Consider the following 115,343-nt stretch of genomic DNA (forward strand, 5'->3'; position numbering starts at 1 on the left):
GCGTACCTGAAAACTTCTGCATCGAACCTTGGACAAGCTTGTAAATTGCTGCTCTTTAAGCCCTAAATAGAACGGTAAAACTGGAGGCTTCTCCCTGTTTTTTGTTTAACTGGATTTACAATATGGACAGCTTGTGTTAAATAAAAATAAAAAAATTCAACCGATTGCATAAATTGAAATTCTGGCTCTTTTTTACATATTTACTACCTCTTAATAAGTCAATTTCACAGGTCTTATTTGCAAAAATTTGGCGAAGTATAACTGTTCTTTTAATATCGGTTTTTTCATTCAAATGGCTCTTAATTGGTATTTAGAAGCCGTTTCTTAGTTTGATTTTAAATTTTTAGTCTCACTGCTTGTTATTTTTTACCGCACGGTTGGTCACTTAGTTGCCTTGTTTTTTAGGCTGATTTTCCTGTTCCCAAAGAGCAACCTAAACATTCTGGTTTGAACATTTATACTACTAATATGCACAATTAAATCAGGAGGCGTTTATCAATGTAAATACCTTTATCACAACAATAATGAATTGGATTTGAAATTTACAGTCAGTTTTTTATAGCTTGTGATTTAACTATTCGCTGGCTGATTTTTCAATTGACACTGTAAGTTTTTTTCTATTCATTTTTAACCATTTATAAACCATTTTATATGAGAAGTGAAATTTTACAAACTTATGTAACATCGCGCTTGAAATTTTTCAGGTGCTTACCCAAAGTTATGCTGCTAACGGCGCTGGTATTTTCAGCGTTTATTGCACAGGCACAAACTGTGGTAAAAGGAAATGTTGTTGATGAACAAGGTAAGGCAATGCCTGGAGTGGGTGTCCTTTTAAAAGGAACCAATACCAGTACCTCATCCCAGGAAAATGGAAGTTTTTCTATTACAACCACGGGCGCAAACCCGGTTTTAATATTCTCTTACGTTGGTTATACCAACAAAGAAATCCCCGTGAAAGGTCAGAGCACGGTAAATGTCACCCTTCAGCCAAGCGCCGCAGAACTTGAGCAGGTGGTGGTTGTAGGTTACGGTACCCAGCGCAAAGAGGCTGTAACGGGTTCTGTGGCATCAATTGCGGGAGAGAAAATTCGTGAAGTACCGGCACCTAACATCGCCCAAGCCCTACAGGGCAGGTTAGCGGGTGTTGACATTTCCCAGACCTCAACCAAACCGGGTGCAACCATGCAAATCCTCATTCGCGGTCAGCGTTCGCTTTCAGCAAGTAATGAGCCACTTGTAGTATTGGATGGAATTCCATTTCCCGGCTCCATTGGCGATATCAACCCTAACGATATTAAAAGCGTCGATATCTTAAAGGATGCCTCAGCAACTGCTATTTATGGCTCGAGGGGCGCCAACGGCGTAATTTTATTGACCACCAACAGGGGCCAGGTTGGAGCGCCCGCTAAAATATCCTACAATACCTATACAGGTTTACAAACCTTATTTGCAAAATACCCGATGATGGACGGACCAGAATTCGTTGCACTGAGAAACGCATCAGGAAAATTCACCACCCTTGGTGCTGATGAATCCAATGATGTAAATACTGATTGGCAGGATTTGTTTTATAACAAAAGTGCTATTGTGACCAGTCATGATTTGGGTGTAACCGGAGGTTCAGCAACCAGTAACTATAGTTTTGGTGGTGGTTATTATAAAAACCAGAGTTTAATTCCTACTCAGCAGTATACGAGGTATTCGATGAAAGCATCGCTCGATCAGCAAATCGGAAAGCTTTTCCGCCTTGGATTTACTACAAATAACAATTACAATATTAGTGAAGGCAACCAGGTTGGAGTGGGGGCTGTCCTGAGTAATAGCCCTATTTCAAATCCTTATAATGCAGATGGAAGTTTAAAACGTACCATCAGAATGCCGCAGGATGAATCTTTTGTTTACACCAATGGTATTGTAAAGGATTTACATGACCAGTGGCTAAATGAAACCCGTGGTTTTGCCACTTACAATTCATTTTATGGCGAAGTTAAAATTCCAGGAGTTGAAGGCTTAAAATACCGAGCAAACCTTGGTCTGGATTTTATCCAAAGCAATAACGGTAACTTCACCGGTGTTGGGATAGGCAATACTACAGCCACTACCCCTTCAACAGCAGGAGTAAGTAATTCCCAAACCTACCATTGGACGCTTGAGAATTTAATTACCTATGACCGCAGTTTTGGAAAACATAGTTTTAATGCGGTTGCTTTGTATTCGGCAGAACAAAATAAATTCAATTCTTCCAATATGACTGCCAAAGATATCCCTTCTGATGCCTTCCAGTTTTATAATCTTGGACAGGCAAATGGTGAGATAGCAATTGGTAGCGGTACGCCTCAAAATCCGCTCTATACCCTAACCGGGTTGGTTTCCTACATGGGAAGGATCATGTATGCTTACGACAACAGGTTTCTTTTAAGCGCAACACTCCGGTCAGATGGATCCTCGCGTTTGGCGCCAGGACACAAATGGCATACTTATCCGGCCGTTTCTGCGGGATGGAACCTGATGAATGAATCTTTCATGAAAGGCATCACGGCTATCGATAAATTAAAAATCCGTGTAGGTTATGGTCAGACTTCCAATCAGGCGGTTGCTCCATATCAAACACTGGGTCTACTTAATTCCCGTCCATATAATTTCGGTAACACCACATACGCAACCGGTTATTATGTATCCCAGCTTCCAAGCCCGGGATTGGGTTGGGAATACTCAGAGACCTGGAATTATGGTTTAGATTTCTCAATTTTGAAAAACCGCATCTCTGGTACTTTTGAATACTATGATACCAAAACCAAAGACATCTTACTTAATGTTGCATTACCTTCAACAGCAGGAGTAGGTAGCTATACTGCAAATATCGGTCAAACCCAGAATAAAGGATGGGAATTGAGTGTTAACGGCGTAATCCTCGAAAATCAGGGTGGCTGGACATGGGATTTAGGTTTCAATATTTCTGCAAACCGAAATAAACTTACCGCATTGGCTTCAGGACAGGACCGTGATGAAGGAAATGCATGGTTTGTAGGACATAATATCAATGCGATATATGACTACGAGAAAATTGGATTATGGCAGGCAGGAGATCCATATTTAAATGTGCTGGAACCTGGTGGCAATGTGGGTATGATCAAAGTTAAATATACCGGAGACTACGATGCAAACGGCGTTCCGACAAGGCCTATAGGCGCTGCAGACAGGCAAATTATTGATATTGATCCTAAATTTACAGGTGGATTCAATACCAGGGTTGCTTACAAGGGATTTGATTTAAATGTTGTTGGTGTTTTCAAAAGCGGCGGTACATTAGTAAGCACATTATATAGTTCGGCGGGTTACCTTAATTTATTAACAGGCCGAAGAAACAACGTTAAGGTAGATTACTGGACGCCTGAAAATACCGATGCAAAATATCCTAAGCCAGGTGGTATTGCCAGCGGTGATAATCCTAAATACGGAAGTACACTGGGCTTTTTTGATGCTTCATTCCTGAAAATAAGAACCATATCTCTTGGTTATGATTTTAACAGGGATTTGATTAAAAATTCCAATGTAAGGCTGCGCATGTATCTAACGGTGCAAAATCCGTTTGTCATGTTCTCTCCTTACCACAGAGAGTCTGGCATGGATCCGGAAACCAATTCATATGGAGATGAAAACCAGGCGGTGAACTCTTACCAGAGACGAATCTTAACTATTGGAACGAACACACCTTCAACGCGAAACTATGTTGCAGGTCTAAATTTAACATTTTAGAATACTAATATGAAAAATATACAATTAAAAACCGTCGCAGCTATCTGGTTACTGATGGTCATCTTTTCAGGTTGTTCCAAAATTCTGGAAGAAGAACCGCGCAGCATCTTTACGCCTGATTATTTTAAAACCGTAGCTGGCGTAAACGGTGGGCTAACTTCTATGTATGCACACTTGCGAAACATGTATGGTCAGTCGTATTTCTATAACTCTTTAATCACCGGTACCGATGAGGCCACCTGGGGTAAGGATGCAGATGGAAACTTTAAAGATATGGACTGCTCTGGAGTAGGGTCTATTTTATCAACCAGTTATCCGAGCAGTGTATTGTGGAGTGAGGCATTCCCAAATATTAACAATGCCAGTGGTATTATCGAAAACGCCAGTGGTGCAGGTATATCGAATGCGCTTGTGGCCGAGGCCAGGTTCTTCCGTGCTTTTGATTATTTTCTTTTGGTGCAAACTTTCGGTGGGGTTCCGCTCGACCTGGGTGCAGGGGAGTTGAAATTTAATACCAATCCGGTTAGAACCTCTGTACGAAATACGGTGCCTGTGGTTTACACCAAAGGAGTATTTCCTGATCTTATTAAAGCGGTAGCAGACCTTCCTGCAACAGGAAGAGTTACCGGCGGAGTAACCAAGGTAGCTGCACAGCTATTTTTATCAAAAGCCTATTTAACCTATGCCTGGTGGTTACAAAACCCTAATAATATTCCAACTTATCCGGCGTCTGCAAGAACTGACCCGGATGGACACGATGCGAACTGGTATTTCCAGCAGGCTTATGATATTGCAACTGCTGCAATTGAAAACCCTAGCACATTTGGGCTGATGGATACCTATTATGATGTTAACTGGGCAGTAAATGACCGCAATAAGGAAATGCTTTTATATGCTGATCATACGCAGACAAGCGAGAAATACAATGGCTCGAGCTTAACATTTGGAAGCGGCGGTGCACCTGATAATTTCGCTGGCTGGATGATGACCTGGAACTATACGAATATTCGTAGCGGAGGCATCAGCTCTGTTCAACGCGAAGCAGAGCAGCATTTAGGTCGTCCATGGAATCGTATGGCGCCAACCATTGAAGTATTGAAAAATACTTTCGCTGATAAAACGCTTGATTCTAGATATGATGGTACTTTCACTACGGTTTACAGAGGCAACTGGCCTAAGGGATATAACCCACCTTCAAGTGCGCCAGCATCATTAGTGAATGCCAATAACCTGTCCATTGTGCCAGGAGATGCAGCGTTAACCTTCCTGGATTCTGATAATCCGGCAGTTGTTTATCCTACGGGAGCTGGAATAAGTAATGTTGGAGCTGGCGTTCTTCCTGGAAGAGCTGACTATGTAATCTCACCGGGAGGAGTCAGCAGAATCGTTTATCCGGGTCTTTGGAAACTGGGTCCTTATCGTACCGATAACGGCACTGGACTGGGACAACCAAATGCGGGTAGTACACGCCCTTTTCCGGTAGCTAAATTTTCTGAGCTTTACTTCGTTGCAGCAGAAGCGGCGGTAAAAGGAGCAACAACTAAAGCGGGTAAAAGTGCCCGCGAACTCATCAATGTGATTCGTGCAAGAGCTGGTAAATGGCGCTTTGATAACAATGGAAATGTGGCTAAAGTTGCAGATAATAGTGCGGCAATGGTTGCGGCTACTCCGGCTACAATAGATATTAATTATATTTTGGCAGAACGCTCAAGAGAATATTATGCTGAAGGCTACCGTAGGTATGACCTGATCCGTACCCAAAAATGGGCTGAGCTTTCTTCTACCTATACTATTGCGGGAATTAACTATGGCGATCACACGCCACAGACAGTAACCCGTACCATCACACCAGCATTATATCTACGTCCTATACCTCAGGCACAAATAGATGGCATGCAGATGAGTGCAGATGAAAAAAAGGCTTACCAGAATCCTGGTTATTAAAAAATATTTTGGTTTAGTTAGATGGGCGGCGTCAATTGATTCCGCTCATTCTTTTTTATAAAAGCCTGGCTTTTCTGGCAGCCGGAAGATTTTTGGGTAAATGAAATCATCGTAATTTGATTCCTGTTCTTAACTCATCTTTTCATTCAGGCATTCTAACCCACTGGGTTGCGCTATCCAGAAATAAAAATTCCAATAACGGGCACTGCTTCCATATCTATAATACCTCTACGAAACAAATAGCTATACATCAAAACCTAATTTATTTCCTAATGCAATTTAATTCTTTAAAAAAAAGCCAGATTTTCTTTGCGCTTCTTATCCTTTTTACTTTTTGGATTGATTACACTAAAGCGCAGACAAGTTTGGGTTTGGAAAAACAATTTATTCGTGATAACAGAAGTAATAAAGAAGATGTTGCACTGATAGAAAAAGGAAGAACGGCGAATATTTTTTATGATACGAATGATTATAAAGGCGTTATAAGGGCAATTGGCGATTTAGGTAATGACTTTTTCAGCGTGTCGGGCATAAAGCCTGAATTGAAAAGCATTAAGCCTTCGGAGAAAAATGTTATTCTGATCGGAACCCTGGGTAAAAACAAATTGATCGATCAGCTCATCAGTTCCGGAAAGCTGAGTAAATCCACCATTTCAGGCAAGTGGGAGAGTTTTATCATATCAACCGTTAAAAACCCGTTTCCTGGCGTTGATCAGGCATTGGTTATTGCGGGGAGCGATAAACGGGGAACAATATACGGTATCTATGAATTATCTGAACAGTTAGGGGTATCTCCATGGTACTGGTGGGCCGATGTTCCGCCAAAAACCCGGAAAAGCGCTTATGCTGTTTCCGGAAGTTACAGTTCAGGAGAACCGGCAGTGAAATACCGCGGAATATTTATTAATGATGAGGCTCCTGCAATGACAGGATGGGCCAAAGAAAAGTTTGGCGGGATGAACAGCAAGATGTACACCCATATGTTTGAGTTGCTGCTCCGGCTGAGGGCAAATTACCTTTGGCCGGCCATGTGGGGTAATGCATTTAATGAGGATGATCCCGAAAACCCACGCCTAGCAGATGAATATGGCATAGTGATGGGCACTTCCCATCATGAACCAATGATCCGCGCGCAACAGGAATGGAAAAAACACGGGGTTGGCGCCTGGAATTATGCCACAAACCCAAAGGGTTTAAATGCTTTCTGGCAGGAAGGCATCAAAAGAAATAAAAACTACGAAAGTCTGGTAACCATGGGGATGCGGGGAGATGGAGACGAACCAATGGTTGAAGGTGGCGATATGGCATCCAATGTTAAACTGCTGGAAAATATAATAACCGACCAGCGCAAAATTCTTTCTGAAAATATGGAAAAGCCCGTAGAAAAGATTCCACAGCTCTGGGCTTTATATAAAGAGGTAAAAGACTATTACGATTTCGGAATGAAAGTTCCTGATGACATTACCCTGTTATGGGCTGATGATAACTGGGGTAACTTAAGGCATTTACCAACACCCCAGGAACGCAAGCGTAGCGGGGGATCAGGAATATATTATCATTTTGATTATGTTGGTGCGCCAAGAAATTATAAATGGTTGAATACTACCTCCCTGCCAAAAGTTTGGGAGCAGATGAACCTGGCCTATAATTACGGTGCTGACCGCATTTGGGTAGTAAATGTTGGTGACCTGAAACCAATGGAGATTCCGATAGAGTTCTTTTTACGGATGGCATGGAACCCCAAAGCGATGAGCCGGGAAAAACTGGCGGGTTTTCTGTTGCAGTGGGCAACACGCGAATTTGGATCTGACCAGGCGAAAGAAATTGCAGATTTGATGCGCTTGTACTCCAAATATACAACCAGGCGCAAACCTGAGCTCCTGGCCCCGGAAACTTTTAGTCTGGTAAACTTCAGTGAAGCGCAGCGCGTGGCTATGGAATGGAGCGCATTAAGCGACAGGGCAGAGCAGGTGAATAACAAGTTACCACAGCAATATAAAGATGCGTTCTATCAACTGGTTCGTTATCCGATACAGGCGATGAAAACGGTGACGGATTTATATATTGCTGTAGGAAAAAACAGGCTGTATTTTAAGCAGGGAAGAGCCGTTACCAACCTTCAACGCAACCTTGCTCTCGATCTTTTTAAACAAGATCAGCAGCTTAGTGATGAATATAATCTTAAAATGGCAGGGGGTAAGTGGAATCATATGATGGATCAGGTCAGGATTGGTTATACGAGCTGGAATGATCCAAAGAAAAATATCATGCCGAAAACAGACGAAATCCAGTTGCCTTCAAAATCAGGCTTTGGGGTAGCAGTAGATGGTTCGTCGGCTAGCTGGCCATCAAACGTTCCAGCACCCACGCTTCCGCGATTCGAATCTTTAAATAAATTTCAGTCCTACTTTGAAGTTTTTGCAAAAGGATCCGCTCCAATTAATTTCGAGCTGAAATCCGATAACTGGATTCGTTTGAAAAAGGAAAGTGTTCCCGGAACAAATGACTACAAGGTACTGGTGGATGTTGACTGGACCAAACTCAGTGGTGGAAAGCATCAGGGTAAAATCCAAATATCAGATCGCTCAACCCAGGTAGTGATAAAGGTTGAGGCCAACAAGGCAACCCCCAAGCAATTGGCTGAAGCAAAAGGAACTTTTGCAAGTTTAGGTGCGCCAATTGCATTTGAGGCTTTTCAGGCAAGTAAAAAGGTAAGCAGGAATGGCGTAAGCTGGGAAGCTATACCCGGTTATGGAAGGGGAGATGCAGGAATGGCGATTTTTCCGGTCACCTCAGCCTCGCTGGATAAGCCTGGTAATCCAACATTAGCCTATCCTGTTTTCTTTTCTGAAAGCGGGGAGGTTAAAATTGATCTTGTGGTGGGGCCAACTGTAAATTTCTCCCCGGAAGGGTTAAGGGTTGGCATTTCTGTAGATGCTGCGGCCCCTCAAATCATGACCATTATAGCCAAACCAAGTGCCTCAGGATCGGATGCAAGTTGGGCAAATGCGGTCAGGGATAATGCAAGAACACTGACTTCTTCACATTTCTTTAAAGTTCCAGGCAGGCATACCGTAAAAATATGGATGGTTGATCCGGCAGTAGTGTTGGAAAAAATAATAATCTATCGGGATAAACTACCCGCAAGTTACCTTGGGCCGGTAGAAAATAAGATGTTAAAATAGAGCCTGTTTAAAAGTTTAATAAAAGCAATCGATTTCGTTACCATTGATGGATACCAATAGAATGGTCGTCATCTCGACTGTAGTGCAGCGAAATGGAGAGATCTTTGAACTATGTTAAAAGATTTCTCCACTACGGTCGAAATGACTCCCTTTGTATATCTGTGATCAACCCTCCGATGTATTGGGAAAATTCTAACTTCTATCATTTACAGGTCTATAAAAGAGGTCGTCATTGCGAGGCACGAAGCAATCTTAAAGCGCACGCTGTTAGCGATCGTTGTAAGATTGCTTCGTCGGCTGAAAAAGCCTTCTCGCAATGACGATTCTTCACGGCCTATTAATTCGTTAAATCAATATTGATATTTATAAAATAAATTATGCCTCAGTGTGACAGCAAAATGCTATGTAATATTGCTATAAAAATTTAAACAGGCTCATAGTTATTCGGGATAATTTAAGAAAATTAATACCCAGCCCTAGTATTTAAAACAGGCTGGGTATCAATTGCTATCCTTCTGCAAAAAGCAGCATTTGTATGTTCATTATTTAATAACCTACCTAAATAACAAGGGCGCAAAATTTTGCAGGCTGCGTCTCCAGGTAAGCCATTCATGGGCTGTTTTTGGAGATTCGTAATAAGTGTACCTGATTCCCTGCTGGTCTAACATCGCCCTGAATGCGCCTACGGATTTAGGAAAGGGGGCAGGTTCTTTGGTGCCCAGTCCCAGCCACAATAACTTAAGCTTCTTGTTCACCTCAGTTCCACTTTTAAACTTTCCCTCCATAAATGCATCCGGATCGATTACATCTGTGTTAGGGTAATTTGAGGTGCCGCTGAAACCGCCATAGTAAGCGAACTTATCCAGGTTCTTCATCGCGATGCGCATCGTTTGATTTGCACCCATTGAAAGCCCCGCAATAGCCCTGTGTTCCCGGTTAGCCAGGGTGCGGAAGCGTTTATCGATCATTGGAATGACTTCTTTAATCAGTACATCTTCAAAAATTGAAATGCCCTGTCCTTTTCCCGGTGTCTCAGTTGCTTCTGGCTTAAGTGCGTAACCATTATCCGTAACGATGATCATCGGTTTTGCCTTATTTTGTGCAATTAAATTATCCAGGATTAAATTTGCTTTTCCCTGATTAACCCATCCCGTTTCATCCTCAAAGCTTCCGTGCTGAAGGTAAAGCACAGGGAAACGGGAGTTTTTGTCCTCGTAGTAACTTGCCGGTGTATAGATGAAACACCTTCTCCAGGTTTGAGTTAAATCAGAATAGTAAATATTTTCACTAACCAGGCCATGGGGCACCTTTTGCAGGGCAAAAAATGCTTCATCATCAGCCGGAACTTCAATGCCGCTGCCCAGCCTTCCAGCGCCGTAGAAATAACGACTGTTAGGATCCGGAATGGAGGCGCCATCTACGTTGAGCTGGTAATAATGGAAACCTTCGTCCTGCGGTGCGGATTCACCTGTCCAGAGGCCTTCCTCGTTTTTTGTCATCTCATATTTTTTTCCACCCAGATCCAACCGGACTTTAGACGCCTGAGGCGCATATAGGCTTACCCTCACTTTGCCTTCATCGTTTACCTGGGGGAATAATTTGCCAGGCTGATTGCTTTCAGCCGGTCTGAATGTTTTTAAATCAGACTTCAGTTCAGTCTGGGCTAAACAAACCTGGCCAAATAAACAGCAGGCAAAGAGGAAAATAATATTTTTAGCTTTCATGTTTGATAATTAGCGCCTGTTTAAATTAAATAAATTTGTTCCGTATGTCAGTCTGAGCGTAGTCGAAGACTATTGAAATGCATTAATAAAGCAATCGATCACGCTATCAATGACAGATTTAAAAAATCGCCGTCATTTCGACTGAAGCGCAGCGAAATGGAGAAATCTTTTAACATAGTTCAAAGATTTCTCCACTGCGGTCGAAATGACACCCCTTGTATATCTGGCCATAAGCCGTCATTGCGAGGAGGAACGACGAAGCAATCTATCATGCAAGTAATTCTTGCTATAAAAATTGCTTCCCCGAAAATCGGGGAAGGCTATCGTCTGAAAAAGCCTTCTCGCAACCGAGTAATCTATTTAAACAACAGTGGAGCAAGTTCACGCAGGCTCCGGCGCCAGGTCTGAAATTCGTGGCCGGTATTTTCCGAAACATAAGAAACTGCATTATAGCCCGCCTCTTTTAATGCCGAAACAGCATTTTTTACGCCTTCAGGACGTTCTTTGCTGCCACAGCTAATAAAAATTAATCTCGGTTTTGCTTTGTCTTTTAGCTCAGAAGGGTTGTATGTTCCGCCACTAAGCAGCGCGTAATAGCCAAAAAGTTCCGGTTTGTTTAGTGTAATGGTATGCGTCTCCATGCCTCCCATCGACAGTCCTGCCATGGCACGACCGTTTGAGGTGTTTATAGTTGAAAAATTGGCGTCTACATAAGGAATAAGTTCTTCGGTTAATACGGTTTGAAAACCATCAATCTTAAAGTCTTTCATGCGTCCCCATTTGGTTTCATTGGTCATGCCGTAGGTCATCACGATGATAAATGGCTTAGTTTTCCCTTCTGCAATCAGGTTGTCCATAATCAGGTTCGCACGGCCCTGATTACTCCAGGCAGTTTCATCTTCACCCCATCCATGCTGTAAATACAGCACAGGAAAACGTCGCTTATCTTTGCCATAACCTGGAGGTGTGTAAACGTATGCCCTGCGCGATGAATTTGTACTTTTTGAAGGAAAAAGGATTTGCTGCACATGTCCATGGGCTACATTTTTATTTGCATAGAAATCTTCATCCTTAGCAGGAATTTCAATTCCACTTTCCCATCGCGACGAGCCAAAATAGTTCATAGCGCCGGGGTCGTTAAATGTTCCGCCATCTATGGTCAGGTGATAATAGTGGAAACCCTCATCCATTGCACCTGCAGTGGTACCCGTAAAAAATCCGTCATCAGCTTTGTTGAGCTTAGTTCCTCCCTGCCCCCCAAGACCAAGACTTACCCTGATACTGTCTGATTGAGGTGCTTTGATGCGGAACCGCGCGTAGCCTTGTGAATTGACCTGCGGGAATTGCTGGCCGGGTTGGTTCGTTACAGCAGGTTTAAAATCTTCTTTAATTGGCTCCGGATTGTTTTGAGCCTGGCACATTCCATAGCTCAGGCTTGCTCCTAAAGCGATTATAATAAATTTGAATTTCATAATATTTGGTTATTTAAGTTGTTTCAGACCCGCTGCCTTCGATATTCAGAATTAAAACAGTTTCCTAAAGATAATTGATGTAATCCTAAAGGGTTGCTTAAATTGTTTAGTTTCCTAGCAGAAATGTTTAACAGCATCAACTACCAGGATCTTTATTTTGATTAGGTCATCTTTTAGTTCTGAAAATTAATGAGTTAGGTGGTTTTTGATGCGTAAGTCAGTAGGTAACCTTGATGATACGTTGAATCAAATGTTTGGCTTTCGAAACGAACAAAAAAGGCGGCCTGTAAACAGACCGCCTGAACCAAAATATAATTCTTTTTTATTTGCTAAGGGAGGCTAATGCATTTTCAGTGTTTAAGCTGGTTTTTGTATTGGCTGCAACAAATTTGTCCATAATCAGCTTTTGTCCTTTGCCCATTACCAGCATGTGGTCGCCGGTTGAACCGCTTAAGGTTAAATCGGCATGGTCTTCAATCACCGTATATAATCCTTCAGTTTGTGAGTTTAAATCCAGTGATGCATTTCCGCTTAGAAAAACCTGCAGGTATTGTGCATTAATTTTACCTTGTGTTTTTACTTTGGCATTATCCATGGCATGGATGCGGTAAATCTCATTTACATAAATGGTAAGTTTCGCGGTGCTGTTATCCAAAGAGGTAATCTCTAAGCCATCTCCGTTTTGCATAACCTTAACTTTGCCGGTATTTTCATCTGCATAGCTAATGCCGGTACGTTTTCCCTGTATAATGGTCAGCTCTACATTTCCTTTTACTTTGATGCGTTTGAAGCTCAATGCTTTTGAAGCGTGAACAGGTTTGATGGTTTCAGTTGCGTTAGCAGCTAATACTGCTGAAGTAGATAATACCAATGCTAAAGATGATGCGAATAATGTTTTGAATAAAGTTTTCATATGCTTTGAGTTTTATTTTTATACTGTTTTTATTGTTGTTTTGATATTAAGACGTGCAAGCACCGGAAACGTTTCAGCGCAAATCGCAGCATTATACCAGCCTGGAAAGCTAATCGACCAACGCCCGGAATTTAAAGACAAAAAGAGGGTGGTCGTTATGGATTTCAAGATTGCCCTATGTGTATGTCGGCTGAATGTCTGCTTTTTTCCACTGATTAAAACAGTTTTAATGCGTCTGTCCTCAATAAGGAGCAGGGAAATTGCTTTTAAAACATGTGCAAATTAATTAGCCACGGAAGCACAGAAATCACGGAGGAGATTAAAGTTTTTCCGTGTTTTTCGTGCTTCCGTGGCAAACATAATGCTTAGGCATGCGCAGAAAGAGGCAGAATTATCAGAGAAAAGTTAAAAGCGATTTCCCTGCAATAAGGAGTAATTCACATATATATTCAGTCAGAATAGCTTACCTTCGCAGCCTAAATTAAAACAGCCTTATTATGCAGTATCTCGTTAACAGTATCATTCCTGATATTAATGTCAATGAAACAAGAACCATTTTTGAAGGTTCTGAATTCTCGTTAAAACAATATGGAGGTGATGATTTCGTCACTTTTATGGATATTTTTTTTAATAATTACTCGAGAATACATAAACCTATTGGCACTTTAACGCATGATCTTAAATTTGAAGAAGAGCAGGACGAAAATTATTTATTGCAACCTAATGCAGTTTGCCTTGTTATTGAACGAAATGGAGAACCGGTATTTACCCAAATGGTAGCAAAGAGAGATTCCCGGCCTATTCATACCGACAAACTTTTCGGTCTTGATTACGAACGTTTCTACAATAATGAGATATCAACTGGCAATACTCTTTATTTTTTTGGTAAAGGTTCTATTAATTTAAGCTTATTTTCAGATGAAGAAAGAAAGACAATAATTTCGGAACTACAAACCGTACTTTATTATCTCATTTTCTTTATAGCCAGAAAAGACAATTGCAAAAATGTATATAGTTATATTAATCGTCTGATGGCCCGGTCAATGCAAAAGCAAAATATCAGTTACCAGAAAATAACTCCTTACACTATTCTTCGTGGAATTGATTATGTTGGTGTTAGTTATACCGGCCCAGACCTTGATTCGCTCATGGATAACTGCGATTTTGAAATGCTTGTTCAGAAATATTTCTAACGAACATTTAGTTTAGTGGCGTATTGTTTCCGGGAACTTAAAAAAGATCAGTGTATAAAAATTGGGTGAATCGTCCTCTTTTACTCAGTTTTTTGTATATTTGTGGTCTGGTATTTTTTTACCAGGAACTTTCTCTGGGGCCGTTCTTGGATTTGACGGGGTGGCGAAAGTTATGTTAGCATGCAGTGCGTTGTTCGGAGAGCACTTAAAGTGAACGATCACATTTTAGTTGGCGAAAATACTTACGCCTTAGCTGCTTAGTTTAGAACTAACTAGCTTTTGTCCCTCTAACTGCTGCATTGTTGGGTTAGAATCCGGGGCATCGAAACAACAAAGCTGGCTTTAAGGAGATACGACTTAAAGTGAGATAAAGTATCTAAGGATTTAAATAAGGTCGGTTTTCAGCCCGTTTATTTCCCGAAAATCAATTGAAAAATAAGCATGTAGAAGGTATAATTTATCTCACAACTGGACAAGGGTTCGACTCCCTTCGGCTCCACAAACGACCTTCATTATATAGTGAAGGTCGTTTTTATTTTTAGTTTGTTTTTACCCTCCAATTTGAGCGAATAGAGGCCTATTTTGGTTCGAGCCTTGGTGTGGTGCCCGTACTAGGGATTATTCCAAAAGCCCAATCAAATCAATGTAAATCCATTACATTCCGGCACTCTTTTGGTGTAATTTTATTACACTCTAAAGTATCCACCTAATTTCACTTAAAAGTGGTTATTAGAATGATTTTAAAGGGCTTTAAGCGTTGAAATTATTGTTCTGGATAATGCGGAACCACTAAGTTTTACATGCTTTGCAACTTCTTAAACTTGCGTAAAATCGAAAGATTGTTGCCTGTTCTGATATAGTTGTATTCTCGTTTAGAATTTTGCTAAACGGACGAGATGTAGCCTTTTGCGTAGCAAAAGAGGTTTGGAACGAGTTGCTACTTGAAATTCCCTGAATCTCAGATTATGAATATCGTATGGTCAATGGGATGGGTTTGCAAAAGCTAAACAATGGTTTTGGTGGCCAGTTTGGAACGAAAGGTGGTGGTTACTTTTGACGAAATCTACAACGACAAATTTGGAGTTTTTATAATTTTTTTTAATAAATGAATTTCTAAGGTTGTATTTAAAAAAGTCCAACAAAATAGGAAATATTTAAAAAGCTTTATAAAGTGTGTTTTTGCAGTAAGTTAATTGTTTTCAAATACTTACATTTGTGGGCGTATGAATAAGCGCTTTTTGTTTTTGGTTGCTCTGCTTTTCGCGGGGATAAATGTTTTTGGGCAGACACAACCAGTAATTAGCTCTTTTAGTCCACGGAATGGCCAGACAGGTTCTTCGGTCACCATTTCAGGGCTTCGTTTCAGCTCGGTGCTGGCAAACAACACCGTTTTTTTTGGAGATGTGAAAGCAACCGTAACGGCTGCTACAGCAACAGCTATTACGGCAACTGTGCCTGCGGGAGCATCCAATAAACCCATTACCGTTACCGTCAATCGTTTAATGGCATCTTCTACCAAGCCTTTTCGCGTTACCTACCCGGTTACGTACGGCACTTTTACCAATAATGCATTTTTGCTAAGCTCTAATGTCGCCCCCAGCACAGATTATTATCTTCAGGGATCATCAATGGCTACTGGAGATTTTGATGGTGATGGCAGGATAGACCTGGTTTCCTCAAACGAGTTTGGTGGCAGCGCTCTAGTATTCAAAAATACTGGCGATCCTAAACAGCCATTTTTGCCAACACATACCATAAAGCAAACACCGAACATCACTATTAATGATATTGTTACTGGAGATGTAAATGGAGACGGGAAGCTTGATATCGTCATGATTGCGGGTTCTGCTGTAAGGATTTACCTTAACACGGGGAACGCCGGTTCGTTTAATTTTGCGACCACTGCTGTTTCCGTTAGCTTCAATAACGAATGGGGAATGCTCAATTTGGCTGATATAGATGGTGATGGCAAGCTAGATATCTGTATCAACGGAGGTTCGGGCTTATCCATGATAAGGAACACGAGCACGGCCACTGCCATGTCTTTTGCAGCTCCTCAGAGCATAAGCCTTCCAAACTATGCAAATAACGTCATCATACAAGATATGGATGGCGACCTAAAACCAGATATTGTTTTTGGTTACGCGAAGAAATTTGGAATACTCTGGAACATCAGTACCATAGGTACCATAGCATTTAGTGCTAGGGTGGAGTTTGACAAGACTGAATATACACGCTTTACCGTTGCTGATGTAGATGGAGATGATAAGGCTGATGTGATCGTTTCGGAAACCAATGGGATTTCGGTCCATAAAAATCTGGGCACTGTTGGAAACATGACCTTTGCCGCCCCACAGGCGATAGCTGCAGACGTTACTGGTACGCTTAGCACAGGCGACCTCAATGGAGATGGCAAGCCGGAAATCATCATCTCGAACGAATTTAAGAAATTTCAGGTGTTGTGCAATACTTCCACTGGGGGTACCATATCCTTTGCCGCCGGCGATATTTGTTATTCAAATTCCTATCTCGGTAAATTGGTAATAGCAGACTGGAATAATGATGGGAGACTAGATATTGGAATTAACCATTCTAGTACTACGGCATCTATCCTGGTCAATCAGATCGAAGCGCCAGCCATAAATACCTATCAGATTCATCCCACCACAGGTCTCGTTACCATTAAGGGAAGTAATTTTACGGGCATAAGCGCTGTGAAATTTGGTGCTGCCGCTGCATTAAGCTTTGCGGTCATCTCAGAAAATGAGATTACAGCTACTTCACCAGAAGATATTCAAGGTGTTATTACGGTAACGGGCTCAAACGGGGTAGCCAGTCTAAGTGGCTTTTCCAATTATCGTGCGCCATCTATTACCTCGTTTGCTCCATTAACAGGCGTTGTGGGCAGTACAATTAGCATTACAGGCAAAAACTTTAGCCCAACCATAGCAGAAAACAAAGTATATTTTGGCACTGTTGCAGGAGTGGTTACCGCTGCAACACCAAATTTATTAACAGTAATTGTTCCAACTGGCGCAAGCTATTCGCGATTAACGGTAACAACCAATTCGTTAAAGGCAGTGTCGAGCCATTATTTTAATGTCAGTTTCGGTAACGGTACTGCAGTTTTTCCGTCCACAGATTCATTTGCGAATTCGAATACCACGTTGTTGACCGCCACTACCGCAATTACACTTTCATCTGTTGCGCTATCAGATTTGGATGGTGATGGGAAAACAGATCTGATGGTTGGAAAATGGGACTATCTAGACTTCTATAGCAATACCGGAGATCCCACTGCGCCTTATACAGTTAGGCCTAATTACAGTTTAACACTTGAACCCAATTCCAACTACCATCTCGCAGATCTAGATGGCGACGGAAAATCGGACATCGTTAGCAGTAGTAAAAATGCTGAGGAATATAAATCTAATATCAGCTTCTATAAAAATGTTAGTACTTCTAGTGCAGTGCTCTTCGAAAAAAAGGTGGTTGTTGGTCCAGAGATTGCCAGAGGCAATAATTTGGTTACCGGCGATTTTGATGGGGATGGCAAAGAAGAACTCGTTACCTACGATTACCAGTCGCCCATTAGAATTTTTAGAAACATAGGGACACCTGGGGAAACATCTTTTGACAAAGTTCCTATGATAATTGATCACGCCGACCCTAATATCGTAGGATTTGATGGTGTGCAGGTTATAGACCTTGATGGGGATGGCAAACAGGATATTGTAGCTTCTTATAGATCGAGCGTAACTGGCTATGGTTTATTGTTCTTTAAAAATATCAGTGAAAATGGCACTTTTGCTTTTATCAAGCAGAATGCAATTACGGGAATTTCGCTGTTCAATTTTAATTTGGCAGATCTTAATAATGATGGCCTTCCAGATATAGTACTTAGCGTTAATGCCGCCTCGCAAAATGTCAAGATTTTTGAAAATAAAAGTGAAAATGGAACGATCTCGTTTGCATCAGGCACAAGCTATACCGTAGGGACGAGTAGTAGTATTTTATTGTTTGGTGATCTGGATGGGGATGGCAAGCCTGATATGATCTTGACAACTACGGGCAACAAAATAGCCATACTTAAAAATATAGGAACTGGAAGCACGATTGTATTTAGTGCTCATGTGGAGCTTTCCATTGGTGATAGAGTGGCCAAAATAGCGATGGCAGATATCAATAATGATGGAAAATTGGATCTGGCTATTATTGATGGCAGCAGCACCGTTGGTGAGCTTAAAAAAACCAATATATTTTTCAATGTAGTTAAACAACCTACCCTAACAAAGGCAGAGATTACTGTTCCGGGAGCAAATATTACGGTAAAACTGAGCGGGACGAACTTAGAGGGCGCAACAAAGCTGACTGTGGCTGGTGTGGTGGTATCTACTTTTTCCGTAATTTCGGGTACCGAGATAGTTGCGCAATTTTCTGCCCAGCTTTCGGGTACGGTTTCGGTTACCACTGCCTACGGAACTGCCAATCTATATGGTTTTTCTTCAAAACCCGTTCCTTTGATCCAATCTTTTTCGCCAGCTAAGGGACCCATTGGTACAGAGGTTACCCTTACTGGATTAAATTTTGATCCGATCAGTACAAATAACACCGTATTCTTTGGAGCTGTAAGGGCAGAGGTAACGAGTGCTAGCGCTACAACAATTAGTGTGAAAGTTCCAACTGGGGCGAACCATCTGCCCATATCGGTAGCTACTGGTGGGCTAATTGCTTATTCCAAATCACCTTTTATCGTTACTTATGAAAATGGTGCTTCAGTATTTTTAAAAAGAAATGCTTTTGCGCCAAAGTACGATATACCTACATCAGAACCTCTGTATATTGGGATGTATGTAAATTCGGCAGATCTGGATGGTGATGGTAGACCGGATCTGATAACCACAGACAAGATATTCCGTAACACAAGCGACCCTAAGCGTCCGTTTGTGGCAACAGATTTCTTTAAACTGCCTTTTAGCGGCCGTGTCATATTTGCAGATTTAGATGGTGATGGGAAGTTGGATATGGCCAGTCTTGGAGAAACAACGGTTAGGGTTCATCGTAATACTAGTAACGTTGGTAATTTCTCTTTTGAGTCTAGTAAGCTGTTCTCTGTAGGGCAAATTGCTTCTAATATAGTGGCTGGTGATATTGATGGTGATGGAAAAATTGATCTCATCACTTCCAATAGGCAATCCAATACAGTTTCGGTGCTAAGAAACATTAGTATAAACAATGTACTTGATTTTGCTCCTCAACAAGATTATGCTACAGGCTCAGACCCGACTGATCTTTGCGTGGCCGATTTTGATAACGATGGTAAGTTGGATATTGCTACCTCGAACTTTGTGACCTATAATATCTCGGTACTGAAGAACAATAGCGTAAATGGTATGATCAGTTTTGGTACAAGACAGGATTACAGTACCAATGATGCGACCACAAGTATTGTTGCCGGCGACCTTGACGGAGATGGGAAAGTGGACTTGGTGACGAGCAGTTTCCAATATTTTTCTGGTGCACGTGAGGGGGCAACCTTTAAAAATTTGAGTACCAATGGTACGATTTTGTTCTCTCCTAAAATTAACTACTTCCAGAAAAGTAGCGAACAGCATATCAATGCTAAGCTTGCTGACATGGATGGAGACGGTAAGCCTGATCTGATTACCGCAGATCGTTCCGCTGAAATTGTTCATTTATATCCGAATATCAGTACTTCGACTACCTTGGCTTTTGGTGGTCAGTCTACCAAGACGCTCATCGCCAATCAGTATGCTTATGATGTGGTTGTTGGGGATTGGAATTTAGATGGTAAACCAGATTTAGCTGTTAAAAACGGCTCTTGGATATCAATTTTGCTAAACCAAGCAGGCTTAACTACGCCAGAGATTACCAAACTTACACCAGCCCTTGGAGGAGAGAACTCAACAATTACCTTAACGGGAAATTTCTTCGATCAGGCAACTTCTGTTACTTTTGGTGGTATAGAGGCGAAAAGCTTTACGGTTATTTCTGCCAACACTATCCAAGCGGTTGTAGCTCTAAACCAAGGGCCTGTTAACCCTCAAGAGGTGACCGTTACCACACCTAAAGGTATTGCGTTGATTGAAGGTTTTACTTATGTACGTAAGCCAACAATTACTTCTTATACGGTAAGTGGGGTAGCGCCTAACTTTACGGTGGTCGTAAATGGATTTGATTTAACAGGCGCCACTGCGGTAAGCTTTGGAGGCATTGCAGTTGGGTCTTTCGTGGTCAATAACACCAATAAAATTACTGTAACATCGCAGGTGCCCATAGTTGGCGATTTATCGGTTACTACACCCGGAGGCAACACCATTTATAAAAAAGAAGATGTTGTACCAACCATATCTTCGCTAGATACCTATACTGCGGCTACAGGAGAGCATGTAGAGATTACAGGAACAAACTTTGAAAATGTTAGCAAAGTCACTTTTGGAGGTGTGCTGGCACAATCATTCAATAGGGTAAGCGGTACAAAGATAATAGCTGTTGTTGGAAATGGAGCAAGTGGCGATGTAGAAGTTACCACCTCAACAGGTACTGCTAAACTAGCGGGATTTGTTTACCTTTCACCGCCAGCCATAACTTCTTTTTCTCCTACAACTGCGAGGTTAAACGAAACGGTAATTATTACAGGTGTTAATTTTGCCAATGTTACAGCCGTAAAGTTCGGAAATGTTGCCGCTGCTTCCTTTACTGTCGTTTCTCCAACAAGTATTCAAGCTATTGTTGGAAACGGAGCAAGTGGTGACGTAGAAGTTATTTCTTCAAGAGGAACTGCTAAGTTAACTGGTTTTAGTTACCTTCCGCCGCCAGAAATAACTTCTTTTTCTCCCACGACTGCCATTGCAAACCAACTGGTTACTATCAAAGGAACCAATTTTGTTAATGTTATTGGCGTAACCTTTGGCGATATTGCCGCCGCTTCTTTTAATGTTGTATCACCCACAACCATTGAAGCTATTGTAGCTAATGGTTCCTCTGGAGATATTAAGATTACTACCTTGGCTGGTGCGGTTTCAAAAACTGGATTTATTTTTTCTACAAAACCAACTGTTACTGCGGTAAGCACATTAGTTGGTGGTACAGGAACTCAAATTACTATTAGCGGGATCAATCTATCGGCAATTACCTCTGTTACTTTTGGAGGAAAAGCAGCAGGGTCTTTTACCATATTGTCAGCAACAGAAATTAGTGCGGTAATTGCAGACGGAGCTTCTGGTGAAATTTTGGTCACCAACAACAAGGGGGAGATGGCTTCCTATCAAGGATTTGTCTTTGTCCCAAAACCAGTCATTAGCGTTATTGGCAGTTCTACTTTGATCAATCACGCTACTGCAGTACTTAAAGCAAATACTGGCAAAACTTTTAGCTATATCTGGAAAAAAGATGGCGTGACCATTGCAGGGAAAACTACCGATGAAATAGAAATTAGCCAAAAAGGAAGTTATACGGTTAGCATCGTAAAGGGTACATACACAACTGTTTCCGAGGTTGTGATTATTGAAGCCTATTTTATGCTACCTGCTGATAATTTTAAAATACAGAGCTTCGGTACTAGCTGTATAGGTACTAAAAACGGATCTTTTACAATTACCGCATTAAGCCCTCAAAGCTATCAGGCTTCAATAGAAGGAAATGGAATTACCAAGAAGCAAGCTTTTGGAACCCATCTTGAAGTGAAAGAACTTCTCCCTGGATCATATAATGTATGTGTAACCGTAGATGGGCAGGCAGATTTTAAGCAATGCTTTACCATAGTGATTTCAGAACCTCAAAACCTGGCCGTGTATGCTTCGTTAAAAGCAACTGGAGACAAGTTGAGGCTACAGCTTACTGGTGGAACTAGTTATACGATCGACCTTAACGGCGTGCTAATACAAACAAATCAAGGTGATATTGAATTGCCATTGAAAAATGGTGCAAACACACTCAAAGTAACCACAGATAAGCTGTGTCAGGGGACTTTCGATAAAACTATTTTTTATACTTCTTCGGTATCGATCTATCCAAATCCTTTTAAGGAAAAATTGAATATACAGTTTCCGCTATCTTCTTATGGAAAAGTAAGTGTCTCTATATTCGATACACAGGGTAAGACAGCTTTTAGAAATGATTTTTATTCGATAGGGAGTTCAATTGATTTAAACCTTAATGGGCTCAATGCTGGAGTTTACATGTTAAAAATTACTACGGAGAACACGGAAACCATTCATAAAATTATTAAGCAATGAGAAAAATAACCATCTTTCTGTTAATATTGGCTATGTTAGGTTGTAATAAAAGTAAGGAAGAACCAAAGATACTGCCGCCAACGAAAGCTAAACTCATTTTTCCAGCTAAAGACGAAGCATGTATCTCTGGTAAATTTGTTTCTGATAGCCAAAATAACATCAATTTTATGTGGGAGAAAGCTGATAATGCCGACTCCTATGAATTGAATATCAAAAATTTAATTACCAATAAAATAGTAACAATCAATGTGACTGATAATACTAAAGATGTTGTATTAGATAAAAGTACACCTTATTCATGGTACGTTATTGCCAAGAATCTAAAGAGTGACGAGAAGCCTGTAAGCGAAACTTGGAAATTTTATAATTCTGGGCCAGGTGCTAGCAATTATATTCCCTATCCTGCTGAAGCAGTTGCACCAAAAATGGGGGAAACGGTGGTCGCTACAGCTAATCGCGCTACACTGCAATGGACCGCTTTAGATCTTGATAATGATATCAAAAGTTATACGCTGTATTTGGATACCAACCCGAACCCAGCGTTATTTAAAGAGAATTACACAATAAATAGCGCCAAAGATATTTATCTTTATAGCAATACTATTTACTATTGGAAAATCGTAACTATTGATTTGATGGGGAATTCATCAGAATCTATCGTGTATAAATTTACTGTCCGTTAAAAGCTAAATATCTACTATTGTTATATTAACAGTTGTTCAAATGATGTTTGGTTTTTTACTAACATTGGATGGATTAAAATTTGTTAAAATACTTTCAATATTTGATTATTGGAAAAACCTCATTTCGATTTGAGCTATTATATATTATCTTGATTAGAGAATAAGGAGACTTGGCCAAGATTTTCTAGGAAATTATGAATAAGTTACTAGACCAAGTTTACGAAATCTTGATCGGCTTTGTACTTTAGTTTTGATAAAGTGAAAATTTACCTAACGCTATGGAGCTGTTTTCTTACGGTTATTTTGGCAATTATATTGTTATCTTCAATCTTACTAGAAAATTCTATGGGAATTGAAGCTTTTGGTATTTTTTAAACAATCAAATGGTTCAAACTTTACCCTGTGTCGTCACTTTGAATCGCCCTTAAATCAACCAAAAGCTTTAAATCGCCAATAAAACGGTTCAAGTTTTCCCTTGTGTCGCCCACTAAAAAAAACCGAACCCTAAAAGTTCGGTTTTTTTATCTATATATAATTATGTTAATTAAGTGATTAATTTTTAATATATTAATTTATTCTTAAGAGAGCCAGGGTTCGAATCCATCGAATTCCAAATTAAGCGTCCAAAGAGCAAAACGAGCTATTAATAACCTATAATATGGTGACTTATTGGACAAACCAATTAATTTGACCCCATTCAACCACTTTTATGGTTTTTGTAATTTGACTGGAAATTAAGGTGTTGTACTGAAATTATTTTTGGCGAGATGGGGTCAGCGTACTCTGGTTTATCCAGAAAGTACCTACAAACGTAGTGAAAGATGGTACATTAAAACGGATCAAGCTCCCAGGTATTGATCGTTTTTACATGAGCCAGCGAAAAGGCCGTATCTGATTACCCCTTCTTTACCTGTTGTTTACCCTTTCTTGCTACCAGGTTAACCCCAGGGTTACCCCATGGTTACCCCGGCTTTACCCTTTGGTTACCTAAAAGGTAAAGCCAGGGTCTATTTTGGCCGATCAGCTACACTCGTTATGGTTATGCTGCCCTTAAGCAGGACGCCACAAGCCCCCTGTTCGTATACAGGAGCTAACTGTTGACGGCCCATTTTAGCTCATTATCCTCGCAAATTGGCTCAATTTAGCCCATTTAAGTCCAAAATGAGGTGATAATGCCGCCAGGCCGCCAGATTTGGATCATGTATTTAAACATACCGGTATAACAGAAATCCTTAGAACAAATATTTTTTTACTTAAAAAATAAAAATTATGGCAACGTATTCAACATGCGCATTCTCTGGCAAAGTAGTCGGTGGAATTGGCAGATCGGGCATCAGCAAGCGCAAACCGGGCGTCAGCTTCAGCAACAAAAGCACAGCCTGGAAAACACAAAGAATAAAAACGAAGGGGCAGCACATTGATAAAAGTAAAAAGCCGCGCTGGGTCGTGGTTCGCATAGGATTGGTAGTAACACTTGGCCTGGCTTACTGGCTAGTGAGAAAACGGCTCTTTGCCTGAATATTAAAATGCTCCCTTTAAACAAAGTTTGGGGGAGCATTTATATAGCGCGTTCAATAAGACAGCGCCAAAACTGGATGTTTTACGAAACTGAATGAGATTTATTCATCGTCGTGAAATAGCCAGATAACAGCATCATCATCATTAGGCCATCCACTTTTCTGATCTAAATCAGGCCCGGTTTGATGAGAATTATTTTTCAATTCTTAAGTTATCTTAATCCGACAATCCAATGTTATCGGTATAAATACCTGTTTTTTAAAACAGGTATTTATGCTCATATTTTATTTTTTTATTTAAAATAATTTAGCAGTAACAAATGCATTTGGACAGTGAAGCAGTAATCACTTAAAAAACGGACTGACCTCGTTCAGTTTAAAACAGCGAGGGGCGCAACCCGAAAAGCCTTATGAGTAGGAATAAACCCTTTTTATGATAACATTGACGCTCCAGTCGGTGCAGACTTGTATTATGGCAGCTTTCGCGCAATACAGGACGGGCACTCCAGGCACCATTAGCGTACCTACCGCACAAGGAAACGTAAACGTAACCTGCGTGATAAACGACACCATGTTCAATACTGGATTCCCGGGTTATAAAATGAGCACAGCAGATGTATCCAGACTACGCACCTGGTGCACCAGCCATCCCGGCAATATTAGTGGCACCAATTGGTCATTTGGATTCAGAGGCACAAGCCCGTCCCATCCCGATTCCGTAAACGTTACCCTTATCAGCCTCACTCCAAACATGTTCAACTTCCATGTTTACCTTACTTAATCATTTATCATTTATTAACAAACATCCTTAAACTAAAAACTATGAGCAACACGATTATCAGTGGGCAAATTACCATCACTATCGGTAGTGCCCCTATTACCCTTACCACGGCCGACATCAATGCCAGCCCTAAAGTATTTGCATTGCCTGCAGGTGAAACCGTAGATGTTAATCTTGGTGACCTGAACACATACCTGAACACTAACTTTAGCATACCTGCGGTTAGCTTTCCGGGCATCACGGAAACCAATCTCGTTATTTCAAAATTCAATATATCCTCGGCCGGTATTTTCGACATAGCCGTAAACTTTGTATTCGGCAACGGACAAGGTTGGGAAATATTCTCAGGCTTTACGCTGAATGAAGTAGGTTTTGAAGTAAACTATGCGAAGGTACCTGTGCTGTACGGCGCTTCACCTAACACAGGCCAGGTAGCCGAAGTAGTAGCCATAACAGGTAATGACCTGGCTGCACCAACGAAAATCATGTTTGGTGCTACCGAAGCTCCTGTTGCATCTATTACATCGCTATCAGCTACAGGCTTCTCGGTTCCGGTTCCGGCAGGTACGGCTGCGGGCAGCGCATCTATAACGGTGACAACCGCCGACGGTACTTCAAATGCATTGCCGTTTACCGTTACAGTCTGATCTTCAGTCGACTAAGGTATTCTGTCAACCTTCCCTATCAACATATGAACACCATTCTTTCAGCCACCGGACTGCTTAAAATTGCAAACATCCCACTTAACTGCCAGGGAAGTTACAGCGCAGGTCAGTGGCTGATCGATGCTACATGGCAGGTCGGAGCAGGACAATCGATTAGTGTTACCAGCCTTGTTAATCAAATTACCCCGGGCTTCAGTTTTGACCCCGGGAATTTGTTGCCCGCCGTAAATTTCACGGCATTACAGGTCAGCTTCAATCCAAATGTCAAATCTACTTTTTCCTGTACGGCCAATATAAACTGGAACCAGCCTTTTGGCATACCGATAGGACTGGGTATCCAGTGCCTTAATTTTTCGTTGCAAAAGCAACCAAATATACCACTGCAGATACAAGCCAGCGGCAATGTGAAGGTGGACAATGTAGGCGCTAATGTAGCCGTTTATTTTACAGGAGGCAGCCCCGATTTCATCCTGGTAGATGCCATAAAAACCATTAGCCTCAGCGGCATCGTAAAACAATTTTTTGGCAGCGGCGCAAGTATCCCCGGCAATTTCATAGACCTTAGCTTTGCCGGTAATCAGATCTATTATCTGGCACAAAACGGCACAGTGCCTTCCGGCCTTTCGATAGCATCGCCGCAGCAGGGTTTAAATATGGCTTCGCAATGCACGCTTACGCTTGCAGGCTATCAATTTCCTGCTGTAGAGATAAACGTGAATGTAGCCAGCGGCAATGGCGTTTCCGTTAGTGGCACATTTGAAAACAGCATATCCATAGCGGGCTTTTTAACCCTTACAGGCGCCAATGCAGGCTATACCAACGGGCCTTCGCTCAACATCACCACTAAAAATAACAGCAAAACCTTCGGGCTGGATTGCGGTTTGCAGTTCCTCGGCAAAAACTTCGGGACGGCGGGCATGACAATTACCAATCAAAATGGCCAGACCGTATTAAATGCCACGCTTTCATACAACGGCACATTGGGGCCATTCACCAACCCTAGCCTGAGTTTGCAATATAAAGATGCGCACTTCTCCATTACCAACTGGCCGGGAGTGAGTGCGGCAAACCTTGCCATAGATTTTGCAAAAACGCTGAAAGATATAAACAGCGCACAGGGTTGCGGCAAAATACTGGACCTGGTACTGAACAAGACTGTAGAAACCAATTTTACCATCAGCCCCGACTTTACTACCAAAAAGCCTGAGATACCCGGCGTGGCAGACGGACAGTTCTATATAGTGCTTACGGGATTTTACACTATTTCTGCAGCAGGTACCGTAGTATGTTCGCTCGACCTGCCAACGCTTGCCTTGTCGTTCAAAACACCCTCGGACTTTAGCTTCGACAGCATTATGAGCCTGCTAGGGCAGACCATTGTAGACAATGCGGTGGCAGTGGTACAGCAGCTGGTAAATAACCAGAAAGCACTTGCGCAATTTATACTGGTATTTGCAGGTAAGGCAGCGGCGTCAAAAATAGCAGACCAGATATGCGATAAGCTGCTGTCTGCCGCGCTTGATGCATTTTTAGCCGGAGTGGGCTCTGTTGCAGGCGATGTACTGGGGGCCCTCGGCGCTGCGGCTGGAGCCCTTGTAGGTATGGGCTGCGGCTCTAGTTCGGGTGGCGGCGGTGGCGGTGGTGGTGGCGGCAGCAACCCCGGCATATCACCTTTGCCCACACCGCAGATACAGACTTCTGTACTGAATGGCAATAACTGGAGCATCACATGGGACGCTGTAGGTGGCACTAACTACTATCAGGTCATTATTACCGACAGCAGCAGCAAATGTATTGATGTACAGTACGTAGCGGTTACCACAGCTACGATACAGCTTCCGGCAGCGTTTGTAAATGCGCCTTACACCTGTCAGGTAGTGGCATGGGCAAACCCGGGCATGAATTACAACAGCGCGGCAGCAAACATGGCACTCAGCCAGCTAGGGCAGCCCGCCTCTGCCACTATGAGCGTGGACTATAAGACGGGTGTATTGACCTGCGTTTTTGCACCGATAATAAATGCCACGGGATATGCAACAGCTTGGTATGATAGCGGCGGCGCGCGAATGGCTCAAACCACAATTTTTACGATAGACAACGGAAATGTAAATGCCGTTTTCATTATAAAAAACCTGTCACCGGTACCCAAGCAATATACTATTGGTATTACTGCTACGGGTGGGGCCCAATACATTCCCGGCAACCAATGGATTTCGCCTGTGCAGCAACTAAACTGGGGTATTGGCTATACCGATATTGACGGTACGTTTAATGTTTCTTAAAAAATACGATCATCATGAGCGAGCAATCAAGAACTACCTTAAAAAGTTATTTTCTAACCGGCAGTGTTCCCACGCAGGCAAATTTCGGTGACCTTATTGATTCTTTCATCAATGAAATCGATGACCAGGTCTCCGTTGACAACAACCATAACATGGGGCTGGGCTTTATCTATCCCCCTGCAAGACTGGCCGTTGCCAATGCGGCTCCGCAGGTATTACACTCATTTATGCTTAGCCTGCATACAGGCAATGCCACTGCTACTGCGGTTAATCTACTGCCAGGAGTACTGCTGTCGACGGTTGTTTACCCAGGCGACATGATACTCGTATCAGGCATTTTACAGCCCTTTACCGTAACAGCGGTAGCAGCGCAAACGTTGCAGCTAATGCCTGTGCCTGCCACCGATGCCATTGCAGCGCAGGTTACTTTGCTGAAAAACCAATTCTTTATAGGCAATACCTCTAATGTAGGCGATGCGGGTACGCAGATGGTAGTGACCAATGCGGGGCGCATGGGTCTGGGCATATTGCAGCCACAGCAGGCACTGGATGTAAATGGCAATGTGCAGGCGACAGGTTTTATAGGCAATGGCAGCCAGCTTACGCAAATTGCCGGAACTAATATAACCGGGCAGATACCCTCGGGTTCATTGCCTTCTATATCTTTTCAGAATATACAAGGTCAGCTTAGCATTGCGCAACTGCCGGCATTGTCGTTCCCGGAGATACAGGGACAACTGTCGGTTTCTCAATTGCCGCAAGGCTACCAACCTTCCTTTAATGGCATTACCGGTTTCAATTGCGCTACGCCTGTTGTGCAAAGCGGTACTGCCGCTACACTTACATGGACGGTAAACGGCGCCACATCGCTGCAACTGACCTACCTTAACAACTATGCCGTTAATACCTTGACATCAGCCAGCAACCCTACATGGCTGCCATCTGGCTCCTGGACTTTTACGCCCGACATTACGCAAACGCTTACGCTTACGGCGTTTAAAGAAAGCACAGTGCTTAACACAACACAACTTACCATTACCGTAGTACCCAATGTGGCAGGTTATATGCAGAACTGCAATACAGCCAAGGTAGCGGCCACGGCTGCTGTAGCAGGTGCAGGACAGGCTTTCTGCCTGGGTGTATTATGCACTTCTAATGTAACGCTGCTGGCTACTGCTATGAAGGGTGTCTATCCAGATCTTGACATATACAAGGCCATACCGGCTTACTACATAAGTCTGAACTATCAGTGGAGTCCTGTTAAAAATGGCCCCTGGATAGATCATGTTCTTTATCCGAGTATTTAATTTTTTTTCTTAACAAATAAAACAACCTAAACATGACGACAAACGCAAATTCCTTGACTTCTGGACAATATCCGCCATTGTTGGTGGCATTGCAACAATGCAATCAAGATGGCATGAGCCCTAATGCCAATTACCAGGCCTGGGCAACCTGCCTGCAGGAAGTGTACCAGCAACTGGGCTACACAAATACTGCCGCAGATTTTGTAACGGCTATTAACCAGGTATGGGGCTCGCAGGTAAGTGGCCCTACCATGCTGAATGTGGTAACAGCTCTCACTAACTCAGAGGGTCAACAGTCATTTACGGCGGCCATAGTACAGCCATTGATAGACGGCTTATTGACTACATTCCTCATCAGGGATACTTTTAGCGATACCGGAGAGGCGCATGATGGTGTGCACTGGGTATCACCCGATATCATTAATTATGGCACCACCATATTGACAGTGGCTCAGGCTGTCAACTCAATGGGGTCGTATATCAACGGTACATTTACCGACGGGCAAAGTAATAACATGTATGTAAGGGCGCAAAACATAGGCCCAAATGCGGCCAGCGGATATGTAACATTGTACTCCGTACCGAGCAGCCTTTTACTGACGCCGCAGAGCTGGCTGCCATACGAAATGTCACAGCCATCATCGCTCGAGAATTTTTATGACCAGGCCAATTCAACACAGATACAGCCCGGCGAGGTTTGCCTAAATACCACCGCTTTTAACTATTCAGGCTTGCCCGGTGGCGGGCATTTTTGCCTGATAGCGGTGGCAAGCGGCGCCAATGGCATGCCTTTTCCGGTGCCTGATAGCTTTCCTACTAATGCAGGCCTCGCGGGCTGGGTGCTCGACAACCCTAATGTAGCCCAACGCAATATGGACTACGGAGCTGTGAGCGGCACTACTGGTACGATGAATGCTACCGTTGGCAATAACAACAATATTGCTACCACTTTTATAGTTGCGCTTACTCCAGGCCCTGGCAATACTTTCCCTGCGGGTACAACGGTATCGGCATCTATTACAGATACGCGCGCGACTTACTCGCCTCCTGTACAGCAATGGGCAGCAGGTGGTATATCTTTCTACAACCTTGTTATCCCGCCAAATATCAATGGTGCGCCGGGTTCTCCGCTTATAAATATGACGCTTACCATACAATTGCCAGCAGGCGCATCGTTCAGCGGCACATCACCGATACTGGTCACCTATTATCAGGTACCTACCAACCAGAACGATGACCTTGAACTGGCATTAGTGCGTAACATTAAATTACCGGATCCTGAGCAAGTACCCCACAAAATGAAAACTGTTGCCAGAGGTGCCGCAACCGGCAAACAAGCGCCTCAGGCAATGAAGGCTTATGTAACCGATATGTTTACTAATGAAGACGACGACGGCACGCCTCTTGTACTGCTCGGCGCGTGTCAGTTTATCTTTTCATAAAATTAACTCTTGCCTTCTCTATCAACGGGAAAATTAGGAAGCGAAAGTAAACTAAATTTGTTCCACCAATACAAAAACCACACTCTTTTTGAGTGCGGTTTTTGTATGAGCAGAAGACGCGATTCGAACGCGCGACCCCAACCTTGGCAAGGTTGTTTTCTACAAGACCTCGCAAAGGAAATCCAGAGAAATGGAAAGCAGGTTTGTAGTAGCAAAAAGAAGCTGACCAAATACAACAGGTGTGTCGTCTTCTATCCAAATAGTGAATCTATTACCAGTATTAACTTTAAAAGCTTATATTCCTTGTCTTAAAGCCAGTTATTCTTTAATATTTATAACCCTTTTGATATTGCCAAAATGAATTCAGAGTAAGCAGCAATTTTAATATCTATTGTATTTTGCTGAATGAAGCTGTTGAAGCTTAATATTTAAAACATAGCGATATAGCTATTCATGATGTTATTGATAAATTGAATCAACTAAAATAATAATTTTACTTCAGTTTAATTTTCGGGTAATTGTTTTTTTATCTTATCAATCACTGAATCCAATTCATCATCAGCTGCCTGGTTAATAAAGTTAGCCGGATAGCCGATAGTTGTAGCAATATAGCTTTTGTAGCATCTTGATCGAAATGGTATCACCAGCAATCGTTGCAAATGTATGTAATGTGCATTCTAAGATTAACTGTAATCCCAGTGGCAGGAGCCACATTCATACGCAGAAACTAAGGCTTTGTCATTACCATCAATAGCCCTAAAGACCAAGGAACCGCGACCAGATTTATCTTAATCATCGTGTTAAGGAAGTTCAATTTCACCAGTTGATGGTCGCTTAGAGACATATAGTTTAACAAAACGCGATCTTTAAATTATTGGTAGCTTTAACCTTTGCCTCAACTGCCGAAATCGTACCTTAAATAAGCCCTGTTTTGTATGACTGAAAAAGCTCTTTTTCAAAAAGAATCAGGCAGCACATATTATGGCTGGTATGAATTATCATTTAAATATTATAATTTGCTTGCGGCATTTCGTTGCTTTACAGCTGCACAATATTATTCCTTATCGCAAAGGTTACTAACCCGGTTACATTGCGTGATCCTGTTTTCAACAATAAATTATTGCGATGCCCATTAACCGTTTTTACGCTGATAAATAGCTTTTTGGCGATTTCATCAGCGGTAAATTGCTGGCAGGTTAATTTTAATACTTCTTCCTCGCGTGGAGAAATATACGTGAGTAGCTTTTTACCGGGTTTTGCTTTTTTTGCCATACTGTCTTGAATTGCTTTAAGTACCCGGCTATTGATATAACTCCCTTTTTCGGCAATAGCAACAATTGCCTGGTATACTTCTAATGGGTTACAATCTTTAACCAGGTAGCCGTGGGCTCCATTCTTGATTAATTCGGCCATAAAGTTTTCATCGTTATGTACGGAAAGAATCAGCACCTTAATTTCCGGAAACTTTTCGGCAAGGGCTATAGTCAAATGCAGGCCGCTATATTCTTTTTTATCCAGCGGTGGCAAAGAGAGATCAACCATTAGTATATCCGGCAAATCGGTTAATTTCTCTAACTTATCAATTACAGAAAAACCATCCGCGCTTTCAAAAACAATTTCAAAAATATCCCAGGTGGTCAATATGGCCTTAATACCTTCTCTAAAAAGTAATTGATCTTCCACTATACCCACTTTAATTTTACTTTTCATAACACTGTGTTTAGGTTGTTAAATTACCGGGATTGTAAGGGTAGCTTTTATGCCTTTTGCGGCCCCGTTGCAGTACTCAAATTGGCCATTCATTGCTTTTGCCCGTGCCTCCATGCTTATAATGCCCAAGCCTCGCTGGGTGCCTTCCGTATCTGAAAAACCTTGCCCATCGTCTTCAAAGTTAATGGTCAGGGTATCGCTTAAGCAATCGAATTCTAAATTAACATGTTTGGCACCTGCATGTTTAATGGTGTTGTTGATCAACTCCATAATGACGCGGTAAATACCCAATGCTACAGGCCATTCAATTAAAGGCCATTCGCACTTCACAGTAAAGTAAATCTCTATTTCGCCAGATTGGTTAATGTTATCAACAACAGATTCAATTGTTTTTACCAAGCCAAATGCTTCTAGCTGTGGCGGCATCAGTTGATGGCTGATATTTCTCACACTTGAGATGGCTGTATCCGATAGGTTGATCAGGTTTTGAAGGCCTTTAGCAGATGATGTTTCCTGCATGGTACTTTCTTGTTTCTGACTCATTAATATCAGGTTCATTTTAATAATGGATATTACGGCACCAATTTCGTCGTGTAAATCACTGGCTATCCGTTTCCTTTCTTCTTCCTGAACCATAATGCTGTTGCGTAATAATTCATCTTGCTGCGCCGATTTTAATTCGGCCTTCTCGAGGTCAAGTTCAATCAGGTTTCTTTGAAAGTTTTGATAAAGCAATACTACGCCAACCGCTATAATAAAAAGCGCAACAGTAAAGGGTACGATGATATCAACTATATTCACTTGTATTTAACGTGTTTCCAAACAGCTATAATAAAACAGGAATACATAATTACCGATGCCAGATCATTATATACCCAAATATAATTTACCATATTTTTATTGACATTTATAATTAAAAAATTAGAAAAATAATATATCAGTAACGTTGAAGAAAGATTGATAAAAAGCCCGGAATTAATAAGTGTAACCGTTTTACCTATCGGGGTTTTATTCATCCCGGACCGGGGGTCTAACAGTGCGATAAACGCAAAAATAGATAGGATAATTAAAACAATAGCCTTGGCAATAAGTGCGTATGTATTAAATGAGTTTACATGCTGTAAAAAGACGCTATTAGCGATAGAAAGTGTAACGAAAACGGTGACGAGAACCAAAAAGATTCTTTTATCAAGATACGGCTTCAGAAACGAATAATAAAAATGTGTCAGCAGGACGAACTCTACCGGAACATCTATATGTAACAGGAATAAGTTGTGGTGTTTAAAAAGAGACAGTATTAATTGAGAAATTTGAATAATACTGTTAAATATCAATAGCAGTTTAAATGAGAATAACCTTTGATCAAACTTTTTAAAATAAACGAATGCCAATATACCTGCCAGTAATGGCGGAATATTTGATGCTAATAGTATAAAACGAACCGTGGACATATTGTTACTTACTTCAATCACCTTTACTATTGTTGTATTGTGCAAGGCGGACAAGGATTATTTAAATCTAAATAATATATATCGTCAGTACTACCTGTTGCAGCGTGTTTTTGACTATCAGGTGTTACTTTAGATGTCGGAAAAATATTACAGGATATACATTCTTTACAGGGGTTTACCCATAATTCTCCATTAAGGTAACATAGATTCCCATCTTTTCTAAAATATAAATTTCGCCATGGCTTAGAAGATATATCAATCGGCCTCACATAAACTTTGATAGAGTCGTTTATAAATCCAAGTTTTGTTTCGAGCGTTATCTTTGAACATTGCACATAATTATATAGGTCGGCATTATTTAAACCGAGGGCAAGTAAGACATCCGTGCTGTTAATAATGTCTCCGTTAAATGGCACTTTAATCTTATTGGTATCTAAATTTTTAAATATTATTTTAGAAATGCTGTCAAAATTTGCCATGTTCTGTTTAGCGGTTTTGTAAGTAACTAATCTGCTGCTTATCGAATCTGGCGAAATGAGATTAGCTACTGGCCTGTTCCAACCGCAATTAATTTTAGATACGATTACAACTATGCATACTGCAATAATTGCCAGAAGGAAAGGAATGATGATTTTTCTGGATAGTTTCATTGGTTTGAGGTTTAATTATTTTGCACAATGATACTCATATTATTATTACATAGCTATGATATACATGTACAAACAGGTATTTATACCTATACTTTGTATGGAGAACAAATATTTATACCTGTTTAGCATATCCCTTATTTATCCTCTTACCCACTGTTTTAACAATTTTCATCTTTACACTGTCAAAATCAATTGATAGTGGAGCATAACCCACCTGAAAAAACGAACTGCCTGTACAGTTAAAAACAGGGGCGGCGATCCGAAAAGCCTGTAGAGTAGGAAAATTAAAAAAGTAAAATTATGTCTAATGCTTATCTTTTAGCAACGCAGTGTACATCATTTGTAAGCAGTGGTTCATTATCGCCGGTTACCGATAAAGGTAGCGGGGCAGACCATAATGTTATGTTTTGGTTACCCGATGGGCTTTCGAGTCAGCAATATTATCTCGGAATGATAGCTCGTTCGGTTCCCAACTACAATAGCACTACTCCGCCCGTGGGTACCTCCACCTATATTTTTAGCCTTCAAAATGACGACCCGACTAATTCCCTGTTAGCCAGGCCGACAGGCTTTACACCATTATGGACTTGTGTGCATAATCATCAGCCAAGTAATTTAGGTATTTACAGTATTGATGGACCGCCTGGATATTTTGGGGTAGGCTGTATTGCAGTAGCTGATTTTAATTCTCCGCCTCAGGTAAGCGACTATCCCCAATTAATGTGCGTTCTGGGCGATCACGTAAATTTCAATTACACAGTAAGTAACGCCATTTGGACAGACCAGGGTTCGGGTGCGCCTTAAAGAGAAATTCTCCTGTTGCTATCAACGGAGATTTCTTGTCCCCTGAAGTGTTACTTAAAAATTAAAATTTATTTAAACTATATAAAAATGGAAACTAAAACACTAACCCCACCTTCAATTCCCGTGGTGTTTGAAAACAAAACGGGCATGCCAGACAGTAAAATCTGGGTTCAGTTTCTGAATGGCATTTTCGGCGCCGGACAGTACGGTGCGAATGGCACTATTAAACTTTCAGGAGATACTGCTTATAGCTTTGAACAGTTAAAAAGTAAAATGCCGGCTTTTCCGGCACTTAAAACAATACCGAATGTTTCCCTTAACGATTTCACCAACGGCCGTATTTACTTTAATTATGGAGATAAAGGCCTGCAGGGCTTAGGAGATGGTTACCAGCCATCTCCCAATAATGTCAACGACCCTAATTATAAAAAGCAATATGCTTTTGTTGAGCCTAATTTCTTTGGTAACCAAAACAACAATATGGATTTAAGTGCCATCGATTTCTTTAGTATTCCTATCGAGGCGAGTACTTGGAAGCATGGTAAAATGGTGAAAAAACTTAATTGTAAGAATGGCGCTGCAATTGGCGATACTATCGAATGTTTAATAACGCTTTCACATTCTAAAGCAGCTGTTTACGCTCACAATTCTTTTGTGCGTGTTATTGGCCCAGGGCTTGCGGAAGGGTATCATAATTGGAATGCTTATTTAAAATATTTATCATCGCTCGCTAAGCCTACCAAAATTAAAGGGCTATTTTCGGGTTTACCCGGAGGAACTGGCCCAACAGCTCAGCAAACATATAACCTCAGCGCAACATTTAATACTATTACCAAACAGGTAATATTAACAGGTACGTGTGCTGTTGAAGGGGCCGTAACCATTGTCATAAAATTTGATGCGCTAAATGCATTAACCGGCATTTACGGTGCAAACCCATCTTATACCGTTACAGCGGGGAGTAAAAAACCTTACACAACGGCCGGAATTGTTAATGACGTTTTCGGATGGATTATTGGTGACTTATTGGCAGGGTTAAACATGGGCTTTCCGGGCAGCACTACCATAAATCCAATTAATAACATTCCACTTGGCCAATGCACATCTAGCGAATGGTTTCAAGCTGCCATTCAATATCCATCATTGATGTTTGCAGGTGCCCAGCCTAAAAACAGGGATTATTATAATGACTGGGCTGCCACCTTGTTTCCTGTAACCAATGCTTATGGTTTCCCATTTTCAGATCGTGTGGGCGGTTTATTACTCTATTTTCCACCTGAAGGTTCGGCTGGCGCGGTTGACTATCTCAAGATTACCCTTCTGGATGTTGGATTTCCGGCATAAAATTACTGGTATAGATGAAAAAGAATTTATCAACAATAGCGGGTAAGGGAGCTTCCTTTCCCGCTGTAAATCAGGCTCAAGCTGGAATGTGCCCAAGTTTTCATTACCCGGAATATTTGGCTTGCTGGTGCCATTTGCACAAGAATAGTACCCTGATAAAACATTCAATGCATTGTACCCACTATGTGCGATCAGTCGTTTTCGGCAACAATGTATTCCTGGTTCGAATAGCTTGAATCCCCAAAAGTTAAATAATAATTGGGCTTTTTTATTTTAAGCAACGATTAACATAAAGTTAAATTTTATTGATCTAAGCCCTGGCATTCCTCCTAAATTGCTGATATACCATAGTAATAGATGTTAACTATTCCGTTATAGAATTAAATGATTGTGATTAGTTATTTCAATTCTCTAAATTTATCATTATCCTGATCAACCTGTTACGGCGGATGAGTATTTCACTAACAAAATAATATAGACATGGAAAAAGAATCGAACGATATCAGCAAGTGCCCGTTTCATAATGGCAGCATGAAAAGTAATGTAGGTGGTGGCGGTACCAGAAATGGCGACTGGTGGCCGAAGCAGTTAAAAATGAGTATTTTACGTCAGCATTCTAATTTATCCAATCCAATGGATGGCGAATTTAATTATGCTGAGGCTTTTAAAAGTTTAGACCTGGCCGCATTAAAAGCAGACCTTTATGCACTGATGACCGATTCGCAGGATTGGTGGCCGGCAGATTTTGGTCATTATGGAGGTTTATTTATCCGCATGGCCTGGCACAGCGCCGGAACCTACCGGGTAGGCGATGGCCGTGGTGGTGCTGGTGCCGGATTACAACGTTTTGCGCCACTGAACAGCTGGCCAGATAATGTAAGCCTCGATAAAGCACGCAGGTTACTTTGGCCGATTAAACAAAAATACGGGCGCAAAATTTCCTGGGCAGATTTAATGATCTTAACCGGTAATATTGCCTTAGAATCGATGGGTTTTAAAACCTTTGGATTTGCCGGCGGGCGCGAGGATGTTTGGGAAGCTGACGAATCGGTATACTGGGGTTCGGAAACCACCTGGCTGGGTGGCGATCTTCGTTACGGACACGGCTCTGATGGTGCAGATAAAGCACATGGCGTGGTGGTTACAGACGATGATGCCGATGGTGACGTACACTCCCGTAATTTAGAAAAACCACTTGCAGCCGTGCAGATGGGATTAATATATGTAAACCCTGAAGGACCGGATGGAAACCCGGACCCGATTCTTGCTGCTAAAGATATCCGCGATACTTTTGGCCGCATGGCCATGGATGATGAAGAAACGGTGGCCTTAATTGCAGGTGGACATACTTTTGGCAAAACCCATGGTGCTGCTTCAGCAGATCATGTAGGCAAAGAGCCTGAAGCCGCTGGTATAGAAAGCCAGGGTTTGGGATGGAGCAACAGTTATGCCTCTGGCAAAGGTGCTGATGCAATTACGAGCGGATTAGAGGTAATCTGGACCACTACGCCAACGCAATGGAGTAATAATTTCTTTGAAAACCTTTTTGGATTTGAATGGGAGTTGACTAAAAGCCCTGCCGGTGCACACCAATGGAAAGCGGTAAATGCTGAAGCGATTATTCCTGATGCATTTGACGGATCGAAAAAACACCTGCCAACAATGCTGACTACCGATCTTTCTTTAAGATTCGACCCGGCTTATGAAAAAATATCAAGACGGTTCTTAGAAAACCCTGATCAGTTTGCTGATGCCTTTGCAAGGGCATGGTTTAAGTTGACGCACCGCGATATGGGACCTGTTGCGCGTTACTTGGGACCAGATGTACCACAGGAAGAATTGCTTTGGCAAGATCCGATACCTGCTGTTGATCATGTATTAATTAACGAAAGTGATGTTGCCACATTAAAGGCAAAAGTTTTGGCTTCAGGATTGAGTGTGTCCGAACTGGTTGCTACTGCCTGGGCTTCGGCTTCTACCTTCCGAGGTTCTGATAAACGTGGCGGCGCTAATGGTGCGAGGATCCGTTTGGCACCACAAAAAGATTGGGCAGTTAACAATCCTCCACAATTGCAAAAAGTATTGGGCGTATTGGAGGGTATTCAAAACGAATTTAATGCAGCGCAAATGGAGGGTAAAAAAGTTTCTTTAGCGGATTTAATTGTACTGGCAGGTACTGCTGCTGTTGAAAAAGCCGCCGCCGATGCCGGACATGCTGTTCCTGTTTCGTTTACGCCAGGCCGGATGGATGCATCGCAGGTACAAACCGACGTGGAATCTTTTGGTTATTTAGAGCCAGCGGCAGATGGTTTCCGTAACTACCGTAAATCTAAATCGCCGGTTGCTACAGAAGAATTCCTGATTGATAAAGCCCAGTTGCTTACTTTAACAGCACCAGAATTAACCGTATTGATAGGTGGTTTGCGTGTACTGGATACCAATTTCGACGGTTCTAAAAATGGTGTCCTAACTACAAAACCAGGTCAGCTTAGCAACGATTTCTTTGTGAATTTATTGGATATGGAAACCGCCTGGAAAGCTGTTGCAGAAGATAAAGAACTTTACATCGGCAGCAGCCGTTCTACCGGTCAGCCAAAATGGACCGCAACCCGCGCCGATCTGGTATTCGGTTCTAATGCAGAGTTAAGGGCAATAGCAGAGGTGTATGCAAGTTCAGATGCACAAGGTAAATTTGTAAAAGATTTTGTGGCCACCTGGAATAAAGTAATGAATTTAGATCGTTTTGATTTAAATTAAATCTTAAATGCATCATAGGTTTATAAAGAGGCTGTATCATAGTGTATTCAATCAATTTGTCACGTTGAGCTCAGCCTGTACTGAGCTTGACGAAGTATCGAAACGCCTTGTAAGACATTTAAAACAAGCCCTTCGACAAGGTAACATTGACAGGCTCCAATAGAAAGATCGTCATTCCCGCGCAGGCGGGAATCTTAAAGCGTTTGCATTACGATTCCCAATCGAGTTGGGAATGACGATCTAGCGCAGCATACTATTTTGCCAAAAAGATCTGTCTTTTATATTGATTTTATATAATAAATTAATCTTCAGGATTACTATTTTATTTATAATACAGCCTCTTTATTTGGATTATTGCTTTTTATCATGGTCTAATACCGATCTCACTTTGCAGGATCGGTATAACCCAAATAAAAAATATTGAAAGATTTTTTATTTCTTAAAACAATTCTCAAACTTATTTGTCTTTTAATTTCATTAGTTTGTTTGGTTTAGTTTTATTGGTGGATGCGAATAGAACAAAATAATTAGCCTCATAGAAATATGGGGCTTTCTCATTTATATACGGCAATACTCCATACACCACATTGGTAAAAAGTAATACTGATGAATGTTGCCGATAAGAAATCTGATTTCCTTCCTTTATAAAAAGAATAAATTTTTTCATCAGTTATTAAAAATAACGCTTAACTAGGTGAGATATAATGAATTTAGATTGCGACATTTTCGATTTTCCTTAAATTTTTAATCAAAAATTTTATTGCCTGTAAAAGTAATCATACTGTATTCGGATTGATACGGAAATGTAATGCTAGCGATCAAAATAATATTCTTGATTTTGTGATAAAATAATTAATATTGAATTGATAAATCGATTTATCAATAACCAAATATGACGATGAGCTTAAGAATATTTACGCGCTGTGGTGCAGTACATGTCTGTGTAATTTATTTGTGTGTAGTTTTAACCCGTTTAAAATATAATTTTCCATCACACGCAATTGCTTTTAACTCAAAGCCTTCTGATTAAAAATGATGATTGCCATCAATTGTTTTTTTGATAATGGATAAAACGTTTTATCTGCTGGCAGTTTAAGCGATATATTATTAACTAACCATTTACTAAACCTAAACCAATGAAAATTAATCTACTAAAGATTTCAGGGCTTTCTATGCTTTTTTTGCTCAATAGCCCTGCTTTTTCGATGAATCCGGTTGCTGAAAAATCCGGGGGATTTTCTGAGCTGAATGTACCTTTAGTACATATTCAGAACCGAAAAGTAATTACCGGAACCGTATCAGACGAAAAAAACCTGCCTATTCCCGGAGTAGGCATCAAAAACATTTCTTCAGGTAAAACTGCGGTAACTGACGAAGCTGGTAAATTCAGCATTGAGGCCAACCCGAAAGATGTGATCCGTTTTTCTTATGTGGGTTATCAAAATAAAGAAGTTACAGTAGGGAACGAAGCGAATATCAGTGTTAAAATGCTGCCTGCCGAAGCCAATAAGTTAGATGAAGTGGTGGTGATTGGTTATGGATCAGTGAAAAAAACAGATCTTACGGGTTCTGTTGGTGTGGTAAAAGCAAGCGAACTGCAGGAACGTCCTTCTTCATCGCTAAACCAGGCACTCGCTGGCCGGATCTCGGGCGTACAGGTAAACACCAACTCGGGTAGACCCGGCGGTCAGACGAATATCAAAATTCGTGGCTTTAGTTCAATCAATACGAGCAACAATCCGCTTTATGTGGTAGATGGTGTGGCTTTGCCGGTGGGCTCGCAAACCCAAAACAGTAACGCTATTGATTACATTAACCCAAGTGATATTGCTTCTGTAGAGGTGTTAAAAGATGCATCCTCAACAGCCATTTATGGTGCAAGGGGTGCAAACGGGGTAATTTTAATTACGACCAAAAAAGGAACAGCCAATACCCAGCGCATTACCTACGATGCAGATTTTGGCATAAATACATTGGCCGCACACCATGTAAAGATGCTTGATGCTTTTGAGTATGTTAAAGTGCAGGACCTGGCTTATGAGAATATTAAAGTTTACGATCCGGTAGGTTGGGCAGCAGGAAGTTACGCATCCACACCGGTGCCAAAAGCAGCCAGAATTGCCTTGCCTCAGTTTTTCGATAGCAATGGAAATCCATTATACAATACCGATTGGTTAAAAGAATCTACACAGAACAAACTTTCGCAAAATCACCAGCTGGGTTTTACAGGTGGAAACGAAAATAGCACTTACGGGGTTTTTGCAGGCTATCGCGATGATGAGGGGCTTTTGCTGAATTCTTATTTAAAACGTTATTCGGGCCGGTTTAATTTCGACAGTAAAATTAAATCCTGGTTAAAGGTAGGTGGTAATTTGAGCTACAATAACCAGAATGAAAACATTGTTGATCAGGGAACAGGTGGATTAAATTCTGTCCGTATGATTACAGAAGCATTCCCTTTTCTGCCCATTAAGCTGGCAGATGGCAAGTGGGGCGATAATAAACTGATTCCGTGGGCAGAAGGAGGCTCCAATCCGGTGCACATCTTAACCGATCAGAAATATGGAATGGTTACCCAAACTGCTTTGGGAAGTATTTATTCTACCATTAGCTTTAGCAAGGATTTAGAATTCCGTACCCAGTTAGGTGCCAATATTGTGAGTCGTAACATTAACGAGTACAATGCCAAACAATTATACGGGATCTCTGATGGACAGAATGGAACGGCGAATGTAACCAATGATCGGGAAACCTTCTGGTCGCTGGAAAACTATTTAACCTATAACAAACGTTTTGCCGAATCGCATGCCATTAATGCCTTATTGGGGATCTCCTGGCAGGCCACCAATTTCTTTAGCAATACCAGCCATGCCGAGAATTTTGTAACCGATTTTTACGGAAACAATAACATGGGTTCTGGAAGTAAATCGATTACGGTGGGCTCCAGCCGGAACCGGTCGGCTTTTAACTCTTATTTTGGCAGGTTAAACTATGCCTTTAAAGATAAATACCTGGTTACTTTTACAGGGAGGGTAGATGGCTCATCCAAATTCGGAGAGAACCATAAATTCGCCTTTTTCCCTTCTGCAGCACTGGCCTGGAAAGCCTCAGACGAAGATTTTCTTAAAGGAAACAAAACCATCTCTAACTTAAAACTAAGAACCAGTTATGGTTTAAGTGGTAACTCAGAGCTCCCGGCTTATCAGTCGCTCGCTACATTGGTTAATAATTCGGCTATTATTAATGATAGCAGGGTAACAGGTATTGGTGTAGGCAGGCTGGCCAATCCTGACCTGGTTTGGGAAAAAACAGCACAGGTTGATGCGGGTTTAGAGCTTGGCTTATTGAACAACCGCATCAATTTAGAGGCCGATCTTTATTACAGAAAAACAACCGATATGCTATTGGATGCCCCGGTTCCACGTACCACAGGATACTCGGTGATCAGAAAAAATATCGGTTCTATGCAGAACAAAGGTTTAGATTTAGGGATTAATACGGTAAACGTACAAACCGACAATTTTACCTGGAAAACCAGTTTCAATATCTCTCTTAACCGCAATAAGGTACTTTCTCTGGCCACTCCCGATGATATTTTTGGTGTGGGTAACCCAAATTTCACCAATCAAACCGGTATTATCAGGGTAGGTGAACCTGTGGGTTCATTCTGGGGGTTGGTACGTTTAGGCACCTGGAGCGAAGCGGAAAGGGCAGAAGCAGCAAAATATGTAAGTTACCGGGGTGGTAAAACTTTACTTCCCGGCGATATTAAATATTTGGATGTAAACGGCGATCGTGCCATTACAGATGCCGACCGCCAGATTATTGGTAATGGAACGCCAAAAGGCTGGGGATCCTTTGGTAACTCCTTCCGCTATAAAAACTTAGAGCTGATTGTAGAACTTCAATACTCTTATGGCAATGATGTGCTGAATATGACCCATCACTCGGGTGAAGACAGACAGGTGCAGGCCAATAGTTTCGCCAGCGTATTAAATGCCTGGACTCCACAAAATCAAAATACACCGATTGCCGCAATCAGGGATCAATCTGCCGGATATGTAACCAACGTAGATACCCACTGGTTAGAAGACGGTTCTTTCATCCGTGGAAAAAACCTTTTACTGGGTTATACTTTTGATAAGACACTTGTTGAAAAATTACGTTTAAGCAAACTCCGTGTTTATGCATCTGTTCAGAATTTCTTCCTGGCAACCAAGTATACCGGTAACGACCCTGAGGTAACTACTTATGGAAATGCATTTGCACAAGGTCAGACATTTTTCGATTATCCAAAGCCAACTACTTTCATGGTAGGCTTAAACATTGGATTATAAACATTAACTAAAGAAAGGATATCAACATGAAAATAAACATAAAAAATATCGCTGCTTTGTTGTTGCTAAGCTGCGCTATAATCGGGAACCAGGGATGTAAGAAGTTTTTAGATGAAACAGATCCCACTAATCTTTCGCCAGATAATTTTTATACTTTACCAGAACATGCAGAAGCAGGTATTGCTGCTGTTTATGCAGAGATCAGATTTGTTGGAAACGGGGCTGGTATTTATTCCAACAACTGGCAGATGTTTGATGCGCCAACCGGGATACAATCTACCGAAACCGCACAAAACTCCGATCTGAACAATTTATATTCACTCATTTATGATGGCACAAACCTGCATGTTAACCAAAACTGGAACGGATTTTATAAAGTAATTGCACAAGCCAACCTGGTTTTGGATAAAGTTCCGGGCATTAACCCGATGGACAATGCACAGAAGAAAAGGATCTTAGGAGAGGCGTCTTTCATCAGGGCCTGGGCCTATTTTTACCTGGTACGTTTATGGGGCGATGTGCCTTTAATCACTAAACCGATTACCAGCCCTAACGATCCTAATTTTTCTCCTTCACGTACACCACAGGAACAGGTTTACAAACTCATTGTTGATGACCTGGTGGCTGCAGAAGCGGCCGGTTTGCCTTTTATGGATGCCAGCGGACGGGTTTCTACAGCAGCAATTAAATCTGAACTGGCAAAGGTATATTTAACCATGGCCGGACAGCCCCTTAACAAAGGAGCGGCTTATTATAAATTAGCAGCAGATAAAGCCAAAGAGGTAATCGATTATTCAACCGGTAATCCGGCATCACTTGGTTTGTTTTCTGATTATGGAGCCCTCCACGATGCAAAGAATGACAATAAAGTGGAGCATTTATTCGGGATCCAGTACAATGACGCTGCCGGAGCCGGTAACCCCTTGCAATCATCTTATTTACCTTTGCACCAGCCATTGGTTTCTAAAATTGACGGGATTGGAACGGCTATTCCAACGGCCAGTTTTTATGGCTCGTATGAGGCAGGAGATTTAAGGGCTAAAAACAGAGAAGGTTATTTCTTTACCGACTATTATACCGATGGATTTAAAATGCCGCTGGTTAACCGCGGTAAACCTTATATTTTTAAACACTTTGATCTGATTGCAAATGGAACACTAGGCGTAGAGGGAACCAGCAGGAGCGATCTGAATATTCCACAGATCCGTTATGCCGAGACCTTGTTAATTTATGCTGAAGCACAAAACAGGGCAGATGGTAGTCCGAATGTTGCTGCCTATGCTGCGGTAAATACCGTACGAAAAAGAGCGCAATTGGCTGATCTTGCAGGTTTGAGCCAGACACAGTTTGAAGAAGCCGTTTGGAGAGAGCGCTGGCATGAGCTGTGTTACGAGGGCATCACCTGGTTTGATATGGTCCGCTTGCGTAAAGTGTACAACGAAACCACTAACAGCTTTGATAATTTTGTTGGCCACATTAATAAAAGTGTAAACCAGCCTTTGCAAACCAAACATTTATTGTTTCCAATTCCTACTCCGGAAATCAAAAACAATCCTAACCTGACTCCAAACCCAGGTTATTAAACAACAGTATTTCATTATTTCTAATGGTTGGTGTCACACCGAGCATGAGTAATGTTTAACAAAAAAAGCGGGTGTCTGGTATTTCGGATACCCGCTTTTTCATTGTCGACACCTTAATCTGTAGCGCAGTGAAAGCCACGAACTAAACCGGATCTTAAGCGAGAGAGGCCATCATTGCGAGGAGGAACGACGAAGCAATCTTACAACTATGGGTTATAGCGACCGTATTAAGATTGCTTCATCCAATTAAGAATTGGATTCGCATTCAATAGCTATCGGATGGAACGTAGTGGAATGGAGAAATCTTTGAACTGTTTTAAAAGATCTCTCCACTGCGGTCGAGATGACGATATTTCGGGGCCGTTTATCGCCTTAAAATCTCCTTTCATTCATACTGTTTTATAATATAATTTGATCCTGCCATTGACTGGCCCATAAGAAAGCTCTCTCTCAATTGCGGTCGAAACGAGGATGCCTCATGGCCTGTAACCATCACTCCAATATTTTCAGTTTATAATAATCAATATTTTTAATGCCTTTAATGAATGTTTATATGGATTTTGAGGCGATTCATGAATTGAGTTTAAAAAATTAAAGGCACGAAAGAGATTTTTTAATTTATTAGGCTTATTTTTGCGGCAATTATAGAACCGCACAGGAGATGAACAAATCCCTGTGACCTCAATAATCATTAGAAAAACTAATATTTTATCAATGACAAACGACAAAAAAGAAATATTCGAAAGCGTAGCGCAACGTTTAAAAATTGAAGGTTTTAATGTAGTCAACCGCGATGAAACCCGTCCCTGGGGTGGTTTCTTTGTAATAGATGAAGCGCAGGCGCAACAATTTGCCGATACTTATTTTGATGGATTAAATGTTGAAGACCTTAAAATTGGTGGTAAATTAAGCCCGAAAATTTTAATCGTTGCACCAAATACACGTCTTTCGTGGCAATATCACCACCGCAGAGCTGAAATTTGGCAAGTGGTTACTGGTACCGTTGGCATCAAAACCAGCCAAACTGACGAGGAAGGTGAAGTGAAAAAATACGCACCAAAAGACCAGATTAAATTACAACAAGGCGAACGCCACCGTTTAATCGGTTTAGAAGACTGGGGTGTTGTTGCAGAAATATGGCAACATACCGATGCTTCAAACCCATCAGATGAAAGCGATATCGTACGTGTTCAAGACGATTTCGGTAGATAATAAATAATAAAATAATAGAATCCTGTTCTATATAGTCGAGCAGGATTCTTTTTGTCTAAACGGATCAGCTAGCGTAGTTTTTGTAGACTTCGAAAACTAAATGCTTTCAAAATACGTTTATATAGCATACACACCCTATACATGATCATCCTTATTTTTTTTCTTTGCCATTGGTTTTTATCCCTGTTTAGCCAAACATTTTTCCTTCACCGTTACTCTTCTCACAAGATGTTTAAAATGGAACTTTTTTGGGAGCGGTTTTTCTACTTAGTATTGCTGATTTCACAAGGTTCATCATTTTTAAATCCCAGAGCTTATGCTATCCTGCACCGGATGCACCATGCCTATAGTGATACGGAGAAAGATCCACACTCACCACATTTTTTTAAGGATGTTTTCGGGATGATGATTGCAACGAAGAACATGTATATGAATTATCTGCAATATAAAATACAGCCGGAACCAGCTTTTCAAGGGAATTATCCGGAATGGCCGATTGTGGATAAGATTGGAAATTCATGGGGATGGAGAATCGCATGCGGTTTATTTTATATTGGCTTTTATATTGCTTTTGCCAACCACTGGTGGCTGTATATCTTATTGCCGATCCACTTTTTAATGGGACCGCTACATGGGGCAATTGTAAACTGGTGTGGTCATAAATATGGCTATTCTAACCATGATAATGATGATCATAGCAAAAACTCTTTACCCTGGGATTTCTTGCTGATGGGTGAACTTTTTCAGAACAACCACCACAAAAAACCAAACAGTCCTAACTTTGCTACCAAATGGTGGGAATTTGATCCAACCTATCCGGTAATGAAAGTATTGCACTGGATGAAAATCATCAAAATTAGAAAGGTTTAAGGAGTTAAAAGGAAAAAGACTAAAGACCAAAGCAGAAAGAATTTGAGTTCTCGCGTCGATTTCTACCGCCATGGTCTGTGTCTCCACAGACCATCAGTTAATGCTTTTCATTTAGTCTAAATAAACAGGTTTTTTGCCACTGAAGCACGGAAAACACGGAATATATCCACATTCCTTCTGCACTGTTTTGTGTTAGCTAAACCTGACAGCAGCGAAAATCCTTTTTGTTCGTAGTAACCTTACCTATACTGTCATGCTGAGGCACGAAGCATCTGCAGCCTATGAAACGGATACCTGCATCACAGCATAACAGTACCTCAAAAAGATTGAAGCGAATGGCAGGGCTGTCGCAACCGATAAAACCAGGATCCTTGCTTTTCAGATAAAAACGCATTTTTTTTGCCACGGAAACACGGAGTATATCCCGCGCTTTGTCACTCCTGAGGTATAATTTATGGCTTAAAAATTAAAATCAATGACGACCATTCTATTGGAATCTGGTAATGGTAGCGGAATTGAAGGGCAATATAGAAAGTTCGGGGTTTTACCATAAAATCCTTTTTGCCTATCTTACCGTATATATTCCAACTGTTTTAAAAATTAAACCACCCAATGATCAACTTCCTTAAAATCATTTTCTCTGCACTGTTCGTTTTTATGTGTTATAAAGTAATTAGCACTTCGTTGGAAAGTAACCTGTTCGAGCAGTGGGATTTCCTGGGCGGCATACCCTGGATGCGCGCAACCCTTTGGGATTTTTATGCTAACATCTTCATTATCACGCTATGGATGTTTTATAAAGAAAAAAGCATTATTCTTAAAATCTCTATAGCCATTTTGTTCGTATGTTTAGGCAGTATAGCAACTTTAGCTTATGTTTTAGTGCATTTATTCAAACTAAAAGATGGCGAAGGTGTTAGAGAATTACTTTTAAGGCGAGAGGTGTAGGGTTTAAGGTGTAGGGGTTCTTACAAGGAGTTTATTTATAACAATGCTGATTTTGGCTTTTGGGCCTTAAACCTTTTACCTTAAACCTTATGCCGCTCCAAACAGGACATCTATTATTCATCGCACTCATTTCGCTTATTGCATGTTGTTTTATTATGGCCATGGTTTGGCTTTGGGCAAAGAAAATTAAAAATGCAGGTGTGGTTGATGTTTTCTGGGCGCTAAACTTCCCTGTAATTACGATCATTACGTTTTTTTTATCTGATGGTTACGATCCCCGTAAAATTTTAATCTGTGGTATGTTTTTACTGGCCGAGCTGCGCCTGGGTATTCACCTGTGGCAACGTGTTATCGGTCATTTAGAGGAAGAAGAGGGCAGATACGAGCAGCTGCGTAAAGAATGGGGCGACAAAGCCGACCGCAATTTCTTTGTGTTTTTTCAGTTTCAGGCCATATCCAATGTAATCCTGGCGATTCCATTTTTTATCATTACTGCGAATCAATCGCAGGCTATCTCTATTTTAGAGTTTGCAGGTGCGCTGGTTTGGGTAATTGCTTTTTTCGGAGAAATGATTGCCGACAGGCAACTTGCCGCGTTTAAAAAAGACCCCAGCAATAAGGGGAAAGTATGCGATACCGGACTATGGTACTACAGTCGCCACCCCAACTATTTTTTTGAGTGGCTAACCTGGATGGGCTATTTCATTTTTGCGCTGGCTTCGCCGTGGGGTATTTTGGCCATCATTAGTCCGGCGGTTATTTTGTATTTATTAACCAGGGTTACCGGTGTGCCAAATAACGAAGAGCAAAACCTGAGAAGCAAACCTATAGCCTATAAAAAATACCAGGAAACAACGAGTGCCTTTTTTCCTTGGGGGAAAAAGGATGGAAAAGGGAAAATGTAATACGGATGAGGGCCGCACTATTGCAAAACCATCAGCCACTTTACATCGTATATTAAGCATTTTCCATAATAAATAATCCATCTTACATTATTCCATTTTACATTTACATGTGGTACGATAAACTTTTAGAAAACAACAAACTTCCTGATACGGCCTTGCGCATCGGCATCAGAAAATTATGCAAGCAGCGCCTGGATGATGAAACGCTTGGCGATGAGGAACTACAGCAGGAAAAATTTATGGACCTGGTTGCTGAACTGAAGCAATCGCCGATTGCGGTAAATACAGCCGATGCCAATGAGCAGCACTATGAACTGCCTACTGAATTTTTTCAGTACTGTTTGGGCAAAAATTTAAAATACAGCAGTGGTTACTGGAAACCGGGCGTTAAAGATATTGATACTTCAGAAGATGATATGCTGGCTTTAACCTGTAAAAGGGCCGATTTACAAAATGGACAGAATGTTTTAGAACTGGGTTGTGGCTGGGGATCGCTCTCATTGTATATGTCGGCTAAATTTCCGGAGAGCACTTTTACAGTGGTTTCGAATTCTGCAACCCAAAAAATCTTTATCGATGAAACTGCAAAACAGCGTGGAATACAAAACTTAACGGTTTTAACTGCCGATATGAATACGTTTACCATTGCCGATACATTTGACAGGGTGGTATCAGTAGAAATGTTTGAGCACATGCGCAACTATAAATTTTTACTCAACAAGGTTGCTTCATTTATGAAACCAGATGGGAAGTTATTTGTGCACATATTTACGCACAAAACCCTGGCATACAAGTTTGAGGTGATTGACGAAACCGACTGGATGAGTAAATACTTTTTTACAGGTGGAATTATGCCATCTAACCACTTGTTTTTTTACTTTAACGACGACCTCAAGATCGATAAACACTGGGTGGTAAACGGAACCAATTACGGTAAAACCTCAGAAGCCTGGCTAAGCAATATGGACAAGCATAAAAAGGAAATCATGCCTATTTTAGAAACTACTTATGGTAAAGATCAGGCGGTGAAATGGTGGGTATACTGGAGGTTATTTTACATGTCGTGTGCCGAACTGTTCAATTACAATAAAGGAAACGAATGGATGGTATGCCATTATTTGTTTCAAAAGAATAAATAATGTAAGAAGTAAGGATGTAAGATGGATAATGGAGTAGCGATATGCCCATCATCTATCTTACATCTTCCGTCATCCATATTACATTATCCATCTTCCATATTACATTATGAATAAACTCGCCATTATCGGCTCCGGAATAGCAGGCATGGGTTGTGCCCATAAACTGCAACATAAATACGATATAACCCTTTTCGAAGAGCTCGATTATATCGGTGGTCATACCAATACTATTACACTCGAAGAAGATGGACAACCCATTTACCTGGATAGCGGCTTTATGGTTTTTAATTATCAAACCTATCCAAACCTGACAGAAATGTTTGCCGAGATTGGTGCCCCGGTAATTAAAACCGACATGTCTTTCAGTGTGCAGTTTCTGCCTAAAAATTTAGAATACAGTGGCTCGAGCTTGAACCATCTTTTTGCACAGCGGAAAAACCTGTTTAACATTTCTTATTTAAAAATGTTGATGCAGATTAACCGCTTCAACAAACAAAGTGTCGAAATTTTGGATAAGCCGGAATATCAGGATTATTCGATCGGGCAGTTTTTTAAAGCATTTGGTTATAGTGAGGATATGCTTTGGCAATATTTGATTCCGATGAGCGCTGCGGTTTGGAGTGCCCCAATGGAACAGATTTTGGATTTCCCGGCGGTTACGTTGATCCGTTTCTTTAAAAATCACGGCTTTTTAGGTTTAGATACGCAACATCAATGGTATACGCTACAAAATGGCAGTCAGGCTTACCGCGAAAAACTGATAGCACCATTCCGCGACAGAATCAAAATCAATACTAAAATTGTTGCGGTAAAGCGATTAGAAAACGGTAAAGTTGAAGTGGAAAACCAGAAAGGCGAGAAATTTGAGTTCGATAAAGTGATTATGGCCAGTCACGCAGACCAGACTTTCGAAATTGTAAAAGATAAAACAACGCTGGAAACCGAACTCCTTTCTAAATTCAAATACCAGCTAAACAAAGCCGTTGTACATACCGATGAAAAGCAGATGCCGAAAGCCAAACTGGCCTGGAGCAGCTGGAACTACCGTGTAGAAAAACAGGGCGATAAATTATTGCCCAGTACCATTTACTGGATGAATAATTTGCAGGGCGTTTCTAAAAAGCAGAATTACTTTGTCTCCATTAACCCGGCAGGAACATTAAATCCTGAAAAAATTGTTAAAGAAATCGATTATCATCACCCTTTGTTCGATGTTCCGGCCATGCAGGCTCAGGAGCAATTGCACAGGCTAAACGAAACGGGCCCGATATACTATTGCGGAAGTTATTTTAAATATGGTTTTCATGAAGATGCTTATAAAAGCGCGGTGGACCTGTGTAGGGGGCTGTTAGTTTAGTTAGTTCATTACCAATAAGATAAATATTGGTTTGATTAGGGGTTTAATTCAGTTTGTCATCCTGAATGCAATGAAGGATCTTTTCTAATGAAGATATCTTTAATTAAAAGATTCTTCGCTGCGCTCAGAATGACAGGATGCTCAGAATGAAAATCAATCATAAATTTCGTAAATTGTAATATTAATGCAAATCAACTCATCCATCTATACCGCAAAAGTCATGCACCACCGCCTGGTACCCAAAAAACATTCTTTTTGGTACAGCGTGTATATATTTTATATCGATCTGGACGAGCTGGAAATGCTTGCGCAAAAGCTCCGTTGGTTTAGCCTTAATAAATTTAATCTTTTTTCTTTTCGCGATGCCGAACATCTTCAGTTGCCAAAAGAAAATCCTGATCAAACCAAAAATACACGTCAGCATGTAGAAGATTATTTAAAAGAGCATGGCGTTGATGGCAGCAGGCTTAAAATAAAACTCCTTACCAACCTCAATGTGCTGGGTTACAATTTTAATCCTGTTTCTTTTTATTACTGCTTCGATGAGGGAGGAAATCCGGTATGTTGTGTGGCCGAAATCAGCAATACTTACCGCGAAATGAAACTTTTTTTCTTCGGAAAAGACGAATTGAATGGCGATACCTTTAAAAAAATCACCACTAAATATTTTTATGTTTCACCGTTTATCGATCACGATGATTCTTTCGATTTTAGCTTAAAAGTACCAGCTGATGCGCTCGATATTAAAATTAACGACTTGGATAAGAATGGTAAGTTGTTTTTTATCAGCACCTTAATGGGTAAGAAAAAGCCATTAACCAATGCCGCTTTGCTGCGATATTTTTTTTCTATGCCCTTAATACCTTTACAGGTAATGGGCATGATCCACTGGCAGGCCTTTAAACTTTGGATAAAAAAAATACCTTTTCATCCAAAAGCTGAAAACCCTGAGTTGCAACGCAACGTATATAAACCCTATAAACCACAAATAAAATAGATCAAATATTATGAATACGCTTACCGCTGCCAGAACATCAAGAGGTTTTTTCGAAAGAGTAGTGCTTAATGCACTTTCTAAAATGACATTAGGCAAATTGGAACTTTCGTTGCCAGGTGGCGAAACACTGGTTTTTGGAAACGGTGAACATAAAATCGAAGCACATATACAGGTTAACCATCCCGATTTCTTTAAATCGATTGCGCTTTATGGCGATATCGGTTTCGGCGAAGGCTATACCTCGGGCCTTTGGGATACCACAAATATTACCAACGTAATTAAATGGGTAATTCTGAATATTGAAAATGCCCCCTCGGTTACAGGTAGTAAAGTAAAATCTATTGCTTTGGGTATTTTTAAATGGGTTAACAAGGTTTATCACGTGCGCAGGGCAAATACTTTGGCCGGATCGCAGAAAAATATTTCAGAACATTACGATCTGAACAATGATTTCTTTGCGACTTTTCTGGATAAAACCATGACTTATTCAGGCGGTTATTTTAACCCTGAAGATTTAAGTTTAGAGGAATCGCAATATGCCAAATACGACCGCCTGGCCAGGCAGTTAAAGATTAAGGCGACCGACCATGTATTGGAAATCGGAAGTGGTTGGGGTGGTAATGCGATTTTTTTAGCCAAAAATTATGGCTGTAAAGTTACTTCGGTTACCATTTCTAAAGAACAGCAAAAATTGGCGATGGAACGCGTTCATGCAGAAGGACTGGCCGATCAGGTTTCGGTCATTATTCAGGATTACCGCAAAATTGAGGGTACTTTTGATAAAATCGTATCCATTGAAATGCTCGAGGCCGTGGGTCACCAATATTTAGAAATCTATTTCGAAAAATGCCAGAAGTTATTAAAACCGGATGGGATTTTTGCCTTTCAGGTCATTACTGCTCCCGATTGCAGATATGATAAATTAAGAAATGGTGTAGATTGGATTCAGAAGCACATTTTTCCGGGCTCGCTTTTACCATCGGTAGCCGCCATAAACAAAGCAATAAATGAAACCGGCGATTTAACCATGGTGGATTTAAAAGATATGGGTTTGGATTATGCCCGTACACTTCATTTATGGTTTATCGCATTTAATAAAAACCTGAATAAAGTAAAAGCCCTTGGCTTTGATGAAACCTTTATCCGCAAGTGGAATTATTACCTAAACTATTGCGAAGCAGCTTTTGCCATGCGGAATATTAATGTAATGCAAATGGTTTATTCAAGACCAAATAATATTTCGAGGTAAAACGTGTAATGTTAAAGATGAGGTGGATGATGGGTAAAATTTCCATTACCCATTTCCAATAGTTAACCGATTTAAACAATTAACAAGTGAACTATTTATATTCTCTGTCATCTATAATTTCTTTCACCGGTAAAAGTATAGTGTTTGCCGAATAATTAATAGAGTTGGTGTAAAAAGTATAGCGTATTATTGTAACAAAATGCAATTTGCGTAGACTAATTAATAAAGACCTACTCTTAAAATGAAAAAACTTTTACTATTAACCTTTATCCTAGGAATATTTTTTAACGCACATGCCCAGTTTCCCACTGGAGGATTTGGAGGAGGGGCAAAAAAATCTGCCGTTACCGGACGTATTACTGCAACTATACTAGATTCATTAACTAAAAAACCGATTGATTACGCAACGGTTTCTTTAATTAATGTAAAAGACAACAAATCTGTAAATGGTGGCGTAACCGACGAAAAAGGAAAACTAAGTTTACAGAACGTTTCTCCTGATTCATACAAATTGATGATTGGTTTTATGGGCTACAAAACAAAATCTGTTTTAGTTACCACCACGCCATCAAAACCCGATAATAATATGGGTACAATTTATATTTCATCAAGCGAAAATACACTGGCCGATGTCCAGGTTCAGGGAACCAAAGCCATTATTGAAAATAAAATTGATAGGATGGTGTATAACGCTGAGGCTGATGGAACAAATGCCGGCGGCGACGCTACTGATGTAATGCGTAAAGTACCAATGCTTTCAGTTGACCCTACAGGAAATATTCAACTTCGTGGCGGTGCTGTTCGTGTTTTAATTAATGGTAAACCTTCAGGAACAATGGCCAGTAGTGTTGCTGATGCATTAAAAATGATTCCGGCAGAGCAAATTAAAACGGTTGAAGTAATTACCAGCCCTTCTGCAAAATATGATGCTGAAGGCTCAGGAGGTATTATTAACATCATTACCAAAAAATCGAATGCTCAGGGAGTGAGTGGCTCAGTTAATGCAGCAGCAGGAACTCGCCAGAATAATGGTTCTTTTAATTTAACGGCAAAAACAGGCCGCCTAAGTGTGAATACAAGTTTGGGTACAAATTTAGCTTATCCTCAAAAATCACAAACTGAATTTATCACCAATACAACTTACCTGGATGGTACAACAAATAATATTTCGCAAAGTGGATTTTCTAAATGGAGCCGTAACGGATATAATGGTAGTGTAGGTTTGGATTACGATTTTAATGCTTATAACAATATTAGTACGACCGCAAAATTTAATAGTTTTTCTAACGGAGGTCCAAGTGAAACAAATTATTTAATCAATAATGTGGCAGCATCTAATATTGGAAATATGGACATGACTTTCAGAAACTTAGACTGGAATGTTGATTACCGTAAAACCAGTAAAAAAGAAGGAGAGGAATTCTCTGTATCGGCACAATTATCAAATGGCAGAACACCTACAAGTTTCAGTAATTTACTTACTTCAGCTGCTTTCCCATCTGGTTTGCAAACGATAAGTAATAATAACGGTAAAAATAATGAGTATACCTTTCAAACAGATTATACTTACCCGTTCAGTAAAAAAACAACTTTAGAAGTTGGTGCAAAAGCAATTTTACGCGATATACAAAGTCAGTTTGATAACACTGCTCAAGATTTTGAATATAACCAAAATGTGGGTGCAGCTTATGGTGTAATCAGTTTTGATTTAACTAAAAAATTAAAATTTAAAGGTGGAGTTAGAGCTGAGTATACCCGGATAGATTTTAATACGCAAAGCAGTGGTATTCAGAAAAATGATTATTTGAACTTATTTCCAAGTGCAATTATTTCGCAAAATTTAAAAGGTGGTGCTACGATAAAACTAAGCTACAACCGTCGCGTACAAAGACCATCTCAATCTTATTTAAATCCTTTCCGTAACGAAAGCGACCAGTTTAATATTATGCAAGGTAATCCTCAATTAAACCCCGAGCTGAGTGATAATTTAGAGTTAGGATATAATACTTTTATTAAAGGGTCGATAATTAATGCCTCAATTTTTTACCGTCGCACAGTCGGCGTAATTGAGAATTCGATTTCACCAATTACCGAAAATGGTGTAAACAAGACATTAACTTCTTATATAAATGTTGGTACTGCTCCTGTTTACGGATTTAATGTTTTTGCATCGTACAATCTTAAACCAAAATGGACTTTAATGACCAATTTTTCAGGAAACACCTATTCGGTAATGAATAACGAAACGAATGTTAATACGGGTACCTTCTTTAACTTCAACTGGTTCGTACGCTCAGCATATGGGTTTGGTAAAGGTTATAATTTTGAGTTGTTTAACGTAATAACTTCTAAAAGACGTACCTATCAAGGTGTTACAGACCCATTTTATATCTATGGTGGGTCATTCAAAAAAGAAATACTTAAGAAAAAAGGAAGTATTGGATTAGGGGTTTTAAATCCTTTTACAAAAGACCTTCACATCAAAACTGTTAATAATGCTGTTAATCAAAGAGGCACAATTTATCAAAGTCAAAACATTTATTACCCATTGCGTAACTACACAGTAAACTTTAGTTACACTTTTGGTAAACTTAAATTCACAGAGAAGAAAAAAATCAAAAACGACGATGTGAAGCAAGATCAGCAACAAGGACAGGGAAGTGGAATGGGCGGTGGCGTTCAGCAGTAAAAATCCAATCCGATTATATAATATAAGTCTTTCCGATAATTCGGGAAGACTTTTTTGCTTTAAGGGTAGTTGCTATTTGTATATAGTGTGAAATGTACAATAAGTAGGATTGTGGGTTTCTTGTTTTTGTTGTTTGGTTAATTTTGTTGAGTGTTTTGCGTTTTTAATCTAGAATCTTTGCCTGTTTTTGCAGGTAAAGGCTTTTTGTATCAAAAATTGTACGGAATTTGGCTTAGTTGATCGTGTTTTGTGCGTGTTTGTGTTTGTAAAAACCATATATTGCAATAACTAACAAATCCTTAACCTAAATAATTGTGATATGAGAAAAATCTTTACCTCACTTTTTTTTCTGTGCATTTTACTGACCGGCCTATCCACAATGGCGCAGGTAAAAACCATAACAGGAAAAATAACCGCTGTTGATGATGGAGGTCCATTACCCGGAGCAAGCGTAAAAATCAAGGGCAGTACAACAGGTACTTCTACCGATTCCAATGGTAGCTTTACCATTCAAGTGCCCTCAACTAATGCTGTACTGGTCATCAGCCTTATTGGGTATAAAACACAGGAAATTACGGTTGGCAGTAAAACCACAGTTAATGTAGGTCTGGCTTCTGATGCGCAGGATCTACAGGAAGTAAACATTTCAACTGCACTAGGAATTACCCGACAGGCTAAATCTTTAGGTTATGCTGCACAATCTGTTAAGTCTGAAGACCTGAATTATAATCACCAGCCTAACTTGCTTAATGCATTACAAGGTAAAATCGCAGGTGCTACAATTTCAAGCACAGGTGGTGGTCCCGGCCAGGGAGCAAGTATCCGGATCAGGGGAGTTAACTCAATTGATCCTAACATTTCCGGCGATCCTTTATATGTTATAGATGGGGTGCAGATTGATAACTCTACCTCTACAGTTGGAGCTAATCCCGATGGAACCGCTTATGGTTCGAGAGGGGTAACCAATAGGGCTTCAGATATTAATCCGGAGGATATTGAAACCATCAATATTTTAAAAGGAGGTGCCGCTACCGCGCTTTATGGATTAAGAGGTGCAAATGGCGTTGTGGTAATTACTACTAAAAGAGGCAAGCAGAATGGGGTAAGCGTTAATTTTAACAGTAGTTATGGTTTTGATGAAGTATTGAAATCGCCGGATGTACAAACAGAATATACCCAGGGCGTGCTGGGTGCTTATACCAACCCTCCAGGCGGAATTGGACCTGGATGGGGCCCAACCATTGCCGAAGCGAAACTGATCGATCCGACCCACCCTGATCAATTGTTCAATAACTACGACCGTGCTTTTGGTACAGGTCAGCAGGTTAAAAATTCAATTTCGGTTGCCGGAGGAAGTGAAGCGATTAAATTTTTCTCTTCTGTTTCGCAGTTATATCAAAAAGGGATGATGCCAAATACCGATAATAAAAACTTCTCTGGACGTTTAAATACAGACTTTACCATCAGCCCAAAATTTAAGGCCGCTGTAAATATGAATTTTACTAATTCTGGCGGGTATACTTACAGTGCAGACCGTTTTGGCGAAAGTTTGGCTTATTGGTCGCCGCGTTATGATGTGGCAGATTATCAGAATGCCGATGGTTCGCAAAAATACTTCGGTACCAATAATCCAATCTGGGGTACGGCAAACAACAGGTTTAAAGGCGATGTTAACCGGTTTATTGGTGGGGCAAGCCTGAGTTATGATCCTGCCAAATGGCTTAATTTTTCTTACCGTTTGGGTGTAGATACCTATAATGATAACCGTGTGCGCACTGCCCGTGGACCAATGTATGCAACTGAAGCCATGTATGATAATGCTCAGGGCTTTTATGGTGAATACAACACTAAGTTTAGAACCATTAACAGCACTGTAGTTGCCACATTAACCTCTAAACTAACGGATGATATTACCGGGACTTTAAGGCTTGGGCAAGAGCTTTACGACCGTAAATCGAAAGAGGTTGGTACTTTAGGCAGTATTCTTGGTGTGTACGATTTCTTTAATTTAGCAAATGCGGGTGTACTTACACCAACGCAGACCTTGAAACAAAAAAGACTGATTGGTTATTTTGGGGAAGCGACTTTTGATTACAAAAATTACCTTTTCTTAACCGTAACCGGAAGAAATGACATCACTTCTACGTTGCCAAAAGCGAGCAGATCGTTTTTCTATCCTTCAGCAAGTTTAAGTTATGTATTTTCCGATCAATTTAAGTTGCCTACAGTTATTAATCAGGCCAAGCTGCGTTTGTCTTATGCAAGGATAGGAAAGGATGCATCCGAGTATTCTACATTTACCGGATATTCGCCTTATACCCAGTTGCCAACCGGAACAGGTGGTTTAACCATTGCGCCAAATCTTGGCAATCCCGGTCTTCGTCCTGAGTTTACCAATACCTACGAGGCTGGTTTAGAGATGTCGTTCTTTAAAAATCGTTTAGGTTTTGATTTTACATACTATTATTCATTAAGCAAAGATCAGATCATCCAAACGCAGGTTTCTTCGGCAGTAGGTTATGTAACCAAATCAATCAATGCCGGCGATATCAGGAACAGGGGAGTTGAGCTGGTATTGAATGGTAAACCAATTGTATCAAAAGATTTCAGGTGGGATGTAAATGTTAATTTTTCGGCCAACAGAAACATGGTATTGAGTATGCCTAATGGCATATCGGAAATTGTTTACGGTACTGCCAGAGGTTATGGCAATGCCGGAGTAACGATGAAACTGATCCAGGGGCAGCCTTATGGCAATATTTATGGCAGTTATTTTAACCGTTATTATGGAAGTACCCCGGAAGATCCGATTGTACTGGATAAAAATCTTCCGTTACTGATTGGAGCAAACGGATTCCCGAGCATTTCAGGGGGCAAGCAAAAATTACTGGGTAATTCGCAGCCAAACTATATCATCGGTATGGGCAATACTTTCAAATACAAAAATTTCAGTTTAAATGTATTGTTTGATGCGCGGTTAGGATTTGAGAAATACAACTGGTTAGAGGATTTTTATTCGGCTTTCGGATTGCCTGATTATACTGCTGACAGAAGGTCGTATAAGGTATTTGATGGTGTATTAGCCAATGGAACACCAAACACGAAACAGGTATGGCTTGGACAGAATACAGTAGATGGTGTTAATTATGGAGAAGGTTATTACCGCATCTACTACCGGAACGTTTCTGAGCCTTTTGTAAGCGATGCTTCATGGGTACGTTTACGTTCTGCAAGTTTAACGTATAATTTACCGGAGAACTGGTTGCCGGCTAAATCAATCAAAAATGCTTCACTGTCCGTTACCGGAAATAATTTATGGTTGTGGACGAAATATTATGGTGTAGATCCGGAATCGAGTTCTTTCGATTCGGGTAGTAATAATGATGGCTCTGCCGGATTTACCTATCCATCTGCCCGTACAATTATGTTTACTCTTAATGTTGGTTTTTAAATAGAATTACGATGCAAAAAATTATAAAATATACATGGTGCGCAGCTTTAATTGCAACACTAGGTTTGCAGAGTTGTAAAGACGATTATTTAGATAAATTGTCTGATAATCCGAATCAGGTTCCCGTGCCAACACTCAATGCACTGTTGGCTACATCAACCTACAAAATCGGAAATAACAATTACCTTATCGGAAGTATTGTTGCTCCTTATGTGCAATATACTGCCAGTCCTTCTGCTAACGCCGCTGGTGATACCTATCAGGCAATTGATTTTAGTGCTACCTGGGATGCACTTTATTTTGCCATGGCCGATGCTAACGAAATGAAAAAACTGGCAGTTGCTCAAGGCTCCAGCGAATATAAAGGTGTGGCCGATGTAATTATTGCCTATAACCTTACCCTGGTAAACGATTTATGGGGAGATGCTCCGTTTTCGCAAGCTTTCGATATCAACAACCTTAAGCCAAAATACGACAAACAGCAGGAGGTATATAACCAGGCTATCGTACTATTGGATGAAGCCATTGCTGAACTTGCCAAAACCAATGCAACAGTTAAACTGGCCCCTACAAGCGATTTAATTTATGGAAAAACTCCTGCCACCGAAAGGGCAAACTGGTTAAAAATGGCTTATGCTTTAAAAGCCAGATTATTGAACAAAATTAGTAAAACCAGTTCTTATAATCCTACAGCAGTATTGGCAGCGCTGAGTAATTCCTTTACCACTAATGCAGATGATGCCGGCATGGCTACTTTTAAAGAGCGTAATCCATGGGCGAATGTGGCACTATCCAATTCGCAACAATCGCTGGGTGGATGGCTTTCTGAGCAATTTATTGATGCGCTAAAAGGTACAACTTTTCCAGGTGCAGAAGATCCACGTTTAGAAAAGATAACCGACAAAACGGTGAATAATACTTACATCGGAACCGTAAATGGAGCAGGTAACCGATTGCCTGGTGCAAACACCACGAAAGATGAATGTTATATTTCTAGTAACTCTCCATGGACCAGCAATACATCACCAATACTTATTGTTACCTATGCCGAGTTGAAATTTATCGAAGCTGAAGCTTATTTCGATACCGATAAAACAAAAGCCTACGCCGCTTATCTGGTTGGTATTGGTGCCAATATGGATAAATTAACGGTTTCGACTACTGCAAGAGATGCTTATCTGGCCAATCCGGTAGTTAATGTTGGTGCTGCGGCATTAACTAAAGACCTGATTTTTAAAGAAAAATATATCGCAACCTATTTAAATCCTGAAGCCTGGAACGATGCGCGCAGATATGATTATAAATATAAAGATTTTACGCTTCCCGTAAATGCCGTCTTAACCGATTTTATCCGCCGTTTGGATTATCCACAGGGTGAACGTAGTAAAAACGGGGCAAATGTTCCGGCAGATGTGGCTAGAACAACCAAACTGTGGTGGGATCAGTAACATGCTTATAAAAAACAATAATCAGAGTCCTAACTGCACATCGGTTAGGGCTTTTTTTAATTTATCTGCTCAATATTAAGTAATGAAAAAATCGCTGCTTATCCTGCTCCTGCTAATATCTGCCGCTAAAATTTTTGCGCAAAACTTTACACTGAAATCAGTTTTAAGTTATCCTTTTCCTACACAATTGGTAGCCTCGCCTGTTGGCGCTAAAATAGCTTGGGCAGCAAATGAACAGGGAAAAAGAAATATTTATACTGCTGAAGCGCCAGATTATAAAGCAATAAAAAATACCGGTTATCATGATGATGACGGGCAGGAATTAACCAGTTTATCTATTTCTGCAGATGGTAAATGGATTGTATTTGTACGTGGCGGCGATCACGGTGGCAGAGATGGCGGACCGGTTAACGCAAACTCATCTCCAATTGCACCAAAAATACAAGTGTTTGCTGTTCCATTTGGCGGTGGACAAGTTATTGCAATTGGTGAAGGAGATAACCCCGTTATTTCACCAAACAGCGAACAGGTGCTGTTTAGCAAAGCAGGTCAGGTGATGGTTGCCCCAATTGACGGATCGTTTCCGGCCAAAAACCTGTTTTATGCAAAAGGCATTAACACAGGTTACAGATGGTCGCCGGATGGGAAGAAGATTGTGTTTGTATCCAACCGGACCGATCATTCTTTTATAGGTATTTATACCGATCAGCAAACCGCAATACAGTGGCTGTTACCATCTTTTTCTAAAGATAACGCACCAGTTTGGTCACCAGATGGCCATGCGATTGCTTTTATCCGCACGGCAGGAACGGGTATTGAAACGGATTCGATTTTAACCCGAAAACATCAACCCTGGGCTATCTGGACGGTTAACGTAAATACCGGAGAAGGAAAACAGATTTGGAAAGCTCCCGAAACGATCAGGGGTTCTTATCCTTCGATTGATGGCGGAGCAAATTTGCAATGGGCCGACGGTAAGATAATATTCACTTCATATGAAGACGGTTGGCCGCACATGTATGCTGCTAATCCTGATGGATCAGGCCGTTTATTGCTTACCCCGGGTAATTTCGCGGTTGAAAATGTTAAACTGGGCAATGATAAAAAAACATTGGTGTTTGCAGCAAACACAGGTAAAGAAGCCGATGACTTAGATAGGAGGCATATTTACAAAGTATCTGTAAATAAGGCGGACATGGAGGCATTGAGTTTTGGTAAAGGTATTGAAGCCTATCCGGTAATTTCAGGAGATAACCGTACTTTTTTCTGTCTAAGTTCAACAGCAGAACGGCCGCTTTTACCTGCTGTCTTAAATGATAAAAAGGCAGTTAAACTCATCGGCGAATCACTTATCCCTAACAATTTCCCCATCAAAGAAATGGTAATTCCAAAGCACGTAAATTTCAAGGCAGCCGACGGCAATATTGTACACGGACAATTGTTTTCTCCTAAAAAAGGAACTAAAAACAAGCCAGCAATCGTATATGTTCATGGTGGTCCTCAACGGCAAATGCTTTTGGGCTGGAACCCGATGGATTATTACTCCATTGATTATGCTTTAAACCAGTACCTGGTGAATATGGGTTTTACGGTTTTATCTGTAAATTATCGTTTGGGTATTGGTTATGGTTTTGATTTTCATAAGCCATTAAATGCCGGGGCACAGGGAGCAGCAGAATATCAGGATATAAAGGCAGCAGGGGAATGGTTAGCAAATCAGAAAAATATCAATAAAAATAAAATTGGCATTTATGGAGGCTCGTATGGTGGCTACTTAACTGCACTGGCGCTTGGAAAAGATGCTAAGTTGTTTGCAGCAGGCGTAGATATCCATGGCGTAAATTATAGGTTTAGCAATCCGGGAGCCGAAGGAAAGGAGCCTGCCCCAGATGCTGCACTAGCCGCAAGTATTGCCAAATTATCATCTCCGGTGAGTTACATTAACACCTGGACATCGCCAACATTGATTATCCATGCAGATGACGACCGCAATGTTGCTTTTAATCAGAGTGTAGACCTGGCCAAAAGGTTTGAGAATAAAAAAATAGTATTCGAATTTTTGGTTATTCCGGATGATACCCACCACTGGATGAAGTTTTCTAACGGTTTAAAGGTGAGTGAGGCAACTGCCGATTTTCTTAAAAGGAAGTTAATGGATAAGAAATAGATTCTTCTGTTGCTTTTTTTGACGCGATCGTCATGCTGAATTTATTTCAGCATCTTTCCTGTTAAACCGCCTTGCTATAAAGACCCTGAAACAAGTTCAGGGTGACGACCGTTCATGCAAGGCGCCAAATAACCTAATTAAGCACATTATTAATCGAACTCAGGTTATAAGATCTTTCAAAGATCTCTCCACTCCATTATGCTTCGTCCGAGATGACGATCCTTCTATAAGGATCTGTCAATGGTTGCTTATTGAAGGACAATATTTATTAAAGACTGTTAAAGGTCTTCGACAGGCTTAGACTGACAACGTTTAAGTTGACGATTCTTCTATTTCTTTTTAATTCTTTTCAAAATCATCAGGCTTAGCGGATTAAAGGAATACCCGCTAATATTGTTTTGCAGCATCACTACAGATTGGTCGTAGAAAAGCGGAACAACAGGAGCATAATCCATTACGATCTGATCCATTTTACGGTACAGCTCAAACCTTTTTTCATTATCGGCTTCGTAATAGCTTTTTTCGAACAGCTGATCGAACTCTTTGTTGTAAAAAGCGGTGTAATTTGGTCCATAGGGAACTTTGTTTTTTGAGTAGAACATGGAAAGGAAATTCTCTCCATCGCCATAATCGGCCAGCCAGGAACCACGGAAAAAGTTTACGCTGTTTTTAGACATTAAATCCCTGAGACTGGCACTTGGGCTTACATCAATTTTAACTTTAATACCTACTGCAGTAAGCTGCCCCTGAATAAATTCGATCAGATCTTTATAAGTTGTAGTGGTGTTTAAGGTGACTTCTCCCATGCCTTTTCCTTCTGGGAAACCAGCTTCCGCTAAAAGTTTGGCAGCAAGTTTTGGGTTATAGGCATATCCCCTAACAGCCAGGCTATCAAAACCAGGCATACCTTTAGGGATAAAACCAGATGTAGCGGCAACACCAATCCCATTTCTCAGGTATTTAATCAATCGGTCACGGTCTATAGCATAATTAATGGCCTGTCTGATTTTTTTTAAGCGCAACGGCGAATTCTTCACAATTGAAAGACTGGTATCAACCAAAATACCAACATACTCGGTACACAGATACGGGCTTTTGGTCAATGTAAATTTTCCTTTGTATTTCGAGGTCATCTTCCCGCTTTTGGTCAGGATATCATCGCGGTAACTGCCATCTACGTTGTAGTAAAAATCCAGGTCTTTTTTCAGGAAACTCATAAAACCACTTTGTTTATCGGTAATGAAACTGGCTTTCAGCGCATCAAGATAGGGTAATGCCTTTCCTTTTTCATCTTTTTCAAAATAATGTTCGTTTTTTAAAAGCACCAATATTTCGCCTTCTTTCCAGTATTTAAATCTGAAAGGGCCGGTACCAACGGGATGACTCCTAAAATCTTTACCATAATGTTCTACAACTTCTTTAGGTACAACAGAGCAATATTGGGTGGTGAGCAAACTCATAAAGGGTGGGAAAGGGCGTACCAGTTTAATCTGGAAAGTAGAATCGTTCAGTGCAATAAAATTGTTTTTATCTTTTACCTTATCGCTAAAAATCCACCCACCCGATGAGGCTACTTTTGGATCAATTAACCGGTAAAAACTGTATGCAAAATCGCTTGCAATTACTTTTCGGCCTTTTCCGTTTTTAAAAATAGGATCGTCATGAAAGTAAACATCGCTGCGCAGGTTAAAAGTATAGGTAAGTGCATCTTCCGAAACCTGCCAGCTTTTGGCTATGCAGGGAAGGGTTTGCAAGGATGAATCGATCTGTACCAAACCATTAAAAATCTGGTTCGTCATCCAGATAGCATTCTGGTTGCGTGCAAAAGCCGGATCAATAGAGGTTAAACCCTGATCGAGGTTGATGTTGAATACTTTTTTGTCATGATGATCAGCATTCTCCTTACATGAAAAGAATAAGATTACACAAAAAAACCAAAATATATACTTAAATGAGCCTCTCATGCGATCAGGAATGTTATTTTTGCACAAATTAATAAATTTAATGCAGATGTCTTTTTTAAACGATTTATTTATTGGCCTCGATGAAGCTAAACAGGAAGAATTGCAGGAACGTTTAGATTTAGTGGAACACAAGATTAAATTTATGGATAAAATGCCTGTAGCCTGTATAGATACCGGTAATTATCCAGGCTATCTGTTGTCGGAAGAAATTGCATTAGCAGGAGGCATGTTAGAAACCGATATTTTAAGTGCTGTTTTTATTATTTATTATCAGCCAGGCAAAACGCTTACCGATTTAATGCGGGAAGTGCCTTCGGTATTGGATGCCGATTGGCCAGCCGTAAAAAACAACCGGATTATTCTGTTAAACGATGATGTAGAACGCGAGAGAAATGCCGAAAATGCCGTTTCCCTGATAGAAGATATTGCTGAAATGTTGCATCCGGGTTCCTTTATTTTCGGCCATGAAGGCGACAGGTGGATCAGGTTTGGCGCTTAGGATGTGAGATCTGAGACGTTAGATATGAGATTTGAGACTAAATTTGCAACGTTACAACATTCCAACTTTAAGTTTTTCAACACTTATCGGCTTAATATAATATCTATTAGATTATAACATCTGACATTACGAGTATTGCCTGGCCAGATTTATGCATCTAAAACCTTCCGCCACTCAACCTTCCATCCTTCAAACCTCTCTTATCTGGTATTCCTCTATTTTTCGGTAAAGTGTAGTTAAACCGATTCCCAATAACCTTGAAGTTTCAGTTTTGTTTCCTTTAGTATGGATAAGGACCTTTTGAATGTGCTGTTTTTCTATTTGTTGCAGGTTATAATCATTTTCTATTGGTGTAAACTCAAAGAATTCAGGTGGGAGAGCTGCAGTACTTAACACATCGCCATCTGATAAAATAACCAAACGCTCGATTACGTTTTTTAACTCACGAATATTTCCTTTCCAACTGTGTCCGCTCAATATGGATAAAATTTTATCATCCATTTTTGGTGCCGATCGATTTACCTTATTGGCAAATTCTTTCAGGTAATATGTGGCCAGTGCAGGGATGTCGGCTTTACGCTCACGTAGTGGAGGCAAGGTGATCGTGAAAACTGAAAGGCGGTAATATAGATCAGACCGGAATTTTCCTGATAGGGCATCAGCTTTTAAATCTTTATTGGTGGCTGCTAAAATCCGAACGTTTACCTGCTGTGTTTGGGTATCGCCTACTTTAATAAAAGTCTGACTTTCCAGAACACGCAACAATTTTGCCTGTAAATCGAGGTTCATCTCACCGATTTCATCCAGCAGCAAAGTACCACCATTAGCTTCTTCCAACAATCCTTTTTTGTCTTTATTGGCACCTGTGAAAGCCCCGGCTTTATATCCGAATAATTCGCTTTCCAATAAATCCGGACTAAAACCACTGCAGTTTAAGGCAACAAATGGTTTTGCGGCCCTTGGGCTTTCGTAATGGATTGATTGTGCAAAAACCTCTTTTCCTGTTCCGGTTTCACCAAGCAATAAAACGGTCGTATCGGTTGTACTTACTTTTTTTGCCAGATCAATGGCTTCCTTTAACGTTTTTGATTGACCGATAATCGTATCAAAGCTATGTTTCCTGGTGATTTTGTTTTCGAGATCGGAAACCCTGCGCTGCAGATTTGATTTATCCATCGCTTTATATAAAAGTGGAATAATTTTCTCGTTATCGTCGCCTTTTACCAGATAGTCAAATGCTCCATTTTTAATCGCCAGAACGCCATCGGCAATGGTACCATAAGCAGTAAGGTTAATAATTTCTACGTAGGGTTTTATGGCTTTGATATCTTTAACCAGCGCAACACCATTTACATCTGGAAGCTTTACATCACTGATGACAATACTAACATCATTACTTTTTAAAAGCTTTAGTCCTTCTTTTCCGGTATTGGCCTGTAAGGTTTTAAAACCTTCGAGCTCTATAATCCTGGAAAGTAAACTGCAAATTTTCTTTTCATCATCAATGATGAGGACCATCCCATTCATAGGTTAATTTTATGCTGCAATATTAACAATAAATATACCGAATAATTAACAATTGTGTTAATTGAGCTCTTTGGTCTTAGTTCGGAAGTCAACCAATCAAAGCTGAGATAAAGAATAACTTTTCAATATGGTAAAAAGCTTTTCAAAATGGTAGGATTTTGTTCATGCTTACCGAAATGTGATCTGTTTATTTAAATTTTTACATTGATAATCAGTGTTTTATTTTTCTGTTCTCCGCCCGGGTACCGCTTTTGATGATTGGCAGATATGAAATTTTATTAAAATGAACAATTCAATAATTTTTGTCAGGGTGGCAACCAGCGCAGATGCAAAATATGCAGATGAAATTGTAGCAGAAACACAAAACTCAGCATTGTTAAGAGGTTCTGGGATTGCGAAAAGAACGCCGGCTTGCGTTGTCGAAAAAATTAATGCCGGGAAAGCCGTTATCGCAGTAACTGCTGGTGGCGAATGGGTTGGTTTTTCTTATTTTGAAAGCTGGCAAAAAAATACCTTCATCTCCAATTCAGGATTAATTGTTGCTCCTAAATTCAGAAACTCAGGAGTTGCCAAAAGTATTAAAAACCGGATTTTCAGCCTCTCCCGTCGTTTGTATCCAGAAGCCAAAATATTCAGTATTACCTCTGGCGCAGCAATTATGAAAATGAATAGTCAACTGGGCTTCGAGCCTGTAACCTTCGCACAGATTACCCAGGATACTGCTTTCTGGGATGGTTGCAAAAGCTGTGTGAACTATGCTATCCTCGAAAGCAAAAATAGAAGCAACTGTTTATGCACAGCCATGCTGTTCAGTCCCGAATACATAGATCAGATTATCGCAAGTGCCGAAAATACCCTGCAATTGAAACAAAACCACAGCCTTAAAAGCATTTAATAGACCGTTATGAATACTGTAGAAAAACAACTGATCAATCATCCTGATTTAAACCAATTGTACAACGAAGCGATAGAACTTTTGTCTGCTTTAATCGCCATACCATCTTTTAGTGGCTCAGAGCAGGGTACTGCCAATGAAATAGAAGCTTATCTGGCAAAACATGGCATTAATACCATCCGCAAAAACAATAATGTATGGTGCTACAATAAGTATTTCGACCATGCAAAACCGACTATTCTGCTCAATTCGCACCATGATACGGTAAAGCCGAATGAGCAATATACATTAAATCCCTTCCAGGCCACTATCTACGACGAAAAAATACATGGCTTAGGCAGTAACGATGCGGGCGCTTCGCTGGTATCGCTTATTTCCACCTTTATTTATTTTTATGAATCGACTGATCTTGCTTTTAATTTATGTTTGGCAGCCACCGGAGAAGAGGAAAATTCGGGTTTAAATGGCATCAGGAGTATTTTGGATGACCTTAAACCCATTTCTTTTGCCATAGTTGGCGAGCCAACAGGCATGCAAATGGCTATTGCCGAAAAAGGCTCGATGGTAATTGATTGTGTAGCCAAAGGCCGGTCAGGACATGCCGCAAGAGATGAAGGCGATAACGCCATTTACAAAGCCATCAGGGATATCGATTGGTTTTCACATTTTCAGTTTCCGATTGAAGACCATTTGCCTGCTCCGGTAAAAATGACCGTTACACAAATAAATGCAGGTTTGCAGCATAATATTATACCTGGAGAATGCCATTTTACGGTTGATATCCGTTTCGATCATAATTATACCCCACGGGAGATCCTGAATGTCGTCATCAACCATACCTTGTGCAGTTTTAACGTCCGTCCTAATGTGCTCAGTCCTTCAAACATCGACGTTTTACATCCGCTGGTAGTGGCAGGACAAAAGCTAGGCAGAAAAACCTATATTTCCCCTACCAGTTCCGATCAGGGCTGGCTGACGATGCCTTCTGTAAAAATGGGGCCTGGAGAATCGGCCAGATCACATACTGCAGATGAGTTTGTCCTGATTGAAGAAATTGAAGAAGGAATAAGCATTTACATCCGTCTGCTCGAATCTGTTTTTAAAGGATTGTAAATCGGAGAAACGCCATTTTTTGTACCTTTTTCGTTTCGGAGGCACTAAAGTAAAAGCTTTTTGAGCATATTTGAATTTCGCAAAACAAATAATATGTTCAAAAGATTAACTGCCATATTCACACTATGTTTACCGGTAATGTTCTGTGCGGCGCAACAAGTTCGCCCGGCAAAATCTTCAGAGATTTATAGAGAACTCAAAACCTTAAAACACCTGCCTAAGGTTTTATATTTAGCGGCCCATCCCGATGATGAAAATACAGGTTTACTTTCGTGGTTAATTAACGATCAAAATGTAGAGACAGCTTATTTATCCCTTACCAGGGGAGATGGCGGGCAAAACCTTTTGGGTACCGAACAAGGTGCGGCATTGGGCCTGATCAGAACACACGAACTTTTGGAAGCCCGTAGATTAGATGGTGCGCAACAATTTTTCACCAGGGCAATTGATTTTGGCTTTTCTAAGAATACCAATGATACTTTTAAACAGTGGGATGCCGATAGCATTACTGCAGATGTGGTTTGGGTGATCAGAAAATTCAGACCCGATGTGATTATCTGCCGTTTCCCGCCAACTGCTGCTGCGGGGCACGGACAACACGCAGCTTCTGCAGTTGTTGCCGAAAAAGCATTTAAGGCTGCTGCCGATAAAAATATGTTTCCCAATCAGCTGAAGTATGTTTCTGTTTGGCAGCCAAAAAGATTGTTATGGAATACCTTTAGGTTTGGTTCAGTTAATACCACAGCAGAAAATCAATTAAAGGCAACTGTTGGACAGTATGATGCCCAGTTGGGCATGGGTTATGGCGAGTTGGCCGGTTTAAGCCGAAGTTTGCATAAAAGTCAGGGGGCAGGAACACAATCGGTGGCCGGTGTACGTTCTGAATATTTTACCAATGTTTTGGGCGATCCAGCCAAGAGAACTCTTTTTGATGGGTTAAACATGAACTGGTCAGATAAAGGCATAGCCGATATTGATGAACTGATTGATATTGTTTTGTTATCTTTTAATTACAACCAGCCTGATAAAAGCCTGCATGGGCTATTGATGCTCAGAAAGAAAATTGCAGAATTACAGGATGTAGCATTGAGAAAAGATAAACTTGCTGCTATCGATCACATCATTTTAAGCAGTGCAGGTTTTATGGGCGAGGTGGTCACAAACCAGCCTGAAGCTATAGCAGGCAATGGATATAATTTCCGTTTAAATTTAATTTCGAGATCAGCCACTCCGGTAACGTTAGAACGTGTAAACTGGTTAAACCAAACGGATAACCTGAACAGGAGTCTATCTAACGATTCTCTGATCACCATTGAACGTAAAATTCAGATTCCAGTCGATGCAGCACTTACCGAGCCTTATTGGTTGGCAAAACCAGCAAAAGATGCTGCGACTTTTAGTGTTGCCAACGATACCTTAATCGGATTACCAGAAATGCAATCGCCTATTAATGTGTTATTGTCACTAAAGATTGAAAATGAAAAATTTGAGATCAAACTGCCCTTATCTTATAAAAAATTAGATCCTGTTAAAGGTGATGTGGTAGAAGCCCTGAGGATTATTCCACCACTTGATTTGAGTTTTGCCGAGCCTGTTTATTTTGCTAAAGAAAAAGAAGCATTAAGTGTCACACTCCGTTTAAAAGCAAACAAAAATATCAACTACGGTAAGGTGAGTTTTAAGATCGGTAATCAGGTGATAAAAACCTTCCAGGGGATCAATTTGCCAGAAAATACCATCACTACCAAAGATTTTCTGATCCCGGTTGAGGATCTGGCCAAAATAAAAGCCAGTCAGAATAAGCTTGAAGCAGTTTTTTCGTCAGAAGCGAACGAATATTCCAAAGGACAGATATTAATTCAGTATCCGCATTTGCCAACCCTGCAGTATTTTGTTCCGGCAACAACCTGGTTGATTAAGGGAGATGTAAAGGTACTGGCAAAAAAAGTTGGATATATTGAAGGGGCAGGAGACCTGATTCCCGAGTTTTTAAGACAGGCGGGTTTACAGGTAGATGTACTGACAGAAGCGGATATCCTAAGCCCTGCAAAACTGGCTACTTACGATGCTGTGGTAACAGGTGTAAGGGTAATCAATACCGAAAAAAGGATTAAAAACTGGCAAACTGCTTTGCGTAGTTATGTAGAAAATGGCGGAACCATTGTAATGCAGTATAATACCACACAGGACATGGCCTTACAGGATTTCGGGGTTTATCCATTCTCGATTAGTGGCAAGAGGGTCACCGAAGAAAATGCGGAGGTTAAATTCTTGAATCCTAACCATAAACTTTTAAATTATCCGAATAAAATCACTGCCGAGGATTTTAAAGGCTGGGTGCAGGAGCGTGGAGCTTATTTCCCTGATAAATGGGATGCCAAATATGACCCCCTTTTTGAGATGCACGATACCGGTGAAGAGCCGCTTCAAGGATCTACCTTGTATGCAAAATATGGCAAGGGAAATTTCATTTATACGCCTCTGGCATTTTTTAGACAATTGCCCGCCGGAAATGTTGGCGCAGCCAGGTTGTTCTTTAATTTTTTATCGGCCGGGAAATAGAAGATAACTAAAAGCCGCAAACAATGAAAATTGGTTTCTTTTATTTAAATTTGATATATGGACACTATGCGAATTAACATATTAAACCCAAAAGCTACTAAGTTATTGAAAGACTTAGCTGCTTTAAAGCTTATTGCTATTCAAGATGTTTCCAAAAATGGATTTGCAGAGGTATTGAAAAAACTACGTTCCAAATCTCAAACCATCCCTACATTCGAAGAAATAACAAATGAAGTAGAGTTGGTTAGAGCTAAACGTTATGCGAAATCTGAAAAGTAGGATCATTCTAGATACTAATCTTTGGATTAGCTTTCTAATCTCAAAAGATTTTTCCAGGCTTGATGAAATAATTTTCTCGAAAAAGAGCATTTTAATCTTTAGCCAAGAACTATTAGAAGAATTTCTTGAAGTTGTTAAGCGCCCAAAGTTTAGGCGTTATTTTGCTCAAACAGACATTGAAGAATTACTTGAAACTATAGATGAATATGGAGAATTCATTGTAGTCAAATCTAGAATTGAAATTTGTCGGGATGCAAAGGACAATTTTTTACTTTCACTCGCAGTTGATGGGAAAGCTGACTTCTTATTAACCGGAGATCAGGATTTATTGATGATAGAAAAGATCGGCAATACAAATATTAAAACAATTTCATCATTTTTTGAAGATGAGGTTAACAAAATATAACGGATCAGGAGCTTTTGAATGTCGTTGTTGTTTTGTGATCTGATTTTTCAGAATGTTGTCCTTAAAAATGAAAAATCAATTCAAAAACTGGAATAACTGGTATATCCTTTTGGCAATTGCGCTGGTATTTCAGATTGTATTTTATTACCTGTTTACTAAATTCTGGGCATGAGTAATATCGATTGGGCTGTACTGATATTTACTTTACTTGCTGTGGTAACCTATGGCGTTTTTATTGGTCGCGGGCAGAAAAGCAATGCATCCTATTTAAAGGCCGATAATAAAATGCCATGGTACATTGTGCTATTAGGGATTATGGCTACACAGGCCAGTGCCATTACTTTTTTATCGGCACCCGGGCAAGCTTATACAGATGGGATGCGCTTCGTGCAATATTATTTTGGACTGCCTTTGGCGATGATTGTAATCTGCATTACTTTCATCCCGATTTTTCAACGGTTAAATGTATATACAGCCTACGAATATCTGGAAAACCGTTTTGATAAAAAGACAAGGGTTTTAACTTCATTGCTATTTTTGTTCTCGCGGGGATTATCAACTGGTATTAGTATTTATGCACCAAGTATTATCCTCTCGAGTGTTTTAAACTGGAATATTTACCTAACCAATATCCTTACCGGTGGAATTCTATTGATTTATACTTATGTAGGTGGCGCAAAAGCAATTGCACATACACAAAAACTACAGTTTTTAATTATCCTGGGTACCATGGCCTTCGCCGGATACCTTTTGGTGCAGCATATGCCTAATGGAATCGGATTTAAAGACGCGCTTTACCTCGCCGGAAAATCGGGTAAGTTGAATGTGATTACCACCGAATTTGATTGGAAGGATAAATACAATATCTGGAGTGGTTTAATTGGAGGGTTTTTTCTCGCACTTTCTTACTTCGGCACAGATCAGAGCCAGGTGGGAAGATACATTACTGCGAAAGACAATACCAATGCTAAAATGGGATTACTGCTGAATGGACTGGTTAAAATTCCGATGCAGTTTGCTATCCTCTTAATCGGTGCGTTATTGTTTGCTTTCTTCTCATTAAAGCCAGCACCGATTTATTTCAATGAACGTTCCTACCAGTATTTAAAAGAAACTCAGCCTCAGCAAGCCGCAGCTTTCGAAAAGGAACACGATGCTTTAGCGGAGAAATTTAACCAGCAATCAAAAAATATTCTTGAAGAAAAGGAAAAGCAATTACCATCGCTAAATTCTTCGATAGAAAAATTTAAATCGACGCAAAAACAGGTGAAAGAGCTGCATGGCAGGGTAGAAGAGGCCATCAACAAATCGAATTACAATGCAGAGAAAACCGATACCAATTATATCTTTTTATACTTTGTAAAAAATACCCTTCCGGTTGGAATGATCGGCCTGCTTTTCGCAGTTATCTTTTTGGCCAGTTGGGGCTCTATTTCAGCTGCGTTAAATTCGCTGGCTGCCTGTTCTTTAAAAGATATACACCTCATTTTTGTTAAAAAAGAGGTAGACGACGAAACCGAACTAAAATATAGCCGTTTGCATACTTTAGCCTGGGGCATTTTTTCAATAGCTGTTGCCATGTTTGCTACACAAATGGGCTCGCTAATAGAAGCTGTTAATGTACTGGGTTCACTTTTCTACGGACCAATTCTTGGTATTTTTTTAGTAGCATTTTATTTTAAAAAGATAAACGGACCTATTGTATTTATTTCGGCGATCTTGTCCGAAATTGTCGTTGTCGCTGTCTATGAGTTCGATATTGTTTCATTCCTTTGGCTCAATGTAATAGGTGCAGCAACCGTGATTATGTTCTCGATAATTGGCCTCTTGTTTACTAACCCCAAAACCATAGCCGACAGATAAAGTTAATTTTTACGTGCATCAGATATTGAATTGCCGAGTACAAGCCTAAAATGTAATACCTTTATTTTCGACAAAATAGATAACGCTCAATATGAACGAAGCTTGGGTTGATAGATGGAATGACCGATACAGTACTGATTAGTTTGCTTATGGCGAACAACCGAATAACTATTTAAAAGAGCAGTTGGTGCAACTCGAGACCGGAACAATACTTTTTCCGGCAGAAGGCGAAGGCAGAAATGCTGTTTTTGCAGCTAAACTCGGTTGGGAGGTTTCGGCCTTTGATATCAGTATTGAAGGAAAGAACAAAGCACTTCAACTCGCAGAAAACAATAACGTTAGCATTGATTACAAGGTGGGCGAACTTCAGGAGCTGGACTATAAAGCTGAACAGTTTGATATCATTGCCTTAATTTATGCTCACTTTCCATCGGCAATTAAATCAACCTACCACAAAACACTAAGCAATTATTTACGCAAGGGCGGTTTGCTTATTTTCGAAGCTTTTAGCAGGCAACATCTTGATTATCTTGCCAAAAATGAAAAAGTTGGTGGACCAAAAGAAATTGATATGTTATTTTCGATCGAAGAAATAAGAGCCGATTTCGAAAATTATGAGATTATTGTACTGGAAGAAAAAGAAATTGAACTGAATGAGGGTTTGTTTCATAACGGCCTGGGCTCAGTAATCAGATTTGTTGGAAGAAAGAAATAATACAGCTCAATCTATAACGCAGAGACAGTAAATTTTTGCTGAATTTTTTTCGACACTAGCATTATAGTTTTTATCAACCTAAAGCCATAAATTCGTAAAATCAAAAACAACAAAAACAGATAAATATAATTCTATGAAAACGATGATTAAATCAATCGCGTTGCTATTTACAGCAATTACCGTTTCTGTAAGTGCAATGGCACAAGATGCACAGCCTAAACCAAGTCCTGCAGCAACTGCAACAGGAAAAGTTAAAGGTGCAACCATTACTATCAACTACAGCAGTCCGGCAGTAAAAGGACGTAAAATCTGGGGCGGTTTAGAAGCCTTTGATAAAGTGTGGCGCGCAGGTGCAAACGAGGCTACTACTTTCGAAACCGATAAAGATATCGTGGTAGAAGGTAAACCTTTGGCGGCAGGAAAATACAGCTTCTTTTTAATCCCTAAAGAAAGCGGAACCTGGACAGCTATTTTTAACAAAGAACCAAAACAATGGGGTGCTTACAAATACGAAGAAGCTAAAGATGCTTTGCGTGTTGATGTTAAAACCAAAGCCTTAAAAGCTACACAAGAGCGTTTAGTTTATAAAATTACCAAAAGCGGATTCGCTTTAGAATGGGATAAAATTTCTGTTCCGGTTACTATTAAATAGCAAGATAAATTATTGTCGAGCCGTTCCAGTTTAAAAATTGGAACGGCTTTTTTTATGTATCTCCTCGAAGAATCGTCATTTCGAGCGGAGTGTAACGCAGTCGAGAAATCTGCCTAGATAAGATCTAAGCAGGCAGATTCAGTACCCATAAATCTCTCAATAAGAAGTCGTCATTGCAAGGGGGGCTTTTTCAGCCGACAGTTTGGACCGATTTTCGGGGAAGCAATTTTAATTTGAAATCTATTTTTCAATAAGCCAATATCGAAAATGGCTTTTAGGAAAGGAAGGGCTTTTGGTTCTTGGCGGTTTGCAGTCCCGCCATCCGCTATAGCTCCGATAGAAAAAATCGGGAGCCGCCGCTGCTGTCGGGTTTACGAACTAAGTTGCTGTGTAATACAACACTATAAATGAAATACTGCTATAGGCATCAGCTCTGGTTGAAGCGTTTTTTTGCATGGATTTTCGGCCTTGTTTGTAAAGAACCTAACACATAATATCAACTTCATGTTAAAATGTTATTTTAGACCGAATTACAAACCAGCACCCTATAATGAAGTTTCCCATTAAATTATTGGCTTTATTGCCGCTTCTTTCATTAAACGTTTTAGCACAACAAAAATCACAGATGTTTTCTGTTAAAACGGCAAAGCCTGTAGATCAGGTAAACGTATTTTTAGGATCTTCTGCCGATCATGGGCAGATGTCGCCGGCTGCATCGGCTCCTTTTAGCATGTTGAGCATTGGTCCTCAAACTTATCCTAAAACACATACTGGTTACGAATACCTCGCCAGGAAATTTGAAGGTTTTACCCACAACCGGTTCGAAGGCGTGGGTTGTCAGGGTTCGGGTGGTAATATTTTCATCAAACCATTTTTAGGCAGTGATCCGGCGAAGTCGGAACTGATTAAGGTTTCTGAAAAAGCTAGTCCGGGATATTATGAAGTTGGTTTTGAAAATAAAATTAAAGCCAGTTTTACCGTATTGGGCAAAGCCGGGAAGCATGCCTATCAATTTCCAAAAGGCGACAAAGGTTTTTATCTCGATTTGGGTTATGCTTTTAATGGTGCTTTTGTAGCCGAATCGCACGAGGTAAATGGTAATGCCCTAAGTGGATGGATTACCTCGAAAACAACCTGTGGAGCAGGTAAATATAAGTTGTTTTATTATATGGAAATCGGCGATAATGTATCGTGGAAAGTATTAGACGATCATAAAATGATGGCCATGCTCAAAGGAGAACTGACCTCCGTGGGAATCAACGTTGCACTTTCGTCGGTAAGTGTCGAGGCTGCAAAAGCTTCTCTCAATAAAAATCCGTTCAATGCCGTAAAAGAACAAAGCAAAGCCGATTGGAATACAAATCTCTCTAAAATTGCTGTAAATGGCGACCTGGAAAGTGCAAAGTTATTCTACTCACTTTTATATCGTACCATGCAGTCGCCTTATGTGGTTTCTGAGGCAGACGGAACCTACCGCAATACAAAAGGCGAAATTCAGAAAGATAAAGAAATTCGCTACAATGGCTGGGCCATTTGGGATAATTACCGGACGCAATTACCCTTGCTTTCGTTAATTGAGCAAGATAGGTATGCCGGAATGGTGAGTTCTATTGCCGATCTGTATAATTCGGGCAAAAAAGATTACGCCGGTCAGAATGAGCCATCAAATACAGTACGCTCTGAACATGCTATAGTGGTTTTGCTTGATGCCTATCGAAAAGGTTATCCGGTAGATTTTAATAAGATTGCCGATTCGCTAGTGAAAGAAGTAAATGGGCTGAATTATAAATCTCCGGATAAAGCTTTAGAATCGAGTTATGATAACTGGGCCTTAGCAGAAATCTTTAAGATTTTAAAGAATAAAGAAAAATCTGATTTTTATCTCAATAAAGCACTTGAATACAAGAAATATTGGAACAAAGACTTTAAAGACATGAGCAAAAATGATGTTGACCGTATGCAGGCCCGTGGTTTATACCAAGGCACCATCTGGCAATATCGATGGTTTGTGCCTTACGATTTTAAAGGATTAATTGACCTGGACGGGGGAGAGGAATCTTATCTGGCAAAACTGGATGAATTTTTTGCCCGCGATTTATACAACCATGCCAATGAACCCGATTTGCAGGTACCGTTGATGTATAATATAACCAGGTCTGGTTATAAATCGCAGTATTGGATGCATCAATTGGCAGCTGATACGGTAATCCAGAATTATTTTAACGATAACAGCCGCGGAATCGGTAGTTATATCGGTAAAATTTACAGAAACCAGCCACATGCTTATTTGCGTACGATGGACGATGATGCTGGTGCGATGAGTGCCTGGTATGTGTTTGCAGCAAGTGGTTTTTCTCCTGCCTGCGTAGGGTGGTCGATTTATTATTTAAATGTACCTTTATTTCCATCTTTAAGTTATAACCTGCCAAAAGGGAAAACTTTTACCATCGAAACGGAAAATTTTGGTTCAAAGAATAAATACATAAAGGAAGTTTTTCTTAACGGAAAGCCTTTTAAAAAGAATTTTATCACACAAGAGGATATCAATGCAGGGGGAGTGCTGAAAATTATTGCTTCGGCCGCTCCGGTTAAAATTTCGGATACGGAAAACTGGATTTCGAATCTTGAAAAATAATTTAAAAAATTAACACAAAGCGACAAACTAATTCTACATATCTCTGTTGTTAATAGTATAAATTCAAGATCATGGCACCTTTAAAATTAAGCGAAGAACAAAATGCAACACTAGGCAACAAAAGCACCTTAGAACAAGTTAATGAACAGCCTTTAGAACTTCATCCCGAAGCGTATAAAGTAAAAGGCCCATCGCCTGACAAGATGAAGACGGTATCGTCATCATTAAGGAACTATGCTCACGGTTTGTACGGATTGTTGTAAAAAACGCCTCCCAAAAATCTCATCATACCAGATTATATAAAGCAGCCAGGATTTAATAAACCTGGCTGCTTTTTTATTGATTTGAAAGAAGTCAAGTTTTTAAAACTTGACTTCTTTGGATATATTGAATTCTATAGAAACTATTCGATTTGATGGTTGCAGGTGTAGAAGTATTGGCTTTGAATTTGATGCTGTTTAGCAAAATTGTCTTTGCCACCAAAAAAATCTAATACCTCTTCTCTTTTCAGTATTGTCTTTTTCTCGGATAAAATCGTTTGATAGGATGACCATTTGTAATGCTCAAATTCTGTACAAATGCTATGCTTCAATACATTTGCATGAATATAAATAACCAATTGATTTAAATGTACTTCATCAATAATTCTCACTCTTCGAAAAGGGTTGACAAATAAAGATCCAGACCTATCATTCTTCTTATTAAATGCCATAGCATAAGCAATGAAGAAATCTTTCATCTGAAATTCAACAGCTTCGCTATAACAAATTTCATTAGCCAAATATTTTTTCTGATGTGTTTTTAATGAATCCTTACTCAAAGATTTTAAATACGATTTAAGTTCATCTGAACTTGTATTTTTTATCAAAAAATGTGAGTGATTATCCAATAAGATATAAGCATACGTGTTTAAATAACCTGTAGAATACTGTGTATATTTTAGCAGAAAATATAACCTATTACCATCATCTTGAAATAATTTTGAGCCGCTAACGGATTTGCATATAATATGCATAAATTCATTTTCAATAAAATCTTCAATGTATTTTTCATTAATTGGCATAAATGAATTTATCGAATTTTTTTTAGAGCATCAAATTTTTATTAATTCAATTTGAAAGAAGTCAAGTTTTTAAAACTTGACTTCTTTGGATACAATTCCTACCTTACCCTTATGAAACAAAGCGCTGGAATATTGCTCTTCAGAAGAAAAGATCAGCAGCTAGAGTTTTTCCTGGTTCATCCTGGCGGACCGTTCTTTGCGAAAAAAGATCTTGGCTTTTGGACAGTGCCCAAAGGAGAATTAAATGAGGGTGAAGAAGCTTTAACGGCTGCCATCCGCGAATTTAAAGAAGAAACTGGTGAGAGCTTAACCGGCGACTTCATCGAACTAACGCCTATTGTGCAAAAGGGAGGTAAAAAAGTATTGTGTTGGGCAGTAGAAGGAGAACTTGATCCCTCAACAATTGTCAGCAATACCTTCGAAATAGAATGGCCGCCCCGATCGGGTAAAAGGCAAAGTTTTGCTGAAATAGATAAAGCCCAGTGGTTTGCCTATTCCGATGCAGTTAAATACGTTAATGAAAAGCAGATCGCTTTACTTGATGAATTAAAATCCAAACTAAGCCGTTAAGTCAAAATGTGAAATTTCCTTTTCGGCACCGTTAATGATTATCGAAATCTGGTGGTCGCCCAGATGAAATCTACGTGTGGTAATCAGCACAAATTTTTGTTTTCTGATGATGTTTATGGTTGCATCCACAGGGTAAACTCTCTCCGAAATTTTATATACTTTTTTGGTGTTCTGCCCATTTTGTTTTTTGTAGTAGATAGCGTATTCCAGTCTCACTTTTTGTTCAGTTGGATTTTCATTGAGAATAGAAAACGAAAATTCCAGGCTTTCGCCAATTTTAATCTGAGGCGTTAAGATTTTGAAATCTTTTAATAAAATTCCTGCATCATCTAAACCATAATGTTTAAGGATATCGGCATGGCCTTGTTTAAGTAATGTACGGCTGCCATGTTTAATAATGGCATCTGTTTCGACACTCAAACCCGACCAGTTTTTCGCAATGTTTAAAACAACCTGGGGATGATCTTTTGCAATATCATTTAAGCTATTTGCAACACTCCGTCTTACATATTCTGATGGATCTGTTTTAAGATTTTCTAGTATAGGTAAAATGGATGTAGGGTCTTTTTTCAGAAAGGGGATTCCCATAGCCCAGGGTAATCGCGGACGGCTGCCTTCGCTGGCTAATCTTCTCACTTTATGGCTTTCGTGCAGCGACCATTGCTGCATCCTTAAGATCATCTGATTTTCGTACTTTAATATAAAAGGACGCACCGCAAATTCGCAGCTTACAAACTGGGTTACAAACTCAAGGGCCTCCACAGAGACTTCGAAATCATCAATGCCATAGGTTTCGATATAATCAGGTAAAAACATATACGCCAGACCATCCTCTCCGATTCCCTGGATCCTTAATTGTGTAATTGTTTTTTTGATCAGCTCGATACTTTGTGGATAATCTTCGGGTAAAAAACCATACAAAACCTTCGATGTATGTTTCATCCGCTCTTTAAGTTCCTTTGATTCAAATTCAGGAATAAAAACCGCTTTAATAAATTTTTCCTTATCAAATTTTGGAATGCTAACCGCTAAGGCATTGCTTAAACGATCATAAAAAGCAGGAGAGTATAAATCTTTCAGTAGGCTGGCCATGTTTGCGTATTTGCTTTTGTGCTATCAAATTTTATTTGCGACCAATTTACTAATTATATTAGTATTATGGCGCTGCGAACTCGAAAATAAATTATTTCGCAGTAGTATTTTTACCAACTGCTAAATAATTTCAGCTTTTTCTTTACCACATTTGTTTATCATAAAAACAACAATATGAACACAACAAAAATAGGTTGGATTGGCTTGGGCAATATGGGGATCCCAATGGCGGAACAATTGATAAAAGCTGATTATGCAGTTACCGTTTATAACAGGAGCAAGGATAAAGAAACTGCTTTGAAAGAAATGGGTGCACTGATTGCCGAAACGCCCAAAAATCTGGTTAGCCAAACAGAGGTAGTAATATTAATGGTATCTGATGATGCTGCAATTGAACAGATTTTTAAAGGACCGGAAGGCCTTTTCAGCGCAGAAATTTCAGGTAAAATCATAATTAATATGAGTACCGTTTCTCCTGCTATTTCAAAAGAAATGGACAGGCTGTGTAAAGAAAAAGGAGCACAATATTTAGATGCGCCGGTTTCAGGAAGTGTAAAACAGGCAGAAACAGGAAAATTGGTGATTATGGTAGGTGGAGATGAGACTGCTTTCGGACAGGTAAAACCCATACTCGAAAAAATGGGTAAAATGGCAGTACGCCTGGGCGATACAGGTGCAGGTAATGTGGCTAAACTGGCCATTAATTCACTATTGGCTTTGTATACCCAGGGTTTGGCTGAAACCGTAGTATTTGCCAATCAGCAAGGAATTGAAACTGAAGACCTGCTTAATCTGCTCAATAATGGCGCTATAGCCAACATCTTCACCAAAATTAAAGGCGATGCCATTATAGCCGATAATTATAAGCCTGCTTTTGCCCTTAAACATATTGTAAAAGATTTAAACCTGGCCAAAGCAATCGGACTTGATTCACCTTTGGCCAAAACCGCATTAAATACTTTTGAGGCAGCAACCGCCAAATATGGAGAGGAAGATTTGATTGCCGTAATTAAACATGTTAAAGAGTAAAGAGATCTTTTTAATGCTAAAGGAATAACCATAGGAGGTTTTGATGCTTTCCTATGGTTATTGTATTTGAATAATTTAATCTAAATATTTATTAGTTATCGCTCTGTTCAGATAAGAATTCGAGTAGGTTTTTCTGCATTATACCGTCTTTATTTTGCCCGAGTATGATATCATTTAAAGTAATAACATATTTTGGATAGTTGTCTTCTATTTTTAAAAGATTTCCAAATTCCCTGGTCGCAGTGTTCTCACTTTGTATGGTCAGGCAAACTTGTATGTACATCTTTTTGCCGTTTTTTTCTGCCACGAAATCAATTTCGTTGTTGCCGAGTTTACCAACAAAAACATTAAAGTTCTGTTGTCTTAAGTGTAAGTAAACTGCGTTCTCCATTAATTTATGGATATCTGCCAATTGATTAAAACCGATAATGGCATTTCGGAGGCCTAAATCTTCAAAATAATATTTTTCTCCTATTTCAAATATTTTTAGCCCGCCCACTTCAGAACGCTGAACTTTATGCACAAAAAAAGTATTGCTTAATGCACGTAGGTAATTTATGGTTAGCTGGGTAGAAATATCCACCTTTTGGGATTTTAGATATTTGCTGATATTGTTGGCCGAAAATAAACTCCCTATATTATCTGCGAGATAGGTAACCAGATTTTCTAGAAAGGAGACATTACGGATGTTCTCTCTGGCTATAACATCTTTGAGCAATATTGTAGCGTAAACACTTTTAAGGTATTCATAGGGCAGGTTCTCTTCTAGCCCAATATTTGGTAAAAATGGCATTCCCCCATACTTAAGATAAAGCATAAGTGAGTCTGATTTATTTTCAAGCTGATGAAACTCAAGAAATTCGAGAAAGCTTAAAGCATGGATCTGAAAAACCATGTACCTACCTGATAAATGAGTAGCAAGTTCACCAGAAAGCATATTGGCATTGCTACCCGTACAATAAATATCGCAGGTATTTTTTGCCAGTAAACTCCGTAAAGTCCGTTCAAATTCTTTTACTTCCTGAACCTCATCGATAAAAAAATAGTTGTTTTTATCTGACGGGAATTTGTCTTGAAGATGGGCAGATAAATCTTCGTGTGTTTTAATGTGCGAAAAATCATCCACCTCCATATTGATGTATACAATATTGGCATTTTCATCGGTGGCCTTTATATTTTCAATCAACTCAAGCATAACATAACTTTTGCCTACCCGCCTTTGACCAGTAAGCACTTTTATCACTTGTTTATTGATAAACGGGATAATCCGATTTATATATGTCGGCCTTTTAATAAGTTTCATGTATATCGTATACTTTTATCAAAAATACAAAAAGTTTCATTTATATCGTATACTTTTATGTTAAAAGCAAAAAGTTTCATGTATAGCGTATAGTATTGAGAGGCTATATTTTTAATCCGCTAAAAGTGCTACATAAAATTATGGCTAGTAAAATTAAGGTGATTACAATATATAATTTACCCTTTTCGAATATAAAAGCAGTCAAAGAGAATATTATACGCATAATAGGAGTGATGATCAATAGCAATACGTGAACTGGGATAAGGAATTACAACTACTCCATCACCTGGACCTATTAACGATCCAGCCTGCCCTGCCAGGTAAACACCAGGGATTAAGTAAGGGTAAAAATTAAAATTGAAATGATATTTGTGATGATATTCAAATGGTAGTTGTTGTGGTTAATATTAATTAGCTTTAAATCAATATGTTAATTATTTTTATAAAAAATAAATAACCTAATATTTGTATCGTACGAAAAATATCGTACCTTTAAAATATGAAAAGTAATCAAACTGAAAATAATCTGCCTGAACCTACCAAAGCTGAATTAGAAATTCTTCAGGTGTTATGGGAGTTCGGTCCATCTACAGTTCGGTTTGTAAACGATAAATTGAACGAGCAGCGGGAGGTAAATTATACCTCAACCTTAAAGCAAATGCAGATCTTAACCGAAAAAGGGATATTAAAACGTGATGAAAGCCAAATGAAGCACATTTATATTCCTGTTGAGGCTGAGGAGAAAACTAAAGTTCAGTTGTTGGATCGTTTCGTAAGTACATTGTACAAAGGCTCTGCATCGCAGTTAATGATGCAGCTTTTGGGGAATGAGAAAACATCAAAAAAGGAAATCGAAGAGATTAAGCGGCTATTGGATGGCATGGACTAATTAACCAGAACAGATGCTAAAGAACCACAATAATGGAATTTAAATTAATCAACCTTTTGCCGGAAAACTGGCTTCATGCCCTTGGCGCTACCTTGTTCCACTCTTTGTGGCTTGGTGTAATTTTAGCTTTGCTGGCCGGTTTGGTCATGTTTACTACCCGTAAGGCAAGTGCTACATGGCGTTATAACCTGCTTACAGTATGTTTAGCTTTATTTGTTATTGCAATAGCTATCACTTTTTATCAGGAGCTTCAACAACCGGTTAACCATGGGCAGTCGCAGACTGTTCATCAAATCGGAATTAATCTGCCAAAGGCAATTGGAGATCAACAAGCGGTTACAAATGTACAGCAAGATATGTATTCTGGGCTAAACAGGATCCTTTCCTTATGGAATGCATATGCCTATCAGATTGTATTGGTGTGGTTCCTGATCATCTGTGGAAAAAGTATCCAATTAATGGTTGGTTTAAATGGTGTACACCACCTGCGTAATCATAAAACCTACGCTGCGGGTAAAAAATGGGATGAAAAATTAAATGAACTGGCTCAAAAACTGGGTTTAACCCAACAGGTTAAGGTGATGCAATCGGGTATTGCCCAGGTACCTATGGTAGTGGGACATTTTAAGCCTTTAATCCTTATCCCTTTGGGTTTGCTCAATGGTTTATCTAACGCGGAAGTAGAAGCCATCCTCTCTCATGAACTGGCACACATTAAGCGCAAAGATTACCTGGTAAACTTATTGCAGAGCTTTATCGAAATTGTATTCTTCTTTAACCCAGCGGTACTTTGGGTATCGCAATTAATAAAAACAGAGCGCGAGCATTGCTGCGATGATTTGGCCATCGCCTGTGTAAACGATCGCAAAAACTACGTTCAGGCCCTTATTGTGTGCCAGGAATTTAAGCAGCGTGCACCTGCTTATGCCATGGCCATGAACGGGAATAAAGGTAGCCTGCTGCACAGAGCAAGCAGGATGTTATTCAATACCAATTCAACTTTAAACAAAATGGAAAAGACAATATTAACCATCGCCCTGGTATCGGTAGTGGTTTGCAGTGCCGCCTTTAAAAGCGTTGGCCATGCAAAAACAGTTACCAAAAAAGAGATAAGCACTTCAACTGTAGCTTTGCAGGATACGACCAGGAAAAAAGCCAGGCCTGCTGAAGGAAAATCCGCAGATCAACTGGAAAGGGAGATCAATGCAAAATTGGACAGCCAGCTGAAAAAGCTGAATGAAAAGCAACAACAAACGAAAGAAGATATAAAGGCCAGACAAGCAGATGAAAAAGCCAGATTAGATGATGAAAAAGCTAAACAAGCGGATGAAAGAGCAAGGCTGGACGATGTAAAACAAGCTCAGGTAGACGCTAAGCAAGCTGTTATTGATGCTAAGCAAGCCGAACTGGACCGTAAGCAGGCTATTGCCGATGCTAAAATGGCCGAAAATGATTCGAAACAAGCCATTGCTGATGCTAAACAAGCTGCTGAAGATGCAAAAGAATACAGGAAATGGGCAAAAGAATATAAATCGAAAGGTTATGGAATAATACAAACGGCACCTCGTCCACCAAAGGCGCCAAAAGCTGCAGTTGCTGTGCCGGCAGTTCCTGCTGTCCCAGCTACACCTGCAAGCCCTCCAACCCCACCAACGCCGCCTGTTTATGGTGAAAATGGCAGTAACAGAACCAGTTCACAACGTACGGTTACCTCAAAAACCGTAACCAATGGTGATGGACATGATTATACAAACGATATCAATCGGGAATTGATGAAAGATGGTATCATCAGCAGCTCCAATAAACTATCATACAAACTCAATAAAGATGAGCTGATTGTAAATGGCGTGAAACAAAATACCGACATTCAGAAAAAATACAAAAAGAGGTTTTTGAAAAATGACAGTCACTCGCTGATGTATAATTTCCTGATCGAAAATAATAAAAACTAAATTCTCAAAGCGCTAATCCAATCCCACCATCATGAAATTTACACTCATGGCTTTTTTAGCCGTATGGATGAATATTGCCCTTACTTTTGCTCAAGCTCAACCGCCTACATCCAGAATTTATGGACGTGTATTGGATGCTGAAGGAAAAAATATCGACTTTGCTACTGTAGCCTTGCTAAAAGATTCGGTATTGTTCAAAACCACTTTCACTGAAAAGGATGGGTTGTTCAGTTTTGATCAACTGGCTTATGGGAAATATCTGATTAAAATATCGGTAGTTGGTGCGCCGATTTATAAAACCGATACATTGGTTTTGGATGCAAATCATCAGGTTGTAGCCTTGCAGGATATTAAAATGGTTACGGGTGCCAATAATTTAAAGGAGGTCAATATCTCGGGGCAAAAGGCCTTTGTTGAACGGAAGATCGACCGCACAGTGGTGAATGTTGATGCGCTGATTTCTAATGCCGGAACAACGGCTCTGGATGTACTCAGCAAATCGCCTGGTGTAAATGTTGATCAGAACGGAGCAATTTCGCTTAAAGGTAAAAACGGGGTGGCCATCTTTATTGATGATAAACCAACTTATCTGTCGGGTGCAGACCTGGAGAGTTATTTGCGTTCGTTGCCTTCATCATCGCTTGATCAAATTGAACTGATGACGAATCCGCCTGCCAAATATGATGCTGCAGGGAATGGAGGGGTAATCAATATCAAAACCAAGAAAACCAAAACCGCCGGCTTTAACGGAGGCATTAATCTGAGTTTAAATCAAGGCGAGCTAACGCGGTCGAACAATAGTTTCAACTTTAATTACCGTAAGGATAAGATTAACATTTTTGGTAACCTGAGCTACAATTTAAACAATAGCTTTACTGATCTCGACCTGAACCGAAAATATAAAAATGAGGATGGTAGTGCCAAATCCTACTTTAATCAGAATTCTTATTTCCGCAGGAATGGCAATACTTTTAATTTGAAAACCGGACTTGATTATTATGCATCAGACCGCACAACATGGGGGGTAGTACTTACCGGCATGAACAGGATTTCGAAGCAGGTGAACAATAATACCAGTAATCTATCAAATGCATCAATGCAGTTGGATTCGGTAATCAGGGCTGAAAATATCGATCAGATTAAGTATCAAAATGCAGGTGTAAATTTAAATTACAGGCATAAATTTAAACAGGCAGGACGAGAATTAACCTTTGATGCGGACTATCTGCTCTACAAAAATAAAACCGATCAAACGTATTACAACTTCAGTTACCTGCCTGGCGGAGCCTTAAAATACCAGGATATTTTAACCGGTAATCTGCCTGCAAATATTGATATTTATACGGCTAAAATGGATTATTCGCATCCACTTAAAAATAAATGGAAACTGGATGCAGGTGCTAAAACCGCCTACACCAAAACCGATAACATTGCCGATTACTTTAATACGGCAAACGGAAAAACCAGTGCTGATTACGAAAAGAGCAATCACTTTTTGTATGAGGAGAATATCAATGCCGCTTACCTGAACGTGAGTAGAGAAGGAAAGCGTTTTTCACTTCAGGCTGGCTTAAGGTATGAAAATACGGTTTCTAACGGGCACCAGCTAGGGAATCTGATCAAACCCGATTCGACTTTTAAAAGAACCTATAACAGTTTGTTTCCAACGGTTTATTTTTCTTATAAACTGGATACTGCCGGAAATAATGAGTTGGGCTTAAATTATGGGCGAAGGATCGATCGTCCGTATTACCAGGATCTGAACCCGTTTTTCTCTCCATTGGATAAATTTACTTATTATGTTGGAAATCCATTCTTAAAGCCATCATTTACACAAAGTTTAGAACTTTCGCATACCTATAAAAATAAAATTACCACCACTTTAGGTTACGGCTGGGTGAGGGATGAGGTGAACGAGACCATAGAGATTGTAGATGGTACCTATTACAGCAGGCCAGCTAATGTGGGCAAAACCACGGTAGCCAATGTTTCGGTAAATGCAGAGATCGACCTTACTAAATGGGTTAAACTGAATGCCTATGTGGAGTATGCAAAAATAGTTTCGAAAACAGATTTTTATACAGGCTTTCTGGTTACCAATGGAAGTTATTTAAAGGCAAGTCCTAATCTTCAGTTCAAAATCAGTCCGACGTGGAATGCTGAGGTCAATATGCGTTATCAAAGTAAACTATCTAACGTACAGTTTTTTTTGGGCGAAGTACATGAGTTTGGTGCAGCGGTACAGAAAAAACTTTCAGCAAAAAGTACGTTGAAATTAACCGCTAACGATATTTTCAGAACCCGTGTTTATAATGGTATAATCAATAACCTGGCAAATACAGAAGCAAACTGGGTTAACCGTCAGGATTCGAGATCGGTTGTGGTGAGTTATAGTTACCGTTTTGGTAAGACTTTTTCTACCCCTGCTAAGCATGAATCTTCTGGTGCCGATGCAGAAAAGAACAGGGTGAAGAATTAACTAAATAGATCGTCATCCCGATGTGGTAGCTATCGCATGGAGCGTAGCGTTATGGATCTGCTGTGATTTGTACCAGTTTCATATTGTTTTGACCACCTAAGCCACCTGAAGGAAGCTAAGTTTAATCCGAAAAAAAAGACAAATCAAGGACAATCAATTTCCGTGTTCTCCGAGTCTCCGTGGCAAAAAATAAGAATGGTTCGTGGGGATACGAACCATGGCTGCAGACGAGAAATCGTCATTGTAAAACCAATTTTTCATTGGTGTTTTTTGGAAAGCAATGTCTGTGGTGCTTAGGTTCCGCTAGTCCCGCCCTTTGCTTAATTCCGTGAAAGACGGAATAACGCTGTCGGTCGGGTTTATTTCACCCTAGACAGTAGTACTGTTCAAGCCCTTTAAACCCGATCGGAGCGAGATGCCGATTTCTTCAATCGGCAGAAGCGGGAGCGGGACTGTTTTAGCCGAAGAACTTCTGTAATTGCTTTCCAAAAAGATTAAAATATTAGCTTGCATCGAGCAATGGTGGGTACAGGCTTCTCTAAATACCAGATCCAATTTTCTAAACAAACTGATTCAATACCAATACCCCAACAAGACCTAAAACAGAAACCAAACTTTCCATCATGGTCCAGGTGCTAAAAGTTTCTTTCAGGCTTAGGTTAAAATATTCTTTAAACATCCAGAAACCGGTATCGTTTACATGCGAAAACATTAAACTTCCGGCGCCGACTGATAATACCATTAACTCAGGCGATGCTCCCGGGCCGATTAGCGGGAGTACCATGCCTGAAGCAGTTAATGCGGCCACTGTGGCCGAACCTAAAGTTACCCTGAGTGATGCGGTAATTAACCAAGCGAGTAATAATGGCGATAAATTTAGGCCGCCAGTGAGTTGTTTCACCGTTTCGCCCATACCACTATCAATTAAAATCTGTTTAAAGGCACCGCCGGCTGCAATAATAAGGATTATCATGGCAATGCTTTTAACCCCTTCAGCACAAGATTCCATTGCTTTTGTAATGGAAGTTTTTTGAAGTGCCAGTGCAATAATAACCGAAATTAATAGGGCCGCGGTTGGATCGGCTAAAAATATAAAAAGTGGTTTACCTATATAGTCAATTTTAAAACTGCTGCCTAGTGTTCCGGCAATAATTAAAAATACCGGCAGCAATGCAGTAATGAAACTCCTTGGAGCAGATGGGAGATTTTCTTCTTCACCAATGCTGAAGTTCTGCATAGTTACCGATTGATTTTTTTTCAGAATCAATCGTGGAAAATAGATTCCGGCGATAACTGCAATAGGTACGCTTAAAGTTAAACCGTAAATTAATGTTTTACCAATATCAGCATGGAAAATACCTGCCAATGCAACAGGTCCCGGGTGAGGGGGTAAAAAGCCATGTGTTACCGAAAGGGCAGTAGCCATTGGGATACCGATGTATAATTTTGATAGCCCTGTTGCGGCTGAAATAGCAAAAACCAAAGGAATTAACACCACGAAACCAGCATTGTAAAACAAAGGAATCCCCACTAACAAACCGGTTAACAGCACGGCCCATTGAATGTTCTTTTTACCGAAGGCCCCAATCAGTATGAAAACGATTTTTTTGGCTGATCCGCTATCTTCAATCAGTTTACCCATCATCGCACCGAGCGCCAAAACCATTACCATACTGCCCAGTGTGCTGCCTATACCATTGCTAATGGAACTCATTACTTTTGTGGCGGGCATGCCTAATAAAAGACCAGTAATAATTGCCACCGCAATCAGAGCAATCATTGGGTTAATCTTTTTCAAGATCAGTACGAAAAGCAACAGGATGCCGAAGAGTAGGATAAGTAATGACATTTGGTTAGGGTTTAGGTAAATGTGATTAAATGTAGCTTTTACCACAGATGCACACAGATAAACACCGATTTTAATATTATCTGTGTCTATTTTTCATTTTTTAGCGCTTTTTACTTTTTAACAGTAATTGTCCGTCCGGTAACAAGGTTAAATTCGTAAACCCGGTAAAGGCCGTCATCACTAATTTCTATATTTTCTACCAGGCCTGTTTTGCTAAAGGTATCGGTTACCATATCGCCAATTTTTACATCTTGAAGAATGTCGTTGGGCGTATCATTATTTAATCTGATCATAATCGTAAAAGTATCAATTATTAGTAAAACTTGTAGGATTGTTTTAATCCGTTGTTGAGCTTTTGTAGCTTGAACAGCAATGGGAATGACAATACCTCGAGACTATACCTGCTTAAACTTTCCTGTTTTTACTTTTATGAATAAATCATTCTTCAGCTCTAACAAGCGCAGAGGCAATCATCAAAGAGAAAGCTGGTAATGACGCAATGTCGTGGTTTGGTTCCAAAGAACGGTCGTCATTCTCGCGCAGGCGGGAATCTTAAAGCTTACGGCATTACGGTTCCTGTTATTTACTTTTATGAATAAATCATTCTTCAGCTCCAGCAAGCACAGAGACAATCATCAATGAGAAAGCTGGTAAATGATGCAAAATAGTGATTCATGAGGACACGAACCATGGAATCAGAATTAATATATTGCTCTGTTTTCTCTGGTCCTTTCTCTACCTTCTCTGTGGTTAACGCTTCGCACCAAACGCTGCCCGCCCTAACTTTCAGTCCTTAAAATCTTCAAAGGAGGCTGGTTCAGAATGCTTCTTGTGCTCAATACACCGGTAATTACCACAAGCAATACAATTGAGCCAAACAGCAATAAGGTTGGTACAAACGGAGGCACAAATGCGGCATCGAAAGTAAATTTGGCCAATGCCCAGCTTCCACTGATGGCTAAAATCAATCCGGCACCGGCTGCAAAAGCGCCTAAAAAGAAATATTCGATCGCGTTTATGGCTAAAATCTGCTTTCTGCTCGCACCCATCGTACGCAATAAAATGCTTTCTTTTATCCTTTGGTTTTTACTGGTTAATACCGAAGATATTAAAACAATCCAGCCGGTTACCATACTAAAACCAGCCATAAACTGGATCACAAATCCGATTTTACTTAAAAGTTCATCCAGGAGTTTCAATACCAGGTCTAAATCGATGACGGATACATTCGGGAATTTTTGGACTACCTCTCCCTGGAAACGAGCAGAAACTTCGCCCGATGGCACCCTGGTCATCAATACATGAAACTGTGGTGCTTCTTCGAGTACGCCAGCAGGAAAAACGACCCTGAAATTGGTCTGCATGCGGCTCCAGTTTACCTCCCTCAAACTGCCCACAACTGTCGGAATCATCATGCCCTGAACGTTAAAAAGGATTTTATCATTTAAACCGACGTTAATGGACTGGGCATAACGCTGATCCAGTGAAATATAAACCGTTTCATTGGGCTTTATTTTTCGGGTCCATTTACCCGATGTAATTTTCTCTGCTGCGGTTAAAGTGTCCTGATAAGTAGCCCTGATTTCGTTGCGGTAAGCCCTTCTGTTATTGGTGTCAGCACTGGCTTTCTTTCCATTAATTTCTTCTATCCGCATGGTAATTACCGGTACCTGGTTCATTAATGGTAGCTTGAAAGCTTTGGTTAAACTGTCTAATCCTTCTTTTTGAGTATTCTGGATATCGAACATTACCATGTTGGGCTGGTTAGCACCTGATGAAAGCGTAACGCGGCTCATTAATATGCCCTGAACAAAAAATAGTGTGCAGATAAAAGCGGTTGATAAGCCAATGGAAACCGTAAGCATTAAAGTCTGGTTGTTTGGGCGGTAAAGATTGGCAAATCCCTGTCGCCACAAATAGCTCGATGAGTTGGGCAAGAGTTTACGCACCAGGAACATCAATAATTTAGACAGTACAATGAGCAGTACAAAAGCAATAGCGATACTCAAAGTAAAGGCCAGTGTTTGTACCCAGGTTTTCATCTGCAAATGGGTAAATCCGGTAATAAAGGCAGCCATAAGCAGGTACACCAACCAGGTGAGTGGATCTCTTTTGCCCTCTGCTTTTTCAAAAGATATCCTGATGGCGTTTAATGGTGAAATTTTTCTGACCGACAGGAGTGAGGGGAGCGCGAAAAGGATCGAAATAATCAGTCCTAATAAAATTCCCTGACCAACGGCTGGCCACGAAACCTGCATGGTAATTTCTACCGGCAGAAAATCTTTCAGCACCAATGGAAGCAAAAACTGTATGCCCGTACCTAATATTGCTCCTAAAACAGCAGCAGTTAATCCAATAAAAAAGACCTGGATGAGGTAGATTAAAAAGGCATGACGAGATTTTAATCCTAAACACCTTAGCGTAGCAATTGCACTTAATTTTTCCTGGATATATACGTGGATAGCGCTACCTATACCAACACAACCCAGCAGCAAAGCGATAAAACCGGATAAAGCCAGGAAACGGTTTACATCTTTAAACGATCTTCCGGTCTGTTCTTTAGTAGATTCAACGGTATCGGTATCAAAACCTTCTTTCTCCAGCTGTGCATCCTGTTTTTTCACCCAGGCATCGATGCCAGACGGATCGTTATACCTGAAATAAAATTTATTGTTGATGCGACTTCCGGTTTTAATCAGGTTGGTTTTATCGAGAAGCTGCAGTGGAATATAAACCGTTGGTGCAATGCTCGAGCCGATCCCGGTTTGGCCTGGTGCTTTGGTTAATGTGCCTAGAATTTTAAAATTTAGATCGCCGACTTTGACTGAATCGCCTACTCTGGCATTAAACTGCAGCATCAGGGTTTGATCTACCAAGGCATTCCTTCCAGTTTGAAAAAGTTTTGCTGCGCTTAGCGGAATGGTTTCTATCGTGCCATAGTAAGGGTAATTCCCTTCTAGGGCTTTCATTTGTACCAAACGACTGCCTCCGCCTTTCTGGAAATAGATCATCGAAGCAAAGGTTTTCTCCTGCGAGCGTTCATCGCCAAGTGTATCGAGCATTTTCTGCATCGCTTTGCTTACACCTTTGCGGCTATCCAATACCAGATCGGCACCGGTAAGTTCTTTGGCCTGTGCATCGATATCTTTTTGGAGGTTATCTTTAAAAGAATATACCGCCACAAGAGCTGCAATGCCTAAAACAATGGATGAGATAAATAGAAATAAACGTGCACGGTTTTTCCGGCTATCCCGCCAGGCCATTTTAAACAGCCAGGAAAATTTAATACTTTGTTTCGGGAGGCTATTAGGCATAAGTAGGATTTTCGTCTGAAATGATTACGCCACCTTTAATTTTGATGCTTCTTGATGTTCTGGCTGCCAGTTCAAGGTCGTGGGTTACGATGATCAAAGTGGTTCCGGCATCTTTATTTAAATCAAAAAGCAGTTTGATTACTTTCTCGCTCGTTTCCGCATCGAGGTTTCCGGTCGGCTCGTCGGCAAAAAGGATGGCTGGCTGGTTAGAGAATGCCCTTGCGAGCGAAACCCTTTGCTGCTCTCCACCCGATAATTGAATAGGATAGTGATGTGAACGGTCAGCAAGCCCTACTTTATCCAGCAGTTCTAGTGCATGAGCTTTAATATTTTTTGCGCCCCTTAACTCTAAAGGAACCATTACGTTTTCGAGCGCAGTTAAAGTTGGTAAGAGCTGAAAATTCTGAAAAATAAAACCTACATATTGGTTTCTCACAGCGGCTCGCTCATCTTCATTGAGTTTTTCCAAAGCAATTCCATTGAGTTCAACGGTTCCGCTACTGGCCCGGTCTAAACCCGCACATAAACCGAGCAGGGTGGTTTTACCACTTCCCGATGGGCCGGTGATGGCCACAGTTGATCCGGCCGCGATAGAAAAATTGATGTTATCCAAAACGGTGAGTTCCCGTCCGGCACTTTGGTAAATTTTGCTTACATTTCGGATGTTCAATATGCTTTCCAATAGCTGATTTTTTAGGGTTTGCGTATAGATTTTAGCCAAACATAACAGGACGTTCCCTGTTAGATAATGGTTAACGATAATTAGATATAGATTTATTAGATATGTTACGAAAACGATTAATGGGCCTATTTGTTTTGAGCCTGATCCTCTTAAGCTGTGGAAACCAACAAAGTAAAAGCAATACAGATAAAACTTTAGATTCGGCTGACCAAAAAGTTTCGGTTGCTGCGGCGAAAAAGAAAAATATCCTCTTTTTTGGAACCAGTTTAACGGCCGGTTATGGACTCGATCCAACGGAAGCTTATCCGGCCTTGATCCAAAACCGGATCGATTCTTTAAAAATGCCTTACAATGTAATCAATGGCGGTTTAAGTGGCGAAACTTCTGCAGGTGGAAAAGGAAGGATTGATTGGTTGCTTAAACAGCCTGTTGATATTTTTGTGCTTGAACTCGGGGCAAATGATGGTTTGCGTGGATTGCCCGTAGCACAAACCATTAAAAACCTTCAGGCGATCATTGATCGTGTAAAAGCCAAATATCCCGAAGCAAAAATGGTTATTGCAGGCATGCAGGTTCCACCGAACATGGGGGCGAAATATGCAGCAGATTTTAAGAACATTTTTCCCGACCTGGCTAAAAAGAATCAGATGGCCCTGATCCCATTTTTATTGGATAAAGTGGGGGGGGGGCCTAAATTGAACCAAGCCGATGGCATTCATCCAACGGCAGAAGGGGATAAGATTTTGGCGGAAAATGTTTGGGTGGTATTGAAAGGTTTGTTGTAAGCTTTCTCAGTTTTTAACCACAAAGATCACAGAGAAAAAGCACAGAGGGCACTGAGCGGGGTGGACTAAGTTCTTCATCATCTAGGGATAATTGCCTTTTGGTAATATTAAATTGGCCGTGAAAAGCCGCAATGACAACCTTTCTATAAAAATGGCAAAGAACTGCTATTATAATTCTCACTCCTGCCTAAAACTTTTTAACGTTCCATTATTATTAAACTGGATATCATATCGCTCACGGGTGCCGTTTATCGTTCTTGGTGCCCAGCGCATACCCTTATCCCAAATGGTGATATAAGCATCTGATGTTGGCTTTGCGCCTTCAACCTGAGCAGCCTTAGCATTATAAAGCTGTAACAACCGGTGTGCGTCTGCAAAATGCATTCCACTTAAAGGGAATGTCCGGCGTTCGATATCTGTGGCCAGTACGGGTTTAGGCGCAGACCATGCTCCATCCCGATATTCGTAAGCATCAATATATTTTGGGTTTACAGGATGTTGCAACATCAGGTTTATGGATCCATCCTCATAAAAGTGAATGGATTGATATAACAAAATTTCTTTACTTTGGTACTGTGGCAATTTTTTCAGTTGATCTTCTGCCTTTTCTAGTGCTGCAGCACTTAATATTCCTTTTTTAGCTTTTACTACTGATTTTTCTGTATCAATGTTTTTGAGGCCGCCTTGTGGCATCTTCATTTCTTTTAGAAACTCTTTTACCCTTTTTTGTATTTCATTGGCTGCAGAAGGATCATTCTTTTGCTTAAGTAATTCAATGTCGTGGAACATCTCTTTTGCCTTGAGCTCCATTTCAGGGGTTTTAATTGTGTCGCCGTTTATCACTATCGTTTTTTCCTGCCGGCGCTGTACAGAAGTGGTTGTACTGGTTTTAGTAGTTCCTGTATACTCGCCATTTGTACCAAAGTGATTTTCTTTATTATATTTTTTGGCTAAAGAATCGTTAGGGTGAAAGGTCTCATCTACACTTTTGGTGATCTGTCTGCAGCTCAAAGTAAACAAGCTGAAGAGTACAATCAGGCTATAAAATTGCTTTATGTTTTTCATCAGAATTCTCTTTCAACTTGATTTAAATCTTTCTCGAAAGCAGCATGCTGCGGATCTTCTTTGAGGTAAAAAATAGAAACATATTCCTGTTTGGTAAGATCCAAATCAAGTAAGTTTACAATCCTTTTGATATTTACCCTGTGTTTTTGGTAAAACTGATCTGTAAATTCGAGATGAAAATTGATCATGGGCTGCTCGTTGATGTGGGTTCCATTTTGGCTGGCTTTTAACAATCTGGCGTTAGTTTGCGTACCTCTAAATTTAATCAGGAAAAATTTATCAGATTTGCTGTTAAACTTTCTGAGGATAAAGGTTCCGAAACCACGGTAAAGAAGAAGCGTAAATGCACAGGTTAATAAAGGATGACCAATACACATAAAACGCCAGCCCATGCCCTCACTTTCCGAATCATAAGAATAAACATAATAAGCAACAACAATAGCAGCAAAGCTTAGCCAGGCCAGGTTAGCAAGAACAATAATCATTTTCCTCATGCTTACTTCAGTAGTGGCAAAAATAAAATAAGGGGCATCTTTTATCTCTTTATCTAACAAAATACCGACAGTTTTGCCAACTTCGTAACGGCGTTCGTAGGGTTTTGCATCGTTTACTGAAGTTTTTACAGTAATAGTACTGCCCACCAGATTTTTAAACTGCAGCGTAAGTTCATAGCTATCGTAAGCTGCTCCCGGTTTCAAAATTTTTGCCGATTTTAATATTTTGGCCTCACGTGGTTCGCCGGTGGCTTTAAGTTTTTCTATATTCCGTTTGATCAAAAAGTTACGGATTACCCATTTCCGGTAATAACCAATTAACAATACGGTCCAGAGCAGGATAGATATGGCAAGCAAAGCAAGCGAATACCATGGATTGCTGTCCATCAGGTTGGGCATGTTTTCGCTTTTGATCATGTAATATAAAAACATGGGGAATGGGAAAGCGAAAAAAAACATATAAATGCTCCAGAATATCGAAAGTCCTTTGCTGATGTTGTAGTTCATTACTGTTTATTTAATTTTAATGTTTTGTATTGTTCAAAACTTTGGTTCATAGAAGAAATCGATGATTCTTTGATCTGTTACCGTTAAACCGAGTAATGATAGGAGCTCTTTTTGTGTCATGGGATGGATGTTAGGTTTCTTAGTTTATCATAAGCTATGGTAAATTATTTTTTCAATTTCCGTTAAAATCTCTGTTTCAAATGTCTCTTGTCTTATTTGGCTTTTGCGGTTAGTACCAAAGGGTTGACTAATAGCGAGCTTTTGCCATATTTATTCTGTTTATGCGATAAGGCATAATGTAGCAGGCCATCTTCTTGTACATGAAGGATAAACACGTCTTCAAAAGCCATAATTTTACGGGTAAATAATCCAGGGATTTTTTTAGATACCTGTCTTGTGTATTGATCAAAAATATAGGTAACATTAAAATGGAAGATGAAATCATAAAGTGCTGTTAGCGCCGATACTAAACCAATGGCCATTACAGCCCAGTGAGTATCATGGTAGAGATGAAGCATAGGCGTTACCACAAATATTCCTACCGCAAGGAAAGTAAAAAATAAAATCTTGCCTTTGTAATCACGTTCAGGCTGAAAACTTAAACGCCCACTTTCTATTTTTAGGTTATATCCTGTCATAATTAGTGTTGCGATTTTAATTTTGTGGCAAGCCCATTATTGTACTTACTTCTTCACTAAGTTTTTGCAGAGGTTTTGCGGTAAATAAAGTTTGTGCCAGTAAAATATGTCTGATTTTATTGCCCTTTCTCATTACCATAATGGCCTGAATACTTACAGTAATGAAATAGCTTTTTTGTTTTGATATGAGGAAATGGTCAAAATCATCAAAACTATAACTGACAGGAGTGCTGAAGAAAAACGTTTACGTTGTATCTCACGATTGTGCTGATCAAAAGCAATAAGGCCTGTTGTACGCAAGATGCCCAATAGGCCTATAAGGGCGAAGAAAGTAACATATAAAAATGTTGCCCTGCTGGTGCTGTATATCAATATGGCTATTATGGCCGCAACACAACCAAAAGTAATGGTGTAAAAAAGTCCTTTTTGTACTTTTAGCTTATAAGTATTCCCTTCTTGTTCGAAATATTTAAATGTTTGCATGTTGGTTTAATTGCTTGAAAGTGAATTTGATATTCTGTAATGTCGATCGTTCTTTTTAGTTCTCATTAAAATACTGTCCAAACCATTTATCAAAGTTTTCTTTGTGTTTTTCCTGGGCAGTTTTAATCAGACTGTCAGGTTCTTCAACCTGCCCGAGGTTATAATCGCCTTTCATCCATTTTAAATATTCGCCTAAATCTTCAGGCTCTTCATAGCTGTTGTCATCTTTATAGAAATAAGTTTGATCATATTCCACCCAGATTTCGGTACCGTAGGTGAGTAGATGCAGCAATTTCAAAATATTTTCTGCCACTACATGTACGCCACCTTCATCGCCAAAAACCACGATGGGCATCTGGTTTAAGGGGTTGTTCGTTTCATCGTTCCAAATGGCATAAAATGAGCCTGTACCATTGGCCTGGGCAAAAGGGAGTAACCGGTTTAAAAAATCTTCATCTTCGCTCCAACTCCGTAGTCCTGATTTATCGTCGATAAAAACACCAAAACCATTCGAATAATTTTCGAAAGAGGAGATATTATTCTGGAAATAAATCAGTTTTTCAAGTTCGACAGGGATTTCACTTAAACCTAAATTTTCTTTAAAATCTATTATGTTTATCATAGGTAGGTTAGTTAATGATAGAATTATTAATTGAAAGAATGAGTGAAGAAGCAACAACTAAAAAGGCATCTTTTTTACTTCGATACCATTATCCTTTGCATAAGCTTCTGCAATGTCCCAAAGCTTATTGTATTTCTGTACAAAGGCATCATAACTTTTATTATCCATTTCGGTTATGGCCACATTGATATCGTTTTCTGGTGCATGGCTATCAATCATCTTTGCAACCTTCATGTGGTCGGTCTCATAGCTTTTTAGCACAAAGGCATAAAGATCAAGTGCCGCATCGATCATTGGTTTTGTTTTTTTGGTGGGTTGTAAATCTTTTATCTTTTTTACATTAGCCACTATTGTTGCGATCGAGTTATTTTTAAGATATTTCTCACAGGTATTAAAATCTGGCGTGTTTGCGCCTCCCTTAATGTACCTTAGATAAGTATTGAAATATTGCCCGCCAAAACGCGATATGGAATTGGTATTCAATGCTACCCGGTCAAAATATTCTTCGGGTGTGTTTAATGAAAATTCGCATGCGGTGATGGTAAAGACCATCACCATTAGCATGACATTTTTGATGTTGAGGCGCATAAACTTCTTATTAATATTTACTAACGAATGAAGACTTGTCTTCAAACCATTTACCAATAAGTGGAATAGGTTTTAATGCACCATTGGCTGCATTGATAATCCCTATGATCCAGAGAATGATAAATGCATAGCCCACAAATCCTAAAAAGGATAAAGCAGGTACTATACTGGCAACGATGGTAAAGGCTATATTGAAAATAATACTCACAATAGCAAGGCCTAATGACTGTCTTAAGTGGTATTTAAGCAAAGTGTCAGCTTTATCTTTTCCAATAAAATAAGCTACTAACCAACCGATAATGGTAATGTAAGAAACGATTGAAAGGGTTTTGTTGTCCATGATTTCTGTTTTTTAGATTAAAAATTATTTGATTCAAAGTTGGGGCTAATCAGCAGGTTTTTAAAACTTTTGCCGCCTACAGAGCATCTACTACATTTTAGAAAAACGTCTACAATACATCTACAGGTTTGCTTAATGTGTTGTTTTGCAGTGTTTTGTTGATTTGTTTTATTTTGGTTTTTCGTCTACAATCATATCCGCGTTTCAATCTTTATATTAATTTTACGATATGAAACACCTGGCTCTGAAAAACATAATATTCTTAATAGGCATATTTTTTTGCTGTTTTAAGGCTGGTGCGCAGACTATATTGGATAGTACAGCGCTCGGTAACCTTAGTGAAAAGGATAAACCTGCCCTGCTCTCCCAGCTGGCAGAGCGGAGCAGGATCAATGGCGATTATATGGGGGCTATTGCAAAGGCGCAACAAGGAGCTGCTTTAGCTTTAAAGTTCAAAAACTTAATCGAAGCCACAAAGGCTTATACCGTTAAGGTGAGTGTGTATGCTACTACTAAACAATTTGTATTAGCAAAAAAAGCAAGTGATAGCACTTTGTCCCTCGCACAGCAATCACGCAAGCCCATTGCACTAGCCTACGCTTACTATGCGCAGGCCTTATTCTATAATGCCATTGATAATAGCGAGCAGATTACCAAATACTGTCAGCTGGCACTGAAATCGTTGGGGAAAGAACCTGATCCTTACCTCAGTGCCAAGATATATTATCAGTTATATATGCTCAACTCGCGTCGGGATGACGTTAAAAATGTGAACAAATATGCACAGGCTGCAACTGAAAATGCCTTAAAAACTACCGATTACAACCTGTTGAGCAATTGTTACATCGCTTTATCAGTTGCTGCCGATTATAATTATGCCAATACAAAAAAAGAAGTTTTCCGGGATAGCATACTCTATTATTTAAATAAAGCAGAAAGTCTTTATCAGCAGTATCCTAAGTACGTCGCCAGAAAAACGTATAGCATTGCCTGTATTAACATTGCCGATTATTATTTAAGATATTTCTCTGATACAGATCAGCAGGCAAAAAACAATGCTATCCGGTATGCGAGTTTGGCCAACGAAGTAATGAAAGCGGCAATAAACGGTGAGGAAATCAGGGCAAGCAGTTTGGGGATTTTAAGCGAATATGCCAAGAGAGACAAAAACTTTGTAATGGCAGAAGCCTATTTGCAAGAGGCTTATAGCGTAATGATCAGCAAAAAGGTGCCTTATTATTATACTTTAATTAATGTAGTAACTGCGCTCTCAAATTTTTATGAGCAAAGGGGAAACTATGAAAAAGCACTCGAATTCCAGAAAAAAACGACAGAATACAGTAATAAACTCTTTGATGAAAAAAAGACCTTAAATGCCCAGAAACTGGAAGTCCAGTACGAGGCCGAAAAAAAAAACAATGAAGTAAAACTGTTAAAGCAGAGTGAGCAATATGCGCGGCAGCAAAAGTATCTTTATATCGGTATTGCAATTGCTTCAATATTGGGCCTGATATTTATGTTCCGTTCTTACCACTTCAGATTAAGGTATTCGTTACAGCGCGAAAAGCAATTGCATTTGGAAAAACAGGATGCTGAACTGCAGATGAAATTTGAAAAAGAAGAGCAGGCGAGGTTAAAGGCAGAACAGCTATTATTGGAAAGCCAGCAGCAACAATTGCAGAAAGAAGTTATGGCCAACCAGTTACAGCTGGAGCATAAAAAGGAAATGCTTTTTCAGATCAAAGAAAAACTCAGCGATAACCATCAGCTCAATATCAATAAAATCTGGAACGAGGAATTGCTTTTGGATAATGATTTTGAAGAAGCTAAATTTCAGATCCAACAGGTACACCCAGAATTTTTTTCTCAGCTAAATCAAAGGGCACAACAAAAACTTACCTCGCTTGACTTAAAACTCTGTGCTTACCTCCATTTAAAAATGGATACCAAAAAAATTGCCCAGTTGATGCATATCGAAGCCAAAAGCGTGCGTATGAGCCGCTACCGGATAAAGCAAAAGTTGGGTTTGGGTAAGGATGAAGACCTGAAGCTGTTCTTGCAGGATATGGGCTAGTATGCTCTTTAGGGCATTAATCCAAGTGGTTGACAGAATTAAACTGTTTTTGTATTTCGGCTAATTTCTTTTCTTTTTTATTGATTTGTTTACGTATTTCCAATCTGGAATTTAATAATTGCCCTAGCTTTGTTGTTGCACTATCCCGCAACTGCTCCTTAATTGCTTTATTATGGGTTAGCTGCTGTATGCTAATTTCATTGCGATCAAAAATTTCCAGCTGTTTAACAGCTTCATAATAGCTGACTGCTGCTTTTTTTAAAGCATTGCCATATTTGATATCATTTGTTTCTGCAGCATTTATATTATTGATAATCTTGTTGAAAGCCTGTTCTTCTTCATCAACCATCTGAAGGGCACATTTAAAATCGCCATCAATCACACATTTGAGTTTTTTTTCGTTAAGGCCGTTTTTGCCTACCATCATATTAAATACAGCCCTTTCAGTGTTTTTAAGTATTGTATTTAGCTGTACAGCTTTTTTTGACTGGCAAGAGATTAAACTTAAAATCAGCAGCGCTAAAAATATATTTCTTCTTATCATAGCTTTTAAATGATTTAGTCTTCAGAAAGTTCAGCTATTATTTCACCAGTCCTAAATTTTCAATATTATTTCCGGTTCAGGTCGGTAATTAAAAGGGGGTTATCCTTTTTCAGGTTTTCGATCAGTTCTTCAACAGCCCCGATAGTGGGATTTTTTTTTAGTTCTTCTACTTCAGCATCAGTAATGCCCACCAATTGGAGAAAGCTGAGTTCGCCATGAGGGGTGTCAATTTTTCCCAGTTCCGGATCCAATGCAAAAACAAAACCCGTTATTTGGGTATCAGTATTTAATCTTATTGGTCCATTGGCAGGGATGAAGTGGTTCTCTTCAAACCATTTACCGCTCGAAAACACATACCTGGCTAAATTATTCATCACCTGTATAGCCCAGATGGGATCGTTTTCATCATCTTTAAATGGCGCTAACCTAAACGTAAATTCAAAACCCCACTTGCTAAACTCACCACCAGCCTTTTCTTCGTTATAATACAATTCGCTCATGCCGTAACTGATGATGTGACGGTGAAAGCTTTGGTGGTTGCTATCATAAATACTGGCACCATCTATCGGGTCGGTTCCGCCAGCCACATAATGGATTCCACACAAAGGAGGGTAATGGCGTGCTTCAGAAGTGCCATAAATTTTTTCCAGTTGATCATCTATTGCCTGCCATCCAGGGGTATCATCGGTTGGAAACTTTTGTCTGTATTCTTCAGTGGTCATCATAAGGTTGATTTAAATTTAAAATGCTTTCAAAGATTTTGCCATTTTACTTTTATATGGGGCTGCTACAGTTTTACAAAGATGTTTTATGTTCTGGGAGTAAAGTTGAATTTCCTTTCAAATACTTTTCCAATTAGTGGAACAGGCTTCTCTAAACCATTATTGGCAGTTACTATGCCCAATAACATCAGAATAAAAGGAAGCAATAAAATAAAGTAAAAGACAAACCCCAGGGAAGGAATTATGGCCAGAATTATACTGCTTAGGACACTCAATAAGATGGAGGTAATAATAATCCCAAGCGACTGACCCAAATGATAATTGGCCAGGGAGCTTTTTTCGGTCGATTTTTTAAATTCCAGGTAAGAAATAATCCATCCGATGAGTGTAATATAGGCAACTATTGCAATTGTTTTCTGTTTCATAGGTTTAAATTTTAGTGAATTGAACAATACAAAATTACCAGTGCCTTTTTGCTCCACCAAGAAAAGGGAACCTACACTGCGACTACCAATTTTTGAAATGGTGTCTACAAGGAGACTACAAAAACCCTTTGAAACAGTTAAATTTCAATTATTTGTTGTAATTCTGTTCCTGTAAAATGTTTCTTTTTTATTTTTGATCATGCAGCTACCACTGAAAAAATTATCAAGTATCCTATTTTGTCTTTTACTTTTTTTTAAAAGTGCCGAGGCACAAAAGATTTATATCGATTCCTTAAATCATTTGCTGGCGCAGAACAGCATTTCGAAGGAAGAAAAAGTAAATCTGCTCTGCAAACTGGCCAAGGCAAATTTTGAAAAAAACCTTCAGCTTTCTTTTCAACAGGCCAATGAAGCCCTTAAGGTTGGAGGAGGGTTAAAGGACGGGAAGAGTAAAGCCATGGCCTATGCAACACTGGTTCACTTGTACGTGTGGAAAAAGGACTTGAAAAGTGCCTATGCAAGTTTAGACAGTGCCATGTACTATGCTCATAAAACAAAAGACCGCGTTGCACTGGGTTTTGTATGGTTTAGAAGTGGTTGGTTAGACCTGGTGAACGATGATAATGATAAATCGGTGGCAAAGCTACTTAAAGCCCTGGATTTTTTAAAGGGTCAGCATGCAGATGACTATGAAAGTACCATATACCATTATCTGGCCAGTTTTTATGGCTATGGCAATGATCCATCAAAACAGCAGAAATACGCCCGTTTATGTTATATAAGTGCAATAAAAAGCAAACAGATGGACCTGTTGAATAATGCCTATCTTACTATCGGACAAACTTATTTTGACCATTTTAAGCTCGATACGCTGAAACGTAATTTGCTCGACTCGGCATTGTTTACCTATAAAAAATCACTTCAGCTATCAAAAAAGCAGGAGGGCCGCATGCTTATCTACAGCAATACTGCTGCGGCAGCTTTAAATACCGCCAATGTTTATTTTCAATACTTTCCGCCTTCATATCGCGATAGTGCCGAAAAATATGTGGATATCGCAATGGGTATTGCTACAAAAACAAATTTATTGGAAGTTTTACTAAACTGCTATGGCTTAAGGAGCGAATATGCACTGCGCGACGGAAATTACGATGAAGCAGAAAAACTATTACTCACCGGATTGGGTAAAATTTCTGGTAGCATAATAAAAATGCCGTTAACTCAGGCACGGATATACCAGGGGCTTGCAAGTATTGCCGAAAAAAAAGGTAATCAGCAGGCTGCCTTAAACTATTTGAAGCAGTATTTTAATTATTATAAAAAGGCTTTTGATGAAGAAAAAATTAACAGCACCATTAGGATAGAAGCACAGTATCAGTCAGAAAAAAAAGCTCAGGAGATTGCCTATTTACACCAACAGACCAAGTATACCAAAAAACTGAATGTTTTTTACATTATTTCAGGTTTGACGGGCATTGCCGCATTGCTTTTACTGCTCATGTCTTATAATTATAAGCTCAAGGCATCGATTAGAAAACAAGAGCTGATCGACCAGGAAAAAAAGGCTGCAGAATTAAGGGCACAGCTAAAAGAGGTTGAAGCGATGCAACTTCAAACTGAGCAGGTTTTGCTCAAAGAGCGTCAGGAGCGATTGGAGAAAGAAGTATTGGCCAGTAATTTACAAATTGAAGAAAAAAATGAACTACTGGAGCTTATACCAGAGAAGGTAAATATTGAAAGCCACCTTTCGCTTGATGAGCAGATTAAACGGATTGTGAATCAGCAGAAAAGGATGGATAAAGAATTTGAGGAACATAAGACAGATTTTTTTGATACTAATCCTGCTTTTTTTGAACGCCTGCAAGAGAAAGCGAACCATACACTTACGCGGCTTGATTTAAAATACTGTTCTTATATGTTGATGGGTTTAACCAATAAAGAGGTTTCCATCCGGTTAGGTATCGAACCTAAAAGTGTGCGCATGAGCCGTTACCGGATCAAACAAAAGTTGGGTTTGGGAAAAGAAGAGGATTTGAATCTGTTTCTGCAGCAGTTAGGATAATTGCCAGGTAGATTCAATAAAAGAAGGGCGAAACGATATTTTGAAAAAAGCCTTTCCCGAAAACAAAACCTCGGGATAACAAATATTCATTGTAGGGTTTTTAAATACGATCAACAACTTCTACAATACGTTTTAACCGTTCTGATACCGTTGTATCACCCACAATTTTTATTACAGGGCAGTTTAGGCCTTCCAGCCAACGTTCGTGGATCCCGATATTTCGGCCTGTAAAAGAACGGTCGTCGTATTTTGATGCCCAATCTATAAATTCCAGGAATAATTTGTGCCGTTGCGCATCGTCATAAATCTGATTTCCATAACGTTCTATTTCCCTTTGCACCAGGCGTTCCATCCTGATTTCTTTTGGCAGGTAAAGGAAAACCGCAAGGTCGAACATTTGTTTCCATTCCTCTCCCCAGCTTACCAGCGAGCCGCCCACAATATAGTTTTCTGATTTTCTTAATTCGTCTTTAAGCAACCGGCTCCGTAATTGGGCTTCTCTCTTTACGGTATATGGAACAGCAGATTTTTCCCAGAAAAAACTATCTGTATCAAAATAGGGGATATTTAACCGGGCAGATAAAGTTTCGCCCAAAGTGGTAGAGCCTGCACAGGATGCACCAAGGATATGGATTTTCATGGCATAAAGATATTGCAAATTGTTTTATCGGTTTGTTAAAACTTGTAATGTGGTGAGGTTAAAGGCATCTTCTTTTGGGTAACTTCTCATTAAAAAGGGTATATTTAATGGATTGTGGATCATCGAGACCACCTGTTCGCGAACCGCTTATCAGTACAAGTTTATCCTCACTGCTTTCCATAATTCACAGCATATTAATCGGCGATCCTGCTTCGGTTTTAAAAATAAGCCTATTGGTAGACGCTGGGCCTACCATCAAATTAAGGAACAGCCACTTTCACTGAAATACACAATAAAATCACCAAAAGCAGGAAACAAACATTTTTAGTGACATTCCCAATAATTATACTCCGCCAGAGTGTTGTTTATTTAAGAGTGCTGTAAATCCTGTTCTGAAATGGATTTATCTTTTTATCTGAATAATAAGTTGCAGAGACAACATGCCCAAGTACGGCATGCAATTCAAGTAAAATAGAGTTTTTCATTTTCGGATTAAAATAGATTACATAGTAGAATTCCGGTGGCTGTTCAGGATCCAGATAAATTCCCTTTAAGCTAAAACCAGAAATCTTTTTATCAAGTTTTTGTAGCTCTTTAGAGCTGAAATCAGTTTCCTTTAAGTACTTGGTTGGAGCCTCATTTCTATTGTATGAAACAAGAATGTCGCCAGATTTTAGCCATTCCAAGATGAAATCTCCAGCCGGCATTTTATGCATAGGCTGCCAACGGGCTCTATTGTCCTTAGCTTCCAAACTCATAGAGAGATATGGTGCCGAGACCTGGCCATATGTTCCCTGCCAAATCACAAAAAGAACGAATGTTGATAAGATATGCTTTATCATTTTAATTGGATTGAAGACCTGTACATGTGGCTGTACCGTTTAAACGGGTTCTTGGATCAGCAGGATTTGAACTCTGCTCATAATCTGATTTTAACATCAAGTCATCTTGTTAATCTCCTTCTTACAAGATGTAATGATTGAGAATGTTAAAAATATTGAGCTTAGAATTAAAATAGATTTTTTCATTTAATTGATTTTATAATACTTTATGTACTCTGGCAGAATACTTTGATAGCACTACTTATTATGACAAGTTTATCAACCTAATGTTGTATGTCGGCTACAAATAAATATTTAACAACTGGGGTTCCCAGTCTAGCACAAGTCTTAGTACTTAACCCGGGCAAAGCCTGACTTGTGCTTTCGTTAAACTCATTAATCGTTCAAATCAAAAAACTTAAACACCTGGAGCTCTTTTGATCAGGCAAATGAAATGACGATTCAACTATATCTTTTATCATAACTCCTTTTTTTATTAAAAAACGAGTTTTGGGAATTACTGTTCCTCGCTGCATTTAGTTGAAAATCATTTAAATAGCTGATGCTGCTCATATTTTTAACATGGGTTTTTTACAAACTTTATGCTTAATAAACAGAGCGCAATATGAAAAAGATCCTGGTACCTGTTGATTTCTCCCCAGCAGCAGAAAACGCAGCTAATTATGCAACTGATCTGGCCTATAACATTGGGGCAAGGATAGAACTATTCAATGTTTTTCAGGTTCCTGTGGTGTCTCCCGTTGCAGCATCGATGGTATGGCCTTATGAAGAGTACAGCAAGATGGAGGATGATGCCAAAAAAACATTGGAGAAATTGCTTCATAAGGTCGAAAAGAAATATGAAGCCGCCTATCACGATTATAGCCTTAAGCCAGAAGTATATTCGAAATTTGTTCGTGGAGAAGTGGATGATGAGGTTTATAAATATTTTACCGAATGTAAAATGAACCTTGTGGTAATGGGCTTAAACAGTGCAAGCAAGTTCTCCAAAATTTTAATCGGTAGTAATGCCAGAAAAATGATTGAGCGCGAAATACCGCTTTTATTGATCCCCACAGGCTATCAGTTCAAGAAGCCTAAAAAAATTGCTTTCGCCACCGATTTTAGTCATAGTGACATCCCTGTTTTATGTGCGCTTGCCGAATTTGCAAAACCTTTCAACGCCGATATACTCATTATGCATACAGGTAATTCAACATCAGATCCGGCAGTTTACAAACAAACAACCGAAGATTTTTTGAACCGGGTTGCCGACAGGGTGAATTATAGAAATATCTACCATAGGCATGTAAACAGTGAGCGGGTTAAGGATGGCCTGGACTGGATCGTAGAAAATGGTCAGATCGATATGCTGGCAATGGTACACCGGAAACACGGATTTTTTTATCGCCTGTTTAATGGTAGCTATACGCTGAACATGTCTGATCATATTCAGATCCCGCTTCTGGTTTTGCCGCCTGAACATCGCATTCCGATGTAAAGCCAGCCGATCATTGCATAAAACTTAATTGTACAATCTATTCCTAAACAAAAAACATGTATCCTAAAACAATGAAAGCCGCTGTTATCCATGAATATGGAGGACCTCTGGCCATAGAAGAACTTAAGGTCAGACCGCTCAATCAATACGAGATCCTGGTGAAAGTAATTTCATGTGGTGTATGCCATACCGACCTGCACGCCTGTAATGGAGACTGGCCAGTAAAATCAAAAATGCCATTGGTGCCTGGTCACGAAGCCATCGGCTTGGTAGCCGCCATGGGGCATGATGTTAAAAGTGTTAAAGAAGGCGATGTAGTTGGCGTTCCATGGTTGTATAGTGCCTGTGGCTGTTGCGAATTTTGTTTAACAGGTTGGGAAACATTATGCTATGAGCAACAAAACGGCGGCTATAGTGTTGATGGCGGTTTCGCAGAATATGTGATTGCCGATTCCAGGTATGTTGCCCATTTTCCTTCGCATGTAAATTTTGCAGAAATGGCACCGATTATTTGTGCCGGGGTTACCGTTTACAAAGGTTTAAAAGAAACCGAGGTAAAAGCAGGCGAATGGGTTGCTATATCGGGAATTGGCGGATTAGGCCATCTGGGGGTTCAATATGCAAAAGCCATGGGTTTTCAGGTTGCTGCAATTGATGTTTCAAATGATAAATTGGAAATGGCCAGAAAACTGGGTGCTGACATTGTGGTTAACGCACTTGAACAGGATCCTGGGGAATTTCTTAAAAAACAAACCGGGGGAATGCATGGCGTATTGGTAACTGCAGTATCGCCTATTGCTTTCAGTCAGGGGCTTTCCGCATTGCGAAGAAAAGGCACTTTATCGTTAAATGGATTACCTCCAGGCAGTTTCGACCTTCCCATATTTGATACCGTGCTGAACAGGATTACCATCAGGGGTTCTATTGTTGGTACGAGAAAAGATATGCAGGAGGCTATTGAATTCGCCGTAGATGGCAAGGTGAAAGCGCAGATTAAGTCTGCAAAACTGGAAGATATTAATGAAGTATTTGAACAGATGAAAATGGGAGAGATTGAGGGAAGGGTTGTTTTAGATATTTCGGGAACAGCTTAGTAATAAATATTCAACATTAATTTTTAAAAAATGTTAGGGAAATTAGAAGAAGAGGAAGTCGAAAAGCTCCTTAAAGAGCAATATATAGGTCGTTTAGGCTGCCACGCCCATGGGGTGAGTTACATTGTGCCTATTAATTATGTTTACCGCAGCGGTACAGTTTATGCCCATTCTGCTCCCGGACAAAAAATCAGGATGATGAGAAGCAACCCACAGGTTTGCTTCCAGATTGACCAGATCCGCGACACCTTCAACTGGAAAAGTGTGGTGTGCTGGGGCAAATTTGAAGAAATCACCGATACTTCAGAAAAACAAAATGTTTTGCAGGGCATTATCCACCGGATGATGCCCTTAACCAATACACCATCAGAGCAGCCATCGCATGGCACAGGCAAAACAGATGCGCATGATGAAGAAATTATCGTGTTCAAAATTGTGCTGCACCTGAAAACTGGCCGATTTGAGGTTAATGACAGGAGTAATTGATAAGTTTTAAAAGAATATGATCAGTATTTGAATTAGGACAGGATGTTTAAATGAAAAAAGCCTGAAATCGCATGATTTCAGGCTTTAGTTTTTTCAGGCGGAGAGAGTGGGGGGAATTGAACCCAATCTTTAAATCTCGCTCTATATTGGGTAGGGATGGCCTTTACTGTTCCCGCTGTTGCGATTTGTACACGATAGGCGTCGGTATCTACCGAGATTTCCTTTAGCTTTGCCCTTAAAGGATCATGATCTGGAATGATAATGAAATCTCCATGTTGCATTAAGCTTGTAGTTTCTTTCGGTGCAGCCTGTTGTTTACAGGAACTGGCTATCGCCAATAAGTATAATCAAAGCCGGAATGAAAAGGTTATAGTTACTTTTTATTTTCATATTGATCTGTTTGCTTTATTGAATGTTTATTGCTGTTGTGGAAATGATATTCCAGCCAGTCTGCCAGGGCAACCATTAGGATGAGGTATATAATGGCCATCATCCAAAGTTTATTGGAGCGGGTTAAAGCCATTGGTTAAATTTTTTGATATACAGGGTTTTAATGAATTGAGTTAGCACGCAGTACGCAGCCAATATGCCGATTAACCATGGGAAATAGGTAATTGGTAATGGTTCCATTTTTAGTGAAGCAGCAAATGGAGAAAAAGGAATAAAGATTCCGATAACCATAATGAGCGAGGTAAGCACCACCACAGGCGTAGTTGCCCAGCTTTGTATAAAAGGGATCTTCCGTGTACGGATCATGTGTACAATCAGGGTCTGAGATAATAAACCTTCTATAAACCAGCCACTTTGAAACAGCTGTTGGTGCTGGGGGCTGTTGGCTTTAAACACGAAGAACATCACGGCAAACATGGCATAATCAAAGATGGAGCTGATCGGGCCGATGTACAGCATAAACCTCCTGATTCCTGAAGCATCCCATTTCTTAGGTTCTTTGATAAAATCATCATCCATTTTGTCCCAGGGAATCGAAATCTGGGAAACATCATACAATAAGTTCTGGATCAGGATCTGCACCGGAAGCATAGGTAAAAAAGGCAGAAATGCACTTGCACCCAACATGCTGAACATATTGCCAAAATTGCTGCTGGCCGTCATTTTGATGTACTTAATAATGTTTCCGAAAGTTCTCCGTCCGTAGATTACTCCTTTACGTAAAACCATCAGGTCCTTTTCGAGCAGGATGATATCGGCACTTTCTTTTGCAATATCAACTGCTGTATCCACGCTGATGCCCACATCGGCATCCCTTAAGGCTACAGCATCATTGATTCCATCGCCCATAAAACCCACGGTATGGCCTTTTGCCTGCAGTATTTTAACTACTCTTGATTTTTGGATGGGACTGAGTTTTGCCAGAATGGAAACATCAGCAATTTGTTCCTGTAGCTCCTGATCGCTCATTTTCTCCATTTCGGTACCCAGTAATATCCTGTTGTAAGGAATACCTACATCCCTACAGATCTTTTTGGTTACGATTTCATTGTCGCCTGTAAGTACCTTAATATTAACGCCCAGGTTCTGCAGGGCCTCAATCGCAGTTTTTGCAGAAGGTTTTGCAGGGTCAAGAAATCCGATAAAACCGGTCAGGATCATCTGATCTTCGTCTATTACAGAATAGTTCAAAGCCCTATCGTCAAACTCACGGATAGCAACCAGTAAAACCCTTAAGCCTTCTGCGTTTAATTTTTTTGAGGTGTTCAGAATCATTTGCCTTGTGTTTTCATCCATAGGCATTACTTTATCCGATTCGATATGCAATTGTTTATCATCGCCCGGGTTAAAAGCATGGCTGCATAGATCGAGCATTTCTTCAACCGCACCTTTGCAGATGAGCAGGTGCCTGCCATTGCGCTGTTTTAAAATCACCGACATTCTGCGTCTTTGGAAATCAAAAGGGATTTCATCAGCTTTTAAAAAGCTTTCTTCAACTTTCAGGTAATCATGAAGTTCTACATGCTCCAGTACAGCAACATCAAGCAGGTTTTTTAAGCCCGTTTGGTGAAAACTATTCAGGTAGGCCCATTTTAAAACCTCTTCATCATCATCACCAAAAATATTCAGGTGCCGTTCCAGTACAATTTTATCCATGGTTAGTGTTCCGGTTTTGTCTGTGCAGAGCACATCCATTGCACCAGTATTCTGTATGGCATTAAGGCGTTTAATAATCACTTTATGCTTGCTCATATTCACTGCGCCTTTCGCCAGGTTAGCAGTCACAATCATGGGCAGCATCTCTGGCGTTAACCCTACAGCCACCGCAATGGCAAAAAGTAAAGCATCCCACCAGTTTCCTTTTACCAGCCCATTAATCAAGAAGATAAGGGGCACCATCACCACCATAAAGCTGATGAGCAGGTAGCTTACCTTGTTTACCCCTTTATCGAAATTGGTTTCGGCCCGTTTACCTACAATTTCTTTACTTAATGAGCCGAAATAAGTTTGGTTTCCGGTATTTACCACTACGGCGGTAGCGAAGCCACTCACTACATTGGTACCCATAAAACAGATATTATCAAGCTCAAACAGCGGTTTTTTTTCCGCATTTCGTATAACCAGATTTCTTTTTTCAACAGGTAGGGCTTCTCCGGTAAGCATAGACTGGCTAACAAAAAGATCTTTTGATTGTATAATCCGGCAATCGGCGGGGATCATATCTCCTGCAGAAAGTATGATGATATCGCCTGGTACTAACTTTTTGATGTCCACTTCTTTTTTGCCTACCAGTTTTCTTAAAACAGTAGCGGTAGTTTTAACCATACTTTTAAGCTGCTCGGCAGCACGGTTGCTCCGGTACTCCTGAGAAAAGCGCAACAGGGAGCTGGCCAGTACCATAATACCCACCATGGTAACGGTTTTGTAGTCTTCCATTCCCTTAGGGGCCAGCCAAACATCGAGGATGAAAGATATGATAGCAATGATGAGCAGTATACCTATAAAAGGATTTATAAAAGCCTGTAAAAGCTGTTTAACCCATGTAGGCGCTTTTTCATGGTGTACCTCATTTAAGCCAAAGTGGTTTAACCTTTCCTTTGATTGAATGGCCGAAAGCCCCTCCTCGCTACTTTCGAGAATGGCAAAATAAAAGTTATGGTCTGCTCTTGAAATATTTTGTAGTTTGGTACCCGCCGCTTCCTGGTTGTTATTTAACCATGTTGTTCTGTGCTCGGGAAGGAGTCTTTTGATTTCTTTTGCAACTGTCATCTGTGTTGTTTATTAAGGATGGTAATTCAATTGTTTATAAGTCATTTTCGTCGCCGGCCTTGTTCCAGCTGACCTCAGAAACCTGCTGTTCTATGGTTAAGCGGCCCGCGATTTTTTCCATCGACGCATCTTCATTGTTATTGGCAAATATTTCTGCCGTAATAATGGCGGTTACCGGGTTTTCACCATCGGTGCTTTTTAACGATCTGAGTAGAAGCTTACTGTCGTTGCCGGTAAACTGTAGCAGCAAAACGCGGAGATGGTTTTCTACATCCTGTCTGCATTTAATAATAAGTACATAAGGCACTGGGACATGCGTGTTTTTTAAAGGCAGGCGGCTTAGTTTTACGCCAACAGGGCGCATAAATACATGGGTGAGAATAACGAAAGTGGTAAAAATCCCAGCTTCAGGAAGAAGTCCTATTCCACAGGATGCGCCAACGGCTGCAGAGCACCATAAAGTTGCTGCAGTATTTAACCCACGCACGTTAAGTCCGTCTTTCATGATGACTCCCGCACCAAGAAAGCCAATTCCACTAACTACGTAAGAGATCACCCTACCGGCAGCATCGCCACCTTCCTTTACGCCTAAGGAAACAAACATGCAGGCACCAAAGCAAACGAGCATATTGGTCCTTAATCCAGCCATCCTTTGGCGCCATTGGCGTTCTGTGCCGATAGCGGCACCCAACATAAAAGCTATTGTTATTC

The 115,343-nt window shown here is 40.1% G+C and carries 82 protein-coding genes and 1 other RNA gene (1 of these 83 only partly in view); 51 read left to right on the plus strand and 32 right to left on the minus strand.

All coding sequences use genetic code 11. From position 1 onward, the window contains the following. The first annotated feature begins 651 nt into the window (after positions 1-651). From IM793_RS02660 to IM793_RS02670, 3 genes are all read left to right on the plus strand, one after another. Positions 652-3,756, plus strand: coding sequence for a TonB-dependent receptor (locus tag IM793_RS02660; RefSeq protein ID WP_227256113.1), 3,105 nt, complete (start codon positions 652-654; stop codon positions 3,754-3,756). 9 nt (positions 3,757-3,765) lie between these two features. After that, positions 3,766-5,700 carry a RagB/SusD family nutrient uptake outer membrane protein gene (locus tag IM793_RS02665; RefSeq protein ID WP_193419622.1) on the plus strand — a complete coding sequence of 645 codons (1,935 nt, stop codon included), beginning with the start codon at positions 3,766-3,768 and terminating at the stop codon, positions 5,698-5,700. Positions 5,701-5,972: 272 nt separating this feature from the next. Beyond that, positions 5,973-8,885, plus strand: a complete 2,913-nt coding sequence (locus tag IM793_RS02670; RefSeq protein ID WP_193419623.1) for a glycosyl hydrolase 115 family protein — start codon at positions 5,973-5,975, stop codon at positions 8,883-8,885. Positions 8,886-9,439: 554 nt separating this feature from the next. Here IM793_RS02670 and IM793_RS02675 read toward each other — a convergent pair. From IM793_RS02675 to IM793_RS02685, 3 genes are all read right to left on the minus strand, one after another. Next, on the minus strand, positions 9,440-10,609 hold the full coding sequence (locus tag IM793_RS02675) for an alpha/beta hydrolase-fold protein (protein WP_193419624.1): 1,170 nt from the start codon (positions 10,607-10,609) through the stop codon (positions 9,440-9,442). Positions 10,610-10,965: 356 nt separating this feature from the next. Continuing rightward, positions 10,966-12,081, minus strand: coding sequence for an alpha/beta hydrolase-fold protein (locus tag IM793_RS02680; RefSeq protein ID WP_193419625.1), 1,116 nt, complete (start codon positions 12,079-12,081; stop codon positions 10,966-10,968). Positions 12,082-12,403: 322 nt separating this feature from the next. Continuing rightward, positions 12,404-12,994 (minus strand): GIN domain-containing protein, encoded by a 591-nt coding sequence (locus IM793_RS02685; RefSeq protein ID WP_193419626.1) that lies wholly within the window; start codon positions 12,992-12,994, stop codon positions 12,404-12,406. Between the two features lie 497 nt (positions 12,995-13,491). Here IM793_RS02685 and IM793_RS02690 point away from each other — a divergent pair, with 497 nt between their 5' ends. The 9 genes from IM793_RS02690 to IM793_RS02730 all read left to right on the plus strand — a co-directional run bounded on the left by IM793_RS02690 (position 13,492) and on the right by IM793_RS02730 (position 31,122). Beyond that, positions 13,492-14,187 carry a hypothetical protein gene (locus IM793_RS02690; RefSeq protein WP_193419627.1) on the plus strand — a complete coding sequence of 232 codons (696 nt, stop codon included), beginning with the start codon at positions 13,492-13,494 and terminating at the stop codon, positions 14,185-14,187. Positions 14,188-14,323: 136 nt separating this feature from the next. Continuing rightward, positions 14,324-14,689: a transfer-messenger RNA gene (gene ssrA / locus IM793_RS02695) on the plus strand. A 721-nt stretch (positions 14,690-15,410) separates the two neighbouring features. Beyond that, positions 15,411-22,445: an FG-GAP-like repeat-containing protein gene (locus IM793_RS02700; protein ID WP_193419628.1), complete on the plus strand. Its 7,035-nt coding sequence runs from the start codon at positions 15,411-15,413 to the stop codon at positions 22,443-22,445. After that, a complete protein-coding gene (locus IM793_RS02705) occupies positions 22,442-23,128 on the plus strand; it encodes a hypothetical protein (RefSeq protein ID WP_193419629.1) in 687 nt (228 codons plus the stop codon). The genes IM793_RS02700 and IM793_RS02705 overlap by 4 nt, the downstream gene beginning before the upstream one ends. A gap of 1,950 nt (positions 23,129-25,078) precedes the next feature. Beyond that, the gene (locus IM793_RS02710) at positions 25,079-25,426 is read left to right on the plus strand and encodes a hypothetical protein (RefSeq protein ID WP_193419630.1); all 348 of its coding nucleotides are present in this window, start codon (positions 25,079-25,081) and stop codon (positions 25,424-25,426) included. A 41-nt stretch (positions 25,427-25,467) separates the two neighbouring features. After that, positions 25,468-26,073 carry a hypothetical protein gene (locus IM793_RS02715; protein ID WP_193419631.1) on the plus strand — a complete coding sequence of 202 codons (606 nt, stop codon included), beginning with the start codon at positions 25,468-25,470 and terminating at the stop codon, positions 26,071-26,073. A gap of 44 nt (positions 26,074-26,117) precedes the next feature. Continuing rightward, complete coding sequence (locus IM793_RS02720; protein WP_193419632.1) at positions 26,118-28,373, plus strand: hypothetical protein; 2,256 nt, start codon at positions 26,118-26,120, stop codon at positions 28,371-28,373. 14 nt (positions 28,374-28,387) lie between these two features. Beyond that, complete coding sequence (locus tag IM793_RS02725) at positions 28,388-29,680, plus strand: hypothetical protein (RefSeq protein ID WP_193419633.1); 1,293 nt, start codon at positions 28,388-28,390, stop codon at positions 29,678-29,680. Positions 29,681-29,712: 32 nt separating this feature from the next. Further along, entirely contained in the window at positions 29,713-31,122 is a 1,410-nt protein-coding gene (locus tag IM793_RS02730) for a hypothetical protein (RefSeq protein ID WP_193419634.1), read from the plus strand. A 1,038-nt stretch (positions 31,123-32,160) separates the two neighbouring features. Here the strand turns inward: IM793_RS02730 and IM793_RS02735 are convergent. From IM793_RS02735 to IM793_RS02745, 3 genes are all read right to left on the minus strand, one after another. After that, on the minus strand, positions 32,161-32,832 hold the full coding sequence (locus IM793_RS02735) for a response regulator transcription factor (RefSeq protein WP_193419635.1): 672 nt from the start codon (positions 32,830-32,832) through the stop codon (positions 32,161-32,163). Between the two features lie 18 nt (positions 32,833-32,850). Beyond that, positions 32,851-33,633, minus strand: coding sequence for a histidine kinase (locus IM793_RS02740; protein ID WP_193419636.1), 783 nt, complete (start codon positions 33,631-33,633; stop codon positions 32,851-32,853). A 676-nt stretch (positions 33,634-34,309) separates the two neighbouring features. Further along, positions 34,310-34,933: a hypothetical protein gene (locus IM793_RS02745; RefSeq protein WP_193419637.1), complete on the minus strand. Its 624-nt coding sequence runs from the start codon at positions 34,931-34,933 to the stop codon at positions 34,310-34,312. A 300-nt stretch (positions 34,934-35,233) separates the two neighbouring features. Here IM793_RS02745 and IM793_RS02750 point away from each other — a divergent pair, with 300 nt between their 5' ends. From IM793_RS02750 to IM793_RS02830, 17 genes are all read left to right on the plus strand, one after another. After that, complete coding sequence (locus IM793_RS02750) at positions 35,234-35,737, plus strand: hypothetical protein (RefSeq protein WP_193419638.1); 504 nt, start codon at positions 35,234-35,236, stop codon at positions 35,735-35,737. A gap of 87 nt (positions 35,738-35,824) precedes the next feature. Continuing rightward, positions 35,825-37,081 (plus strand): beta-1,3-glucanase family protein, encoded by a 1,257-nt coding sequence (locus tag IM793_RS02755; RefSeq protein WP_193419639.1) that lies wholly within the window; start codon positions 35,825-35,827, stop codon positions 37,079-37,081. Between the two features lie 480 nt (positions 37,082-37,561). Further along, positions 37,562-39,838 (plus strand): catalase/peroxidase HPI, encoded by a 2,277-nt coding sequence (katG, locus tag IM793_RS02760; RefSeq protein WP_193419640.1) that lies wholly within the window; start codon positions 37,562-37,564, stop codon positions 39,836-39,838. Between the two features lie 1,136 nt (positions 39,839-40,974). Beyond that, positions 40,975-44,175 carry a TonB-dependent receptor gene (locus IM793_RS02765; RefSeq protein ID WP_227256114.1) on the plus strand — a complete coding sequence of 1,067 codons (3,201 nt, stop codon included), beginning with the start codon at positions 40,975-40,977 and terminating at the stop codon, positions 44,173-44,175. A gap of 26 nt (positions 44,176-44,201) precedes the next feature. Continuing rightward, positions 44,202-45,758, plus strand: a complete 1,557-nt coding sequence (locus IM793_RS02770) for a RagB/SusD family nutrient uptake outer membrane protein (RefSeq protein WP_193419641.1) — start codon at positions 44,202-44,204, stop codon at positions 45,756-45,758. A 714-nt stretch (positions 45,759-46,472) separates the two neighbouring features. Then, positions 46,473-46,970, plus strand: a complete 498-nt coding sequence (locus tag IM793_RS02775; RefSeq protein ID WP_025142534.1) for a phosphoheptose isomerase — start codon at positions 46,473-46,475, stop codon at positions 46,968-46,970. Between the two features lie 141 nt (positions 46,971-47,111). Next, positions 47,112-47,840, plus strand: coding sequence for an acyl-CoA desaturase (locus IM793_RS02780; protein ID WP_193419642.1), 729 nt, complete (start codon positions 47,112-47,114; stop codon positions 47,838-47,840). A gap of 612 nt (positions 47,841-48,452) precedes the next feature. Continuing rightward, the gene (locus IM793_RS02785) at positions 48,453-48,788 is read left to right on the plus strand and encodes a DUF1475 family protein (RefSeq protein WP_132400221.1); all 336 of its coding nucleotides are present in this window, start codon (positions 48,453-48,455) and stop codon (positions 48,786-48,788) included. A gap of 89 nt (positions 48,789-48,877) precedes the next feature. Continuing rightward, positions 48,878-49,693 carry a DUF1295 domain-containing protein gene (locus IM793_RS02790; RefSeq protein WP_193419643.1) on the plus strand — a complete coding sequence of 272 codons (816 nt, stop codon included), beginning with the start codon at positions 48,878-48,880 and terminating at the stop codon, positions 49,691-49,693. A gap of 107 nt (positions 49,694-49,800) precedes the next feature. Next, entirely contained in the window at positions 49,801-50,832 is a 1,032-nt protein-coding gene (locus IM793_RS02795; protein ID WP_193419644.1) for a cyclopropane-fatty-acyl-phospholipid synthase family protein, read from the plus strand. Positions 50,833-50,938: 106 nt separating this feature from the next. Then, positions 50,939-52,189 carry an NAD(P)/FAD-dependent oxidoreductase gene (locus IM793_RS02800; protein WP_193419645.1) on the plus strand — a complete coding sequence of 417 codons (1,251 nt, stop codon included), beginning with the start codon at positions 50,939-50,941 and terminating at the stop codon, positions 52,187-52,189. Positions 52,190-52,373: 184 nt separating this feature from the next. Then, complete coding sequence (locus IM793_RS02805) at positions 52,374-53,186, plus strand: DUF1365 domain-containing protein (RefSeq protein WP_193419646.1); 813 nt, start codon at positions 52,374-52,376, stop codon at positions 53,184-53,186. A gap of 10 nt (positions 53,187-53,196) precedes the next feature. Next, the gene (locus IM793_RS02810; RefSeq protein ID WP_193419647.1) at positions 53,197-54,435 is read left to right on the plus strand and encodes a cyclopropane-fatty-acyl-phospholipid synthase family protein; all 1,239 of its coding nucleotides are present in this window, start codon (positions 53,197-53,199) and stop codon (positions 54,433-54,435) included. Positions 54,436-54,676: 241 nt separating this feature from the next. Continuing rightward, on the plus strand, positions 54,677-57,124 hold the full coding sequence (locus tag IM793_RS02815) for a TonB-dependent receptor domain-containing protein (RefSeq protein WP_193419648.1): 2,448 nt from the start codon (positions 54,677-54,679) through the stop codon (positions 57,122-57,124). Between the two features lie 319 nt (positions 57,125-57,443). After that, positions 57,444-60,575 carry a SusC/RagA family TonB-linked outer membrane protein gene (locus IM793_RS02820; RefSeq protein ID WP_193419649.1) on the plus strand — a complete coding sequence of 1,044 codons (3,132 nt, stop codon included), beginning with the start codon at positions 57,444-57,446 and terminating at the stop codon, positions 60,573-60,575. An 11-nt stretch (positions 60,576-60,586) separates the two neighbouring features. Beyond that, on the plus strand, positions 60,587-62,023 hold the full coding sequence (locus IM793_RS02825) for a SusD/RagB family nutrient-binding outer membrane lipoprotein (RefSeq protein WP_193419650.1): 1,437 nt from the start codon (positions 60,587-60,589) through the stop codon (positions 62,021-62,023). An 82-nt stretch (positions 62,024-62,105) separates the two neighbouring features. Beyond that, entirely contained in the window at positions 62,106-64,190 is a 2,085-nt protein-coding gene (locus IM793_RS02830; RefSeq protein ID WP_193419651.1) for a prolyl oligopeptidase family serine peptidase, read from the plus strand. Between the two features lie 329 nt (positions 64,191-64,519). Here IM793_RS02830 and IM793_RS02835 read toward each other — a convergent pair whose 3' ends face one another. Further along, positions 64,520-66,154: an ABC transporter substrate-binding protein gene (locus tag IM793_RS02835; RefSeq protein WP_193419652.1), complete on the minus strand. Its 1,635-nt coding sequence runs from the start codon at positions 66,152-66,154 to the stop codon at positions 64,520-64,522. A gap of 46 nt (positions 66,155-66,200) precedes the next feature. On the opposite strand from IM793_RS02835, the gene IM793_RS02840 reads away from it, so the two are divergent. Beyond that, positions 66,201-66,653, plus strand: a complete 453-nt coding sequence (locus IM793_RS02840; protein ID WP_193419653.1) for a hypothetical protein — start codon at positions 66,201-66,203, stop codon at positions 66,651-66,653. Positions 66,654-66,842: 189 nt separating this feature from the next. Here IM793_RS02840 and IM793_RS02845 read toward each other — a convergent pair whose 3' ends face one another. Then, positions 66,843-68,180, minus strand: a complete 1,338-nt coding sequence (locus IM793_RS02845) for a sigma-54 dependent transcriptional regulator (protein WP_193419654.1) — start codon at positions 68,178-68,180, stop codon at positions 66,843-66,845. 283 nt (positions 68,181-68,463) lie between these two features. On the opposite strand from IM793_RS02845, the gene IM793_RS02850 reads away from it, so the two are divergent. The 10 genes from IM793_RS02850 to IM793_RS02895 all read left to right on the plus strand — a co-directional run bounded on the left by IM793_RS02850 (position 68,464) and on the right by IM793_RS02895 (position 79,563). Next, positions 68,464-69,075, plus strand: coding sequence for an N-acetyltransferase (locus tag IM793_RS02850; RefSeq protein ID WP_227256115.1), 612 nt, complete (start codon positions 68,464-68,466; stop codon positions 69,073-69,075). Positions 69,076-69,084: 9 nt separating this feature from the next. Then, complete coding sequence (locus IM793_RS02855; protein WP_193419655.1) at positions 69,085-70,188, plus strand: M20/M25/M40 family metallo-hydrolase; 1,104 nt, start codon at positions 69,085-69,087, stop codon at positions 70,186-70,188. Positions 70,189-70,281: 93 nt separating this feature from the next. Beyond that, entirely contained in the window at positions 70,282-72,750 is a 2,469-nt protein-coding gene (locus IM793_RS02860; RefSeq protein ID WP_193419656.1) for a PIG-L family deacetylase, read from the plus strand. A 57-nt stretch (positions 72,751-72,807) separates the two neighbouring features. After that, a complete protein-coding gene (locus IM793_RS02865) occupies positions 72,808-73,029 on the plus strand; it encodes a hypothetical protein (protein ID WP_121282195.1) in 222 nt (73 codons plus the stop codon). Beyond that, complete coding sequence (locus IM793_RS02870) at positions 73,010-73,435, plus strand: putative toxin-antitoxin system toxin component, PIN family (protein ID WP_193419657.1); 426 nt, start codon at positions 73,010-73,012, stop codon at positions 73,433-73,435. Before IM793_RS02865 ends, IM793_RS02870 begins: the two co-directional genes overlap by 20 nt. 168 nt (positions 73,436-73,603) lie before the next feature. Beyond that, positions 73,604-75,298 carry a sodium:solute symporter gene (locus IM793_RS02875; RefSeq protein ID WP_193419658.1) on the plus strand — a complete coding sequence of 565 codons (1,695 nt, stop codon included), beginning with the start codon at positions 73,604-73,606 and terminating at the stop codon, positions 75,296-75,298. A gap of 187 nt (positions 75,299-75,485) precedes the next feature. After that, the gene (locus IM793_RS02880) at positions 75,486-76,013 is read left to right on the plus strand and encodes a class I SAM-dependent methyltransferase (RefSeq protein WP_370629755.1); all 528 of its coding nucleotides are present in this window, start codon (positions 75,486-75,488) and stop codon (positions 76,011-76,013) included. A 133-nt stretch (positions 76,014-76,146) separates the two neighbouring features. After that, positions 76,147-76,665 (plus strand): DUF2911 domain-containing protein, encoded by a 519-nt coding sequence (locus tag IM793_RS02885; protein ID WP_121282198.1) that lies wholly within the window; start codon positions 76,147-76,149, stop codon positions 76,663-76,665. A 550-nt stretch (positions 76,666-77,215) separates the two neighbouring features. Further along, positions 77,216-79,300, plus strand: coding sequence for a glycoside hydrolase domain-containing protein (locus tag IM793_RS02890; protein WP_193419659.1), 2,085 nt, complete (start codon positions 77,216-77,218; stop codon positions 79,298-79,300). A gap of 71 nt (positions 79,301-79,371) precedes the next feature. Then, positions 79,372-79,563: a hypothetical protein gene (locus IM793_RS02895; protein ID WP_113947856.1), complete on the plus strand. Its 192-nt coding sequence runs from the start codon at positions 79,372-79,374 to the stop codon at positions 79,561-79,563. A gap of 140 nt (positions 79,564-79,703) precedes the next feature. Here IM793_RS02895 and IM793_RS02900 read toward each other — a convergent pair whose 3' ends face one another. Beyond that, positions 79,704-80,363, minus strand: a complete 660-nt coding sequence (locus tag IM793_RS02900; RefSeq protein ID WP_193419660.1) for a hypothetical protein — start codon at positions 80,361-80,363, stop codon at positions 79,704-79,706. 111 nt (positions 80,364-80,474) lie between these two features. On the opposite strand from IM793_RS02900, the gene IM793_RS02905 reads away from it, so the two are divergent. Then, the gene (locus IM793_RS02905; RefSeq protein ID WP_193419661.1) at positions 80,475-80,933 is read left to right on the plus strand and encodes an NUDIX domain-containing protein; all 459 of its coding nucleotides are present in this window, start codon (positions 80,475-80,477) and stop codon (positions 80,931-80,933) included. Here IM793_RS02905 and IM793_RS02910 read toward each other — a convergent pair. Further along, positions 80,922-82,025, minus strand: a complete 1,104-nt coding sequence (locus tag IM793_RS02910; RefSeq protein WP_193419662.1) for a DNA alkylation repair protein — start codon at positions 82,023-82,025, stop codon at positions 80,922-80,924. The genes IM793_RS02905 and IM793_RS02910 overlap by 12 nt on opposite strands. A 174-nt stretch (positions 82,026-82,199) precedes the next feature. On the opposite strand from IM793_RS02910, the gene IM793_RS02915 reads away from it, so the two are divergent. Beyond that, positions 82,200-83,054 (plus strand): NAD(P)-dependent oxidoreductase, encoded by an 855-nt coding sequence (locus IM793_RS02915; protein ID WP_193419663.1) that lies wholly within the window; start codon positions 82,200-82,202, stop codon positions 83,052-83,054. Between the two features lie 91 nt (positions 83,055-83,145). Here IM793_RS02915 and IM793_RS02920 read toward each other — a convergent pair whose 3' ends face one another. Together IM793_RS02920 and IM793_RS02925 are read right to left on the minus strand one after the other, a co-directional pair. After that, complete coding sequence (locus IM793_RS02920) at positions 83,146-84,357, minus strand: ATP-binding protein (RefSeq protein ID WP_193419664.1); 1,212 nt, start codon at positions 84,355-84,357, stop codon at positions 83,146-83,148. 103 nt (positions 84,358-84,460) lie between these two features. Further along, complete coding sequence (locus IM793_RS02925; RefSeq protein WP_227256117.1) at positions 84,461-84,604, minus strand: DUF1634 domain-containing protein; 144 nt, start codon at positions 84,602-84,604, stop codon at positions 84,461-84,463. Positions 84,605-84,856: 252 nt separating this feature from the next. Here IM793_RS02925 and IM793_RS02930 point away from each other — a divergent pair, with 252 nt between their 5' ends. From IM793_RS02930 to IM793_RS02940, 3 genes are read left to right on the plus strand one after another with little or no spacing between them, the layout of a single operon-like run. Continuing rightward, complete coding sequence (locus IM793_RS02930; RefSeq protein ID WP_193419666.1) at positions 84,857-85,246, plus strand: BlaI/MecI/CopY family transcriptional regulator; 390 nt, start codon at positions 84,857-84,859, stop codon at positions 85,244-85,246. A 32-nt stretch (positions 85,247-85,278) separates the two neighbouring features. Continuing rightward, on the plus strand, positions 85,279-87,198 hold the full coding sequence (locus tag IM793_RS02935) for a M56 family metallopeptidase (protein WP_193419667.1): 1,920 nt from the start codon (positions 85,279-85,281) through the stop codon (positions 87,196-87,198). A 31-nt stretch (positions 87,199-87,229) separates the two neighbouring features. Beyond that, on the plus strand, positions 87,230-89,677 hold the full coding sequence (locus tag IM793_RS02940; protein ID WP_193419668.1) for an outer membrane beta-barrel family protein: 2,448 nt from the start codon (positions 87,230-87,232) through the stop codon (positions 89,675-89,677). A 559-nt stretch (positions 89,678-90,236) separates the two neighbouring features. Here IM793_RS02940 and IM793_RS02945 read toward each other — a convergent pair. The 4 genes from IM793_RS02945 to IM793_RS02960 all read right to left on the minus strand — a co-directional run bounded on the left by IM793_RS02945 (position 90,237) and on the right by IM793_RS02960 (position 95,522). After that, on the minus strand, positions 90,237-91,526 hold the full coding sequence (locus IM793_RS02945; RefSeq protein WP_193419669.1) for a gluconate:H+ symporter: 1,290 nt from the start codon (positions 91,524-91,526) through the stop codon (positions 90,237-90,239). A gap of 110 nt (positions 91,527-91,636) precedes the next feature. Further along, the gene (locus IM793_RS02950) at positions 91,637-91,819 is read right to left on the minus strand and encodes a hypothetical protein (protein WP_116249314.1); all 183 of its coding nucleotides are present in this window, start codon (positions 91,817-91,819) and stop codon (positions 91,637-91,639) included. A gap of 486 nt (positions 91,820-92,305) precedes the next feature. After that, positions 92,306-94,840: an ABC transporter permease gene (locus IM793_RS02955; RefSeq protein ID WP_193419670.1), complete on the minus strand. Its 2,535-nt coding sequence runs from the start codon at positions 94,838-94,840 to the stop codon at positions 92,306-92,308. Then, on the minus strand, positions 94,833-95,522 hold the full coding sequence (locus IM793_RS02960; RefSeq protein ID WP_187593378.1) for an ABC transporter ATP-binding protein: 690 nt from the start codon (positions 95,520-95,522) through the stop codon (positions 94,833-94,835). The genes IM793_RS02955 and IM793_RS02960 overlap by 8 nt, the downstream gene beginning before the upstream one ends. 101 nt (positions 95,523-95,623) lie before the next feature. Here IM793_RS02960 and IM793_RS02965 point away from each other — a divergent pair, with 101 nt between their 5' ends. After that, on the plus strand, positions 95,624-96,307 hold the full coding sequence (locus IM793_RS02965; protein ID WP_193419671.1) for an arylesterase: 684 nt from the start codon (positions 95,624-95,626) through the stop codon (positions 96,305-96,307). Positions 96,308-96,484: 177 nt separating this feature from the next. On the opposite strand, the gene IM793_RS02970 is transcribed toward IM793_RS02965, so the two are convergent. The 7 genes from IM793_RS02970 to IM793_RS03000 form a co-directional block, all read right to left on the minus strand. Continuing rightward, positions 96,485-97,372 carry a hypothetical protein gene (locus IM793_RS02970; RefSeq protein ID WP_193419672.1) on the minus strand — a complete coding sequence of 296 codons (888 nt, stop codon included), beginning with the start codon at positions 97,370-97,372 and terminating at the stop codon, positions 96,485-96,487. After that, entirely contained in the window at positions 97,372-98,373 is a 1,002-nt protein-coding gene (locus tag IM793_RS02975) for a hypothetical protein (protein ID WP_227256118.1), read from the minus strand. The genes IM793_RS02970 and IM793_RS02975 overlap by 1 nt, the downstream gene beginning before the upstream one ends. Before the next feature lie 212 nt (positions 98,374-98,585). Continuing rightward, positions 98,586-99,011 (minus strand): hypothetical protein, encoded by a 426-nt coding sequence (locus tag IM793_RS02980; protein ID WP_193419673.1) that lies wholly within the window; start codon positions 99,009-99,011, stop codon positions 98,586-98,588. A gap of 153 nt (positions 99,012-99,164) precedes the next feature. Next, positions 99,165-99,494: a hypothetical protein gene (locus tag IM793_RS02985; RefSeq protein WP_193419674.1), complete on the minus strand. Its 330-nt coding sequence runs from the start codon at positions 99,492-99,494 to the stop codon at positions 99,165-99,167. A 55-nt stretch (positions 99,495-99,549) separates the two neighbouring features. Then, positions 99,550-100,116 carry a hypothetical protein gene (locus tag IM793_RS02990; RefSeq protein ID WP_193419675.1) on the minus strand — a complete coding sequence of 189 codons (567 nt, stop codon included), beginning with the start codon at positions 100,114-100,116 and terminating at the stop codon, positions 99,550-99,552. A gap of 57 nt (positions 100,117-100,173) precedes the next feature. Further along, positions 100,174-100,704 (minus strand): hypothetical protein, encoded by a 531-nt coding sequence (locus IM793_RS02995; protein ID WP_193419676.1) that lies wholly within the window; start codon positions 100,702-100,704, stop codon positions 100,174-100,176. A gap of 10 nt (positions 100,705-100,714) precedes the next feature. Beyond that, positions 100,715-101,044, minus strand: a complete 330-nt coding sequence (locus IM793_RS03000; protein ID WP_132400116.1) for a DUF4870 domain-containing protein — start codon at positions 101,042-101,044, stop codon at positions 100,715-100,717. Between the two features lie 229 nt (positions 101,045-101,273). On the opposite strand from IM793_RS03000, the gene IM793_RS03005 reads away from it, so the two are divergent. Further along, positions 101,274-103,118, plus strand: coding sequence for a hypothetical protein (locus IM793_RS03005; RefSeq protein ID WP_193419677.1), 1,845 nt, complete (start codon positions 101,274-101,276; stop codon positions 103,116-103,118). A 16-nt stretch (positions 103,119-103,134) separates the two neighbouring features. Here the strand turns inward: IM793_RS03005 and IM793_RS03010 are convergent, their stop codons facing one another. The 3 genes from IM793_RS03010 to IM793_RS03020 form a co-directional block, all read right to left on the minus strand. Beyond that, positions 103,135-103,467, minus strand: a complete 333-nt coding sequence (locus tag IM793_RS03010) for a hypothetical protein (protein WP_193419678.1) — start codon at positions 103,465-103,467, stop codon at positions 103,135-103,137. Positions 103,468-103,727: 260 nt separating this feature from the next. After that, the gene (locus IM793_RS03015) at positions 103,728-104,387 is read right to left on the minus strand and encodes a suppressor of fused domain protein (protein ID WP_227256119.1); all 660 of its coding nucleotides are present in this window, start codon (positions 104,385-104,387) and stop codon (positions 103,728-103,730) included. A gap of 83 nt (positions 104,388-104,470) precedes the next feature. Further along, the gene (locus IM793_RS03020; protein ID WP_193419679.1) at positions 104,471-104,809 is read right to left on the minus strand and encodes a DUF4870 domain-containing protein; all 339 of its coding nucleotides are present in this window, start codon (positions 104,807-104,809) and stop codon (positions 104,471-104,473) included. A gap of 199 nt (positions 104,810-105,008) precedes the next feature. On the opposite strand from IM793_RS03020, the gene IM793_RS03025 reads away from it, so the two are divergent. Next, positions 105,009-106,871 carry a LuxR C-terminal-related transcriptional regulator gene (locus tag IM793_RS03025; protein WP_193419680.1) on the plus strand — a complete coding sequence of 621 codons (1,863 nt, stop codon included), beginning with the start codon at positions 105,009-105,011 and terminating at the stop codon, positions 106,869-106,871. 100 nt (positions 106,872-106,971) lie between these two features. Here the strand turns inward: IM793_RS03025 and IM793_RS03030 are convergent, their stop codons facing one another. Further along, complete coding sequence (locus IM793_RS03030) at positions 106,972-107,511, minus strand: AAA family ATPase (RefSeq protein WP_193419681.1); 540 nt, start codon at positions 107,509-107,511, stop codon at positions 106,972-106,974. Between the two features lie 365 nt (positions 107,512-107,876). Further along, the gene (locus IM793_RS03035) at positions 107,877-108,353 is read right to left on the minus strand and encodes a hypothetical protein (protein ID WP_193419682.1); all 477 of its coding nucleotides are present in this window, start codon (positions 108,351-108,353) and stop codon (positions 107,877-107,879) included. Positions 108,354-108,957: 604 nt separating this feature from the next. Here IM793_RS03035 and IM793_RS03040 point away from each other — a divergent pair. The 3 genes from IM793_RS03040 to IM793_RS03050 are packed head-to-tail and all read left to right on the plus strand — an operon-like array spanning position 108,958 to position 111,413. Then, a complete protein-coding gene (locus IM793_RS03040; protein WP_193419683.1) occupies positions 108,958-109,833 on the plus strand; it encodes a universal stress protein in 876 nt (291 codons plus the stop codon). A 56-nt stretch (positions 109,834-109,889) separates the two neighbouring features. Then, a complete protein-coding gene (gene adhP / locus IM793_RS03045; RefSeq protein ID WP_193419684.1) occupies positions 109,890-110,927 on the plus strand; it encodes an alcohol dehydrogenase AdhP in 1,038 nt (345 codons plus the stop codon). 30 nt (positions 110,928-110,957) lie between these two features. Continuing rightward, a complete protein-coding gene (locus IM793_RS03050) occupies positions 110,958-111,413 on the plus strand; it encodes a pyridoxamine 5'-phosphate oxidase family protein (RefSeq protein WP_121282221.1) in 456 nt (151 codons plus the stop codon). Positions 111,414-111,490: 77 nt separating this feature from the next. Here the strand turns inward: IM793_RS03050 and IM793_RS03055 are convergent, their stop codons facing one another. The 4 genes in view from IM793_RS03055 to IM793_RS03070 are tightly spaced (at most 35 nt apart) and all read right to left on the minus strand, a layout consistent with a single transcriptional unit that may run on beyond the window. Then, complete coding sequence (locus IM793_RS03055) at positions 111,491-111,751, minus strand: hypothetical protein (RefSeq protein WP_193419685.1); 261 nt, start codon at positions 111,749-111,751, stop codon at positions 111,491-111,493. A 35-nt stretch (positions 111,752-111,786) separates the two neighbouring features. Beyond that, positions 111,787-111,936, minus strand: a complete 150-nt coding sequence (locus IM793_RS03060) for a hypothetical protein (RefSeq protein ID WP_166792150.1) — start codon at positions 111,934-111,936, stop codon at positions 111,787-111,789. Next, positions 111,927-114,632 carry a magnesium-translocating P-type ATPase gene (gene mgtA, locus IM793_RS03065; RefSeq protein WP_193419686.1) on the minus strand — a complete coding sequence of 902 codons (2,706 nt, stop codon included), beginning with the start codon at positions 114,630-114,632 and terminating at the stop codon, positions 111,927-111,929. The genes IM793_RS03060 and mgtA overlap by 10 nt, the downstream gene beginning before the upstream one ends. A 34-nt stretch (positions 114,633-114,666) precedes the next feature. Continuing rightward, positions 114,667-115,343: the 3' portion of an MgtC/SapB family protein gene (locus IM793_RS03070; protein ID WP_193419687.1), read on the minus strand. The gene runs 25 nt beyond the window's last position; 677 of the gene's 702 nt are visible here — the last part of the coding sequence; the start codon falls outside the window, past its right edge; it ends in the stop codon at positions 114,667-114,669.

It is taken from the genome of Pedobacter sp. MR2016-19 (genome assembly GCF_014947265.1).
Lineage (GTDB): Bacteria > Bacteroidota > Bacteroidia > Sphingobacteriales > Sphingobacteriaceae > Pedobacter.

What these genes read in the sequence shown, in the direction of transcription:
- IM793_RS02715 (WP_193419631.1), top strand. Translation starts at nt 25,468, where the DNA reads ATGAGCAACACGATTATCAGTGGGCAAATTACCATCACTATCGGTAGT.
- IM793_RS02665 (WP_193419622.1), top strand. Translation starts at nt 3,766, where the DNA reads ATGAAAAATATACAATTAAAAACCGTCGCAGCTATCTGGTTACTGATG.
- IM793_RS03005 (WP_193419677.1), top strand. Translation starts at nt 101,274, where the DNA reads ATGAAACACCTGGCTCTGAAAAACATAATATTCTTAATAGGCATATTT.
- mgtA (WP_193419686.1), bottom strand. Translation starts at nt 114,632, where the DNA reads ATGACAGTTGCAAAAGAAATCAAAAGACTCCTTCCCGAGCACAGAACA.
- IM793_RS02815 (WP_193419648.1), top strand. Translation starts at nt 54,677, where the DNA reads ATGAAAAAACTTTTACTATTAACCTTTATCCTAGGAATATTTTTTAAC.
- IM793_RS02725 (WP_193419633.1), top strand. Translation starts at nt 28,388, where the DNA reads ATGAGCGAGCAATCAAGAACTACCTTAAAAAGTTATTTTCTAACCGGC.
- IM793_RS02785 (WP_132400221.1), top strand. Translation starts at nt 48,453, where the DNA reads ATGATCAACTTCCTTAAAATCATTTTCTCTGCACTGTTCGTTTTTATG.
- IM793_RS02850 (WP_227256115.1), top strand. Translation starts at nt 68,464, where the DNA reads ATGAACAATTCAATAATTTTTGTCAGGGTGGCAACCAGCGCAGATGCA.
- IM793_RS02995 (WP_193419676.1), bottom strand. Translation starts at nt 100,704, where the DNA reads ATGCGCCTCAACATCAAAAATGTCATGCTAATGGTGATGGTCTTTACC.
- IM793_RS02810 (WP_193419647.1), top strand. Translation starts at nt 53,197, where the DNA reads ATGAATACGCTTACCGCTGCCAGAACATCAAGAGGTTTTTTCGAAAGA.
- IM793_RS02860 (WP_193419656.1), top strand. Translation starts at nt 70,282, where the DNA reads ATGTTCAAAAGATTAACTGCCATATTCACACTATGTTTACCGGTAATG.
- adhP (WP_193419684.1), top strand. Translation starts at nt 109,890, where the DNA reads ATGTATCCTAAAACAATGAAAGCCGCTGTTATCCATGAATATGGAGGA.
- IM793_RS02930 (WP_193419666.1), top strand. Translation starts at nt 84,857, where the DNA reads ATGAAAAGTAATCAAACTGAAAATAATCTGCCTGAACCTACCAAAGCT.
- IM793_RS02765 (WP_227256114.1), top strand. Translation starts at nt 40,975, where the DNA reads ATGAAAATTAATCTACTAAAGATTTCAGGGCTTTCTATGCTTTTTTTG.
- IM793_RS02905 (WP_193419661.1), top strand. Translation starts at nt 80,475, where the DNA reads ATGAAACAAAGCGCTGGAATATTGCTCTTCAGAAGAAAAGATCAGCAG.
- IM793_RS02875 (WP_193419658.1), top strand. Translation starts at nt 73,604, where the DNA reads ATGAGTAATATCGATTGGGCTGTACTGATATTTACTTTACTTGCTGTG.
- IM793_RS02670 (WP_193419623.1), top strand. Translation starts at nt 5,973, where the DNA reads ATGCAATTTAATTCTTTAAAAAAAAGCCAGATTTTCTTTGCGCTTCTT.
- IM793_RS02990 (WP_193419675.1), bottom strand. Translation starts at nt 100,116, where the DNA reads ATGATAAACATAATAGATTTTAAAGAAAATTTAGGTTTAAGTGAAATC.
- IM793_RS02975 (WP_227256118.1), bottom strand. Translation starts at nt 98,373, where the DNA reads ATGAACTACAACATCAGCAAAGGACTTTCGATATTCTGGAGCATTTAT.
- IM793_RS03050 (WP_121282221.1), top strand. Translation starts at nt 110,958, where the DNA reads ATGTTAGGGAAATTAGAAGAAGAGGAAGTCGAAAAGCTCCTTAAAGAG.
- IM793_RS02835 (WP_193419652.1), bottom strand. Translation starts at nt 66,154, where the DNA reads ATGAGAGGCTCATTTAAGTATATATTTTGGTTTTTTTGTGTAATCTTA.
- IM793_RS02705 (WP_193419629.1), top strand. Translation starts at nt 22,442, where the DNA reads ATGAGAAAAATAACCATCTTTCTGTTAATATTGGCTATGTTAGGTTGT.
- IM793_RS03030 (WP_193419681.1), bottom strand. Translation starts at nt 107,511, where the DNA reads ATGAAAATCCATATCCTTGGTGCATCCTGTGCAGGCTCTACCACTTTG.
- IM793_RS02735 (WP_193419635.1), bottom strand. Translation starts at nt 32,832, where the DNA reads ATGAAAAGTAAAATTAAAGTGGGTATAGTGGAAGATCAATTACTTTTT.
- IM793_RS02845 (WP_193419654.1), bottom strand. Translation starts at nt 68,180, where the DNA reads ATGAATGGGATGGTCCTCATCATTGATGATGAAAAGAAAATTTGCAGT.
- IM793_RS02825 (WP_193419650.1), top strand. Translation starts at nt 60,587, where the DNA reads ATGCAAAAAATTATAAAATATACATGGTGCGCAGCTTTAATTGCAACA.
- IM793_RS03040 (WP_193419683.1), top strand. Translation starts at nt 108,958, where the DNA reads ATGAAAAAGATCCTGGTACCTGTTGATTTCTCCCCAGCAGCAGAAAAC.
- IM793_RS02685 (WP_193419626.1), bottom strand. Translation starts at nt 12,994, where the DNA reads ATGAAAACTTTATTCAAAACATTATTCGCATCATCTTTAGCATTGGTA.
- IM793_RS02710 (WP_193419630.1), top strand. Translation starts at nt 25,079, where the DNA reads ATGATAACATTGACGCTCCAGTCGGTGCAGACTTGTATTATGGCAGCT.
- IM793_RS02855 (WP_193419655.1), top strand. Translation starts at nt 69,085, where the DNA reads ATGAATACTGTAGAAAAACAACTGATCAATCATCCTGATTTAAACCAA.
- IM793_RS02795 (WP_193419644.1), top strand. Translation starts at nt 49,801, where the DNA reads ATGTGGTACGATAAACTTTTAGAAAACAACAAACTTCCTGATACGGCC.
- IM793_RS02915 (WP_193419663.1), top strand. Translation starts at nt 82,200, where the DNA reads ATGAACACAACAAAAATAGGTTGGATTGGCTTGGGCAATATGGGGATC.
- IM793_RS02675 (WP_193419624.1), bottom strand. Translation starts at nt 10,609, where the DNA reads ATGAAAGCTAAAAATATTATTTTCCTCTTTGCCTGCTGTTTATTTGGC.
- IM793_RS02750 (WP_193419638.1), top strand. Translation starts at nt 35,234, where the DNA reads ATGTCTAATGCTTATCTTTTAGCAACGCAGTGTACATCATTTGTAAGC.
- IM793_RS02885 (WP_121282198.1), top strand. Translation starts at nt 76,147, where the DNA reads ATGAAAACGATGATTAAATCAATCGCGTTGCTATTTACAGCAATTACC.
- IM793_RS02790 (WP_193419643.1), top strand. Translation starts at nt 48,878, where the DNA reads ATGCCGCTCCAAACAGGACATCTATTATTCATCGCACTCATTTCGCTT.
- IM793_RS02775 (WP_025142534.1), top strand. Translation starts at nt 46,473, where the DNA reads ATGACAAACGACAAAAAAGAAATATTCGAAAGCGTAGCGCAACGTTTA.
- IM793_RS03060 (WP_166792150.1), bottom strand. Translation starts at nt 111,936, where the DNA reads ATGGCTTTAACCCGCTCCAATAAACTTTGGATGATGGCCATTATATAC.
- IM793_RS02985 (WP_193419674.1), bottom strand. Translation starts at nt 99,494, where the DNA reads ATGCAAACATTTAAATATTTCGAACAAGAAGGGAATACTTATAAGCTA.
- IM793_RS02940 (WP_193419668.1), top strand. Translation starts at nt 87,230, where the DNA reads ATGAAATTTACACTCATGGCTTTTTTAGCCGTATGGATGAATATTGCC.
- IM793_RS02755 (WP_193419639.1), top strand. Translation starts at nt 35,825, where the DNA reads ATGGAAACTAAAACACTAACCCCACCTTCAATTCCCGTGGTGTTTGAA.
- IM793_RS02980 (WP_193419673.1), bottom strand. Translation starts at nt 99,011, where the DNA reads ATGACAGGATATAACCTAAAAATAGAAAGTGGGCGTTTAAGTTTTCAG.
- IM793_RS02890 (WP_193419659.1), top strand. Translation starts at nt 77,216, where the DNA reads ATGAAGTTTCCCATTAAATTATTGGCTTTATTGCCGCTTCTTTCATTA.
- IM793_RS02690 (WP_193419627.1), top strand. Translation starts at nt 13,492, where the DNA reads ATGCAGTATCTCGTTAACAGTATCATTCCTGATATTAATGTCAATGAA.
- IM793_RS02965 (WP_193419671.1), top strand. Translation starts at nt 95,624, where the DNA reads ATGTTACGAAAACGATTAATGGGCCTATTTGTTTTGAGCCTGATCCTC.
- IM793_RS02895 (WP_113947856.1), top strand. Translation starts at nt 79,372, where the DNA reads ATGGCACCTTTAAAATTAAGCGAAGAACAAAATGCAACACTAGGCAAC.
- IM793_RS03035 (WP_193419682.1), bottom strand. Translation starts at nt 108,353, where the DNA reads ATGATAAAGCATATCTTATCAACATTCGTTCTTTTTGTGATTTGGCAG.
- IM793_RS02870 (WP_193419657.1), top strand. Translation starts at nt 73,010, where the DNA reads ATGCGAAATCTGAAAAGTAGGATCATTCTAGATACTAATCTTTGGATT.
- IM793_RS02900 (WP_193419660.1), bottom strand. Translation starts at nt 80,363, where the DNA reads ATGCCAATTAATGAAAAATACATTGAAGATTTTATTGAAAATGAATTT.
- IM793_RS02955 (WP_193419670.1), bottom strand. Translation starts at nt 94,840, where the DNA reads ATGCCTAATAGCCTCCCGAAACAAAGTATTAAATTTTCCTGGCTGTTT.
- IM793_RS02950 (WP_116249314.1), bottom strand. Translation starts at nt 91,819, where the DNA reads ATGATCAGATTAAATAATGATACGCCCAACGACATTCTTCAAGATGTA.
- IM793_RS03020 (WP_193419679.1), bottom strand. Translation starts at nt 104,809, where the DNA reads ATGAAACAGAAAACAATTGCAATAGTTGCCTATATTACACTCATCGGA.
- IM793_RS02745 (WP_193419637.1), bottom strand. Translation starts at nt 34,933, where the DNA reads ATGAAACTATCCAGAAAAATCATCATTCCTTTCCTTCTGGCAATTATT.
- IM793_RS02700 (WP_193419628.1), top strand. Translation starts at nt 15,411, where the DNA reads ATGAATAAGCGCTTTTTGTTTTTGGTTGCTCTGCTTTTCGCGGGGATA.
- katG (WP_193419640.1), top strand. Translation starts at nt 37,562, where the DNA reads ATGGAAAAAGAATCGAACGATATCAGCAAGTGCCCGTTTCATAATGGC.
- IM793_RS03010 (WP_193419678.1), bottom strand. Translation starts at nt 103,467, where the DNA reads ATGGTTGATGAAGAAGAACAGGCTTTCAACAAGATTATCAATAATATA.
- IM793_RS02660 (WP_227256113.1), top strand. Translation starts at nt 652, where the DNA reads ATGAGAAGTGAAATTTTACAAACTTATGTAACATCGCGCTTGAAATTT.
- IM793_RS02680 (WP_193419625.1), bottom strand. Translation starts at nt 12,081, where the DNA reads ATGAAATTCAAATTTATTATAATCGCTTTAGGAGCAAGCCTGAGCTAT.
- IM793_RS03015 (WP_227256119.1), bottom strand. Translation starts at nt 104,387, where the DNA reads ATGATGACCACTGAAGAATACAGACAAAAGTTTCCAACCGATGATACC.
- IM793_RS02920 (WP_193419664.1), bottom strand. Translation starts at nt 84,357, where the DNA reads ATGAAACTTATTAAAAGGCCGACATATATAAATCGGATTATCCCGTTT.
- IM793_RS02910 (WP_193419662.1), bottom strand. Translation starts at nt 82,025, where the DNA reads ATGGCCAGCCTACTGAAAGATTTATACTCTCCTGCTTTTTATGATCGT.
- IM793_RS02730 (WP_193419634.1), top strand. Translation starts at nt 29,713, where the DNA reads ATGACGACAAACGCAAATTCCTTGACTTCTGGACAATATCCGCCATTG.
- IM793_RS02945 (WP_193419669.1), bottom strand. Translation starts at nt 91,526, where the DNA reads ATGTCATTACTTATCCTACTCTTCGGCATCCTGTTGCTTTTCGTACTG.
- IM793_RS02935 (WP_193419667.1), top strand. Translation starts at nt 85,279, where the DNA reads ATGGAATTTAAATTAATCAACCTTTTGCCGGAAAACTGGCTTCATGCC.
- IM793_RS03000 (WP_132400116.1), bottom strand. Translation starts at nt 101,044, where the DNA reads ATGGACAACAAAACCCTTTCAATCGTTTCTTACATTACCATTATCGGT.
- IM793_RS02720 (WP_193419632.1), top strand. Translation starts at nt 26,118, where the DNA reads ATGAACACCATTCTTTCAGCCACCGGACTGCTTAAAATTGCAAACATC.
- IM793_RS02865 (WP_121282195.1), top strand. Translation starts at nt 72,808, where the DNA reads ATGGACACTATGCGAATTAACATATTAAACCCAAAAGCTACTAAGTTA.
- IM793_RS03025 (WP_193419680.1), top strand. Translation starts at nt 105,009, where the DNA reads ATGCAGCTACCACTGAAAAAATTATCAAGTATCCTATTTTGTCTTTTA.
- IM793_RS02830 (WP_193419651.1), top strand. Translation starts at nt 62,106, where the DNA reads ATGAAAAAATCGCTGCTTATCCTGCTCCTGCTAATATCTGCCGCTAAA.
- IM793_RS02800 (WP_193419645.1), top strand. Translation starts at nt 50,939, where the DNA reads ATGAATAAACTCGCCATTATCGGCTCCGGAATAGCAGGCATGGGTTGT.
- IM793_RS02770 (WP_193419641.1), top strand. Translation starts at nt 44,202, where the DNA reads ATGAAAATAAACATAAAAAATATCGCTGCTTTGTTGTTGCTAAGCTGC.
- IM793_RS02840 (WP_193419653.1), top strand. Translation starts at nt 66,201, where the DNA reads ATGTCTTTTTTAAACGATTTATTTATTGGCCTCGATGAAGCTAAACAG.
- IM793_RS02820 (WP_193419649.1), top strand. Translation starts at nt 57,444, where the DNA reads ATGAGAAAAATCTTTACCTCACTTTTTTTTCTGTGCATTTTACTGACC.
- IM793_RS02805 (WP_193419646.1), top strand. Translation starts at nt 52,374, where the DNA reads ATGCAAATCAACTCATCCATCTATACCGCAAAAGTCATGCACCACCGC.
- IM793_RS02970 (WP_193419672.1), bottom strand. Translation starts at nt 97,372, where the DNA reads ATGAAAAACATAAAGCAATTTTATAGCCTGATTGTACTCTTCAGCTTG.
- IM793_RS02780 (WP_193419642.1), top strand. Translation starts at nt 47,112, where the DNA reads ATGATCATCCTTATTTTTTTTCTTTGCCATTGGTTTTTATCCCTGTTT.